Origin of the sequence: Nocardiopsis sediminis (genome assembly GCF_042650565.1) — a bacterium.
In the GTDB taxonomy this organism is placed as follows: domain Bacteria; phylum Actinomycetota; class Actinomycetes; order Streptosporangiales; family Streptosporangiaceae; genus Nocardiopsis_B; species Nocardiopsis_B sediminis.
Genome location: NZ_JBHSBH010000007.1, coordinates 27,652 through 142,353 on the forward strand (window position 1 = coordinate 27,652; position 114,702 = coordinate 142,353).

Here is a 114,702-nt window from a genome sequence, read left to right on the forward strand (position 1 = left end):
GCCCCCCACACCCACACGGGCAAACATGCCTCCAAGGTGGCGATAGAGCGTTCTCAGCTGTATTCCGGTTCGCGCGGCAATGCCGCCGACGGTCAGCCCTTCCCCGGCCAAGGCGGCAACCGTCCGGTCCACGCCCTCAAGGCCCGTGACAGAAATGGGGCGGGTGGGAACGGAGTCATCACCAGGGGCGTCAGGGAGAACGCCGACATCACCGGGGTCCTGGACCGGAAGAGGGTCGGCCACGCCGACCTGGACGTCACCGAAGGCATCGGAACCGCCGACGTCGTCGAAGCCACCGGGAATGAAGCCGGTATCCAGATCCTGAGCTGAGCCGAGATCGCCCCAATTGTCCCAGTCGAACTGGACGTCGTCGAGGCTCGGGAGGCCGAAGTCCAGATCGCCGAGATCCACGGAATCGAAACGGAAGTCGAACTCGTGGACATCGTAAGAGCCGTCCGGGAGGTCACCCAAGCCGAAGTCCTGGTCGGCATTGGGAAGCTGTTCGGGATCGTCGGTGCCTGCCATGAAGACCTGGGTCTCGGCGTCTTCAGCCGTGTGATTCCCGAAGTCGTCGAGCCGATACCGGTAGGTCAGGTCAGCGACGACCTCCTCGACCGTCCGTGGCCGCTCGCCGTTCTTCCCGGGATCGCCAGGCCTGGCCGGCCGCTTGCCGTCCAAGGAATCGGCGAGCCCCCCCGGAAGAACCGGAGACTCCCCCGATACCCTCGTGGGCCCGAAATCGTCGGCGGCACCGTCGGTATCGGCCCGCCCCCCGACATCGACCGCGGGGACCGAATCCCCGGCAAGGTCGGCGGCATGCCGCTCGGCGGCCCGCGCCGCCCGGCGGTCGTCCTCCACCCGCTCCCCGGCCCTGCTCACGTCCATCTCAGCGGAATCGGCGAAATACTCCGCGTCATCGGCCGCAACCCCAGCAGCATGCGCGGCCGCCCGCGCCTCCCGCACGACGGAGTCGGCCTCGCCCCTGGCAGCCACCTCCTCCGCACGCACCCGAGCGGCATGGGCAACCGCCCGCAACCGCTCCGCCTCCTCGCGGGCATCGGCAGCGTCATCACGGAGATCTGCTGCCATGGCGAGCGCAACGTCATCGCTGTCGAGGCCGTACGCGCCGTCCACGGCCCGATGACGAGTGCCGCCGCCGGCTCTCCGGCCGCCACCGGCTCCGGTGTCCTCCCGCCCGGTACCTCCCCCGGAACCCGACACGGGCGGCGCCGAAGAGGACCCACCCGTCCCACCACCCGCCGCGGGAGCCGGAGCATCGTCGTCATCGTCGGAGCCACGCCGCGGACCAGGCCCGCCCCCAGCATCAGAGTCGACGTCGGAGACGTCGTAGAGGTCCACATCTTCATCAGAGTCAGAGTCGGCGTCGTCGTCGGTGACCATCGGCTCAGGCTCGGCCGCTGAGGCCGTGGTGGGCTCCTGACCGATGACGGCGGCGCGGGACACGCCGGGGATGAATCCGGAGAAGTGGGCGCGGGCCACGGCGCCCGCCTCGGCCGGGCTGCTCACCTTCAGAGTGCGGACGACCTCGCGGACGTAATGGGCGGCCCATTTTTCCGTGATGGGCGCGCCGTTGCGCTGTTTGATGCGGTTGGCGATCTCGCGGATGTCCTGCGTATCCCCCAGATGGCGGAAGACCTCGTATATCCGGCCGTCGGCCAGGTCGTTAACGTGGCCCCACGCCTGGGTCAGCTGCTCGTCGGTGAGCTCTACAGCCGGGGCTGCCCGGTCAGGGGCGTCGTCACCCTCCATGGCAAGATCGGGGGTGAGCCCGCTCTCGTCACTGTCTTCATCGTCGGAGTCCGACGAGTCGTCGTGCTCTTCGCGGGGAGCGTCGGACAGCGTCTCGTCCTGGTCTGGCCCTCGGCCGGCTGTGCCGGCTCCAGGACTCTCGGCAGCTTCCAGAGACTGATGGATTTCGTCGACGAGGCGCGCGGTCGAGCCCGGATCGTCGCCATCGAGCCTGCCGACGATGCCGGGCTGGTTCAAGCCCCGCTCGACGACGTCAAGCACTCTGCGCTGGTCGGCCACCGGGTCGGTGGCCGGACCGCCCACGCGGGCGACGGCGGCCGCCACGCGATCGGCCTCTGTCAGAGCCCGACGGAAGATGGCGGTCGCATCCGTCCGAGTCCATACGCCCAGGAGCCCGTAGATCTCGGCGACCACGCCAAGGAACTCCTCCGGCGCCACACCGAGGGCACCGGCGATCTGCCACGGAGGTCGAGGATCCCCATCGAGAAGCTGGAGGATCCGGCGCTGGGAGGGTGCCAGTACCCCCAGACTTCCGTCGCCGACGCCGGGATCGGGGCCGAGAATGCCGCCCGGGTCGGGAACGCGCAGGGCTGTGGCATCGGTGTGGCTGCCGTGGAAGTCGGCCGCGCGGGCAATGGCGCTCACATCACCCTTGTCCGCGCCCAGCCCGCCCAGGTGGTTGCGGATGACGGCGATGTGATGGCTGGCCGTGGACAGCTTCAGCAGCTCGCGGATGTCACCAGACGCCAGCCCTTGCTTCATGAGGTTCAGGACCGTGCGCTGGAGGGGCGTGAGTCCCTTCAGGAATTCGAGGGCGAGTTCGCGAACGCGGTCCTCGACGGTCAGCGAAACACCCGGTTCGCCCTGACGGGGTGCATGGGGCGCAGGAAGCCCGATGGCCCCTTGGCCCTCGCCCTGGGCCGGGGCGGTGTCGGGATGAGGGGGCGGACCTTCGCTGTGGACCGGAAGGTGGCCGACGGCCTGCTCCTGGTCGGGGTGGTTGGTGGGGACGTCCCCGTCATCAATGTCGGAGTCGTCGATGTCCATGGCACCGGGGTCGGCTGCTGCGACCGCGGTGGGCTCCTGGCCACTTGCGGCGGCGCGGGAGACGAAGGGGATGGCCCCGGGGAATACGGCGCGGGCCACTTCGGCGGCCTCTTCGCGGTTCAGCACCCCCAGGCGGTGAATCAGATGACCGATGTCCCGTTTAGTCGTTGCGGGCGATGCGCCGCGTTCATCGCCGATGACCTTGTTGGGCTTATGCACAATGCTGAGGAGCTGGAGCTGGCGCCGCTTCTCGTTGAGGAACCGGGCCCGGACGAGACCCCGTCGCAATCGAGCATCGGGGTCCGGCATCTCGGAGGCGAGGCGATCGTCGGTGAGCCCGGCGGCCTGGGCGACCGCGGCCGCTTCCTCCGGGCTGTTCACGCCGAGGGAGCGGACGATAATCGTCCTGGCGCGGGCGAATGTCATACCCGTTAGTTTCAGGCGCGTACGGATCTCGTCTTCGGGGCGCCCGCGCCCCAAGGCCACGAAGAAGTCGAACTCGCCGTCGGTCAGCTTGCCGATAGCCCGATGTTGCTCGTCGGTGAGTTCGCCGGTGGGGTGGTCGGCGCGTGTGGCCGCGACCCCCTCACGGCGGCCGAGGGCGGGAGCCGGTCCGGTGTCGTCGACCGGAAGGGGGCGGACGACCTGCCGAGAGTCGGTGGCGGGGGCCTCGGGGAGGAAGCCGGCATCACCGGGGTCCCCGGGGTCCAAGCCGTCGGAGGGGTCCTCCACGCCCTCGGACATCCTGTCGGTAGCAGGGCTGGGAGCCTCAGGGAGCCCTTCAGCACCAGCGTCATCGGGGTTCGGGGCCGGGCTGGGCTCTGGAGTGGGGGACGGGCTGCCCGGAATGAGCCCCTCGCGCCTGAAGTACGCCATGAGGGCGGGGTCCCCGGTGTGCTCCCCGCCGGCGCCTGTCTCCCCGAAGGGGAGCATCGCAGGGTCAGTGAAGTCGGCCGGGCCGAAGACCTGGCCGGCGTCGGGGAGCTGGTCGGAGGCCTCGTTGTAGAAGACCTCGATCCGCGCGTCTTCGGCCGTGTGATTCCCGAAGTCGTCGAGCCGGTACCGGTAGGTCAGGTCAGCGGCGACCTCCTCGACCGTCCGGGGCCGCTCGTCGCTCTTCCCGGGATCGCCAAGGGAGCCGAAGCCGGGCCTGGCCGGCCGCTTGCCGTCCAACGAATCGGCGAGCCCTCCCGGGAGAACCGGAGAGTCCCCCGATGACTTCCTGGGACCGATATCGTCGGCGGCACTGTCGGTATCGGCCCGCCCCCCGACCTCGGTGTCGGGGAGAGAGTCCCGGGAGAGATCGGCGGCGTTCCGCTCGGCGGTCTGCGCAGCCCGGCGCTCGTCCTCGGCACGCTCTGCGGCCCTGCTCACGATCATCGCAGCGGAATCGGCGAAGTACTCCGCATCATCGGCCGCGACATCAGCGGCATGCGCGGCGGCCTGCGCCTCCCGCTGGACGGCTTCGGACTCGCCCCTTTCAGCCACCTCTCGCACACGCGCCTCAGCGGCATCGGCAACCGCCCGCAACCGCGCCGCCTCCTCGCGGGCATCGGCGGCGTCCTTGTGCAACACCAGGTCCGGGACCTGTTGATCCGCGGTACCGGACTCCTGAAGGGGCGCCTCGCTCACATCGCGCCTGCGGTGCCTTTCTCTTTCCCGGCCAGAGTGCCCGCCGTGCCGGGAGCGGCGCCCATGGCCCGACTCGTGGTGCCGCCGCCGGTTACCTTCCCCGGAACCCGACGCGGGCCGGGCCGAGGAGGAGCCGCCCCCGGCCGCGGGAGGATCGTCATCATCCGGGCCACGCCGGGGACCGGGCCCACCCCCACCGCCGGAGTAGTCGTAGTCGCCGTCATCAAAGTCGGCATCGGAGTCGGAGTCATCGTCGATGACGATGGGGCCGGCGTCGTCGCCTTCCCTGTCGGAGACGCCGTAGAGGTCAACGTTATCGTCGATGACCATGGGGTCGGGATTGGCTGTTGCGTCCGCGGTGGGCGCCTGGCCCCTTTCGGCGGGGCTGGACCTGCCGGGGACCCATCCGGACGATATGGCGCGGGCCACGGCGCCCGCCGCGGCAGGATCACCCACCCTCAGGGTGCGGACAACCCTGCTGACGTGATCGGCGGCCGTCGTTTTCGAGATGGGCTCGCCGTTGCGCTTTTTGACCCGCTTGGCGATCTCCCCGATGTCCTGCGTGTCCCCCAGATGGCGGAAGACCTCATATCTCTTCCCGTCGCCCAGATCGTCGATTCTGGGCCATACCCGGGTGAGCTGCTCATCGGTGAGTTCCCCATCGGGCGCCACCCGAGCGGGGACCTCTTGGGCGGCGGGAACCAGCCCAGCAGCGACGGCGACGTCGATCGCCTCCTCACGATTCCGCACCCCCAGGCGGCGCACAAGACCGGAGACGCGCTTCTTAACCACGTCGCGAGTCGTGCGGCCCCTGGCAATGGTCTTGTCCTGCTCACGAAGGCGGCCGAGAAGCTTGCGCCCCTCCTCGCCCAGGAACCGGACCCGGATCAGGGCCCGATCCATTCGCGCCTCGGGCGTCAGCTCGGTGGCGGCCCTGTCGTCGGTGAGCCCGGCGGCACGGGCGACGGCGGCCGCCTCCTCGCTGCCGTCCACACCCAGGGAACCGGTGACACGCCCCATGAGAAGGGCGAATCCACGTTGATTCGTCTTGAGCCGGGTGATGATCTGACCGTCGCTGCGCCCGGCCCCCAAGGCCACAAGGCCATCGAACTCGCCGTCGGTCAGCCTGTAGATGTTGCCGACAGCCCGGGCCAGTTGGTCAGCGGTGAGATCTGCAATAAGAACCGCCCGGGCCGGAACCAGCCCAGCAGCGACGGCGGCATCGGCGACGTCGGCCGCCTCGTCGCGGCCCTGCACCCCCAGGCGGCGAACCAGAGCGCGGACGCGCATTCTAACCATGTCGGCATTCATGTTGCCGCCGATTTCTCTGGCGACGATCTCGTTTCGCTCACGAAGGAGGACGAGGAGGTTGCGCTGGTCCTCGTCCAGGAACCGGACCCGGATCAGGGCCCGATCCATTCGCTCCCCGGGCGTCAGCTCGGTGGCGGCCCTGTCGTCGGTGAGCCCGGCGGCACGGGCGACGGCGGCCGCCTCCTCGCTGCCGTCCACACCCAGGGAACCGGTGACACCCCCCATGAGAAGGGCGAATGCGTGGTCCTCCACATCGAGCAGGTTTTTGATGTCATCGTCGCCGCGCCCGGCTCCCAAGGCCACAAGGACATCGAACTCGCGGTCGCTCAGCCTGTAGATGTTGCCGACAGCCCGGGTCATCTGCTCGGCGGTGAGTTCCCCGCCGGGAGCCACCCGGGCCGGAACATGCCCAGTGGCGATGGCGTCGGCGACGTCGGCCGCCTCACCGCGATCCTCCACCCCTAGGCGGTGAACGAGACCGGAGACGCCCTTTTCAACCGCGCTGCGAGTCGTGCGGAGTTCTTTGACGAGGGTCTGGTTTTGCTCACGCAAGAGGCCGAGGAGCTTGTGCGCGTCTTCGTCCAGGAACCGGGCCCGGATCAGGGCCCGATCCATTCGCGCCCCGGCCATCAGCTCGGTGGCGGCCCTGTCGTCGGTGAGCCCGGCGGCAACGGCGACGGCGGCCGCCTCGCCGGGGCCGTCCACACCCAAGGAATCGATGACACCCCCCATAAGGTGGGCGAATCCGCGGACTCTCAGTTTGAACCGGGTGGCGATGTCACCGTCGCTGCGCCCGGCCCCCAAGGCCACAAGGACATCGAACTCGCGGTCGCTCAGCCTGTAGATGTTGCCGACAGCCCGTGTCAGTTGCTCAGCGGTGAGATCTGCAACGGGAGCCACCCGGGCGGGAACCAGGCCAGCAGCGACGGCGGCATCGGCGACGTCGGCCGCCTCGTCGCGGCCCTGTACCCCCAGGCGGTGAACCAGAGCGCGGACGCGCATTCGGGCCCCGTCGAGAGTCGTGCGGAGTTCCCTGGCAATGGTCTTGTCCGGCTGACGAATGAGGCCGAGGAGCCCGGGCTGGTTCTCGTTCAGGAACCGGACCCGGACCAGGGCCCGATCCATTCGCGCCCCGGGCGTCAGCTCGGTGGCGGCCCTGTCGTCGGTAAGCCCGGCGGCAACGGCGACGGCAACCACCTGGTCACGGTCGTCCACACCCAGGGAACCGGTGACACCCCCCATGAGACGGGCGAATGCGTGGTCCTCCACACCGAGCAGGTCTTTGATCTCATCGTCGCCGCGCCCGGCCCCCAAAGCCACAAGGACATCGAACTCGCGGTCGCTCAGCCTGTAGATGTTGCCGACAGCCCGGGTCATCTGCTCGTCGGTCAGTTCGTGGCGGTCGGGGGCGTCGGGGAGTCCGCCGTCCTCGCGGAGGAAGTTGTTTAGGTCGAGGTCAAGCTCTCCCTCCTCGTCCATGCGGTCCACGACGTCCAAAAGGTTCGACGTGTCGTGTTCAGGGGCGTCGGGGAGGAAGCCGGGATCCGGATCCTGCCCTGAACCCGGAGCGGCCCAGTCGAACTGGGGATCGCCGACGTCGTAAGAGCCGTCAGGGAGATAGACCGAGCCGAAGGTCGGGTCGAAGGCGGCAGCCTCGGGGGCGCCGTACTCCGCAGAAGGCGGCGCTGAGGGGAGGAACGTGTCACCGGTGGCGGTCGGATCCTGGCCGTACTGCGCCCCCAACGCATACGGGTCCTCACCATAGGGGTCGGCGACCCAGCCGTCCCCCGGCGCCTGATACCCCCAGGGGTAGCCGCCTTGACCGTCCTCCTCCTGAGAAGCCGACGTCTGATACTGGGTGAACTGCACCTCGGTCGGATACTGGGAGAGCTGCGTCCCCTCCGGGAACTGGCTGGTAGAGCCCTCGGCGAAGTCGTCATAGCCGTCCCGGCCCTCGTACTGGCCGGAGAGGCCGGGCTCCGCGCTGTGGCCGCCGGTGTCGCGGCCGTGGCGGCGCCGGCGCTCGCGCACCATGAAGACCTGCTCTTCGACGGGGCGGTTCCCGATGTCGTCGAGCTGGTGGCGGAAGTTGAGGTCGGCGACGACGTCCTCGACCGTCCGGGGCCGCTCGTCGTTCGTCTTGGAATCGGCCAGGGCGCTGAAGTCGGGCCCGGTCCGGCCATCGCCGTCCACGGGAGCCTTGGGGTCGGCGAGCCCGCCCGGAAGAACCGGCGAATCCCCCAGAGCATCCTCGGGAAGAAGGGCCGAAAGCTCCGGCGGCCCCGACGGCTTCCCCTGTCGCAGGTCACCGGGATCGGCAGACAGGGGCGGAACGCTCTGCGGGAGCCCCGGCACCGGCCCGGTGGAGTCGATAGGCCGCGTGGCAGGCCCATCGGACGCCTGCACAGGACTCGCATGCTCTGTCTCGAGGGAAACGCCCCGGGCGGGGTCGTCGAAGTGCCGTTCGACAGCCTCCTCCGCCCGCCGGACGTCTTCGGCGCGCTGCCCGGCCCTGCTCACGTTCGTCTCAGCGGAATCGGCGAAATACTCCGCATCATCGGCCGCGACCTCAGCGGCATACGCGGCCGCCAGCGCCTCCCGCTGGACGGTTTCGGACTCGCCCCTGGCAGCCGCATCCCGCGCACGCTCCTGAGCGGCATCGGCAACCGCCCGCAGCTCCGCCGCCTCCCGACGGGCATCGGCCACGGCATCGTGCCCAACCAGGTCCGGAACCTGCGAGTCTGCGGCACCGGAATCCTGAAGGGGCACATCGCTGACATCGTGCCTGCGAGGCCCGCTCGAACCCGAGTGCCCACCATGCCGGGGCCGGGAGACGCCCCCATAGCCCGAACCGCGGTCCCGCCGCCGAGTACCTCCCCCGGGACCCGACGCGCGCCGGCCCGAAGAGGACCCGCCCTGCCCGCCCCCGGGCGCGGGCGGGTCGTCATCACGGCGAGAACGGGGAGGACCGCTGTCCGCCACCAGCAGGCCCGCGGTCCCCCGCGCGTTGCGGGCCAGCATGCCCAAGCGCGCCCGCATGCCCTCATACCAGCCCTCCCGGCCGAGCCGGAGGAACTCGGGGCGCAACGCGGTGATCGCGCCTTCCAGCCATTGCACGTCGCGCACCGTCAGCGGGTTGGCGATCCACCGGTTGTTCGCGAAGTCGTAGTAGGTCTCCATCGTCGCCGGGTTCGCGAATCCGCCCAGGTTCGTGGGGTCATAGGGCTCGTTCTCCTCGATCGCCCAGCCGCCGCCGTGGTCGATGCCGATGACCGTTCCGTGTCCGGTGTACAGCAGGTTCTCGGGCCCGCGGTCGGTGTTGGCGATGAGAACGTCCAGCAGCCCCAGCCTGAGTCCGGACGCTCCGGTGAGTTCGGGGAAGTCCCCGCCGAGGCGATCGGTCGCCGACCTGCCGTGCATGTAGTGCATGTACAACTCGTTGTAGCCGACCCGGTAGACGCCGGGGACATCGGCGCCGATGGCGCGACCGACCAGTGAGGCGAGTTGTTCGGCGTCGGCGCGCTGGCGGGCCGACTCGCGTTCATTGGCGACGAACTCGGGGTTCGATTCGGGATCCGAGGTGAATTCGGTGTCCTCAGTGACCTTGTGGACCGCCAGCGTGCCATCACCGAACCGCACGAGTTCGGTGAGTTCATCCTGGCCGCCTCCCTCATGGAAGTCCCATTGTTCGGCGATGCCGGTTTGCGCGGAGTCGACCAGGTCGCCGATTCCGTCGTGGGACCCGTGCCATCCGGCGGGTGCCGCCTGGGTGTGGCTCCCCGCGGACTGCTGGGACTGCGCGGGCGCCGTGGGCGCGTTGCCTTGGTCTGTGTCGCCGGGGTACGCGGAGTAGGGGGCCTGCGCGGTTTCCGTGGTCGAAGCCGCGGGCTGCTGATAGTACGTCGCCGCGGAGGCGTCGTAGGTCGCGTTCGGCCACTGGCTGTACAGGATCTGGTCCGGATCCCAGCTGATCTGCACCTCCGGTGGGTGCTGCTGGCCACCGGACTCCTGGCCGCCGTCCCCGTAAACGTCGTCATCGGCGTAGGGGTAGTGGTCGAACCGGTCGGCGAGGTTGACCCACTGGTCGTTCTCGAAAGCAGCACCCACGTCCTTGAGCGCATCCCGGAAGTCGACCAGGCCCGCCTCCTCGATCGAACGCGGCCGGTCCTTACCCCCCTTGGGATCGATGAGAGGCGAAAGGTCCGGCAGCCTGGGCGGCTTGCCCTGCCACGGATCGTCGCGGACGGCCGGCTCGGAGACGGTCGGCGACTTCGCCGGCGGGTCGTCGTCGTACAGCTCCCGGAGATCCTCGGGAAGACCCTCCTTGTCGATGGTCCCGGTGTCCTTCCGGGGCAGGTCGGCGCTCTCCGTGACCGGAGGCGCCAGAGCATCGGCGAACTCCTTCGCCAACGGTTCCGGGGCCGTCTCCGGGACAGACGTCCCGTCCTGCTCCTTCTGCGTGGCCGGGGCGACGGCATCGTCCGGCCTGCCGGGCACACCGTCCTCGTGGAGGCTGTCCACGTCATTGTCGAAGTCGTACGCGCCATCCACGGCCCGATGACGAGTCCCATGCCCACCGGAACGTCGGCCGCCCCCGCCTCCAGCGTCGTCCCGTCGGGCTTTGCCTCCCGAGTGCGACGGACGCGAACCCGAAGAGCGCCCGCTCCGCCCGCTCCCTGACGCGGGGGCGGGCGGGTCGTCATCGCGGCGAGAACGGGGACGACCGCTGTCCTCCACGAGCAGGCCGGTGGTCCCCCGCGCATTGCGGGCCAGCATGTCGAAGCGCGCCATCATCTCGTCGAACCATTCGGTCCGGCCCAGGCGCTCGAAATCATCGAACAGCCGGGCCAGCCGGGGCCGCATCCAGCGAATATCCGCCCGTGTCAGCGGATTGCGGATCCACGTGTTCCTGTCGAAGTCGTAGAAGGGCCGCATGCCGTCGGTGTAGGCCAGCCCCTCCAAGTCAGTGGGGTCCTCCGGCGTGTCCTCGTACTTGAACCAGCCCTTGCCGTGGTCGATACCCGCAACACGTCCATCGCCCTGATCCAGCCAGTTTCCGGGGTTGCGGTCGCCGTTGGCGATCAGCAGGTCGAGCAGGCCCAGAACATGCCCGTCCCACGTGGTGGTGAGGGGCGACTGCGGGTTGTCGAGGTGGGTGAACCCAGATGCGCCGTGCATGAAGTGCATGAACAGCTCGTACTCGCCGATGCGCAGGACACCGGGGACATTGGCGCCGATGGCGCGGCCGACCAGTGAGGCGAGTTGTTCGGCGTCAGCGCGATCACGGGCACGAATGGTCTCCTCCGTGTCCTTGTAGACCGCCTGCATACCGTTCTCGAAGCGCATGAGTTCGGTTCTGCCGTCGTTACCCTCTGCGTTGAGCGTCTCCTGGCCCACGACGTCGGATGCGGTGGCATCGACGAGGTCCTCAACACCGGCAAAGGACCTGTTCCACTCCCTGAGCAGTGCGACGCGATCGTCCTGGGCCTGCGTGGATTCCTCGGCCGCGGCCGCCGGCTGCGGGTAGTACGTCGCCGCCGAATCGTCGTAGGTCGCGACGGCGTCGTACGTCGCCGCGGTGTCGTCGTAGGTCTCGGTGCGGTACTGGGAGTACTGCACTGTCGTCGGGTACTGGGAAACCTGCGTCCCGGCCGGGTACTGCTGGTCCGAGGTTTCGGCGGGGTCGTCGTAGTCGTCCGTACCTTGGTATTGGCCGGAGCGGCCGGGGTCCGCGGCGTAGCCGTCGGTGTCGTAGCCGTAGCGGTGACGGTCCGCCAGGAAGACCTCGGTCTGTCCGTCTTCGGCCGTGTGGTTTCCGATGTTGTCGAGCTGGTACCGGTAGGTCAGATCGGCGACGAACTTCTCGGCCGTCCGGGGCTGCTCGTCGTTCTTCCCGGGATCACGAAGGGCGCCGAAGCCGGGCCTGGCCGACCGCTTGCCGTCCAAGGAATCGGCGAGCCCGCCCGGAAGAACCGGAGACTCCCCCGATGCCTTCTTGGGCCCGATGTCGTCGGCGGCACTGTCGGTATCGGCACGCCCCTCGACCTCGGTGTCGGAGAGCGAGTCCCGGGAGAGATCGGCGGCGTGCCGCTCGGCGGCCCGCTCCGCCCGGCGGGCGTCCTCGGCACGCTCCTCGGCCCTGCCCACGGTCAGCTCAGCGGAATCGGCGAAGTACTCCGCATCATCGGCCGCGACATCAGCAGCATGCGCGGCCGCCCGCGCCTCCCGCACGACGGCTTCGGACTCGCCCCTGGCAGCCGCATCCCGCGCACGCGCCTGAGCGGCATCTGCAGCAACCCGCAACCGGGCCGCCTCTTCGCGGGCATCGGCCACGGCATCGTGCGCAGCCAGATCCGGGACCTGCTGATCCGCAGTAGTGGAGTCCTGAAGCGGTGCTTCACGGACATCGTGCCTGCGATGCCCGCCCGAGCCCGAATGCCCACCATGCCCGGAGCGGCCCCCATGACCCGACCCGTGATGCCGCCGCCCCGAGCCGTGACGGTCGCTGCGGTGATCACGATGCCGGTCGTCGCGGTGCCTGTCACGCCCGCCAGAACCACCACCGCTTGAACGATGCCCGGACGGGCCTCCCCCGCTGTTCTCCGCCAGAAGGCTGGTGGTCCCCCGCGCATTGCGGGCCAGCATGTCGAAGCGCTCCATCATCTCGCCGAACCAAGCGGTCCGGCCCAGGTGCTCGAAATCATCGAACAGCCGGGCCAGCCGGGGCCGCAACCACCGGATGTCGTCCCGGGTCAACGGATTGCGGATCCACCGGTTCGCGTCGAAGTCGTAGAAGGGCCGCATGCCGTCGGTGTAGGCCAGTTCCCCCAGGTCGGTGGGTTCCTCGGGCGGGTCCGAATACTTCTTCCAGGCCTGGGCGTGGTCGATACCCGCGACCCGGCCGTCGCCCTGGTCCAGCCAGTTTCCTGGGCTGCGGTCACCATTGGCGATCAGCAGGTCCAGCAGGCCCAGAACATGCCCGTCCCACGTGGTGTAAAGAGGGGACCGCGGGTTGTCGAGGTGGGTGAACCCAGATGCGCCGTCCATGAAGTGCATGAACAGCTCGAACTCTCCGACGCGCAGGACACCGGGCACGTTGGCGCCGATGGCGCCGCCGACCAGCGACGCGAGCTGTTCGGCGTCGGCACGCTCACGGGCACGCGTGGTCCCCTCGGTGTCCTTGTAGACCGCCCGCACGCCGTTCTCGAAGCGCATGAGTTCGGTGTTGCCGTCGTTACCGTCTTCGACGAGCATCCGCTGGTCCGCGACGTCCAACTGGACGGTGGCGACGAGGTCCTCAACACCGTCGAAGGACCGGTTCCACTCCCTGAGCAGCGCGGCGCGCTCATCATGAGCCTGCGCGGTCTCGCCGGTCGGAGTCGCCGACCGCTGGTACTGCGTCGCCGACGAGTCGTCATAGACCGCGGAGTCGTCGTACGCCACCCCGGAGTCGTCGTAGGTCGCGGTGGAGTACTGCGGCGTCGTCGGGTACTGGCTGACCCGCGTCCCCGGCGGGTACTGGCCACCGGAGCCGTCATCGTAGCCCCCGTAGCCGTCGTCACCGGCGTAGGAGTCGAACCGGTCGGCGAGGTTGACCCACTGGTCATTCTCGAAAGCAGCACCCACGTCCTTGAGCGCATCCCGGAAGTCGACCAGGCCCGCCTCCTCGATCGAACGCGGCCGGTCCTTACCCCCCTTGGGATCGATGAGAGGCGAGAGGTCCAACGGCCTGGGCGGCTTGCCCTGCCGAGGATCGCCGGGGCGGGCCGACTCCGAGACGGTCGGCGACTTCACCGGCGGGTCGTCGTACAGCTCCCGGAGATCCTCGGGAAGACCCTCGTCGTGGGTGTTCTCGGTGCCCGTCCGGGACGGGTCGGTGCTCTCCGTGACCGGAGGCGCCAGGGCCTCGGCGAACTCCTTTGCCAACGGGGTCGGGGCCGTCTCGGGGGTCGGCGATCCTTCCGGGAGGGGTGTCCCCTTCTGCTCGTTCTCCGTGGCCACGACCGTGGCATCGTCCGGCCTGCCGGCCGCACCGTCCCCGCGCGGTGCGGGCCGGGGCGATGCTTCGGGCGCGCCGTCGCCGCGCGGGGCGGCGGCGTTGGGCCGCGAGGCTCCCGCGCCGTCGCCGCCTTGGGCGGGCGGGGGTGCCATCGCCACAACAGGCGGGGCACCCGCGACACCCGGGGCGGCCCCGGGGGCGTCGGAAGCGGGCCCGTTCTCCCCGATGTCCTCGCCCTGCGGTGGCCCGGCGACCTCCTCGGGCCCCTCGACGGGTCCTCCGTCGAGGATCGGCACGTCCACTGCGTCGTCGTCCCCGGGCCGGGGCTGGGACGGGTCGTCGGCGTGCGGGGGCGGGGCGTGCTCGGGGCCGCTGTCCGCCGCGTCGGGGGTACGGTTCGGTCCCACGTCGGATGGGGTCTCGGCGGGCGGGGGAGCGGGGGCGTCCACGGACGTGCGCGGCGGGGTGGCGGGGTTGTCCGCGTCCTGCGGACCACCCTCTCCGGACCGTTCGGCGTGCGGGGTGTCGATCGGCGAGCTGCCGTGCTCGCCGGCGCCGGGCGGCGGCGCCGGGTGCCCGGGGGTCTCCGGTGGCGGGGTGGGGCGTGCGTTGTCGCCGGTCTCCGGCGGGGTCCTGTGTTCGGAGGGCGTATCGGGGGCGTCGTCGGCGAGGTCGTCGGAGTCGGGGCGGTCGACGCGCTCCGGGGCTCCGTCGGTGCCGGCGTTGTCGGCCGGGCCACCACGGCCGTCCGGTTGACCGGGACGGCCTTCGCCTGCGGCCCCGCCCTGGCCGCCTGAGCCGCCGCGGTCGGCCGGGGAGTCGTTGCCGGGGGAACCCGAGTCGCCCTTGACCGGCTCGGGATCGGATTCCATGGCCGGCGGCGGTGTGGGGGAACCGAGCGCGTCCGGTCTGGACGAGAACAGGCCCTCCAGTGCCTCCAGCCCTTTGAGCCCGCCGATCGTGCCGCCCATGGCGATCAGCGAGTTGGTGACCCCGGCGACGGCCGTCATGCCGGTCACCTTGAACTCGTGCTCGGGGGTGAGGATCATGTTGCTCAAGCCCTCGCCCAGGACGTTGGACGCCGCCCCCTCTGCGGGGTTGGTGAGCCACTGCGCGGCCATGCGCCGCCAGTCCTCGCCGAACTGCGACAGGCTACGGCCGACTCCGTCAGGCAGGTCACGGGAGAGGAACGTGTTCACCTCCGGCGTCAGCCGGCCCCCGGGGCCGCCGGGGGCATTGTCGAGCACCTTGGCCAGGGAGTCGCCGATCTCGTGGCGGCCCCAGTTGGCGGTGAACGCGTCGGCGTAGTCGCGCCCCAGGTTGCGGGCGGCGTCGCGGCCGATCTGGTCGCCGAAGTTCTTCGCGAACACGTTGCCCATGTCGTCGCGGAACCGGTTCACGGTGGCGATGTTGTCCCATGGGCGCGGGTGGCGCCCGAACGGCTGCATCAGGTCGTGGACGTTGCGGCCGAAGACATGGGAGAGCTCGTCGATGAGTTTGGGCGGGAGGTTGCGCCCGCCCCCGGGGGGCGGCGTTTCGGGGAGGTCGCGCGTCCCACCCCCGGCGGGCGGGGGCTGGGCATCGCGCGTCGGCGGTGGCGGGGTGTCGCCCACCGGAGGCGGCGGGCCCCCGTCGGCACCGCGGTCCGGCGGTGGAACGGGGATCGGCCCGTCCCCGGGGACGTCGTCGGGGTCGCCCTTCTGGCCGCCCGGCGGCCCGGCTTCGACGTCGCGGTCCCCCTTGGGCGAGGGAGCGCCGTCCGGCGTCGGGCTTCCGTCCGGCACGTCTTTACCGTTGCGCGGGGGTGGAAGGGGCGTATCCTCCCCGAGCCCTCTGCCGACGCCCGGGGGAGGTGCCGGGTCCGGCCCGCCTTTGTTCAGGTTGAGGTTGATGATGTCGCCGAAGTCGTTGCCGAAGACGTCGGCGACCTTGTCGCTGACCTTGTTGAGGAACCCTCCGGCAACGCCGTCGAGGGCGCCTCCGACGACGGCATCAAGTGTGAACTGGTCGTTGTTGCCGTCCGCGATGCCGAGGGCGACCAGGTTGCGCTGGATGAGCTGGTCGAGTGCCAGTGCGAGGGCGGTGTTATACGTCGTGTGCGCCAGCAGCTGGGTGATCAGGAAATTGATCAGACGCTGGATGGCGAGGCTGGTGATCCGTTTGAGGAGGGGGATCGTGGTCAGGCTGGCGCCGAAGGTGAACTTGGCCATGAGTATGGCCGTTTTGATCTCCACGAGGAGCTGGACGAGCTGCCCGATGATCATCCGCTTCGTGTACGCGACCTGTTCGCGCACTTCCCCGACGAATTCGGCGAGCTGGCGCAACCCGTCGGATGTGATCTTTACGTAGTTGGTCTCCCCTGTCGTGAACTTGTCGATCGATTCCTCGTAGAATTCGGCGGCCTGGCTGTCGAAAGAGGAGCGCACCCGGCGTTTGACGGAGGTGATGAGCGGCGGAACCTCGGTTTCGAGCCGCGTGGCCCCGCGTTTGAGGGCATACTCGAGCTCGGCCAGCAGTCTCTCGTCCGCGGTGAACCATTTCGAGCCCGTCAGTGCCTCTAAGAGGCCTGCCAGTGGTCCCGGAAGCTCCCCCTCCATGGCCGCTTACCCGCTACGTCCGGATCCGGCCGCCGCCGGGCATGTTGTTGGCCAAGTCGTTGCCCAGATCGAGGGATCGATCATCGGCGTCGCGGAGGTCTTCGGCGTTCTTGACGGTGTTCTCGCCCGCAATTTCAAGGGCATCGGCGAGCTCCTCGCCGGCGTCCCCGGTCTGTTCGAACGCCGGGCGGAACTTCTCATCGCCGATTTTGGCGATTTCATCGCCGTGGCCCCAGGCGAGGCGGTGGAGCCGCTCGACCTCGTCCCGGACCTCCTTCATGATGCTATTCCTGACGAGGTCGGCCGGCTCCTGCGTCAGCGCTCCGAACTCGCGCATGCGTTCGGGGTCGGCGAACATGCCATTACTGGACATGGCAACTCTCCTTTCAGCGTTTCGAGGGTCTGGGTCGTCGGTGCGGGCGGGCCGCAGCCTCAGTTGCCGGGGCGGCCCGGCCCGGGAAGGTCGAGGCGGTCCAAGCCGAGGTCGACCAGCATCTTCGCGGGGTCGAACCCGCCCTCCCGGGCGGCCTTCATATCGATCCCCTCGGGGGCGAAGGGGGCATAGGCCTCCAGCACCCGGTCCTGCATCGCGTCGCGGGCACGCTTGAAGACGTCCAGGACGGCCGCCGACAATTCGGCCGGCGGCATCGACTTGTAGGCGTTGGTGCGGAACTTCAACTCCACCAACTCACCCTCAGCGTTCACCTTCGCGCTGATCCCCCGATCCTTGGAGACGGCCTCTTCGGTTGCCGAGGCCAGGCTTGCGCTTGCCTTGATGAGCTTCTCCTGGTCCTCCCGTAGCCGTGCGAGTTCCTGTTCCATTTCCTGCGAGAACGTGCTCATCGGGGTCTCCCTTCGTGACATCGCCGGGGCCTGGGCGCCCCAGTACCGAGATCTTGTCGCCCGCGCTGGTGCCCCAGACGCGTTCGTCCTCCGACAGGTAGGAGGTACGGTTGCGCGACTGGTCGCCCTGGCCGGCGCCGCCGCCCATGCCCCCCATGCCGCCGCCCATGGGCGGCATCATCGGCGGCATCCCGCCGCCGCCCATGCCCCCGCCGTAGCCGCCCAGGCCGCCGAAGTTGCCGCCGCCCTGGCCGCTGCCGCTGCCGTTGACCGCGCCGGTGTACGCCTCGTTTTCCGAGGGGTCGCTGCGCAGGTCTCCGCCGCCGCCCGTGACGCCGTTGGCGTCGGGCTGGGGCTCGGGGGTCGGGTCGGTGGCGGGGTTCTCCCATCCGTTACCGATGGAGTACGAGGGGGGCGGCGTCCCCTCGCCCTCGCCGTTGCCGTTGTCACGGCCCAGGGAGTCGCCGAGGCCGCCCCCTCCGGCGTCGGGGCCGGAGTTCAGCTGCTCTTCGAGGTCGGCGGCCTGCTGGTCGTAGTACTCCTCCAGCTGACTCCGGTAGTTCTCCTCGGCCGACGAACCCTCACCGTCATCCCCCTGGCCACCGTCACCGCCCAGATCCCCGCTATCGGAGTCGGGGCCGGAGTTCAGCTGCTCTTCGAGGTCGGCGGCCTGCTGGTCGTAGTACTCCTCCAGCTGACTCCGGTAGTTCTCCTCGGCCGACGAACCCTCACCGTCATCCCCCTGGCCACCGTCACCGCCGAGGTCGCCGCTGTCGCCGTCCGGTCCGGAGGCGAGGTCCTCCAGCTCCTGGCTGCGCTGGTCGTAGTACTCCTGGAGCTGCTCCCGGTACTCCTCCAGCTCCGGCGAAGGGTTCCCGTTCTCGTCAGTGATGCCGTTGACGTTCTCCCGCAGGCGGTCGAGGTTGTCCTGCTCCTGGTCGGCGTACTCCTGGACGCGCCGCTCGTACTCGGCGGCGGCGTCGCCGTCATCGTCGCCGAGGTCGCCACCGCTGCCTTCCGGGCCCGACTTGAGGTGCTCGAGGTCCTCGCGCTGGTTCTCGTAATACTCGTCCAGCGCCTGCTGGTACTCCTGCTGCGCCGGGGTGAGCGCCTCGCCGTCGCCGGTGCGGCCGTCGCCGTCGGGGTCGGGCGAGTCGGCCATGAGCCGGTCGAGGTCGCCGGTCTGCTCGTTGTAGTACTCCTGAAGGCGCTGCTCGTACTCCTCGGCCGAGGGCTGGTCTCCGTTGCCGCCGTCACCGCCGAGGTCACCGCCGCTGCCGTCCGGGCCGCCGTTCATCTCCTGTTCGAGGTCGCGGGAGGCCTGGTCGTAGTAGTCGTCCAGCTGCTGGTTGTAGCGGTCCTCCGACGACCGGCGGTTATTGGAGTTGCTCCCGCCCCCGCCTCCACCTCCGCCGCCCAGGAACCCGCCACCGCCGTTGGGGCCGTTCATCTCCGATTCGAGGTTGTCGGCCTGGTCGTTGTAGTAGTCGTCCAGCGCCTGGTTGTACCGGTCTTCCGAGGGCGGGCCGTCGTTCTCCCCCGAATCGCCGCCGTCGTTTCCGCCATCGCCCCCGAGGTCGCCCCCACTGCCGTCAGGGCCGGACTTCAGGTCCTTGATCGCGTCGCCGTAGTAATCGTCAACGGCCTGGTTGTACTCGTCCTCCTTGCTGGGACCGTCGTTGCCCCCGCCGCCGTTGTCGCCGAGATCACCCTCACTGCTATCGGGCCCGTTATTCGCTTGATCCTCAAGGTCTTTGAGCGCGTCGTTATAGTAATCTTCGAGGGCTTGGTTGTATTTTTCCTCCGCACTGGAAGCGCCGTCGTCTTCGCCATTGTCACCTCCCCCATCATTGTCGCCATCTTTATTTTGGTTCATCAAATCCTTGAGATTTTTGATCTCCTCTTCGTAGTACTTTTTGAGGAGGTTCTCGTACTCGATCTGCTCCGGGGACTTCTTGCCGTCCCCGTTATCGTCGTCGCCCCCGAGCCCGCCGCCGCTGTCGGATCCGCCCGTCGAATCAATGTCGGAATCCTCGATCGGGTTGTGCTTGAAGATCGTGGCCTGTTTGGAGTAGGACTCCTGGATCGCCGCCAAGCGCTCGGAGGCGCCCTTCATGAATGGGCCGAGGGTGTCGATCCAGTTCTTCTTGATCTCCGACTGGATCTTGTCCCAGGTGTCGGCGGAGTTGGCCGGACCGTAGCCATCGATGTGAGTGGTCTTATCGCCCTTGCTCAGAGAGGCGATTCCGTAATTCTTACCGAACCAGTTTCTGATCGCCTCGCGGGGATGCGAGCCCTCGTCGTCCACCCACTCGTTGTACAGCCGGCGAAAGTCGTCCGCCGCCCACGGCTGGACCGCCGCCCGCGTGTCCCGCAGCGCCTCGGGGTAGGGGGACATCTGTTCCCCCAGCAGGTCCAAGCGCAGCCGCAGGCTGATCAGGCCCCCGACGAACGCTTCCGCGGCCTTACCTTGGAACGCCTCGCCGACATTGTCTTCCCATGTCTTCACATCGCTGACGATGCCTTGCAGCGTCTCCTTCAGGTACGAGAGATCGTCGGCGAGTTCGATGAACTTCTTCTCGTCATACGAGGAGCTCTTGACGGAGGGGACCCCCAGCGGACCGTTGAGGATGCCCTTCATGTTGTCAACGAAGTTCTGCCATGCGGGTTGCCCGAGGAATGCCCAGTTGAAAGTGATGCCGGAATAATAGGTGTGCGAAGTGGTGGTGTCTTCGGTGTTGCTACCACCGCCTCTCGCGTCCTGAATAGCGCTTGAAGATTCGCCTTTTTCTGTCGTGACAAATCCCGACTCCAGGTACCAGTCGAGGCCGTCGGGTGACTTCTGGTCGGATTTGTAGTGGGAGAACCAGTCGGCTTCGATGACCGCCTCGGGCGTGATCATCGGCGGGACCGCCGAACCCAGTGACTTGTCGGCGAAGACGTTCAGTACGAGGTGGAGTTCGGGTGAGATCGCGACATGCTCAGGCGCACCTACACCCGGTGCAGACGGATCCTCAGTGCCCGCATCTTCGTTGCCCTCCTCCCAAAGTTGTTCTTCCTTCGCTTCGGGATCCTTCGGCATTTCCCCTCCTCACACTTCCCCACACCCGATACATCCGCACTGCCGCACGGCACTGCGGGGTTCCCCGACTTCCTACGACGATCTCCGCCGAGGCAGGAGCGCCGAACTTCCTCTCGTCTCCGCACTAAATGAAGGACTCGCAGCCAGCGACTTCACGTATCGTCCTCATCACTCGTGGAGTCAGACGTGGAGTCAGAAGAACCGAGGGAGTCAGACGACGACCCGGAGGAACCGGAAGAGGACATTACCCAGTTCAACTGCTCTGCGGTCAGAACGGAATCCTCCTCGGTCTTTCCGAATTCGACCTCGAAACGCTGCAGCCGGGATTTGATGCCGTCGAGTTCATCAATGAACTCCTGAAGCTTCTCATATATGGCATTCACATTCGAGTTAACGAGATAGGATATGTCGCCGGCAACGGGAAGGAGCTCGGGGTTTCCAGCGCGGATACCCTTAAGAGAAATCGAACCGTTTTTCACTTCGGATTCATCGACGTACTTCTCGTAAAATACGTTCCTCTTCTTTTCGAGTTCATCCTGCAGCCCTTGCAGATTTCCTTCGCGGAATTTGCGCAGGTAGCCGAGGGTGATCTTGGTCTGCTCCGCCATGCTCGCTCTCCTCGCTCTTCTTCCGCGTCGGCCGGGCGCACCGGTCGCCGGCGGGGGGATAGTCGGATATTTCTCTCGGCGGCGGAGCAGCGCTGAGCCCCGCATTGATAGGGGCGTCAGGATTGGGTGTAGTGGAAGATGGTGACGGGTTTTGCCTGGTGGAAGATCGTGGGGTTGAGCTGGTTCATCCACTCGCTGGAGTTGACCAGGTTCTCGTCCTCCACGTTCAACATGCCGGTCCTCGTGCCGCCGAAGACGCCGATCATGTTGTTCATCCCGTTGACGATGAGCCGCAGCTCCTCCAGCCACTTGGCCAGCGCGGTCTCGAAGCTCTGCTCGGCGCCGCCGCCCCACGTGCCTCGCAGGCGGTCGCGCAGGGAGTCCACCTGGGTGTAGACCGCGTGGCACTCCTCATAGGCCGCCTCCATCGCCTCACGGCCCGTGCTCATCCCGAGTTCGGTACTGGTGGTCAGACTCATGTCCACCGCTCCTTCCGGCTTATGGGACGCAAACCCCCGTGCCGCGGTGATGGCGCGGCCACTCACTCTCCCCCTGCTCACAACGCCCACCCGCGGCATGCACATAGGTGAACGGCAGATGTTCAGATCAATGGTTTCGGCGAATTGCACGTCTGATGCGGGGATCCGACGGTATTCAGCCCGACGGCTCCGTTCCCCCGCGCCTGCGGGTGCGTCCGATATGGAACACCATGCCGTCGCGGCATAGTCAACTTCAGGCACAGGAGACCTCAATGCCGCTGGCCGCCAACAATGCCGTTACGGCACGGATTCCATCGGTTCCGAGCACATGGGCTCACTTAGCGGTAACGCTCGCCGACTTTTCCGGCATGCCGTTGCGGCACGGTCAGGATGTTTCGCGTGACATACGACACTTTCTCTCCCGGCGACAATTCCGGGGCCCGACGCACACCGCGCCGACCGGACGACGCGCGCCCGGACGGTGATCGGTAGGGGCGGTGGCCCCCACTCACGTCACCCCGTCGGCAGTGGGGATCGGGAGGGACGGGGGCGAGCAGAGGGAGAGATGCTGAACCGGCTCTCGGTGATGTCCTGACCGCTCACGGGTGCGCTGCTTCCGCCGGTGGAAACGCAGCCGGGAAGTCGGTCAGCGACCGGTCAGCGGACGTCGCAACGCAGCGTCCAGTCTTCGCAGGAGCTCGCCTGCCCGGCCGCGTCCACCCGGTGCCTCGGGGTAGCGAGCCAGCACGCTTACCACGACCGGGGTGGCCAGGGCCCGTGCCCTCTCGATGTGGCCGGTGCCGATCTCGGGGGAGTCGCCGGCGTCGAGCTCGAATGCGCAGGCCGCATGCGCGGCCGATCCGAGGATGTGCAGGACCTGGGTCGCCTTCGCCAGGGGGTGGAGGAACGCCGCACCGGCCGCGGCGACGGCCGCGCGGGCGGCCTCGCTCGCCGCGGCCTGCCCGGCATCGCGCGCCTCTTGATAGGCCCGGTGTGCCGGCCTCTCGAGCCACGGCCGCCCCCGTGTGGGCCCGCCCCCACGGGGGCGGGCCCGGATCGACGGATGCGGGGGAGGCGTGTCAGCCGGCCTTTTCGCGGAGTGATCGCTGTTCGCGCGCCAGTGTCCGCTCGATGCGCCGCAGGACGTCGAGCTGGGCGGGGTTGAACAGGTCGCCCAAGGCCGACCGGATCGTCTCGGTGGTGAACTTCGGGTTCCTCGACACCATGTTCGCGGGGTCGTGCAGCTCCGGGTGGGCGGTGAGGACGTCGCGGCTGATCGGGAGCAGGCGTTCGGCGAGTTCGCTGCGGGTGGCCTCGTCGGCGTCGGCGGGCAGGTCCGTGAACTCGGCGTCGGCGGGCTCGGCCTTGTAGTGGCGCAGCAGCTCGATGTAGGACTCCAGCGCCCGCGGCCCGAGCAGGCGGGTCCAGACCGCGGCCAGCGAGCGGGCGGCTCCGCTGAGGCCGACCTCCGTGGCGGCCATGGCCACCTCGGGCGGCAGTTCGGTGAAGCCGGATCTGCGCGCCACCAGCGCCAGCTCGGTGCGCACCCGCTGAAGGCGCCGGACCGTTTCCGCCAGCTCGGCGTCCAGGGTGCGCAGCGCCTGGTCGGGGCGGGCGCCGGTGTCGTCCATCTCGGCGATCTGGGCCAGGGAGAACCCCAGTTCGGACAGCCTCTTGATGCGCATCAGGCGCACCAGGTGCGTCACTCCGTAGCACTTGTAGCCGTTGGCACGCCGCTCCGGCTCCTCCAGCAACCCCACCTCGTGGTAGTGCCGCACCGCTCGCAGGCTGGTGCCTGCCAACTCGGCCAGCTCGCGGGTACTCCAGGCCATGACCGCCCCTCCTCGGAGAACAAACGGCCGGCACGTGCGTGCCGCCGGTACCGTCATTCCAGACCATGACGCAACGGCAAAGTCAAGCGCGGCGATGGTCGAAGGTAGGCCGGCTCCCCCTCTGCCTGTCCCGGAAACAACGAAGGCCCCCACCTCACGAAGACGGAGGAGGAGGCCGGAGAGGGGACGTGGCTCATGGCCGTGCTCCCGCCCCGCGGGAAGCGGTGCCCCGCTGCCGCCTCCACCACCGCCGCGCTCTGCCTTGCCGAGTCGCCCTGCCCGACGAGACCCGCGTGACAGGGGGATGTCCCCGCGACCGACGTTTCGCCGTCTGCGGTGACGCGTCCCATCCCATCCGGTGCCCGGTGGACGGGGCGCTTCTCCTTCTCGTCCGTGTTCGTGGGGCCGCGGTGCCAATTGCGAAGAGAGCCGGACTCCATGTGGATCTCGGGTCGATTCAGGGGTCCGTTCCGACGTGGGGGTGGGGTGCCACGTCATCGCACGGAGCGGGCCGATGGGGGATCCGTGTCGCGGGCGGTCGAGGCGCTGCGGGCGTCGGAGGGCGCAATTCCGTGAAAGTCGCGGAATGCGCGGGTGAAGACCGCGTGGTGGGAGAAGCCCCAGCGCGTGGCGATGTGGCGCACGGGGGTCCCGCTCTGGCGGGGATCGGCGAGATCTCGACGTGCCCCCTCCAGCCGCTGGGAGCGGATCGACGCCATGACCGTGGATTTCCCCTCCTCCCGGAAGAGCTGGTGCAGGTGGCGGGTGGAGATGTGGTGGGCCGCGGCGATCATGGCCGGGTCCAGGCCGGGGTCGTGCAGGTTCTGGCGGATGAAGGCCTGGATGCGCAGGACCAGGCTGCGCCGGCTGGGCTCGGGGGCCAGGGCTTCATCCGCCTCCAGGGTGTGTGCGAACAGGGCCGAGACCAGATCTCCCAGCACGGTGGCCAGGTTCCGCCCGTCCCCGGGGGTGAGGCCGTGGGCGGTGGAGGTGAGACGGCTGATGAACCCGGCCAGCGCAGAGCCCATCCCCTCGCGGTAGGACATCGGCCGGTCGATGACCTTGGCCACGAGCCGGTCGGGCAGCCCGACCGATTCCCTGGGGAGCTTTATCCCGATGGCCGAGAAAAGACTTTCGGCGTTGGTGGCCGCAAGGCCGAACGGTCGTGACAAGTCAAGGGCGAAAATCTGGCCGGGAACGTAGGACGTCTGATGGCGCCCCCAATCCGTGGTGACCGTGCCGTCCACGATGAGCCCGAGGTGGTAGTCGCCCGGGTCCCCGGCCCGGATCAGCCGCGGTGTCCTGCTGAAGGCAGTGGCGTGGAGGGCCGTCGGCCAGACCAGTGCCCGGCCGAGCGTCAGGTTGCGCTGGCGGAACCTGAAGTCGTCGGTGTGGTCGGTTGTGACCCTCATCGGCGAGTAGCTTCCGCCCATCCAGTCGTGGAACCGGGCGAAGCGTTCAGCGCGGGGGAATTCCTCGCTGGTGAAGGTTTCCTCGATCACCGCGGCTCTCCTCGGGGTCGTGTTTCTCCGTCCGATACCGGGCCGAGCGGCGTGATCGCCGCGCGCCCCGGGGCCCATCCGTAGGTGTGCCCGCCGCTGGGTCGCGGGTTCCTTCACGCGTTGTAGCGCGTGCGGTCCTCGACGGAGAGGGCGCCCCATTGTCCGGGCGTCTCCAAGCCGCGGCCAGTGGTCCCAAGGGATATTCGGCCACAGCCGAAACCGTCCCGCGCGACCGGGCCCGTTCCTTCCCCCCTACACCGGCCCCGCCACGCGGGACGCCGGCCGGGCCTGTGCGGCCGAGCGCGCCCGCGGTCGCCGGGGCGATGCCACTGCGGTGGGCGGTCCGCCCCGGCTCACCGGAAGTCGGCGGCGTGGTCGCGGGCCCACTGGGCGAAGGTGCGGGCCGGGCGTCCGGTGACCTGCTCCGCGGTCGGCTGCGGGCCCAGCGCCGCCGGGTCGGACGCCGCGACCTCCTCGGGGGTGGTCTCGGCGCCTCCATAGTCCTCGAACCCGAGGAGGAAATCGGCCGCCTCCCCGGCGAAACCGCCCATCGCGCGGTAGATCTCGCGCGCCTGCTCCGGGGTGACCTGCTCGTGGGCGATCTCTCTGCCGATGGCGGCACCGATGGCCGCGACCTGCTCCCGGTGGCTGAGCAGCTCCGGGCCGTTGAGGGTGTAGGCGGCGCCGGCGTGGCCGCCCTCCAGCAGCGCCGCGCAGGCCACGTCGGCGATATCGGCCTCGTGGACGGGGAACCACGCGGCGTCGGGAAAGGGGTCGCGCACCACGTTCTCCGCGCGGATGGACGGCCCCCAGAGGGCGACCTTGTTCAGCGCGAACTCCCCGGGGCGGACATGGGTCCACTCCGGCACGGCCGCCTCCACCGCCTGCTCCACCGGGAGGTGGAAGTCGGTGTCCAGGCCGCCGGTGACCGCGCCGGAGGACAGCACCACGACCCGTCGCACCCCGGCTGCCGCGGCCAGACCGGCGACCTCGGCCGCGGTCGCCGCCACGGGGAAGAGGAACATCCGGTCCACCCCTGCGAGGGCGGGCCCCAGCGTCGCGGGGGCGGCCAGGTCGCCCGCGACGACCCGGACGCCCGCTGAGAACGCGGCATTCACGGGCGCGCGCGTGAGTGCACGGACTTCCTCGCCGGCGGCGGTGAGCCGCTCGACGACCAGTCGGCCGATGTTTCCCGTCGCCCCGGTGACCAGGGTCGTCATGTTCGCTCCTTGATGTCGTGTCCGCGGCGGCGGGTTCCGGCGGCCTCGGGCGGGCCCGGGACTCCGGCACACCGAAGGGTCGCCCCAGGCCGGGGCGCGCGCAGAGGCGGGGGTGCGGTGGAGGGCCTCCGCGGGCCGGGGCCCGCGGACGGCCCATCCTCACGCACTCGCCGATGGGAAAGCAAACGCGAACATGCTGTTCACATTCACTCTGACCTGCGGAAACACCCGGCCGGCCCGCGTATTCCGCGCGTGTCCGGTACCGTTTTCGCACCGTGGCGACGCGAGGTGACGTGCGGCTTCGCAGGTCCGGAGCCGGCGCACGGAAGGTCTGTTCTCGCGTGGCCGGTGTCCGCGCCCGCGGCAGGCGCGCGGGGGCGGCGCCGGCGTCGGCCGCCGTCCCTTGTGAGGACGTCCAGGACCCAGCCGCGCGATATCGGCGGGGCGCTCGGCGAACACCGTGTGGCCCGCGGACAGGTGGGCGGCGAGCAGGCGGGGCCGTTCCCGGGCCCGGTCCGTCAGGGCATCGCGGACCCCGCGCCGGTGCGCGGCGATGAGCTCGGCGAGCTCCTCCCGGCCCGGGGCCCTCCCCGCCGACGTCGTGGGCCGCGCCGCATGCCGGTTGGCCACGCCGGCCCGCCGCACTCACCGTCGCTCCGCGCTCGTCCGTACGCGGCCCGGTACATCTCAGCAACGACGCCGTCCGTTCGACCCCGGCGCCTGCACAGATCAGACCGCCCTCGGAGATGGCGGCGCAGTGGCCGAGGTGTCGGTGCGCCGCCCCTGCCAAGCCCGACGCGCATCCCGCGCCGCGAGGGGTCGGGCTTCTACCCCCCACAAAGGCGACCTGCCACGCCCCGCGCAGAAGCGGTTGCCTGGAAGTGCGCCCCGGTCACGACACCAGCGACCGCCGCGCCCTTCCTCCACCGACCGAGTAAGAGGTCCACTCCATGCAACGCCGCACAGCGCTCGGACTGATCGCCGCCACCGGCGCCGCCGCCTCCCTCGCGGCCGTGCCCGCCTTCGGTGCGCAGACGAGCCGCGCAGACGCCACAGGCCCGGCCACGGCCGCAGGCGGCTACACCTTCCCGCTGAACCGCAACGTCGATCGAACCCCGGTGCGGTTCACGAACCGCTACGGCATCGAACTCGCCGCCGACCTCTATGTGCCCAAGAACGCCCGGGGCAAGCTGCGCGCCCTGGCGCTCAGCGGCCCCTTCGGCGCGGTCAAGGAACAGGCCTCGGGCCTCTACGCCAACGAGTTCGCCCGCCGCGGCTACGCCGCCCTCGCCTTCGACCCCTCCTTCACCGGACAAAGCGGCGGCACGGTGCGCGACGTCGGCTCGCCCGACATCAACACCGAGGACTGGAGCGCCGCCGTCGACTTCCTCGGACTACAGGACATCGTCGACCGCGAGCGGATCGGCGCGCAGGCCATCTGCGGCCTGAGCGGCATGGCCCTCACCGCGGCGGCGGCCGACAGCCGCATCAAGGCGGTCGCCACGGCCGCGATGTACGACATGTCGCGCGCCATGTCGCGCGGCCACGAGGACTACTACACGCCCGAGCAGCGCCACAAGGTCGTGGACCACCTCAGCCGGCAGCGCTGGATCGACGCCGAGAACGGCACCTACGCGCGGCTCTCCGCAGAGGTCCCCTTCGACGAGAACGGCGACGTGGCCCCCACCGACCGCGTCCTGCCCGAGAGGCTCCCGGAGGACGCCGACCCGATCACGGCGATGTTCTTCGACTACTACCGCACCGAGCGCGGCTACCACCCGCGCTCCATCAACTCCACCACCGCGTGGACCGGGACCACGCCGATGTCGTTCTTCGCCTTCGGGCAGGTGACGAACATCGGCATGCTCGCGCCTCGCAAGGCCCTCCTGGTGACCGGATCGGAGGCGCACTCCCGCTACTACTCCCAGGACGTCCAGGCGATGGCCCCCGACACCATCGACCTGCTGACCGTGCCCGGCGCCGACCACGTCGACCTGTACGACCGCACCGACATCATCCCCTTCGACGAACTCGACGCGTTCTTCACCCACAACCTCGCCTGACCGTGACAGCAGGGCGGCTGTCCGCGGATCCCCCCGTCCGCGAGATCGCAGGGCTACTCGCCGGGGGCGGCGAGCGCGTCGATCTCGACCAGCATCTCCTCGTGGGGCAGCCCGACGAACACGGTGGTGCGGGCGGGCAGGTTCCCGTCCGGCACGAACCGGGAGACGAACTCGCCGTATGCCTCGTTCATCGCGGTGAAGTGCGCGCGGTCGGTGAGGTAGACGCGGAACATCAGGACGTCGGCGACCGATGCCCCGCCGGCCTCCAGGATCGCCCGCACGTTCTCCAGCGTCCGCAGCGTCTGGGCGTGCACGTCGCCCGGCGCGATGTAGGTCTTCGTCGCCGGGTCCATCGGGCCCTGCCCGGAGACCTGGAGCAGGCCGCCCTTGCGGACCGCCTGGCTGAAGGTGTGGGCCGGGGCGGGCGCGTCGGGGGTGGAGACGACGGTCGTGCTCATGCGGTGGGATCCTCTCGGGTCGGTCGCCAGCCGTTGTCCCGGGAGATCGCCCCGGTGACGGCCAGCAGTGACGGGACCAGCTCGATCAGCTGGTCGTAGCCGGCGACGATGGTCGGCACCGAGACCGACACCGCCGCCACCACGGTTGCGGCCGGTCCGCGGACCGGCGCCCCGATGCAGTTGATCGAGGGTTCGTTCTCCTCGCGGTCCTGCGCCCAGCCCTGCTCGCGCACCCGGTCGAGCTCGGCGAGGTAGGTGCCGCGGTCGGTGATGGTGTGCGGGGTGCGCGCGTTGAACGCGACGGCGTCGAGGACCCGGTCCCGCTCAGCGTCGGGCAGGTCGGCCAGCAGGACCTTTCCGGCGGCCGTCGAGTGCACCGGGCCGCGCAGCCCGACCCGCGACGCCATCCGCACGTGGTCGTGCGACTCCAGCTTGTCGATGTAGACGATCTCGCTGCCGTCGCGTTCGGACAGGTGCACGGTGCGGCCGTGGGCGCGGTTGAACGCGTGCAGGTGCGGCGCCGCGACGCCCCGGACCTCCCGCTGATCCAGTCCGCGCGAGGACAGCTCGAACAGCCGTGAGCCGAGCCGGTAGCGGTGCTGGGCGTCGCGGTGGACGAAGTGCTCGTCGGCGAGAGTGCGCAGCAACCGCAGGACGGTCGTCTTGTGCACGTCGAGCCGGCCGGCCAGTTCGTCGAGGGACGCCGGTCCCTCTCCGAGGACGGTCAGGATCCGCAGTCCCTTGCCGAGGCTCCCGCTCACGCCGGTGCCACCGGGCCGTGGTCCGTGGTGCCCACCTGCGACAACTCCTTCTCGCGCCGTTGACCTCTCGCGGAAGTGAATGCTACAAACGAGAATTAAAAAATGCAACAAATGGTGCAAAATACGCAACGTTGCAGTTCAGCGGCGCACTGCGGGAAAAGGCTGGTGAGACTGGTGGTCGATGTCGTCGACCTGGTAAGCGACATGGTGCGGATCCCCAGCATCAACCCACGTGGGCGACCCGAGCCGGCGGAAACCCCCCTTGCCGAGTTCGTCGCCGGCTGGGCACGTGCGCACGGCATGCACGCCGAGCTGCGGGAGGTGCAGGACGGACGGTGCAACGTCGTCGTCACCCTCCCTGGCGACGGGCCGGAGACGCTGCTGCTCGAAACCCACCTCGACACCGTCGAGGTCGAGGGCATGTCGGTGCCGGCTCACGAACCCGGCGTGCGTGCCGGACTGCTCTACGGGCGCGGGGCGTGTGATGCCAAGGGCCCACTCGCCGTGTTCCTGGCGGCGATGGCGGACCTCGCCGCCGCCGGACCGCGCCCCTACACGGTCGTGCTGGCCGGAGTGGTCGACGAAGAACACCTCTACCGGGGGGTGGTCGCGCTGCGCGACTACGGGCTCGACCCCGTCGGGGCCATCGTCGGGGAACCCACATCATTGCGCCTGGTCACCGCGCACAAGGGATGCATGCGGTGCCGCATCACGACCCGCGGACCCGGGGGGCACAGCTCCGAACCGTGGGGGAAGACGAACGCGATCGCCTTCGCGGCCGAGGTGGTCGACCATCTCGCCGGTGAGCACGCGGCGAGGCTGGATGCCGACGTGCGCCCGCTCGTCGGGCCGCCCTCCCTCGCGGTCACGATGATCGAGGGAGGGTCGGGGCCCAACGTGCTGCCCGATCGCGCCGTCATCACGATCGACCGGCGCACCGTCGCAGGTGAGGACCCGCACGAGGTCTGGGCGGCGCTGCGCGCCGAGCTGGTGCAGCGCTGGCCGGAAGGGCTGGAGGTCGCCGAGCCGCACGTCGTGGATTACGCGTTGCAGACCGACCCCGATCTGCCCCTGGTCCGGGAATTCGCGGGGGCGCTCGCCGCGGCGGAACTGAACCCTTCGGCGCGCGGCGTCGGACACGGCACCGACGCATCCAAGATCGCTCTCGACGGGGTCCCCTGCGTGGTGTTCGGGCCGGGCTCGATCGCGCAGGCGCACATGCCCGACGAGTACGTCCCGGTAGCCGACCTGCACACCGCCCGATCCGTGCTCGTGGACGTGCTGCGGCGCCCGCTCTCCCGAGGAGGAAGCCGATGAGCATCGACGGCGACCGGGGACCGGCGTCCCTGCTGGACAACGGACCCATCGGCCTGCGGTTCCCCGGCCTTCCACTGGACGCCTCCGCGCTGACGCTGGCCGAGCTCGGCGCCCAGCGCCGGCCGCTGTTCGGCGGCGGGTTCGATTTTCCGCTGATGGTGCTCCGCGAGTCGGCCGTGCGGCACAACGCCGAATTGATGGCCGCGTTCGCGGCGCGCGGCGGCGTGTCGCTGGCCCCCCATCTGAAGACGACCTGCGCGCCCGAACTCGCCGGATATGCCCTGCGGGCCGGGGCCTGGGGCGTATCGGTGGCGACCCCGTTCCAGGCGCGCGTCTTCATGGCGGCGGGGTACGAGCGGATCCTGCTCGCCAACCAGGTCGTGGACCCGGGGTTCGCCGTCGAGGCGGCCGACTGGGCCGACGCGGACCCGCGGCGCGACTTCCTCTGCCAGGTCGACTCGCCGGCGGGGGTGCGGGTGCTCGCCGACGCCCTCAGGGCGCGGTCCGGTGAGCACCCGTTGCCGGTGCTCGTCGAGATCGGCCACCCCGGTGGTCGCGCCGGCTGCCGTGACCGGGCCGCGCTGGACGCGGTGGTGCAGGCCGTCCGTGAGGAGCCCGCGCTGGTCCTCGCCGGTGTGAGCGGATACGAGGGGTCCGTCAGCCACTCCCGCGGTCACGACGGACTCGCCGCCGTCCGTGACTACCTGCGCTGGGTCAAGTCGGCCATGGACGAGGTCCTCGCCCGGCCCGATCCCCGCAGGCACGAGTACGTCCTCAGCGCCGGAGGCAGCCTCTACTTCGACCTCGTCGCCGAAGAGCTGGCCGCCGACCTGCCCGCCGGGCCCGATACGCCACCCGTGCGGGTGATCACACGCCCCGGGGCCTACCTGACCCACGACCAGGGGTTGTACGCCGAGCTCTCACCTTTGGACGGCGGCGGCAGCCCGCCCGAACCCCTCCGGTCGGCGATCGAGGTCTGGGCGCCGGTGCTGTCGCGGCCGGCACCGGACCTGGCGATCCTCGGGGCCGGCCGCCGGGAGCTGAACTTCGATCAAGGACTCCCGACGCCGTTCGAAGCGCGGGACAGGTCCGGCCGCTCGGCCCGGCACGGGGGCCCGGAGTGGAAGGTCGTGGATCTCAACGACCACCACGCGTTCCTCCGGCTGCCGGCGGATGCCGAGCTGGCCCCGTCGGACCTCGTCCGGCTCGGGATCTCGCACCCGTGCACAGCGCACGACCGATGGCGTGCCGTCCTGCTCGTGGACGACGACGACACCGTCGTCTCGGTCGTCCGTTGCTACTTCTGACCTTCAGCGGCCCCGCCGCCCCAGTACCGGGAGTCCAGCCATGACACCTCCGTCCACGCAAGAGCGAACCGGCGCGAGGACCCGCGTGCGCTACGCGGTCCTCGCATCGGACGCCGTGATCCTCATGCTCAACTACGCCGACCGTGCGGTCATCGGCGTCGCGGCACCCCTGATCATCTCCGAGTTCGGGTTCTCGAACGCCACGTTCGGCTGGATCCTCGCGGCCTTCGCCTTCACCTATTCCCCGTTCGGCTTCATCGGCGGCTGGCTCGCGGACCGCTACGGTCCGGCCAAGGTCATGGGCTGGGCGGCGATCGCCTGGTCGGTGTTCACCGCGCTGACCGCGGCCGGTGTCGGGTTCGTCAGCCTGCTGCTCATCCGGTTGCTCTTCGGGGCGGGTGAAGGCCCGCAGGCCACCGTCACCGCCAAGATCATGCACAACTGGTTCCCCAAACGGGAACTCGGCACGGCGCTCGGCATCGCCAATGCCGCGACGCCACTGGGCGGTGCGGTGGGCACGCCTGTCGTCGTCGCGATCATGGAGGCGACCCAGGGCAACTGGCGGCTGCCGTTCATCATCTTCGGCGTCCTGGGCCTGCTGTGCGCCATCGGCTGGTTCATCGTGGTGCGCGATCGCCCCGAGGACCACGCCCGGGTCTCCGCCGCAGAACTGGCGCACATCCGGCAGGACGAAACCGTCCGGGCCGATGAGGCCGAGGACGGATCGGCCCCGAGCGGCCCATGGCTGCACCTGCTGCGGCGGCCCGCTGTCTGGTCGACGGCGATCGCCTACTTCGGCTACGCGTGGATCCTCTGGACCTTCCTGAACTGGTTCCCGACGTATCTGGTCAACGAACGCGGGATCGACATCGCCGAACTGTCGGTCACCGGTGCGGTCCCGTGGGTGGGCGGCTGCATCGGCCTGGCCGTGGGAGGCATCTTCACCGACTGGCTCGTCCGCCGGACCGGCCGCACGCTCGCTCCCCGGCGATGGACCGTGGTGGTGTGCCTGGCGGCGACCGGCCTGCTGTTCGGACTGATCGGGCTGGTGGCGAGCACGACGGGCGCGGTCGTGCTCATGACCGTCGTCGTCTTCCTCCTCTACTTCACCGGCGCCCAGTACTGGATCATCGTGGGCACGGCCGTACCGGCGGAGCGGTACGGATCGGTCTCCGGCGCGGTGCAGATGTTCGCGACCTCGGCGTCGATCATCGCCCCCACCGCGACCGGGTACCTCGTCGACTCGTCGGTCGGGTGGACCGGTACGTTCGCGGTGGCCAGTGCCGTGGCGGTGCTGGGCGCGCTGCTGCTGGCCGTCGTCGGAGGCGCCACTGGCCGCCGCGAGGCAGCCGGCTGAGGGCGACTCAGGCACCCAGGGGTCCTGCGTCGGCGTCCACGGCGCGGAGGAACGGCCACCAGGCCCCTTGGCCAACGACGCGCCGATCCACGGCGGCCCGCTATGGGAGATCACCCGGTGCCTCGCGCTTTGACGACCAGGCACCAGTGGGCGCCCGGCTGAAGCTCGCGCGATAGGCCGTGGGGGTGAGTCCAACCCTGCCGACCATGTGCTTGCGGAGGGAGTCCGCGCTGCCCAGGCCGCTCTTCCTTGCTACCTGATCCATGGGCAGCCCGGTGATCTCCAGGAGCTCTCTGGCCCGGTCGATGCGCCGGTGCAGCAGCCATTGGAGCGGGCTCAGTCCGGTCTCTGCGTGGAAGCGCCGGGTGAGGGTGCGCACGCTCGTCTTGGCGTGATCGGCCAAGTCGGTCAGGGTGAGCGGGCGATCAAGGTGTTCGAGCGCCCAGACGCGAGTGGGGGCGAGTGACGTGCCGCGCTCCGACGGCAGCGGGGTCTCGATGAACTGGGACTGGCCGCCCGGCCGTACGGGAGGGACGACCGCGAGCCGCGCGGCCGCGTTGGCGGCCGACGCTCCGTAGTCGACCCTGACCAGATGCAGGCACAGGTCGATGGCGGCTGCGGCGCCCGCCGAGGTGAAGATGCCACCGTCCTCGACGAAGAGGAGGGCGGGCTGCACATCGATGGATGGAAATCGGGTGGCGAGGTCGTCGGCCAGTCCCCAGTGGGTGGTGGCGCGGAGCCCGTCGAGCAGGCCGGCCTGGGCCAACACGAACGCACCCGTACACAGGGAGGCGATTCGCGCGCCGGTGGCTGCGGCTTTCCGTAAAGCGTCGAGGACCTCCGTGGGAGCCTGCTCGCCGCCGCTGCCGACGGCGATCACCGTGTCGGCGCCCTCCATCGCGTCCAGCCCGTCCGGCACTACGATGTCGGGCCCGCCGACCGTCGGCGTCGGGCCGGGCCGCGCCGTACAGACACGCACGTCGTAGTGCTCGACGCTGTTGAACACCATGAGCGGGATCGAGACGTCGAAGCCCAGCACGGGCGGCACGATGACCGCGACGACGCGATGCATGGCCGGATCCTCCGGATGGTCGGCATTGTGGCCACTATTCTACGAAGCCGTGGAGCGGCACCGTTGTCGGCATGAAATCTCATGTGATCGTGGGCCGTGGGGCCGCTGCGTCAAGGACCGCTCTTCTTCTCGCCGAAGACGGCGAGCGGGTGCGAATGGTCAGCCGGACGGGCGGCGGGCCCGACCACCCGCTCATCGACAAGGTCACCGCGGACGCGACCGACACCGATCGGCTCACCGAGCTGACAGAGGGGGTGGACACGCTGTTCACCACCGCCGCGCCGCCGTACCACCTCTGGCCCGAGCAGTTCCCGGTCTTGTCGGCGTCGCTCCTCACCGCGGCGAGGCGGACCGGGGTCGCGTACGTGATGCTCGGCAACCCTTACGCCTATGGGCCGGTGAGCGGGCCGATCACGCCGGACCTCCCCCTGACGGCGACCGGTCCCAAGGGGCGGACCAGAGCGCGGGTTTGGGAGGAGGCCGCCGCCTCCGGGGTGAACGTCACCGAGGTGCGGGCCGCCCAGTTCTACGGCGCCGGCGCCGTCTCGGTGTTCAGCCTCATGGTGCAGCGGCAGGCCATGGCAGGCAGGCTGGTCCTGGTGCCGCAGGAACTCGACGTGCCGCACAGTTATTCGGCGATCGGCGACACCGCACGCACGCTGGTCGCCGCGAGCCGCAACGAGCAGGCGTACGGCCGTGCCTGGCACGTACCCGCCTCGACCCTGTCGGTGCGGGAACTGGCCGAGCGACTCGCCGACCTCGCGGGGGCACCGAAACCGCGGATGGAAGAGATGACCGAACGCGACCTGGCCCTACTGGCGTTCACCGAGCCGTTCTGGGCGGAAATGCACGAAGTACTCACCAAGCGCGGCCATCCGTTCGTCATCGACTACTCCGAGACCGAGAAGGTCCTCGGCGTGAGCGTCACCCCGGTCGACGACGTGCTCGGAGAAGTGATCTAGCGGGTTGGCGAGCGCCATCGGCGCCCCGCCGTCCGCCCGCTCGCGTGCAGCCAATCCCCCGTTGACCCGGCGAGCCCAGGAGCATTCCGAGCGGCCCCGCCCTGTCGTCGAACGATCTTCGGCGACAGGGCGGCCCGCTCGACGCTGAGGCGTCAGAGCCCGCGCCGCCCGGCCACCCGGGCGTCGCCGAAGATCAAGCCCTGGGCCATCGGCCGGTCCATGAAGGCCCGGGGGAAGGTGCGGCCGGGATCACTGACCGCGTCGAGCCGCTCGACGTGCTCCCTGTCGAGCACGACATCGAGCGCGCCCAGGTTGTCCTCGAGCTGGCGGGCCGTGCGCGCTCCCAGCACCGGCGAGACCACCGCAGGGTTCAGCAGTGTCCAGGCGATCGCGACCTGGGCCGCGCTGGCCCCCACCTGCGCGGCGACCTCCTGGACGGCGTCGGCGATGCCGACGTTGCGGTCGGTGAGGTTGCCGGAGCTCTGGATCACGCCCCTGCGGGTGCCGACCGCGGCGTCCTGACCCGCCTGCTCGGCGACGTCGGCGCGGCCGTACTTCCCGGTGAGCAGCCCGCCTCCGAGCGCGGACCACGGAAGCACCCCCAGCCCCAGGTCGAACGCCATCGGCAGGAGCTCGTGCTCGACGGTGCGCTGCACCAGGCTGTACTCGCTCTGCAACGCGACCAGCGGCGTCCACCCGCGCAGGTCCGCCAGCGTCTGCATGGCCGAGATGCGCCAGGCCGGGGTGTTGGCGATGCCCACATAGGTGATCTTCCCACTGCGCACCAGGTCGTCGAGCCCGCGCATGACCTCCTCGTGCGCGGTCGTGTAATCCCAGCCGTGAAGGTAGAAGAGATCGATGTGGTCGGTGTCGAGCCGGCGCAGGCTCGCCTCCAGGGACCGGACCATGTTCAGCCGGTGGTTTCCGCCCGCGTTCGGGTTCCGCCGGTCGCGGGTCATCGTGTACTTGGTCGAAAGGACGACCTGGTCCCGCCTGTCCTTCACGAACCGGCCGAGCAGGCGCTCGGCGGAACCATCGGTGTAGTTGACCGAGGTGTCGACGAAGTTGCCGCCGCGGTCGAGGTAGGTGTCGAGGATGCGCCGCGCCTCCTCCGGTCCTGCTCCCCACCCCCAGTCCTCACCGAACGTCATCGTCCCCAGCGACAGCGGGGACACCCGCAGTCCGGAACGTCCCAGCAGCCGGTAGTCGGCCAGTGAGCGGCTCATCTCGATCCTCGCTTCTCGGTGTCGCCTCGATGGATGCGGCGCGGTTCCCGACGGGCGCCGGGACCGCGCTCGGCCCATGCTGCGTCCCGGCCGCCGGGGCGGCCAGGACGCGGTCAGCCTGGCTGTGGCACGCCCAGGCTGACCGCGACAGGGGTGGATAAGGTGGGCTCCATGCCCGACAACGACCTGGGAGACTTCCTCCGGAGCCGCCGGGCGCGGCTGCGGCCCGAGGACGTCGACATGCTCAGCTCCGGCACCCGGCGGGTCGCGGGCCTGCGCCGCGAGGAGATCGCCGTCCTGGCCGACGTCAACGTCGACTACTACACCCGTCTCGAACAGGGGCGGGAGCGCCGACCCTCGGCCCAGATGGTCGACGCCCTGCGCCGGGCCCTGCGCCTCGACGAGGACGAGGCCGCGCACCTGCACCGCCTCGCCGGCACGGTGCCCCTCCCGTCCGGCTCCCGGCCGCCGCACCACGTCAGTGCCGGGCTGCGGCAGCTGCTGGACGGCTACTCCCACACCCCCGCACTGGTCCTCAACCGGGGACTGGACGTACTCGCGACCAACCCGCTGGCCGACGCGCTCTTCAGCGCGTTCGCACCGGTGGACAACCTGGCGCGGATGGCGTTCGTGCACCCGGCGGGCCGCGGCTTCTACCGGGACTGGAACCGCGTGGCGCGATCGACGGTGGCCAACCTGCGGCACGCCACCGGCCACGAGCCGGGCGACCCGCACCTGGCCGCACTCGTCGCCGAACTCGCACAGCACAGCCCCCGCTTCGCCGAGCTGTGGGCCGAGCACGACGTACGCGGCAAGTCCCACGAGGCCAAACGGCTCCTGCACCCCGACGTCGGACCGCTCACACTCGACTTCCGGACCTTCGACGTCCGGGAGGCACCCGGGCAGCAACTGGTCATCTACCACGCGGAGCCCGGGAGCGAGAGCCACCAGGCCCTGAACCTGCTGGAGACCTTGCACGCCACCCGCGCCGCCGAACACGGCCCCGCGCACCTCACCGGGTCACGACGCGCGTGACCGAGGACCGCTGACCACGGCGTCGGTCTGGTCGCGGACGATCAGCCACCGGCCACGTGCGTCCCTGCGCCGCACCTGCGAGTTGACGGCGCGGACTTCGGTCATCACCCCGTCCGCGGCGGTCAGCCACGCGAGGAAGACCATGCGCGTCGCGGCGAGCCCGCCCGACACGATGACCTCGGGCTGCTCCTCGATCACGTGCTCGGCCCGCCGCAGCGCGGTGAACGCCGGGCCGAACACCCTCCCGAACTCCCGGGCGTCGCGCAGGACGCGGCGCTCGGGATCGGCGTTGTCGAAAAGGATGACGTCGTCGCCGGCGAAGTCGTACTGGTCGGCGAAGCGGGTGTCGAAGTCGAAGTCCCCGTCGTTCTCGTCACGGTCCCAGAGGAAGATCCACTCGCGGTGCTGCGCGGCGACCGCCTCGACGTCGTCGCGCTCTGTGGTGGTCGCCGTCGGGAGTCCCTCGGTCATCTCGGTGCCTTTCGGTCGGTGCCCGGTCGCATTCGAGTGTGGGCGCGCGGACGGACGCGCGACAGGGCGGCCTGTGCCCGGACGCCGCACACCCAGGCACTGTCCTTTTCCGGATCGACGCCCTGGCACCGGGATCCTGCACGACGGCGGACTGCGGTCATTGCTCAGGCGGGTACCGCGGCGCCAGAGGGTACGGGTGTTGAGGGTGTCGCTGATGGTGCCGGTCGGGTCGCCGTCGACCAGCAGAAGGTGGGTGCGGGGTGCTATCCGGGCGGCGCGGTGGAGGCGCGCGGGATGAGGGTCGGGGGGCGGACCACGGTGGCGTCGGGGGCCGCGGGGTCCAGGACGAGGCCGACGGCGGCGGTGGCGATGTCGCGGAAGGGCACCCGCATGGTCGTGAGCGGGAGCGGCAGGCGCCCGGCCAGGGGGATGTCGTTGTAGCCGACGATCGACAGCTCGCGCGGCACGTCCAGGCCGGCGCGCATCGCGGTGGACAGCACGCCGACGGCGGTGTTGTCGTTGATCGCGAAGATCGCGGTGGGCCGCTCGGCGCCGGAGAGCAGGGCGCGGGCGGCCTCTTCGCCGGCCTCCATGCTGAACGCCGATTCGCGGACCCACGCCGGGCGCGGGGTGATGCCCGCTTCGGCGAGGGCGCGCAGGAACCCGTCGCGGCGCCGGGTGGAGCTGGAGGTGTAGGCCGGGCCGGCCACGCACGCGATATCGCGGTGGCCCAGGTCGATGAGGTGCCGGGTGGCGAGGTAGCCGCCGAGCTCGTCGTCGCCGACGGAGGCGGGGCTGTGGCCGTCGGTGCGCAGGGCGAGTGCGTGGGGGGTGTTGGTGCGGCGCAGCTCGGCGAGGTAGGGGTCGTCGAGGCGGGCGGTGGAGAGCACGAGGCCGTCGACCCGGCGTTGCAGGAGCGATCGGGCGGCGCTGCGCTGGGTGTCGGGATGGTCGTCGGTGGTGGCGACGACCGCGAAGTAGCCGCGGGCCTGGCAGGCGCGGGCCAGCTCCTCGTACAGGATCGCCATGACGGTGTCGGTCAGCCGGGGGACGAGGACGCCGATGGTGCTGGTGCCGCGGCGGCGCAGGCTGGAGGCGACGGAGTGGGGGGTGTAGCCGAGTTCGTCGGCGGCCCGGCGCACCCGTTCGGCGGCCGCGCTGCGCGACGGCGGGACCCGGGGGTCCAGGACGCGCGAGACGGTCGAGGTGCTCACCCCGGCCAGCCGCGCCACGTCGTGGATCGTGGGCGGCTTGGCGGGGCCGGGGGCCGTGGTCGCCTCCTCGGGTGGCATGGCTGGCTCGGCCCTCCTCCTGGGTTCGCGGCGACCAGTCTAGTCGGGGCGCGCGCCCTCGCCCGTCGCGGTGCGCCGCAGGTCACCTCTTGACGTGTCCTGCACCACACCACATAATGCAAACGTTCCCGCAAACGTTCCCGGAAGGATAGGCACATGTCGCTCGACCTGCGCGGACTCACCCCGGCACCCGTCACCCCGTTCACCCCCGAGGGCGAGGTCGACCACGACGCCCTGGCATCCATGGGCCGCTGGCTCGCCGGCTTCGACGGCGTCAAAGGGCTCGTCTGCCTCGGCCACGCCGGAGAAGGCACCTTCCTCACCCAGGACGAGCAGACCGCGGTGATCCGCACCCTGGTGGAGGCGGTCGACGGCCGCGTGCCGATCATCGCCGGGATCACCGGCGAGGGCACCCGGGTCGCCGCCCACGAGGCCGCCCGCGCCGCCCGGGCCGGCGCCGCGGCCGGGCTGCTCTACCCCTCACACGGCTGGCTCAGGTTCGGCTTCCAGCCCGGCGCCCCCCAGGACCGCTACCGCAACGTCCACGAGGAGTCCGGGCTCCCCCTGATCCTCTTCCAGTACCCCGACGCCACCAAGGCCACCTACGACCTCGACACCCAGCTGGAGATCGCCGCCCAGCCCGGCGTGTTCGCCACCAAGAACGGCGTGCGCAACATGCGCCGCTGGGACACCGAGATCCCGGTCCTGCGCGCCGAGCTCCCCGACCTCCAGATCCTCACCTGCCACGACGAATACCTCCTGCCCACCATGTTCGACGTGGACGGCGCACTGGTCGGCTACGGCACCATCGCCCCCGAGCCCCTCGTCGAGCTCATCGCCGCCGGCCGGGACCGCGACTACGCCCGGGCACGGAGGATCCACGACACCCTGCTCCCGCTGACCAAGGCGGTGTACCACCGCAACTCGCACATGGAGGGGACGGTCGCGCTGAAGATCGCCCTCGAACTGCGGGGGGTGCTGCCCGGCGCCACCGTGCGCTCGCCCCTGCTCCCGCTGGCCGACTCCGCCCGCCCGGAGATCGAGGCGGGCCTCAAGCACGCCGGCCTGCTCTGACACCGGCCGCCGGGGCGCCGTCACACCGCGCCCCGCCCACCGCTCCCCCGCCGGCGACCACCTGGCCTCCCGCGACGGACGCCGCTCCCACGTCCCGCGCCCGCCGGCGCCCGTGCCCGGCCGGCCTCCGCGACCCCGACCGCGCCGGAGGGCGTCCACCCCCTGCGATCCCACCCCACCCCACCCCGCCCTGCGGCCCGGGAACGGCCCGGCCGCAGACTGGAGGCGACACCATGACCGCGAACCCCCGCCCCTCCCCAGCAGCGGCGCCGCCGGATGCGACGCGGCGCTCGCGCCTGCTGCGCGCCCTGGCCCTCATGGGCCCCGCCTTCGTGGTCGGCGCCTGGCAGTTCGGCCCCGGCAACCTCACCTCCGCCATCGAGGCCGGCGGCCGGTTCGGCTACGCGCTGATCTGGGTCATCGTCGTGTCCACCCTGCTCATGACGGTGTTCACCGACATGTCGGTCCGCATCGGGCTGGCCTCGCCCGGCTCGGTCGTCGACAGCATCAAGCAGCGCCTCGGCCACGCGTGGGGCGTGCTCGCGGGATGCGGGGTCTTCCTCATCACCCTGATGTTCTCCGTGGGCAACGCGGTGGGCTCCGGCCTGGGGCTGTCCATGCTGTTCGGCGGGCCGCCGGTGGCGTGGACGCTGGCCTGCACCGTCCTGGTCGCCGTCCTGCTGCTCACCCGCGACTACTACCGCCGCTTCGAGAAGGTCCTGCTGCTCACCGTGGTGGTCATGGGCATCGGGTTCCTGCTCGCCGCGATCCTGTCGGGACCCTCCTGGCCGGAGGTGGGCCGCGGCGTCGTCCCGACGGTCCCCGACGGTGTCGGCCTGCTGCTCGTGGCCATGGTGGGCACCAACTTCTCCGTCAACGCCGCCTTCTACGCCGGCTACACCATCCGCGAGCGCGGGATCGACCGTTCGCGTTACCGGGAGACCACGCTGTCGGACACCATCCCCGGCATCGCCGCCCCGGGCCTCATGACGATCATGGTGATCGTGGCCAGCGCCGCCGTCGCCCAGCGCACGGGCACGGCGGCGGGCAGCGCCGGTGAGCTCAGCGGCGTCCTGGAGTCGGTCGCCGGGCCGGCGGGCGGCTACGTCTTCGCCGCGGGGTTCACCGCCGCCGCCTTCTCCTCGATGCTGGCCAACGCCACGGCCGGCGGAACCCTGCTCGCCGACGGCCTGGGGTGGGGCTCCGGCCTCGGCGGCCGCAGGGTCAGGGGGCTCATCCTGGTGATCCTCGGCTTCGGCCTGGCCGTCGCGGCACTGGCGAGCGGCTCCCCCGTGCAGCTCATCATCACCGCCCAGGCCCTGACCGTCGTGGTCGCCCCGTTCCTGGGCCTGGTGATCCTGCTGCTGGCCAACCACCGGGGGCTCATGGGCGACCTGCGCAACCGGTGGTGGCACAACCTCCTCGGCGCCGCCGGGTGGCTGGGCATCCTGGCCGTCTGCGCCAGCCTCGCCGTCGAGGTCCTCTGACCCCGCGGGCGGGCCCTGCCCGGTCACGCCAGTGGCACGCCCGTGTGGCGCTCCAGGGCGTCGATGAGCCGGGCCTGGAACGCTTCGTCGGCCGCCGCGGGGTGCGGTGACTGCGTCCGCCCGTGGTACCAGTAGCCACCGGTGGCCGGGGCCACGCCGGGGTGGGTGGCCAGCCAGGCCTGCGTCTGGTGCCCGGCGGCAAGGTCGTCCGATGCGCTGCGCCCGCCCATGCGGGTGGGGACCCACCCGGGGTCGACCGCGTGGCTGACGGTTCCCTCCCAGCGCGACGCGCACGCGAGCGCGAGCGCGGTGACCCATAGCTTGGTGTCGCTGTAGGAGGCGTCGCCTGTGGCCAGCCGCTCCAGGTCGGTGGAGCCGGTGCGGTGCATGGAGCTGCTCAGGTAGATGAGCCGGGCCGGCTTGTCCATCAGGGCCGTCAGCACGTAGGGGGCGATGGTGTTGACGGTGATCAGCTCCGGGGCGTGCATGGTCCCGGCGTTGTGGATGACCGCGTCGAAGCGGCCGAACGCCGACGCCTGCCGGGCCGCGTCGTGGATGCCGTCGAGGCGGGAAAGGTCGCCGGTGACGGTGCCGGCCCACCGGCCGGCTCCCTGGGAACCGGCGCCCTCTGCGTCGGTGAGCCGGTCGGAGTTGCGGGCGTGGACGACGACGTCGTGCCCCTCGCCAGCGAGGTGCGCCGCCGCGTTGTGCCCGAGCCCGCCGGATGCTCCGGTCACCAGGACCAGGGCCATCGCCGGTCTCCTTTCGTCGTGGTGGGGGTGCGGCGCCGTGCCGGCGGTATCCGCACCCCCCCTATGCCCGTTCCGCGCCGGGACCGGCACCCCCATCGTCGGCCGGATCAGAGGGTGAGGAGCACCTTGGTGGCGCGCCGTTCGTCCATAGCCTTGTAGCCCTCAGCGGCCTGGTCCAGCGGCAGGGTCAGGTCGAAGACCTTGCCCGGGTCGATCTTGCGGTCCCAGATGAGGCGGATCAGGTCGGGGAGGAAGCGGCGCACCGGGGCGGGGCCGCCCTCGGTGTGGATGCCGGCGAAGAACAGCTCGATGCCGGGGACCTTGACGTCGTGGCTGACGCCGACGAAGCCCATGTGCCCGCCGGGGCGGGTGGCGCCGATCGCCTGCATGACCGCCTCCTGCGTGCCGACGGCCTCGACCACCGAGTGCGCCCCAAGGCCGCCGGTGAGTTCCTTGATCTTCTCCACGCCCGCGTCGCCGCGCTCTTCGATGATGTCGGTGGCGCCGTAGAAGCGGGCCAGCTCTTGGCGCTCGGGGTGGCGCGACATCGCGATGATCCGCTCGGCGCCCAGCTGCTTGGCGGCCAGGACCGCCATCAGCCCGACCGCGCCGTCGCCGACGACCGCGACGGTCTTGCCGGGTCCGGCCTCGGCGGCGACGGCCCCGTACCAGCCGGTGCCGAGCACGTCGGAGGCGGCCAGCAGCGACGGGATCAGCTCCGGATCGGGCTGCCCCGGGGTGGCGACGAGGGTGCCGTCGGCGTAGGGGATGCGGGCCTTGTCGGCCTGGGTGCCGATACCGGCGTGCACGAACTCCCGGTGCACGCAGCCGGACTGGTAGCCCGATCGGCAAATCTCGCAGGTGTTGTCGGAGATGACGAAGGAGCCGACGACGAAGTCGCCGACCTTGACGTTCGTCACCTGGGAGCCGACCTCTTCGACGACGCCGACGTACTCGTGGCCCATCAGCACGTGGTCGGCGGGCTCGACCCCGCGGTAGGGCCACAGGTCCGACCCGCAGATGCAGGTCGCGGTCAGCTTCACGATGGCGTCGGTGGGCTCGACGATCTCGGGGTCGTCGCGCTCCTCCACCCGGACGTCACCGGGCTCGTGCATCACCACTCCACGCATGGGTGGCCCTCCTCCTATGGTGTGCCGGCGCCGGCCGGTATCCGCCGTGTCCTGGGCGGGGCACCGAGCGCCGTCGGCTTCCGTTGTTCGCGGCCTTGCGTCGCCGCGCCCATGGGGCGGGCGGGGCGGAAGTCGCGGCCGCCGTACGCAGTCCAGGTAACCGGATGGCGCGCTGACCAGGAAGGCCGCGGTTATCGGGGGTACAGGCTCAACCTCCCTTCCCGGCGATTCGTGCCTATGGTGGATGGCATGGACCCGCTACCCGACAACCGCTCCGAGATTCGGGACTTCCTCGCCACCCGGCGCGCCCGGATCTCCCCGGAGCAGGCCGGGCTGCCCACCGGCGGCCGGCGCCGGGTGCCCGGTCTGCGCCGTGAGGAGGTCGCGCTCCTGGCGGGGGTGAGCCCCGAGTGGTACACGCGCCTGGAGAAAGGCCACGTCAGCGGGGTGTCCGACGACGTCCTGGACGCGGTCGCCCGCGCGCTGCGCCTGGACGAGGACGAGCGCACCTACCTGTTCGACCTGGCCCGGGCCGCGCAGCCGCCCGGGCGCTCGCCGCGCCGCCGCAAGGCCGTCGACGTCCCGCCCCGCGTGCAGTGGCTGCTGGACTCCATGACGCTGTCCGCGGCGTTCGTCACCAACGGCCGCCTGGACATCGTGGCCACCAACGCCCTGGCCCGCGCCCTGTTCGCGCCCGTGATCGACAGCCCGACCGCCGAGGGGCACGATCGTCCCAACTTCGCCCGGTACTACTTCCTCGACCCCGGCGCGCGCCGCTTCGTCGAGGACTGGGAGGCTGCCGCGGACATCACCGCGGCCCTGCTGCGCGCCGAGGCGGGCCGCTGCCCCAGCGACAAGGCGCTGCGCGAGCTCATCGGCGAGCTGTCCACCGTGAGCACCGAGTTCCGCACCCGGTGGGCCGTCCACGACGTGCGCATCCATCACGCCGGTGTCAAGCTCTTCCACCATCCCGACGCCGGGCGCCTGGAGCTGATCTACCAGCCGCTGGACCTGCCGATCGCCACCAACGAGGCGCACTCCCTGACGATCTACACCGCCGAGCCGGGCACCCCCGACGAGGACCGCCTCAAGCTCCTGGCCAGCTGGGCGGCGCCCCCTGCTGGGCAGGAGGACCCGCCCGCTGTCCGCGGGGAGCGCCGGGACGGCGACGCCGAGGTGGGCGACCCGTCCCAGTAGGCGCGCCCGGCCGGGCTCCGGGCCCGGGGCGCGGCGGGCTGGAAGCGCCTCGTGCACACGCGCAGTGCCCCGGCCCGGCACCAATGTCCGCACGTGCCGTGAGGTGTTCCACGGGCTCGCGTCGCTTCCCGTTCTCGGAACGCAGAGGTGCGGCCGGGCCGGTCTGCGCCGCCAGGTGAGACGGTGCGGACCAGCGAGATGGTCACGGGACGAGCACGAGCTTCCCGCCGGGTCGGCGGGACTGACTGAGCTTGGCCGCCTCGTGGATCTGGCCGAGCGGGTAGGTGCGGCCGATCGACACGGCCAGTACGCCTTCGCCGGCCAGCCTGGCGAACTCGTCCAGCCGGTCGTAGCTCATCTCGATCCGGGTGATCCGCACGCCCAGTCCGGCCGCGGCGGCGAAGTCCGAGACGGTGACGACACGGTCGGGGTCCCCGCTCAGCTCGACGAGGGTCGGCAGCGAGCCTCCCGCCGGGCTGGCCCGGCCGGGGCGGTCGACCCGGCCGCCGCTCGGGGCGGCGTCCAGCACGCGGTCGACGCGACCACCGGCCAGCGCGGCGACGCGTTCGGCCATGCCGTCGCCGTAGGCGGTCACCTGGGCGCCGATCTCTTCCAGCGCGGCGGCCCGTGCGGGCCCGGCGGTGGCGATCACCCGGATACCCCGGTGCAGCGCCAAGCGCACCGCCGCCTCACCCACGGTGGAGCCTGCGCCGTGGACGAGCAGCAGCTCGCGCGGCTGGATGCCGAGGTCGTCGAGTGCGTGCCACGCCGTCTCGGCCGCCATCGGCAGCGCGGCGGCCTGCTCGGCGGTGACGCCCTCGGGGATGGGTGCCCAGGCCTGCATCAGCGCGTACTCGGCGGCACCGGCCGTGGGGCCGTCGAAGGTCGCCGGGCCGAATACGCGGTCGCCGGGGGCGACGCCGGTGACGCCCGCACCGAGCGCGTCGACCGTGCCCGCGACCTCGAGGCCGAGCCCGCGCGGCAGCGGTGGCAACCGGTCGGCGAGGAGGCCGTCGATCACCGACCAGTCGCCCGGGTTCAGGCCGCACGCCCGCACGGCGATCCGGATCTGGCCGGGTCTCGGCTCCGGTTTCGGGACCTCGCGGAGCACGACCACGTCCGGGGACCCGAATCGGTCGAACTGAAGAGCCTTCATGACGATCTCCTGTTGATGACAGCATCTGTTGTCATCGACCGTAGCACGGTGATGACAGCATCTGTTGTCGTATCGTGGTGGGCATGCCACGATGGGAATCCAACGCACAGGGCCGGCTCGAGCAGGCGGCACTCGAGCTGTTCGAGACGCAGGGGTTCGAGCGCACCACGGTCGCGCAGATCGCGCGTGCCGCCGGCCTGACCGAGCGCTCCTTCTACCGCTACTTCCCCGACAAGCGGGAAGTCCTCTTCGCCGGCAACGAGCTCGAGACCCACCTCGTCGCCCAGGTCGAGGCGGTCGACCCGGGCGTCACGCCCATCGAGGCGCTGCTCACCGCGCTGGGGACCGCCGATGAGATCTTCAGCTCACGCGAGTTCCTGCGGCGGCGCACCAGGGTGATCGCCGCCAGCCCGGCGCTGGCCGAGCGCGACCTGATCAAGCTCGCCGACATCGCCCGCGCGATGGGGCGAGCGCTCGAGCGGCGCGGTGTCGAGCGGGGCGAGGCGCGCCTCATCATCGACGTGGCGGTAGCGATCTCCCGGCGGGCCACGTCCCGCTGGCTGGCCGACCCGGACGCGACCCTCTCCGAACTCGTCGCCCAGGCCGCCGCCGAGCTGTGTGAGGTGGTCGCACCGTTGGCTCCCACGGTCCGCTGAGTCCGCGGGCTGAAACGGCCCGCCCGGGTGGTGGTGTGTTCGAGATCCGCGGTCGACCGCTGGGTCACGGTGGTTTACAACGCGTGACTTTCACCCTCGAATGCCGCCAACGAGGTGATGAAGCGCTCGGCCGCGGCGTCGACCTCGGCGGTCGGGGTCAGCAACCTTTGCAGTAAGAGTCCTCGCAGACTTGCGGTCGCGATGATGCTCTGCCGCCTGGCGTCGGTTGCCGTAGCGCCGTCGCGAAGAGCGGCCGCTTCGAGAAGGTGCGCCAGGCCATCGATGTCGACGACGAGCTCCTGGAATCCGTCGCGTTCATAGACCGCGAGCCCGACCAGGTGGAAGAAGGCACGGATGCGATCTTCGTGCGCAGGGTCCGAGTAAAAGTCCCAGATGGCTCTGCACAGGGCCACGAACCCGAGTTCGTTGCCGGTCGCGGCGATGACGAGGTTATCGCGGCGGCGCGCCTCTGACAGCACAGCACGCAGCAGACCCGGCCGCGACCCGAAGTGATAGGTCAGCAACGTGTGGTGCACACCGAGCCGCTCTGCTACTTGGCGCATCGACAGGTTCGGGCTGGGGCCGTTCTCGCCGAACTCATCGAACAGCGCCTCCAGGAGACGTTTCTTCCCTGCCCCCACCGGCGATCTCACGTTGCCTCCGTTTGACGGTTTCACCACTGTTGAGTACGTTACCGCACAGTCAATTCACCACTGTTGAGGACGGTGGGTCCGCAACGCGGGACCGCATCGCCGGAGTCCGTCAACGCATGGCGACAGCGCTGGACATCTCTCGCGCGGCGGACCTAGGGAGAAACTCGATGAGCGAGATATTGCACGGCTGCTTGCCGGACACGGAGTACCTGGAGGTGACCGCCCGGTCAGGGCACCGCTACGGCGTCTGGGTGACCACGCCCCCCGGTTATGCGGACTCCACGGATCCCCTACCGGTGATCTACGTGTTGGACGGCAACTGGACGGTCGGCCTCACCGCGCCCCTCATCGTCATCCAGGCGGACCCGTACCTGACGGTCGCCCCCTACATCCAGGTCAGCATCGGGTACACCGGTGAGGAGGCTGCGGCCTGGGCACAGATTCGCAACCGCGACCTCGTGCCGCCGGGGGAACCCATCGGTGACGACATGCGGGCCACCCTCGCAGCGGCTCGCGATGCGGGTTCGATGACCCAGGAGCAGGTCGACGCCTACCTCGCGGAGCTGGAGAAAAGCCACGCCGACGTCTTCCTCGACTTCATAACCGGCGAACTCCACCCTCACCTGCGGTCGAAGCTGCGTGTCAGCGGCTCCGGGCACGGCCTCTTCGGCTACTCCTATGGAGGTCTTTTCGCCCTCTACGCATGGCTGCGCGAGACGGGACTCTTCGCGAGCATCGGGGCGGGCAGCCCCGGTGTGGCCAGCACGGACAGCCAGATCTTCACCCTCGTCGAAGCCCTGCCGGAACCCGGCGAGGACGCAGCCGCTCCACGGCTGCACATCACGCTGAACGAAGCCGAACTCCTAGGAGACATTCCGTTCTATCGCGGAATGGCCCGTAACGTCCTTGCGACGGTGGAACAGCTGCGCACCCAGGGGCGGTCGGAGCAGGTTTCGCACGCGTTGTTGCAGGAGACGCACGTCTCCGGGCTGCAACCATCATTCCTCAGCTACTTGAAGACCTGCCACAGGCGCTAGCCGGCCGCGACCGTGACGTCGCCCGTGGCGGGGCCGGCCGTGTGCAGGGTGACGTAGGCCGCTCCGCAGATGGTCCCGGCCGACTCTCAGTCGCCCGGCGCTCCGCCGTCCGCGTCGGCGGCATCGGCGTCGGCGATGGGCTCGGGGTCCGTCGTCCCCGGGACCGCGCACAGCCCGGTCGCCGGGTCGCAGTAGCCGTCCGCCTCGCCGTGGACGAGCAGCAACGGCCGCGGGGGCTCGGGGACGGTCTCAGCCATGGACCTGCTCCCATGCCTGGTCGATGGCGTCGGCGTACTGGTCGGTGCTCACCGCGCCCGGGATGCCCAAGCGCTCGCCGAGAACGGTGAAGGGCACGCCCCGGGCCCCCAGCCGCAGGGCGTCGTCGTGGTCGGCCCGGACGGCGTCGGCGTAGCGGTCGGTGGCCAGGACATCGCGGATCTCGTCTCCGGGGATGCCGAGTTCCTCCCCGAGCCGGATCAGCGTGGCGTGCTCGAAGGCGTCGGCGTTGCCGCCGAACACTTCGGCCTGCATCGCGCGCAGGTACTGCCAGGCGACGCCGTGCTCGGCGCCGAGGTGGACCAGGCGCAGCATGTCCATGGTGTTGCTCGCGGGCCGGTCGGATGTGTAGGGCAGGCCTTCGGCGGCCGCCTTCGCGGCGACGCCCTCCTCCATCGCGCGCGCCTGGGCGGGCGACACCCCGAACTTGTTCGCGAGGTAGTCCAGGGTGGGGGCGGTGGTGGTGGGCGCGGTGGGGTCGAGCTGGAAGGTGTGGATCCGCAGCTCGATATCACCGGCGTGCGCGGACGCGGCGATCGCCTTGTCGAGGCGCTCCTCCCCGAGGTAGCACCAGGGGCAGACCACGTCCGCCCACACATCGATCCTCAGCCGGGCAGAGGTCGCAACCGCCGACGGTTCCATACCGGGCCGCCCTTCCCATAACTTGATCCGTCACTCAAGATGAGACTCTAGCACCGAACTTGAGTGTAGGGTCAACTTTCATCGCCCGGCATCGGTCACCGGCAGCGATTCAGCTCGTTGAGACCCCCGAATCCTCCTGCGCGGCGGCGCCGAACCACTTCTCCAGGCTGTCGAGCAGATCGCGCTGGTCCTCCCCGGCCCACGCCACATGGCCGTCCGGGCGCAGCAGCACGGCCGGCACGTCCAGCTCCTCGCTGGTGTCGACGACGTGGTCGACCCGGTCCGCCCAGCCCGCCGCCGAAAGGCGGCCGGTCTGGTCGAGGAGGAGTCCGCGGCCGCCGTGCAGCAGCGCGTAGAGGCGGCCCTGCTGCAAGCCGATGTCGCGCAGCCGCCTGCCGAGCAGGTCGTGGCCTTCGCCGAAGTCGTAGCGGACCGCGACCGCGGTGACGAGCCCGGTCACGTACCGGTTCACCTCCTCGAAGTCCATCAACTCCGCGAACAGCCCGCGCAGCGCGGTCGCGCCCGGACCGGTCCCCAGCAGCGTCATCTGCGCGCGGGTGTTGTCGAGTACGCGGGCGCCCACCGGGTGGCGTTCGGTGTGGTAGGTGTCCAGCAGCCCCTCCGGTGCCCAGCCGCCGACCGCGGCGGCCAGCTTCCAGCCGAGGTTGAACGCGTCCTGGACACCGAGGTTGAGCCCCTGCCCGCCGGTCGGCGGGTGGATGTGCGCCGCGTCGCCGGCCAGGAACACCCGGCCGGCGCGGTAGCGCTCGGCTTGGCGGGTGGCATCGCCGAAGCGGGAGAGCCAGCGCGGTGAGTGTGCGCCGAAGTCGGTGCCCGCGGTGGCCCGCAGCTGCTGCCGGAATTCCTCGATGGTCGGCGCGGCCGTCCGATCCTCGGCCACCCCCTCGGCGGGCACGCCGACGCGGTACACCCCCTCCCCCATCGGTACGGCGCCGAACCGCAGCTGGGTGCGGCGGACGTCGGCGACGACGGCGGCGACCTTGTCGGGGTCCTCGGTCAGCTCCATCTCCCCCAGCAGCGTCTCGACCGTGGAGGGCTCGCCGGGGAAGGCGATGCCGAGCCGGTTGCGCACGGTGCTGCGGCCGCCGTCGCAGCCGACGAGGTAGCGCGAGCGCAGGCGCGTGCCGTCCGCCAGCTCGACGCTCACCCCGTCCTCGTCCTGGCCCACCCCCACCACGTCGCCGCCGCGCCGGATCTCGGCGCCGAGTTCGAGGGCCCACTCGTTGAGCAGCCGCTCGGTGACCGGCTGCGCGACGGCGAGGCCGTAGGGGTGGGCCGTGTCCAACCGTTCCGGGAACGGCTTGCTGACGCCCGCGAAGGGGCCGCCGACCCGGAACTTGTCACTGACGGCGAGGAACCGGTCCAGCAGGCCGCGCTGGTCCATCAGCTCGACGCTGCGCACGTGCAGCCCTTGCCCGCGCGACTCCCCCGTCGGCGCGGTCAGCCTCTCCAGCACGACCACGTGCACGCCGTGCAGCCGCAGCTCGGCGGCCAGCATCAGGCCGGTCGGCCCGCCGCCCACCACAATGACATCGATCATGAAGCCCCCCGTTCAACTGAACCGCATTCCGGTCATCCGCACCGCGCGCAGCGCTTTTCGTGACGCGCGTGTCCTGCGGATTCCGACCGCGATCGACGATTCTGCGGCATGCCCCGGGTCTTGCCGCAAGCCCCCGGGTGCGCTATACGTTGAGAGTGGAGGGGAGTGTTTTTCCTTCCCTCGATCTGCGTCCCCCGGACGGACGACCTCCTCGCGCGGCCCCACAGCTTTTCGACCGGGCAAAGCAGCGTGTTGTCCGCTCACCGATGGCCCCGTCTCATGGCCGCCGGGGCGCAAGGTGGGTATCAGCCGGTCGTCCACCGCCGGAGCTTGTCGGGGTTGCGCACGGACCAGATGTGGGTGATCCGGTCGTCGGCGATCTCGAAGGCGATCACCGACACCGTGACGCCGTCCTGCTGGGCGACCAGGCCGGGCCGGCCGTTGACCGTGCGCTCCAGGAGCGTCTGCTGGCGCAGGACGGGCTGGATGCGCAGCAGGAAGCGCGCGATCTCGTCGGCGCCCTCGATCGGGTGGAGCACGGTGGTGGCCCGGCCGCCGCCGTCGCCGATCGCCGTGGCGCCGGGGTCGAGGAGGCCGATGAGGGCGTCGATGTCGCCGGCGTCCAGGGCCTGTTTGACGTTCCTGACAATGCGGGCCTGCCGGGCCGCCGGAACCGCCGTCGAAGCCTGCGCGGCGCGGATGCGGCCGCGGCCCGATGAGGCCAGCTGGCGGCAGGCCGCCGGGGTGCGGCCGACGATCCGGGCCACCTCGGCGAAGGGGTAGCCGAAGACGTCGTGCAGGACGAAGGAGACGCGCTCGGCCGGGGTCATGGCCTCGAGCACGACCAGGAAGGCCATGCTGACCGATTCGTCCAGGGTGACCCGGTCGGCCGGGTCGGATGTGGCCACGCCCGGCCGCCCGCTGATCCACTCGGTGCGGTCGGGCAGCGGCTCAGGGATCCACTCCCCCACGTAGCGCTCGCGCCGGGCCCGCGCCGAACCGAGCATGTCCAGGCAGATGCGGCCGGCGACCCGCGTCAGCCAGGCACCGGGGGACGCGATGGCCGCCTGCTGCTCGCGGGACATGGCGTACCAGCGGGCATAGGTCTCCTGGACGGCGTCCTCGGCCTCGGCCAGGGAGCCCAGCAGCCGGTAGGCGAGGTTGATCAGCTGCCGCCGTTCGCTGATGACCGCGCTCAGGCCTGCGTCGGTCCCCTCGTGTGCCGGCTCTGCGTGGTCGGTCATGGTTCCGGTCGCCCCCTGTGTCGGATCCGCCCCTCGTTCCTCCGACGAGACAGCCCCCGTGATTGTCAGGCCGGCGCGTCCCTGACGTTTCGGCGGGTGGTGTCGTCGTATAGGTGACCGGCCGGGATTCCACACCGAAGATAAGGGGGCGGGCAGCGATGCCGACACAGCACGAGGTGGACGAAGCCGCGATCCGGCGGCACATCGACGGGATCGTCGAGGGGATCCGCGCCAAGGACCTGGAGGGCCTGAAGCGCCTGTATGCAACGGACGTCGTGTCCTTCGACGTCGAACCGCCGCTCCAGCATGTCGGGGTGGAGGCGAAGCTGAAGAACTGGCGGAACGTGTTCACGTTCTTCGAGGACGTGGCCTACGAGGTGCGCGACCTGGCGCTCACGGTGGATGAGACCGTGGCGTTCGGGCACTGCTTCGGCCGGCTCAGCGGCACGCTGAAGAACGGGACGGCCACGAGCGGCATGTGGGTGCGGGCCACCTTCGGCTTCCGCAAGATCGACGGCGCCTGGTCGATCACCCACGACCAGGCGTCGGTGCCCTTCGACATCGCCACCGGCAGAGGGGTGACCGATCTGGAGCCGTGAGGGACGCCTCACGCAGATGGACACCGGCCGGGCCGGCCGGCGCCGGCCCGGGTCCGGCTTCGCGGCGCGTCCCGGGACGCGCCGTGAGGCGCTCCGGCCTCCGGCCGGGACGGTGCGCCGGTGAGATCGCTCAGGCGTGCGGGGCCGTGGCCCGGATGCCGGCGAGGACCACGGCGACGATGCGCTCGGCGTCGGTGCGGGTGAACGAGCGCATGCCGCGGTTGACGATGAGGTGGGCCGGGCCGGAGATCATCTCGCCCAGGAAGGAGCCGTCGACCGGCGGGAGTTCGCCCCGCTCGACGGCGGTGTCCACCCGCCGCCGCAGGGCGGCCACGCGCTGGTCGAGGATCCGGGTCACCGCCTGGACGGTGGAGCGCTGGCGGGCGGGCTGGACGGCCTGTTCGAGCGCCCGGCCGAACGGCGTCTCCAGGCCGCGGGCGAGGGCCAGCAGGAAGTCCACCAGGTCGCGGTGGATGTCGCCGGTGTCGGCGATCGAGGCGAGGTCCTCGGCGTAGCGCAGCAGGGCTTCGACCACCAGCTCCTCGCGGTCGGGCCAGTTGCGGTAGACGCTGGTCTTGTGCACGCCGGCGAACTCGGCGACCTCCTCGTAGCGGAAGCCCGCGATGCCGTCGCGCGCCACCAGCTCGGCGGTCGCGGCGAGGATCTGCTCGCGCACCCGCGCGCTGCGGCCGCCGGGGCGCCGTGCGGGCGGCCGGTCGGCGGTCTCGTCGGCCATCGCCGCGTTCACCCCCTGTTCTCTGCTCCGCTGCCGATTCTGGCCAGGTGCGGCGTTGCGGTGCAAGCCGACCGCAAGTAGCCTCCATTAAAGCAACATATTGTTGCTTTAGTATTCGGTGCCGCGGCTGCGGCCCATCCGCCGACCGCACTGCTCTGCACCTCCCCTCTCGCCCACCGGCGGGCCGCCACCGGCCCGACCGGTACATTCCGCCTGGCCACGCTTGGAGCACCACTGTGAACATCCTGATCTCCGGAGCCGGTATCGCCGGCCTCGCCGCCGCACACGAACTCGGCACCCGCGGACACGACGTCACCCTCGTCGAATACGCCCGCCACCTCAGGACCACCGGCACCCCCATCGACATCCGCGGCGACGCCATCGAGACCGCGGAGAAGATGGGACTCCTCACCAAGATCCACGAGCGACGACTCCGCATGACCGAATCCACCTGGTTCGTCGACAGCGCCGGGCAGCCGGTGGCCCGCATCCCCGTGGCCCAGATCAGCGACTCCGACGACGACATCGAGATCCTCCGCGAGGACCTCGTGCACATCCTCGCCGACGCGCTCCCCGGTACAGCGAAGATCCGCTTCGGCGACGCGATCGAGGCACTGACCGACGACGGTGACGGTGTCGACGTGCGCTTCGCCTCCGGCCGCACCGGGCGCTACGACCTCGTCCTCGGCGCCGACGGCCAGCACTCCGCGGTACGCCGCCTGGTGTTCGGGCCCGAGGAGGACCACCTCCGCCACCTCGGCGTCTACATCGGCCTCGCCGCCCTGCCCGCCGAGGCGCACCCCGGGGGCGCCAACGCGATCTACAACGTCCCCGGCCGGATGGCGGGCACCTTCCGCTACAAGGACGCGGCCGTCGCGGTCTTCCAGTTCCGCTCCGAACCCCTCGACTACGACCGCCACGACCTGGACGCCCAGAGGAAGATCCTCATCGACGCCTTCGCCGGTCACCGGTCGTGGCGCATCCCGGAACTGCTCGATGCGGCCTGCGACGACCCCGACTTCTTCTTCGACTCCGCGGGCCAGATCCACCTGCCCTCCTGGCACCGCGGCCGGGTCGCCCTCGTCGGCGACGCCGGGTACTGCGCGGCCTTCCTCTCGGGCCGGGGCACCTCACTCGCGCTCACCGGCGCCCGCATCCTCGCCGAAGAACTCGACCACTCCGGCGGCGACCACACCGCCGCGTTCGAACGCTACGAAGCCCGGCAGCGCCCCTACGTGGCCTTCGCCCAGAACAGCGTCGACGGCGGCCGCGACCGCATCCTGCCGACCAGCTGGGCCGCCATCGCCGCCCGCAACGAGGCCCTGCGAGCAGCGGGAACCGACGCGCTCTGAACCCGGCGCAACGAGACCCAAGGCAAGGCATCGTCCCCCGACGTGCTGGAGAGAAAACCTCGTGCAGAACACGCTGGAAGAGCCTGATCCCACCGCCCGGGAGCACCAGGAGCACCGCTGGAGCAAGCGGCTCATCCTCTGGGCGTCCGTGCTCATCCTCGCCAACGTCCTCGCCGACACGGCCATGGGCTCCCCCATGCTGGTCATCAACCAACTGCTCGCGCACTTCGACACCGACCAGATCGCCTGGCTGAGCCAGAGCGGGCTGCTGTTCGGGGCCATCTGGTCGCCGCTGCTCGCCAAGACCTCCGACCTCTTCGGTCAGCGCCGGGTCCTCGTCATCACGCTGCTGACCGCATGCGCAGGCGCGCTGGTCTGCTTCGCCGCACCCAGCCTCTGGATCTTCCTGATCGGGCGCTTCCTCCAGGGCACGGCCCTGGGCTCGATCTTCATCACGGTGGCCCTCGTCCGCCATCTCTGCGCCCCGCGGGTGGCCATGCCCGTGATCGGGCTCGTGACGGCGGGCGCGTCGATCGCCGGGATCATGGAGCCGCTGGTGATGCAGCCCATCGTCGACGCCTTCGGCTACCGGAGCGTGTTCGTCGCGGCGGGCCTGCTCGCCGTGGTGGCCGCGATCAGCGTGCGCGTCGCCATCCCCGAAACACCGGTCCGCAGCACCGGCCGGATCGACTGGGGCGGGGCTCTGCTGCTCGGCGGCGGGATGGGCGCCGTGCTCGCCTACATCAGCCTCGGAGCGGACTCCGGGTGGCTGTCCGGGGGCATGCTCGTGCTGCTGGTGGCCGGGGCGGCCTCGCTGGCCGGCTGGGCGGTCCTCGCTCTGCGGGTCGCCGACCCCATCGTGGACATCCGGGCACTCAGCCGGCCGATCCTGCTGACGCTGCTCGCCCTGGTGCTGGCTGCGGGCTCCTTCCGGGGCATGCTGCTGCTGACCTCGACCATCAGCGGGGTACCCGCCGACTGGGGACTCGGCTACGGGCTGGGCGACGGAGAAGGGACGGCGGTACTCCTGTCAATGGCCCAGCTGGGCATCTTCGTCGGCGGCACCGTCGCCGGATGGGCCGCGGGGCGGTTCGGGACCGTGAAGCCCTTCCTCGCCGCCATCGTCGTCGGGACGGCGGCGACCTTCCTGATGCTGGCGGGTGCGTCGATGTTCCCGCTGGCACTCGTCTGCGGGGCCACGGTCGGCATGGCCGCCGGCGCGATCTCGACATCCGGCTACAACCTGGCGACCGACCTGGCCCCGCCCGAGCGGCAGGGCACGGTCTCGGGGCTGGTGTCGGTCATGTTCGCCCTCGGGTCGGTCCTTTTCAGCTTCGCCGGAGGCGAGATCCTCAAGGCGACCCGAATCCCCGATGGGCCCGTGGTCGACGGCGCCCAGGTGAGCTCGGCGACCGGCGTGTACCTCTACATCCTGATGGCCGGGGTGGTCTTCGCACTCGCCATCGTGCCCGCGGTCAGGCTGATGCGCAGGCGGCCCGCCGCGCCGACGGCGCCCGAGGCGCCGGCCGTGCCCGGCGCACCGCAACGACCGGAGGCGCCGGCGGCCGACGGGTAGGCACGTCACCGGCGACCGCCGGGATCACCGATAGGGCCGGAGGCGATCACCGAATCCGCGCGATGGTGACCGGTGTCCAGTCGGTCCGCTCGTGCTCGGCGCCGTGGTGCTCGTTCCGTTCGATTCTCCGCGAACCCGTGCGGGACGGCCGTCCTCGCTCCCGGATCAGGCCGGGTCCGGATCACCGGCCGCGCCCGCCATGCGCGCGTACTCGGTGGGGGTGAGCCCGTACCGGTTCTTGAAGGCGCGGCTGAAGTGGCTGCTGTCGGCGAACTGCCAGTGGGCGGCCAGTTCCGCGATGCTCGGCCGGCCCGGTGCGGTGAGGAGTTCGAGCCGGGCCTGTTCGAGCCTGCGGCGGCGGATGTAGCCGGCGACGCTGTCGCCGACCGCCGCGAAGGCCCGGTGCAGTGTGCGCACGGAGACGTTGAGCTCGCGGGCCAGCATCGACGGGGAAAGGTCCGGATCGGCGAGCCGGCTGTCGGCGAGGTCCTTCGCCGCCTGGGCCAGCGCGGGGCCCAGGTCGGGCTCGGTGCCGTCCCCCTGCTGCCGCAGCACCCCCTTGACCAGCTCGAGAAGGGCGTTGCGGGCGGCCAGCGCACCGGCCGGGGCGAGTTCTCCGGCGGTCTGTGCGACCAGGTGCAGCTGGCCTACGAGCAGCCGCATCTCGGCCGAGGATGCCGGCCCGGCGATGAGCCGGTCCCCGATCAGGTGGGACAAAGGAGAGGCGGGCAGAATGAGCACGGTCGCCCTGGCATCGCGCGCGTCCTCGAACGTCGGCGGGCCGGTGAGTTGGAGCATGAAGTGGCCTGCGGGGACGGTGTGCTCTCCCTGGCGCGGTCGGGCGAATCGCCACGTGTTGCGCCGAACGACGCGCATCACCACGTGTTCGGTCTGCTTGTGCGGTTCGTCGGCGTGGGTGCCGATGAGCGAGGCGCTGTCGACGTCGGCGATCACCGCGTCATGCGCGGTCAGGGCGCGGGCGCTGATCCGGAAGTCGCCGGTACCGCCCGGTGTGAAGGCGGGCGCCGGAGTCGGTGTGCCGAGCTGCTCTGCCCAGTCGCGCCAGAGGGCGCCGAAGCGCTCCATCTCGGCCTGGAGGGACATGGCGACCGCGGCGGACGTGTCGCTACGTCCGGATCCGTCCGGCACTGTCATTCCTCGCCTTGCCCCTTCCGTGGCGTTGATGTCCTATTTGCGTGGCGCTGGTGTTCGAGCGTAGACGGTGTCGCGTTTCCTAGCGTGATCACAGCCGGCCGGGCGGCGCCTGCGATGACAGGGCGCGTGCCCCCGGTCGGGCGGCTGCATCTGTGCCGCGGCCTCGTGACGCCATTGACGGGTTCTGCTCCTGCCCCCACGGAGCCCGTGCGGATGGCGACCCGGCGCGGCAGGGCGGCCGTCGCTACGAACATCGGGAAGGACGATCATGTGTTCGGCGAATGCGGTCGGCGATCTGGACCGCCGCCTCGGGGAAAGGCTACGGGCTGACCGAGGGCACCGCCCGGGCGACCCGGCGTGTACGGCCGCCGTGACGCTCTGGAACGGTGCGGTGAGCAGCCGGCCCGCCCTGGTCGTGCGGCCGCGCACCGGGGCGGAGGTCGCCGTCGGCAGCGGGGTGCAGGCGGATGAGCACCATGCCGTCCGCGGGTCCGGGTTTGTCCCCCGTGCGAGCCACACACAGGTGTCCACTGTGCGGTGACGACCCCGGATCGCCGAATCCGTAGCGTCGTCCCCAGTCGCGGCGCCCCGCCCGCAGAGCACGGGCGACACCGTCCGGCGCCCGTCGCCAGCACCCCCCGATTCGCCTTCAGGAGGCCCTCATGCTCCCCACCGTCCGCCATGCCGCTGTCACGGCACTGTGCTGCTCCGTGGCCGGCACCGGGCTCGCCGGATGCTCGGTGGTATCCCAGGTGCAAGACGAGGTCCAGACCGACCTGGAATCGGCCGCCGAGGAGGTGGCGACCAATGGGGAGCTGTTCACCGGAACGAAGACGCTCGACGTCGACGGCGGTTCGCTCAACCTCTCCTGCTCCGGCACCCCGGCCGATGACCGGCCGGTCATCGTCCTGATGGCCGGGATGGGCGACGGGCTCGACACCATGGCCGACCTCCAGCGGACCCTGAGCGAAACGGACCGGGTCTGCTCCTACGACCGGTTCGGCGAAGGCGAGAGCGACGCGCCGCAGGGCCCCCAGAGCATCGCCGATGCAGGCGAGACCCTGACCGCCGTCCTCGACGACATCGCCCCCGACGGTCCGGTCGTCCTGGCCGGCCACTCGCTGGGCGGACTGATCGCCGCCCGCTACGCCCCCGACCACCAGGACCGCGTCGCCGGGCTGGTCCTGATGGACGCCACCTCCCCGACGATGCTGGACGACATCACCGGCGTCATCCCCGAGTCGGCCACCGGCGCCGGCGCCGAGGTGCGCGCGCAGAACCTCGCGCTGTTCCAGGGGGAGAACCCGGAGCAGATCACGATCGACAGCGACGCGGAGGTCCGCTCCGCCGGAGACATCCCGACCGAGGTCATCCAGCACGGCGTCCAGTACCTCGGCGAGATCCCCGAATACGGTGACGAGCTGGAACGCGTGTGGACCGAAGGCCAGGAGAAGTGGCTCGAGGTCTCCGGCGGCAGCCGGCTCAGCACCGCCGACGAGGCCGGCCACTACATCCACACCGACCAGCCCGAGGTCGCCGTCGAGGCCATCCAGCGCGTCACCGACCAGGCCGCCGGCTGAGAGACCCGGGCGTGGCCAGGGCACGGGGGGCACGTCGCATCGCCGCTCCGGGCCCGGCCACCGCGAACCGACCGGCCACAGCCGTCATCCCACCACCAGGGGATCGCCCCCGGTCGGCCGTCCGATGACGGCCGGTGACGGCCGGCCCGACTCAGGCTCGGGCGCCCCCATATATACGACTTCCGAAGGGAGGGAGCACCCGTGTCGTGGAGCACCCGTGAAATCGCCGATCTCGCCGGCATCAGCCTGCGGACGGTACGCCACTATCACGATGTCGGCCTGCTCGACGAACCCGAGAGGCGCGCGAACGGATACAAGAAGTACGGCGTCGTCCACCTCGTCAAGGTGCTGCGCATCAAGCGCCTGACCGACCTCGGGTTTTCTCTGTCCCGGATCGCCGATATGGAGGACACCGGCTACCCGACGGCGGAAGACCTGCGTACGCACGACACCGAACTCGCCGCCACCATCGAACGGCTCCAACGGGTCCGCCACGAAGTCGGCCTCCTCCTGACCGGGTCCGGGTCCGGGTCCGATCCGACCCAACCGCCCGCCGCACCACCCGCCGAAGCGCCCCCCGCCGGTTGCCAGTCCCGGACCGCGAAAGCCCGGCCGTTCGCCCACCGTCGCCCCCTCCCAGGACCCGGGCTCTCCAGGTCGGCGGGCCCGGGCCGACAAGCTGCGGGCGATCCGGCCTGACCTCGCGGCCGCCGTGCCCGATCGCATGCGGCCGCTCAACGGCGATCGACCGGCTCCGTCCACGACGGCATAAGGGTGGGTCCAACGAAGGATGTGACCTGGCTCATGGTTTCGTCGGCTTGAGTGTGCCGTAGCGGCATACCGTACTTCTGGTACTCGCCTCCCGCGCCACGGACACCGACCAGAGGAGCGAGACACCATGGGTGCGACGCCCCCGCGCTGCCACTTCCCGCCCGCTTTCGCCATGGGCGGGAACAGGCGCGCTCCCGGTGCCGCTCCGGCCCGCGCAAGCGATCGGCCCTCCCCCTCGTCCCCGGGCGCCACCAGTGACACCACGTCACTGCCTCACGGCGGAAAACGTCATAGCGGAGTGGTGACGCGGCTCCACTGCCGGATGCGCGCGCATACCGCTGGAATGAAGGACATGCCCCCGCACGATCCGCCGGCACGGAACGCCTGAAGGGCGATCACCGGCAGGGGCGGCACCGACCGCCCGCGTGCACGGCAGACCTGCGCCCCGGCCGCGCAGCACCGCCCGAGACCAGCAACAACACGGAGTCCCATCATGTCGACCGCTCACCCCCACCCGCCGGCCCCGACCGGCACCGGCTCCCCGGCACGGCCGGGCTTCATCGAGTGCCTTCTCGGCCTGATCGCCATGGTCGCCGCCACCGCCGTCCTGCCGTTCCTGGGGCCGTTCGGCCTGGGCCTGGACGAGGACCCGGTGGTCTACGGGCTGCTCGTGGCCGCCTGGTCGGGCGTCGTCGGCCTCATCGGCTTCGCCGCGGCCGCGCTCATCCGCATCCGCTCCTGGGGCGCGTTCAGCGTGCGCCGCACCACCTGGCGCTGGATGGCGCTGGGGGTCCTAGGCGGGCTGGTCGCCCTGGTGGCCAAGTACGTGCTGGTCTCGGCCGTCACGATGTTCACCGACTTCGGCGACACCGACCCTCAGGGCATGTACTACGACGCGGCGGGCGGCGGCGCGCTGGCCGGGGTCCTGACCCTGCTGTTCCTGGCCGTGCTCACCCCCATCGGCGAGGAGTTCCTCTTCCGCGGCGTGATCACCAACGCCCTGCTGCGCCACGGGCCCCTCATCGGCGTCCTCGGCGGCTCGGTGATCTTCGCCCTCGCCCACGGGATCAACATCATCCTGCCCGTGGCGATCCTGGTGGGCATCATCGCCGCCGAGCTGATGCGCCGCAGCGGATCGATCTGGCCCGCGGTCGCCGTGCACGCCGTCAACAACGCGGTGCTGCCGCTGCTGGTGATGGTCACCGGCTACTCCGGACCCAGCTGACCCGCCGCACGGGTCCGCCATTCAACGTTCATACGGCGCCGCGACCCCGCGCCGTATGAACCGCCTTTTTTTGTCAGAACACCGTCTCAATGGAGGAAGCCGTGACCCGCAACAGATTCGGAAGATCCGCCGCGATTGTGCTGTCCTGCGCCGTTGCCGGCGCGGGACTCGCCGGCTGTTCCGCGGAGGAATTCGGGGAGGCTGCGGGTCAGGCCGCGGAGGACATCGGGGAGTCCGCGGGCGAGGCCGCGGAGGGCGTGGGCGAAGCCGCCGGAGGCGCCGCGGAGGAACTGGTCACCGGCACCCGGACCGTCACCGCAGGAGACCACGAGGTGAACGTCTCCTGCTCCGGCGACCTGGCCGGCGACCGCCCGACCATCCTCCTGCTGCACGGCGGGGGCGACGACCTCACCACGATGGCCGACTTCCAGGAGGCGCTGAGCGCCGACGGCCGGGTCTGCTCCTACGACCGGCTCGGCGCGGGCGGCAGCGACCAGCCCGACGGCCCCCAGGACTACGGCGACATCGGGACCACGCTGACCGCCGTGCTCGACCACGTCGCCGGGGACGGCCCGGTCGTGCTGGCGGGGCATTCGATGGGCGGGCTGATCGCCGCCCGCTATGCCCCCGACCACCAGGACAGGGTCGCCGGCCTGGTCCTGCTGGACGCCACCTCGCCGACCGCCGTCGCCGACCTGGAGAGCCGGATCCCCGAGGACGCCACCGGCCCCGCGGGCGAGCTGCGCGCCCAGACGCTCGCGATCTACGGCGGGGAGAACCCCGAACAGCTCGTCTTCACCGACGGCGAGGTCCGCTCCGCCGGCGACATCCCCGTGCAGGTCATCCAGCACGGGCAGCAGTACCTCGCCGAGGTCCCCGAATACGGGCAGGGCCTGGAGGAGGACTGGACCAAGGGCCAGGAGGACTGGCTGAACGTGTCCGGCAACAGCGAGCTGAGCACCGCCGAGAACGCCGGGCACTACATCCACGTCGACCAGCCCGAGGCCGCCCTCGAGGCCGTCGAGCTCGTCGCCTCACAGGCCACCGGCTGAGGCGCCGGCACCCGGTAGCCCCTACCCCGTAGCCGGTAGCCGGTAGCCGGTAGCCGATACGGCAACGTGCGCCCCCGGCAGTCGCGACGACTGCCGGGGGCGCACCGTCTCACGGGTGCGGCATGCGACCCAGCGGCGCCCACCCGTGCCGCGCCGGGTCGCCGTCACCCCCTATCCCTGCGCCACCGAATCCAGCCGGCTGTGCCGCAGGCGCAGCGCGCGCTCCGCACTGGCCGCCGTGGCACCGAGCGCGAGCATGATGTTGAGCCATGCCGGCAGCCGGACGGGCGAGGTGAACGTCCCGAAGCGCTCGGCCACGGGGGGCGGCTCGAACGCCACTTCGGCCAGCTGCGGGATGAGGAGCAGAGCGGGCACGACGAGCAAGGCCAGCGACAGCAAGCCGATGCAGCGGCTCAGCACGGGGCGCTCGCGGTCCAGGCGTCGTCGTTCTCCAGCCGCAGATAGAACAGCGCCCGGGACGTGGGCTGCCACCAGCGGAAGGGCTTGAGCCGGCGCCCGTTCCCGGGCTTGACCCGCTGCGCGGCCAGGCGCCGTGACCATTCCTCGATCATCTCGGGTTCCTTACTCATCACGCGTACACGCCTCGGCGGCATCGGGGCCGGCCCGGACACCGTTACCGGGTCGCGGGCCGGCACTAGCTCAGGCCGGGCAGGACGTGTCCTGTGCCGGCAGGTCGCCCTCGACCAGGAAGGCCGTGGCCACCTCCTGCGCGCAGGGGTTGTCGCCGTAGACGTAGGCACCGTGGCCGCTGCCGTCGACGCTCACCAGCCGGGACCGCTGCCCGAACTTCTCGCGGAGCATCTGGCCGCCGAGGTGCGGTGTGACCGGGTCGCGCAGGTTCTGCATGATCAGGACGTTGCTCGGCCCGTCGTCGGTGATCTCCACCGGCGGCTCGGCCGGTCCCTGAGACCAGAAGGCGCAGGGCATGATGTTGGCGCCGGCGGGGCCGTACACCGGGTACCGCTCCCGGTCCTCGGCGACGCTGCGCCGGTAGGTGTCGACATCTTCAGGCCATTCGACGTCGTTGCAGGTCACGGCGAGGAACACCGACCAGGTGTTGTCGAACGGCGACGGCTCTGCCCGCGGCGCCGGCGCGGCACCGGCCGCGGCCGCGGGCGCGGGCACGCCGGCAGGCGGGGCCGCATCGAGCAGTTCCCCGACCGCCGCCCCGTCGGAGGCGAGTGCCAACTGCCAGATCTCCGCCGTCTGGGGGTAGGACAGCTCGCTGTAGAGTCCCACGAAGGTGGCCAGCCGGAAGAGGGCGCCATCGATGGGGCCGTCTCCCGTGTCCACCGGGTTCTCGTCGAGCCGCTCGGCGAGCTCGAAGTAGGTCGCGCGCACCTCCTGGGGCGAGGCGCCCAGGCCGTACTCGTCGTGGCGCTCGGCGGCCCAACGGGCGAAGTCGGGGAAGGTCTCCTCGGCGCCCAGACCGTACCTGCGCATCCCCTCGTGGTCGAGGTGGGTGTCGCCGATGTTGCTGTCCAGCACGATCCGGTCGGAGCGCTCGGGGAACATCGAGGCGTAGGCGGCCCCCAGCGCCGTCCCGTAGGACAGCCCGAAGTAGCTGATCTTCTCCTCGCCGAGCGCGGCGCGGATCCGGTCCAGATCGCGGGCCATGTTGGCCGTCGACACGTGGCGCAGCAGCCCGTCGTCGTCGTTGTCCGCACACTGGTCGGCGGCGGCCTCCGCCACCGCGGCGTGCTCGGCGACCGCCGCGTCGTCGACGGCGTAGGGCGGGATGTTGCCGCGGTAGTCGGTGGTGAACCCGCAGTTCACCGGGGATGAGTGCCCGACTCCGCGGGTGTCCATGCCGATCAGGTCGTAGCTGTTAACGGCGTCGGCGGGCATGCCCAGGGAGACCAGGTCGGCGGGCATCGACAGCCCGGACCCGCCCGGGCCGCCCGGGTTGAGCAGCAGCACGCCGCGCCTCTTGTCCGGGTCCGGGCTGGCCAGCCGCGACACCATGATCTCGATCTCGGTGCCCTCGGGATCGCTGTAGTCCACCGGCACCGGCACGGTGCCGCACTCCAGCTCGGGCGCCTCGGCCGCCACGTCCTCGGGGCAGGCGCCCCACTCCACCTGCCCCGCCGCCTCTCCGCCCCGGTCGCCGGCCGCCGGTTCTCCGCCCTGGTCGGCGGCCGCACTCGGCACCGCGACCAGCGGCCAGACGAGGACCATCGCCGCCAGCGCGGTCCGGGCTGTTCTACGCCTTCGTTCCATATCCATCCTCACGTGTATCGATCCCGGCGCCGCTGCTCGCCCACGGCCCCCGCCGAGCCGTTCGGGCGGGGACAAGGCCCACGACCGTCCCCGTGGGATCGGGGGACAGCGGATATCGAGCCGGGGATGAAGGGGGGCCGGTCGTCGTGGGGGGGCGGCACTCCGAACCTAATCCGCGGCGGATCCGTGACAGAGTGTCACGGGTCACGGGTTTTCTCCGCGCCTCGCACGGGTCGGGCATGACAGATGTCATTCATCGGTGCACCGGAAAATCCCTCGCCCTTACGCGCCTCGCCCGGTACGGTCGCCGAGGCGTTCCCACTGCGGTGGGCGTGAGATCCGCGCGGCCATCCAGGTCGTTCCCCGGCTGAGAGAAGGTGCCGTCGATGGCCTGCCGTATCAGTGAGCTGGTGCTCGGTTGCCGCGACCCTGAGGGGCTGGCGCGGTTCTGGTGCGAGGTCCTGGACTTCGTCGTGCTCGATCGCGAAGACGACGGCACCCTCGAGATCGGGCCGCGCGAAGGGTTCGGCGGGGCGCAGCCGACGATCATCCTCAGCCGCAGGGACGAGCCGGAGCCGGGCAAGCCCCGGCTGCACATCGACGTCAACGCCACCGACCGCGATCAGGGCGCCGAACTCGAACGCCTCCTGGAGCTCGGGGCGCGCCGGGCCGACATCGGCCAGACCGGCGAGGAGCCCTGGCACGTCCTCGCCGACCCCGAGGGCAACGAGTTCTGCCTGCTCAAGGCCCGCCTCAACCCGCTCTGACGGCTGCGCGGGCGCGGGGTTCCGGCCCCTAGACCTCGACCTTCATCGGGTCGCCGGTGGGTTCGGGCATGCCCGACTCCGGTTCCAGGGTGATGCCGATCTCGCGGGCCGAACCGAGGCCGTCGGCCATGCCCGCGAGCATGCCGTCGCCTGACTCCTGGAGCATCCCCGCCGAGCGCATGCCGTCGTCATCGACGTACCACATCTGGTACGCCCTCCCGCTGGGCGCCGGGGGCAGGCCCTCCACCACGATCATCACGGCGTCGTTGCGCTGGGAGGCCACCACGGTGGCGCGCGCGTCGCTCCGGCCGACCTGCGACGCGCGCATCTGGGCGTCGGAGGCCGCGAGCAGCGCCTCGACCTCGGCGCTGTGCGTCCGCATCTCCGACATGCGCATGCCCATGGACACGCTCGTGCCGCCCAAGGCGACGGCGATCAGCAGCGCCGCCGCGGCCAGGACCCACGGCAGGCGGGCCCGGGCCTGCGGTGACAGGGGGAACCTCCGTCGGCGCCGCGCGGCGTCGACGGCACCACCGGCGCGGGCACCGCCGGGGGCGCTTCCGTCGGGGGTGTTTCCGTCGGGGGCGCTTCTGTCGGGCTCCTCGGCCGCGGCCACCGGAGGAAGCTGGCGGATCTGCGGCACCGACGCGCGCAACCGCTGCCAGACGTGGTCCCCCGGCGCACGGGCGGCGCCGTAGGCGAGCCGGACCGTCGTCGCACGGAAGTCGTCCAGGTCGCGGCGGCAGTCGGCGCACTCCTCAAGGTGGCGTTGGGCGCGGCGGCGCTCGTCGTCGGCGAGCGCGTCCACGGCGTAGCCGGCCGTGAGCCCGTGGTCGTCGTGGTCCGGACGCGTCATGCGGTCACCCCCAGGCAGTCGCGGAGCCGGATGAGACCGTCGCGCAGCCGGCCCTTCACCGTGGTCAGCGGCACCCCCAGGACGTCGGCCGCCTCCCGCTGGGTGTAGCCGGTGTAGTAGGTGAGGCGCACCGTCTGCCGCTGGAGGTCGGTCAGGCGACGCAGGCAGCGCCGCACCTTCTCCCGTTCGAGCCGGTGCTCGACCTGGTCGGCGACGTCATCGGCCGCCGACGCCTCCGGGGCGAGCCGGCCCACCGCCGCCACGAGGGCGGCCGACGACTGCTCGGAGCGGACCCGGTCCACCGCGCGGCGGTGGGCGATGGTCAGCACCCACGCGCGCACACTGCCGCGCCGCCGGTCGAAGCGCGCCGCCATCCGCCAGACCTCGGTGAAGACCTCCTGCGTGACCTCCTCGGCCTGGGCGCGGTCGAGCAGGACCCGGGCGGCGAGCCCGAAAACGGGGCCCGACAGCTCGCGGTAGACCGCTTCGAATGCGTCGACGTCGCCGAGGGCGGTGCGGTGCAGGTGATCGGCGAGGTCGTCACCGTCGCCGGTACCGGGCCCGCTACCGGACCCGTCCTGGGGGTCGGCGGAATGCGCTTGCGTCGCGGGGCGGCCGCGCGCCGCGCCCAGCCCCGCCGGTATCGCCTGTTCCACCCGTGCCACCATCCTCATTCCCGCGCCCTGCCGCCGGCGCACGCCGGTCACCACTGTGGCATTCGGAGCCGTCCGGGATGAGGCGACCCCGCGCGGGAGAATTCTCCGGGCCGCCGCCGGACCGGAGCGGGTGGGGGCGGGCGCGGAGCGGACCGCCGAACGGGGCGTTGCCGTTTCGTGATGACGGAGCCGGTCGCCCTTCCTCACCGGGCTCCGAATCAGGGGCGTGTCCGATCTCAAGCTCGACCCTGCACGCCCTCCGGCGGGCGGCCCGCTCTCCCGTCGCTCCGTCGGTGCGCTGTCCGGTCTCGTCGCGGCGGGTGCCGGCCTGGCAGCGGCGGAGGTCGCGGGGGCCGTCACCCGGCCCGAGGCGACTCCCCTGCTCGTCGTCGGCGATGCGGTCGTCGACCTCACACCCCCGCCGCTGAAGGACCTCGCCGTCACACTGCTGGGCACGGCCGACAAGCCGGTCCTGCTCGCCGGCATCGCCGCCGTGCTGGCCGTGGTGGCCGCGCTCATCGGGATCGCCGCACGACGCCGGGACACCGTCGGCGCCTTCGGGGTCGCCGGGATCGCCCTCTTCACGTTGGCCGGGGCGGCCGCCGCGGTCACCCGCCCCGATGGCGGCACCTTCGACGCCCTGCCGAGCGTGCTGGGCGGCGCCGTCACCTACGTCGCACTGCGGCTCCTGCTCGCCTCGGCACCGCGGGCCCCCGAGGAACCCCCGTCCGGCTTCGACCGCCGCCGGTTCGTGCTGCTGGCCGGGGCCACCGCAGCGGCATCGGCCGCCGCAGGAGGCGGAGCCCGCTGGTATGCGTCGGCCCGGGCGGACGCGGCCGCCGCCGACCGCGCGATCCGGCTGCCGCGCCCGGCCTCGCCCGCCCCCGCGCTGCCCGACGGCGCCGAGCTCGACATCGACGGCCTGGCGTCCTTCTTCACCCCCAACGACTCCTTCTACCGGATCGACACCGCCCTGTCCGTCCCCCGCCTCGACGCCACCACGTGGTCGCTGCGCATCCACGGCCGCGGCGCGACCGAGCGCGAGTACTCCTTCGACGACCTGCTGGGCCGCCCGGACCTGATGGAACGCGACGTCACCCTGGCCTGCGTGTCCAACCCGGTCGGCGGTCCCTACGTGGGCAACGCGCGGTGGATCGGCGTGCCGCTGGCCGCTCTGCTGCGCGAGGCCGGGGTCCGTTCGCCAGCCGACGGCGGCCCCGCCGACCAGCTCGTGTCGCGCTCCTCCGACGGGATGACGATCGGCACCCCGGTCGCCGACGTGCTCGACGGCCGCGACGCGATGCTCGCGGTGGGCATGAACGGCCGCCCGCTACCGGTCGAACACGGCTTCCCCGTGCGGATGGTCGTGCCCGGGCTCTATGGCTACGTCTCGGCGTGCAAGTGGCTGGTCGAGCTCGAACTGACGTCGTTCGCCGACTTCGACGCCTACTGGGTGCCGCGCGGCTGGTCGGCCCGGGGACCGATCAAGACCCAGTCGCGCATCGACACCCCGCGCGACGGCGACCGGATCGCCCCCGGACGCGTCGCCGTGGCCGGGGTCGCATGGGCCCAACACGTCGGGGTCGATGCCGTGGAGGTGCGGATCGACGACGGCCCCTGGCAGCAGGCGCGCCTGGCCGAGGAGGACACCACCGATACGTGGCGCCAATGGGTCTTGGAGTGGGATGCCGAACCCGGCGACCACCGGATCAGCGTCCGCGCCACCGACCGCGATGGACGGACCCAGACCGGCGCCCAGGCACCTGTGGCCCCTGACGGGGCGACCGGACACCATGTTCTCGAAGTACGCGTGAACTGATCGAGGTGAGCGCGAACCGATCGCGGTGACCGTGGCCCGATCGGGGTCGCCGCCGCCCCCAAGACCCCGCGCCCGTCGTGGGCGCGGTGCGTGACGCGGTGCGCTCCGCACCCGGCACCCGACGAGATCACCCCCACCACGAAGAGGAGTCGAACATGTCCCTGTCCCACCCCACCCGAGACGAACTGCGCCGCCTGGCCGCGGCCGCCGGTCTCGCCCTGGCGGTCGTGCTGCCGCTGAGCGCATGCAACAACGGCGACGGCGACGCCGACGAGACCGTCTCCGAGTCCGGCGACTCCGGCGGCGGCGCGGAGACGAACGAGAGCATGGACGACGGAGAGGGAGAGCAGATGGAGGGCATGGAGGGCATGGACGACGGCGACGGTGAGCAGATGGACGACGAGAACGGGATGGGCGACGCCGACGACACGGACGGCGGGGAGCCCATGGACGACACGGACGAGATGGACGACATGGACGGCGACGGCAACTAGACCGTCCGGGTAACACCGTCCCGTGCGGGTGCGTCCGGCCGCGCCATGGGCGGCCGGGCCCGACAAGGCGCTACCCGCCTTCGCGGACCGGGACCCGTTGGACCGAGCCGAGGCGGGCGATCGGTCCGCCTTCATCGGCATGTTCGGCTGGGAGGCGTGGCCGACCGGGCTACAGGACGGTCGCGGACGAGAGCGTCTGTGTGACGTGACCGGCGACCATGACCGCCTCAAGGACCATCGCGAGGACGGACAGGATCGCGCCCGCCACGGCCAGCGGCTTGCCGCGGCGGTGGCCGATGCAGGCGACGATCGCGGTGGCGAGTCCGGCCGACCAGAATGGGAAGGCGATGTAGGGGCGCACGCCGGTCAGGTCGATCGGGAGGAACGGCAGCACGCATCCCAGAAGGCCGAGGACCACCGCGGCCACGGCCGGCCCGGGCCCCTTGGGCCGGATCGGAGGCGCTCCGCCCGGCCACCCGGTGGCATTGGGGCCGGTCCAGGGCTGTTGCGGATGAGGGTGCGGCGGCATCGGGCCCTGCGGCGGCATCGGAGCAGAGTACGCGGCGCCTTGGGCTCCCGCCTCCGGTTCAGGTGCCGGGCCGTCGGCCATGGGGGCTCTCCTCACGGGCAGGGCTGCTTCATTGCGCAGCTGCATACTAGCCGGGCGAACCTCGCCCGGACGGCGGCCCGACCGGCCGCCGTGCCCCCGCGACGGCGCGCACGGCGCACGAGGCGGCCGACGAGGGGGCACGGTGTGTGGCCGCCCGGAGTGGGCGGAGGCACCGCTGGGGCGGCTCCGGTGCGCCCGCTCCGGGCGGCCGGCGGCCTCACATCAGGTCAGATGCTCTTGTAGTGCCTGGCCTGCCGCCTCGCCTGCTCCATCCCTCCGCGGCCGCGGTAGGTGCCGGAGCTGAGGTTGCCTGAAGGGCCATCGCGCTTTTGCCGCTCGCGTTCGGCGGCCATGACCTGCTGGGGGGTCAGCCAGCCCTCCACATCGCGCCTATCCGCCTCCATCCGCTCCTGCTTGCGCTTGCCGAACAGGCCGCCCTTGCGCTTGACCGGCTTGAGGTTCTCCCGTTCCCTGAAGTTGTTGAGCTGGTCGGCGGAGAACCGCACCTTCTGCTCGACGACCAGGTGCCGTGGCGGCTTCCTGGGGTTCTCACCGATCGGGTGGAATTTCTCCCACTTTTTGGCGAACGCCTCGTCGAAGGCCTTCTCCACCCCCTTACGAAACTCCTTCAGGACGTCGTCGACGCTCTTGTACTTTCCTTTGACCTTTTTCCCGCTCACCGCATCTTTCTTGACCTTCTCGCCAAGCTTCTCGACACCCTTTTCGACTTCCTTCTTGGCCAGATCGACCACGTTCAGGATCGGCTGCGTGAGATGGATTTCGTTCATAATGCCCCCCTTCTCTATCGTGGATAAGCGGGTGCACTCCGCGCGGGGCGACGCGTGTTCCCCGCAGTCGGCCCGCGAACGGTCAGGGCGGGCGCGGGAACGGCCCCCTCGGCCGGTTCCCACCCCGATAGACGGGACGCCGCTCCTGCCGGTTTCATCTCCGCCCAACGATTTCCGGTCCCGACTTGCCATTTAACTGCAACCGTGGAAGTGTCAGTTTCCGCCGCGGTCCGACAACGTGCTCGGACCCCATCCGCATCAGACACGGCCCGACAGGAGTGAGCACCATGGCCCATGAACACGAGGTGAGCACGAGGGCCGAAGTCCGCGATCCCGCGACCTACGACCTCGTCATCCGCCGTGCACACCTCTTCGACGGCCACCGAGCACACGCCGGGCTCTACGACATCGCCGTCAGCGGCGCAGATATCGCCGCCGTCTCAGCGGAGCCGCTGAGGGGCCGGACGGAGGTGGACGCTGCCGAAGGATGGGTGATGCCGGGGCTGATCGACACGCACATCCACTTCTACGACGTCCACGGGGTGTCCGATCCGGAATCGATGCGGACGTTCGAGGAGGACGACCTTCCCGGCCGGCTCGGCCTGTTCCTCCGGCACGGGATCACCACCATCAAGTCGGTGGGCGATCCGACCGGGGGGATCCTGGAGACGCGCGCCAAGATCGCCGAGGGAACGCTACAAGGCCCGCGGCTCCTGGCGACCGGCTGCGGGATCACCGGGCGGGACGGGCATCCCGCGGCCACCGTCTTCGGCGGCAACCCTTGGGCGCGTGCACGGTTCACCGCCGAGATCGACAGTGCGCAGCAGATGCGCGACCTGGTGCACGATCTGGCCGACCGCAACGTGGACGCGATCAAACTCCTGTCGGAAGGTGCATGCGCGCACCCCGGATCACCGAAGTACGTCTGGCACAACGCCGCCTTCCCCGATGCCGTCGAGCTCGCCCGGCTCCCCCTCGATGTCCTTCGGGCGGGCATCGAAACCGGGCACGAGCGAGATCTCAGGGTGACCGTCCACACGACGCAGCAGGTCGCGGCGCGCGAAGCGATCGAGGCCGGCGCCGACGGCCTGGAGCACGGTGTCACGGTCGAACCCATCGCCGATGACGCGCTCGTCGAGCTGATGCGCGAGCACGACATCACCTACACGCCGACGCTCTGGGCCCACGACGCGACCCATCCGGACATCCGGGGCAACGTCAAGAAGGTCGCCGATGCCGGTGTGCGCATCGCCCTGGGCAGTGACACCTTCAGTGGCCGGGGCGTGTTCGGGGCGAACACGCTGGACGAGGCCGAGCTGATGGTCGCAGCGGGGATGACCCCCCTTCAGTCGCTGGTCGCAGGCACCAGTGGCGCTGCGCGGCAGTGCGCCCGCCCCGATCTCGGCACGGTGGCGCCCGGCAAGCGCGCCGACCTGATCGTACTGACCGCCGATCCCACCCAGGACATCGGCAACCTTCGCGAGCTCAGCGCCACGATCCTGAACGGCGAGGTCGTCGTCGACGAGCGCGGGCCGCGCCCACGGCGCACCTTCCCGTGACCCCGTACACCGGCCACGTCGGCATCGCCGGACGCGCCTGACCGAGGATCCGCCCTGGGCAGGGCAGCGGTGTCTGCCGGGAATGGGCACTGACCTCCATCGTCACCTCCCCATGCCGACCATGGCTGCGCTTTCGCGCCACAGCCGATCCCGGGCGCCGTGAGTGGTAACCCGGATCCAGCGGCCCGGCCACGCCGGAGATCCGGTGTCAGCGGGTAGGGATGGGAGCACTCCCGCCCCTTGGAGGTGGTCTCGTGGTCGTCCTGCTGGAGGTGGTCTTGGGGCTCGTCTTCCTGGCCGCCATCGTCCTCTTCGCCGTCACGGACGGCTTCGGGACGTGGTCCGGTTCGTCGGCGGACGGACGGGCCGGTGGAGACGGGCACGGCGGCCGGTCGTCCGACGACGGCGGAGGAAGCTGACCGCCGGCCGCGCGCGAAGGCGTGATCCCCGGCCGGCGTGCAGGGGACGGCACCCTCCCTGAAAGCCAGCACACATCCCCCTGTGACCCTTGACACTTTTCGATCGCCACGCGTACCCTCCCGTCTAGTTGTCTAGACAGATTTGCTTTGACTACGTCCTGACTTCAGCGACGGAGGACTACTGATGGCACCCCTCAAGGAAGCCCGCTACGAACTGGTCGAGATCCCCGAACACTTCGGCCCGGTCACTCTCGACGTCGATCCGCAAAAGGTTTTGGACTACGCCTACGCCCAGCACGACTTCGGCGACTGGTACTTCCGCGAGTCGCCGTTCGGCGGGCCGATCGGGCACCCCCTGGTGCTCGCCAACGATCTGCTGTTCCTCTTCTACCAGGGCTACGACGGCAACACCGCCCAGGGCCTGCACACCCACGAGACGCTGCGCTTCCGCTCGCCGGCCGCGGTCGGCGAGACGGTCACCGTCGAGGGCGCCTACACCGGCAAGTACGAAGCGCGGGGCCAGGGCTACGTCACCCTCGAGGCCACGGCGCGCGGCGCCGACGGCCGCGTGCTCGTCGAGCACGTGGGCAAGGAGATCATGCGCACCGTCGCCGGCGACATCGTCGGCAAGGGCCGCTCGGCCCAGGCCGGCCGCAAGCGCTCGGTGCTGGCGACCGTCGACGCGAGCGTCCCCGCGATCACCGCCGCCGCCCACGGCCTCCCCGAACGCGCCGGGATCCCCGCGCGCACCGTCGCCTTCACCCAGGACCAGATGTCGGTGTTCTCCTGGGCCGGCAAGGGCTTCGCCAACGTGCACACCAGCCGGGACAAGGCCGCCGAGACCGGCCTGGACCGCACCATCGTGCAGGCCCAGCAGCAGACCGGGCACATCATCGCCAACCTCGTCGACGTCTTCGGGGCGAGCTGGTTCACCAGCGGGGAGCTGGACCTGCGCTTCGTCTCGCCCGCCTACGTCGGCGACGCGCTCACCACCACCGGCGCCGTCCTCGGGGAAGCCGAGGGCCGCCTCGAACTCGAGGTGTGGGTCGAGAACGGCCATGGCACCAAGACCGCCGTCGGCTGGGCTTCCGCCCGGATCGACGATGACCCGGCTCGCCCCGTGCAGCTGATCTGACCGGCGTGTTCCGGATACCCCCGGACGTTCAGAGGAATCGACCATGCCCAACACCGACGCACCAGCCCCGCACACACCCGCCGAACGCGCCAAGCTCGCCAGGCGGGCGGCGATCGCCAGCCTCGTCGGCACCGCCGTCGAGTGGTACGACTACTTCATCTTCGGCACGGCCTCGGCCCTGGTCTTCGGACCCCTGTTCTTCCCCAACCCCGACGACCCCATCATCGGCACCCTCTCGGCGTTCGCCGTGTTCGGTGTCGGGTTCGTCGCCCGCCCGCTCGGCGCCGTCGTCTTCGGGCACTTCGGCGACAAGTTCGGCCGCAAGGTCGCGCTCATCACCACCCTGATGATGATGGGCGCCTCCACCTTCCTCATCGGCCTGCTGCCGACGGCCGAGCAGATCGGCCTGTGGGCGGCGGCGCTGCTGGTGCTGATGCGGCTCGCCCAGGGCTTCGCGGTCGGCGGCGAGTGGGGCGGGGCCTCGCTGGTGGCCGTCGAATACGCCCCGGACGACAAGCGCGGCGCCTACGGCAGCTTCCCGCAGATCGGCAACGCCGTGGGGCTCGTGTTCTCCACCGGCATCTTCGCCCTCGTCTCCCTGCTCCCCGACGACCAGCTCTTCTCCTGGGGCTGGCGGATCCCCTTCCTGCTCAGCGCCGTGCTGATCGCCGTGGGCCTGTTCATCCGCTTCAAGCTCACCGAGACCCCCAGCTTCCAGGCCGCGCAGGCACAGCTGGAGGCCGACCGGGAATCGGCGCAGGCCAAGGAGAAGATGCCGCTGGCCGAGCTCTTCCGGAGCTTCAAGAAGCCGCTGCTGCTCGCGATGGGCATGCGCCTGGGTGAGGCGGTCTTCGGCTACATCGTGCTGACGATCGGCCTGACCTTCGTCGAGAACTACACCGACATCGGCCGCACGCAGGTGCTGATCGCCTCGTCGATCGCCGCCGGCTTCGCCATCTACACCTATTACTTCTTCGGCACCTACAGCGACCGGATCGGCCGGCGCACGGTGTTCATCTTCGGTTCGGTGTTCGGCGCCGCCGTCGTCTTCCCGTTCTTCTGGATCCTGGCCGCCGAGAACATCCTGCTCATGTACGTGATCTACACGCTCGCCTACGCCATCGGCGTCGGCGCGGTCTACGGGGTGGAACCCGCGTTCTTCTCCGAGCTGTTCGGCACCAAGGTCCGCTACACGGGGGTCTCGCTGGCCGCGCAGGTGCCCTCGATCCTCGTCGGTTTCTGGCCCTTCCTGGCCACCGCGCTGCTCGCGGCCACCGACGGCGACCCCTGGCCCATCGCTGCGCTGACCGCGGCCTGCCTGGGCATCGGCCTGGTCTGCGCCTACCTCGCGCCCGAGACCAACCGGGCCGACATCGACGACATTGGCGAGGACGCCCGATGAGCCCCGCCGAAGCCGGCCGCGATCTCACCGACCCCCGCGCGGTGGCGTCCGGTGCCGACCCCGAAGCGGGCCTGAAGGAGCCGCTCTTCGAGAACCTGGAGATCCCCGAGCGGCTGGGCCCGGTCACCGTGCGGGTCGACGATCACAAGATCAAGCGGTTCGCCTTCACCCAGGACGACCACCACCCGTGGCACCTGCACTCCAGCCCTTTCGAGGGCCGGCGCATCGGCCATGCCGCGCTGCTGGGCAACGACCTCGTCCAGCTGTTCACCACGGTGTACGCGGCCAGCAGGGTGGTCGGCCTGCACACCGAAGAACAGGTGTGGTTCGACTCCCCCGCCTTCCTCGACGAGGCCGTCACCCTGGACGGGACCTACACGCAGGCCTACGAGCGGCGCGGCCAGGGCTACGTCGTCATGGAGGCCACCGCCACGGGTCACGACGGGCGCAGCGTCCTGCGCCATCGCGGGGTGGAGATCCTCCGCACCCGGCCGGGTGACGTCGCGGGCCGCGGCTCCTCGGCACCTGCACCCGGCGCGCGCCGGGTCACGGGCGAGGTCCCCGCCGGCGCGCCGGCGTTCGACCCGGCGGCTCCGCGGCCGGGCCAGGTCCTGGCCCCGCTGGCCAAGACCATCACCACCGAGCAGGCCGCGGTGTTCTCCCGCGCCGGCGAGTACGTGCGCAACATCCACAACGACCTCGGACTCGCCCGTGCGGCGGGGCTGCGCGTGCCGATCGTGCAGGGACAGCAGCAGTTCGGCGTGCTCGCCGAACTGCTGACCCGAGCCGCCGGCGCCCCGTTCTTCACCGGCGGATGGATGCGGGTCAAGTTCCTCACCACCGTGGACGTGCACGAGCCGATCGAGGCGGGCGGCGTCGTCACCGCGGTCGGCGACGGCAAGGCCGAATTCGAGATCTGGGTGCGGCGGGCCGACGGACGGCTCAGCGCCGCGGGGTGGGCGAGCGCCCCCCTCACGACCACCGACGAATGACAACGAAAGTGACGGTAATGACGGAGATGACCGGCGGCGAACTCGTCGTCAAGATGCTGGAATCGCTCGGAGTCACCCACGTCTTCGGCGTGGTCGGCGGGCAGACGCTCGCCATCAGCGACGCGATCATCGACACCGACGCCATCGAGTTCGTCCACACGCGCCACGAGAACGCTGCGGCGGTCATGGCGGACGCCTACGGCAGGCTCACCGGGCGCCCCGCCGTGGCGATCTCCACCACGGGGCCCGGTGCCACGAACCTGCTCACCGGCGTCGGCGGGGCGTTCCGCGACTCCAGCCCCGCGATCATCATCACCTGCAACAACAACGGCGAGAACATCCACAAGGACGACGCGCAGAACGCCGACCACGTCGACATCTTCCGCAACTACGTCAAGTACGGGCGGCTGGTGGCCCACCCCACCTCGATCAAGCAGGCCATGGAAGAGGCCTACATCAACGCCATGACCGGCAACCCGGGCCCGGTGCACCTGGACTTCGCCCGCGACACCATCGAGCAGCCGGTGGCGGACCCGCCGGCGGTGCCCGCCGTTCACCCGGCCCACTCGTGGGTGGGGGCCCGCCCGGTTGCGGCGAGCCCTCAGGTCGAGGCGGTCGCCGCCCGCGTGCTGGCGGCCGAGCGGCCGGTCATCTGGCTCGGCAACGGCGGCAACCGGGGGCAGGCGTCCGACGACGTCCTGGCGCTGGCCGAGGCGCTGAACATCCCGGTCATCACCACGTTCAACGGCATGGGCGCGGTCCCGACCACCCACCCGCTCGTCTTCGGTGCGCTGAGCCGCATGGGGACCAAGCTGACCACCCGGGTGATCGGCGAGGCCGACCTCGTGCTGGCGCTGGGCAACAGCCTCAACGCGGTCTCCACCACGCGCTGGCGCCGCCGGCTGCCCGAGGTCGTGCAGGTCGACATCGACCCCGCCATGATCGGCCGCTACTACGCGGACGTGACCACCGGTGTCGTCGGCGACGTCGCCTCCTTCGCCCGCGACCTCACCGCGGCCACCGCGGCGCAGGCCGAGCGGGCGCGCGGCCCCCGCGCCGGCTGGATCGCCGAGCTACAGAAGGCCGAGAGCGAGTGGTGGGAGCTCAGCTCCTCCGTCGAGCCCGAGAACCCGGGCACCGTCTCGCCGGCCGTCGTCGTGCGCGCGCTCAGAGACGTCACGCCCGAGGACGCCGTGCTGATCCCCGACGCCGGCAACCCCGGGGTGTGGTCGTTCCTGTGGGAGATGCCGGTCCCCTACCGCTACATCAAGCCGGTCGGATTCGGGAACATGGGCTTCGCCCTGCCCGCCGCGATCGCCTCGGTCTGCGCCGCCCCGGAGCGGCCCGTGCTGGCCCTGATCGGCGACGGCTCCCTCGGGATGAGCCTCGGGGAGCTGGAGACCCTGGCCCGCGTCGGCGGCCCCGTGGTCGTCGTGGTGCTCAACGACTCCAGCTACGGCAACATCCGCCAGGAGCAGGTCCTGCACTTCAACGGGCGCACCGTCGGCGTGGACTTCGCCGACGTGGACTTCGCCCAGGTGGCCCGCGGCATGGGGCTGGAGGCGGTCCGGGTGGGCGACCGGGAGACGATGGTGCGCGCCGTGCGCGAGGGGTTCTCCTCCGCGAGGCCCCTGGTCGTCGACGTCGTGCTGGACCGCGCGGCGAACGCCTGGACCTACGACGCGTTCACCCCCTACGAGGGCTGAAGGGAGGAGGCCGACATGGAGCACGAGGAGAGCAGTGCGAGTGCGACCCCAGGGCCGCTCGAGGGCGTGAAGGTCCTCGACCTCTCGCGCTTCATCGCGGGCCCGCTGTGCGCGCAGATCCTCGGGGATTTCGGCGCCGAGGTGGTGAAGGTCGAGCGGCCCCGAGGCGAGGACTCCCGCCACCACGGGCCCTACTGGCAGGGCGAGAGCATCTACATGTTCCTCTACCACCGCAACAAGCAGGCCGCGACCCTGGACACCCGCCACCCTGAGGCCAAGGCGATCCTGGAGGACCTGGTGCGCTGGGCCGACATCGTCGTCGAGAACTTCCGGCCCGGCACCCTGGAGAAGATGGGGCTGGGGTATGAGCGGATGAAGGAGCTCAACGAGTCCGTCATCCTCGTCTCGGTCTCCGGCTTCGGGCAGACCGGGCCGGACTCGCGCCGGGCCCTGTTCGACGCGATCTCCCAGGCCTCGTCCGGCCTGATGAGCATGACGGGCGAAGCCGGCGGCAAGCCCACCCTGAGCGGGACCTACATCGCCGACTACACCACCGGCTACCAGGGGGCGATCGGGGCCATGGCCGCGCTGGCCCACCGGGAACGCACCGGCGAGGGCCAGCTGGTCGACATCGCCAGCTACGACACCATGTTCTCCGCACTGGGCACCCGCCTGATCGCCGAACTCATGCTCGGCCTGGACATGCCCCGGTCGGGCTCGCGCGACCTGCTCACCGCCCCGGTCAACGTCTACGAGGCGGCCGACGGCCCCATCTACATCCAGGCGGGGACCGCCTCGCTGTTCCCCAAGCTCTGCTCGGTGATGGGCCGCGAGGACCTCTCCACCGACCCGCGCTACGCCACCGTGGAAGGCCGGATGGCCGACCAGGCCACCCTGGAGGCCGCCATCCAGGAATGGGCCGGCCCCCTCTCCCGCGAGGAGATCGCCCGCCTGCTCGACGAGGCCGGGGTGCCCTACGCCAACGTCGCCAGCGTGCGTGAAGCCGCGGCCTCACCGCAACTGGCGGCGCGTGGCATGATTGCCGAGGTGGAACATCCATCCCTGGGAACGATCCGCATGCCCAACAACCCCATCCACATGGAGAAGTCACCGCCCACGGTGCGCAAGGCACCACCCCGGGTGGGCGAGGACAACGACCACGTGTACGGGACCATTCTGGGGCGCAGCGCCGACGACATCCGGCGACTCCGCGCGCAGGGCGTCATCTGATGGCGCGCAGTCTCTACCGGGTGATCTATGACGACATCTCCGCCCAGATCGCCTCGGGGGCGCTGAAGGCCGGCGCGAAACTGGAGAGCGAGACCGAGCTCGCCCGCCGCTACCAGGTGAGCCGGATGACCGTGCGGCAGGCCCTCGATCTGCTCATCGCCGACGAGCTGGTCACCCGCAAACGCGGAAGCGGCAGCTATGTGCGCGAGCACCCGCGCCGCGGACGGCGGCTCAACCGGCTGCGCTCGTTCGCCCAGGAGCTCGCCAGCCCGGAGGAGGCCGTCACCAGCCAGGTCCTCTCGGCCACGGAGGAGGAGGCTCCGGCAGGGGTCGCCGACCGGCTGGGCCTGGAGGTCCACGACGCGGTCAACCGGATCAGGCGCCTGCGCCTGGTCGGCGGGGTGCCGGCGGCGGTGCAGGACGCGTGGGTCCCCTACGCCGTCGCCCCCGGCCTGGTGCGGGATCCGCTGGTGGAGGGCTCCCTCTACCGGACCCTGACGGAGAAGCACGGCCTCAAGCTCCGCTGGGCCGACCAGACCATGACGGCGGCCCTGCTGGAGCCCGCGGAGGCCGAGCTGCTCGGGGCCGCGGTCGGCGGGGCGGTGCTGCACTCCCTGCGCATCACCTACTCCGACACCGAGCGCGCCGTGGAGTACACCAACAGCTGGACCCTTCCCGAGTTCCCGCTCCTGCTGCGGATCGACGCCGAATGAGCGCCGCCGAACCCGCCGTCGTCGCCGTCGACGCCGGTACCTCCGCCGTGCGCTCAGGGCTGTTCAGCCTCTCCGGACGGCTGCTGCGCTCCGCACGGGTCGCGCGCAGGGCCGGTGCCGGGGACCTCTTCGACGCCGCCGAACTCTTCGCCGAGGTCGGCGCATCACTGCGCGAGCTCGACGTGGATTCCCGCCCTCGCGCGCTGTGCGTTTCGGCGCACATCGGCGCCGTCGCCGTCGACGCCCACCTGGATCCGGTGCTGCCGGGGGGCGGATGGTCCGACACCCGCGGCCTCGACCTGCTCCGCCGGATGCCCGACGCGCAGCGGGCGGCGCTGCTCGCCAGAGGCGGGCGTCCCGCGCTCTCGGGCGGGGCCCTCGCCCTCGCCCTGGAGCTGGCGGGGTCCGGTCTCGGGGGGCGTGTCCGCGCGCTGCTGAGCCCCAAGGACCTCATCGTGGCGCGGCTGACCGGTCGCGTGGCGTCGGACACCGTGGACGCCGCCTACACCCTGGTCTCCGATGTGCACGCCCGCTCCTGGCAGTCCGGCGCCCTCCGGGGCCTCGGACTCCCCGAGGACTGGTTCCCCCCGCAGGTGGAACCGGCCGCGCCGGTCGGGCGGGTCCACGACGCCGGGGCGCGGGCCACCGGCCTGCCGGAGGGGACCCCGGTGATCGCGGGTGGCCCCGACGGTTCGGTCGGCATCGGTCTGCTGCTCGGCACCGCGTCCGCAGGGATCGCCGACGTGGCGGGCACGACCGATGTGCTCGCCCGCCTGATCGACGACCCCGCCCGCGCCGGGTGCGGCGCCGTGGTGAATCCGGCCATGGTCCCCGGGCGGTGGACCGCGGGCGGTGCGACCGGGATGACCGGCGGCGCGGTCGCGCGGTGGCGGTCGCTGGTCGGTGCCGTCGACGACGAGCGGCTCGGCGCCGTGCCGGCGGGCAGCCGCGGACTGCTCGCCTTCCCGGGTCTCTCCGGTGAGCGGTTTCCCCGCTGGCGGCCCGGTACGCGCGGCGCGCTCCTGGGGCAGACCTCGGAGCACGGGCCGGCGGAGATCCTGCGTGCCGCCCAGGAGGGTGGCGGCTTCACGGTGCGGGAGGGCGCGGACCTGCTGGACCCTGATCGTGACCTGCCCCTGCTGCTGGCGGGCGGGTCGGCGCGTTCGGCGCACGTGGCGCGGCTGCGCGCGGACATCCTCGGGCGGCCCGTGCACGTCGCCGACAGCCCCGATGTGACCCTGCTCGGCGCCGCCGCCCTCGCACTGGTGGGGATCGGCGAGGTGCGCGATCTCGACGAGGCCCGTGACCGGCTCGGCCTCACCTTCAGCGTGGTGGCGCCGGACGAGCGGCGCAGTTCCCGCTATGACGAGGTGTTCGCACGTTGGATCGCCGCGCGGGAGTCGGGTACGTGACCGGGCCGGTGACGCACCGGACTTCCGGCGCACACGCCGCACCCGGCGGCCCGCACGCGGCCGTCATCGGCGCATACGCGGCGGGCCGGCCGCGCTGCCCGCCGCCAAGCTAGTCGTCGTTGTCGGCGTCCCCCGTCTGTGCCGCGAACGAGGCACTGTAGGTGGCGGCCCCGGCTATGGCGTCGGCCGAGAAGGTGACGTGCCCGACGGGGGCACGGCCGCCGACCGCCTCGGCGACGCGGGCGGCGTCGGGCAGGGTGAAGCCCCCGCACAGCTCGATCAGCGCCGCGCCCTCCTCGACCAGCGCCCGGGCGACCCGCGGGGCGTCGGCCGAGCTGGGGACGGGGACCAGCAGCGTCCGCTGCCCGCCCCGGTCGACGACGACCCGGTCGGCGTCGGGGTCGGTGGAGGGGTGTTCGTAGATGTAGGCCCAGGTCGGCATGGTGGCCTCGTTTCGTCGTGGGGAACCGCCGGCGTCGTACGCGGCCAGCGTAGAACCTCCAGTTAGGTCTAAGTAAAGCCCGTGGCGCACGCCCCGTGGGAACGATGGGAGCGAGACGGGCGGGCGAGGGTCCGGGGCCGCGCCGTCCGTTCGACGGCCGGACCATACCCTGGATGACGTGGTCATACGAGGCATGCGGCCGGACTTCGGCGCCGGGTCGCGCGCGGCGGGGCCGGGGCGGCGCGGTGCGGCCGTCCGTCGCCGGCTGCCCCTCTACGCGGCGGGCGAGATCGACGTGGCCTACGTCGTCCGGGGCACGGACGAGGCCGTCGACCGGGACACCTGGTGGGAGGAGCATTCGCACCCGACCCACGAACTGCTGTGGAACCGGCGGGGCGCGTCCTCGGCGACGGTGGGCGCGCGCGTGTGGACGATCACCCCGCTGGTGGGCCTGTGGGTCCCCGCCGGGACGCCGCACGCCGGCTGGGCGCCGGCGGGGACCGTGCATCACGCGGTGCAGTTCCGTGCCCGCTCGGTGCCCTCGATCTCCGGTGCGCCCGTCGCGGTGGACGTCACACCGCTCCTGCGGCTCCTGCTCGACCGGCTCACCGCCGAGGACCTCGACCCGGGCGCCCGCGCGCGGACGGAGGCGGTGGTGCTCGACCTGCTGGCCCCCTCCCGCAACGAGCTGCTGCTGCGTGTCCCGCGATCGCCGCTGCTGGCGCCCATCGTCGCGGCCGTGGGCGCGGACCCGGCGGAAGCGACGACCCTGGCGGGGTGGGCGGCGCGCCTGGGCGTGAGCACCCGCACCATCACCCGGGCATTCCAGGCGGAGACGGGGCTCGGCTTCAGCCGGTGGCTTGCCACGGCGCGGGCCCAGCGGGCCGTCGAGCTGCTCGCGCAGGGAGGGCAGATCGCCGATGTCGCCGAGCTGGTCGGCTACCACTCGGCGAGCGCGTTCGGCACGGCGTTCCGGCGCGTCACGGGGGTGAACCCGGCGGCGTTCCGGTCGCGGTGACGGCGTCCGCGCTCCCCTCACGGTGCTGTCCGATTCGCGAATGGTGGTGTCGCATTCGCGTGGTTGCGAACCCCGTGCGCATGGCTCTAACTTTGGTGAGGCAAACCTTACTGATCTCTGCATTCAGCGTGGTCACGGCCGCCCCTCCGGACGTCCGCCGCGCCGGTGAGCCCTGCCCGCATGCCCTCGCGGCGGCACGGCGGCGCCTCCGCGCGTGCGCGCACCCGGCGCCCGGGCCTTCACCGGCCGGAGCGAGAACCCCCGCCACGGCATCGCCGTGGCCGGCCACCCGGCCACCCGGCCACCACCGAAAGGACACCATGCCTCGCGCATCACGGCGGGCCGCCCTCCCCGCGGCCGCGCTGCTCACCCTCGCGCTCGCGGCCTGCTCGGCACCCGCTCCCGGTGACGGGGCCGGCGGCTCCGCGGACTGGACCCCCGTGACCATCGAGCACGCGCTCGGCACCACCACCGTCGAGTCCCGGCCCGAACGGGTCGCCACCGTGAACTGGGCCAACCACGAAGTCCCCCTCGCCCTCGGGGTCGTCCCGGTCGGCATGGCCGCCGCCGACTTCGGCGACGACAACGGCGACGGCGTACTCCCGTGGGTCGAGGAGAAGATCACCGAACTCGGCGCGCAGACGCCGGTGCTCTTCGACGAGACCGACGGCATCGACTTCGAGGCGGTCGCCGATACCCGCCCCGACGTGATCCTCGCCGCCTACTCCGGGCTGACCCAGGAGGACTACGACACCCTGAGCGAGATCGCCCCGGTCGTCGCCTACCCCGAGACCCCATGGGGCACGCCGTGGCGGGAGATGATCGAGCTCAACAGCCGGGCCCTCGGCCTGGCCGACGAAGGCGAGGAGCTGATCGCCGGCCTCGAAGAGCAGATCACCGCCTCCGTCGCCGAGCACCCGCAGCTGGAGGGCCGCTCGGCGATGTTCCTGACCCACGTGGACACCAGCGACCTCAGCCAGGTCAGCTTCTACACCGCCCACGACACGCGCGCCATGTTCTTCGAGGACCTCGGGCTGCAAACCCCCGGCAGCATCGCGGCGGCCTCCGAGGAGACCGACCGGTTCTCCCTGACCCGCAGCGCCGAGCAGGCCGACGCCTTCGACGACGTCGACATCGTCGTCACCTACGGCGGCGACGCACTCCTGAGCACCCTGCAAGGCGACCCGCTGCTGGCGCAGATGCCCGCGGTGGAGCGCGGCGCGATCGTCGCCCTGCCCGGCGACAGCCCCCTCGGCACCGCCGCCAACCCGACCCCCCTGGCGATCGAATGGGTCCTCGACGACTACCTCGACCACCTCGCCGCAGCCGCCGACGAGGCCCGGTGACGGCACGGTCCACACCCGCCGTTGCGGGCGCCCGGCCGCTGCGGCGTCCCGACCGGGGACGGGCCCTGTGGCTGCTCGCCGTGCTCGGCGTGCTGCTCGCGCTCGTGTTCGCCTCCATCACCGTCGGCTCGCGCGAGGTGCCCTGGTCCGACATCGCGGCGGCACTGGGCGGCGGGACCGACGGATTCGGCCAGGCCGCGGTCGCCACGCGGATCCCCCGCACCCTGCTCGCCGTCGTCGCCGGCGCCGCGCTGGGCGTATCGGGAGCGGTCATGCAGGGGGTCACCCGCAACCCCCTGGCCGACCCCGGCATCCTCGGCGTCAACATGGGGGCCTCGCTGGGGGTGGTCACCGCGATCGCCTTCTTCGGCCTGGCGACGGCGACCGGCTTCATCTGGGCGGCGATCGCCGGCGCCGCCCTCAGCGCCGCGTTCGTCTACGCGGTGGGCTCCCTCGGGCACAACGGCGCGACCCCGCTCAAACTGGCCCTCGCCGGCGCGGCCACATCGGCCGCCCTTGCGTCGTTCATCCGCGCCATCGTGCTCGGGCGCAACGACATCGCCGGCGGGGTCAGGTCCTGGCAGATCGGCGGCGTCGGCGGCGCGACGTTCGACGGCCTCGCCACCGTGCTGCCGTTCCTGGCGGCCGGGTTCGCCGCCTGCCTGCTCGCGGCGCGCGGGCTCAACCTCCTCGCCCTCGGCGACGACCTCGCCGCCGGCCTGGGGCAGCGCGTCGCCGCCGCGCGCGCCGCGGCGGCCGTCGGCCCCGTGGTGCTGTGCGGCGCCGCCACCGCCGTCACCGGCCCGATCGGCTTCGTCGGGCTGGTCGTACCGCACGTGTGCCGGCTGCTCGTCGGCGTCGACCACCGGTGGCTGCTGCCGTTCTCGGCCCTGGGCGGCGCCGCCCTGCTGACGGCGTCCGACGTCGTCGGGCGCATCGTGGCCCGCCCCGAACAGATCGACGTGGGCATCGTGACCGCGCTGATCGGCGCCCCGTTCTTCATCCACATCATCCGCCGCCAGAAGGTCCGTGCGCTGTGAGCATCTCCACCGTCGAAGCCGTCGCCCGCGGCCGGGTGCGGCGTGCGCGCCGGCGGCGCGCCGTGGTCGCCGTCCTCGCCGGCCTGACCGTGCTGGTGTTCGCCGCGAGCCTGATGGTGGGGCGGACGTTCTACCCGCCGGGCGACGTCGTGGGGGTGGTCCTAGGGCAGGACGTCCCGGGCGCCTCCTTCACCGTGGGCCGGCTGCGGCTTCCGCGGGCCGCGCTCGCGGTCGTGGCCGGGCTGTCCTTCGGGCTCGCCGGCATCACCTTCCAGACCATGCTGCGCAACCCCCTCGCCAGCCCGGACATCATCGGGATCAGCGCCGGGGCCAGCGCGGCGGCGACCTTCGCCATCGTCGTGCTCTCGCTGGGACCGGCCGCGGTGTCCGCGGTCGCGATCGCCGCGGGGCTGGCGGTGGCCGTGGTCGTCTACGCGCTGTCGTTCAAGAACGGTAGCGCCGGGAGCCGGCTCATCCTGATCGGCATCGCCATCGCGGCGATGCTGGAGAGCTTCACCAACCACATCCTCGACCGGGCGGCCGAGTGGGACCTCCAGGAGGCCATGCGGTGGCTGACCGGCAGCCTCAACGGCGCGACCTGGAACGACGTCCTCCCGGTCACCGTCGCGCTGCTGGTGCTGGCGCCCGTCCTCCTGCACCGGTCCGGCGAGCTGGCGCTGTTCCCGCTCGGCGACGACACCGCCTCGGCGCTGGGGGCCCGCGTCGAGCGGACGCGCCTGGTCGCGGTCGTCGGCGCGGTGGGGCTCGTCTCCTTCGCGACCGCCGCCGCGGGGCCCATCGCGTTCGTCGCGTTCCTGTCGGGGCCCATCGCCGCGGGGCTCACGGGGCGCAACGGCTCCCTCCTCATCCCCGCCGCGCTGGTCGGTGCGCTCCTCGTCCTGGTGGCCGACCTCGTCGGGCAGTTCGCCCTGGGCTCGCGCTACCCGGTGGGGGTCGTCACCGGAGTCCTCGGCGCGCCCTACCTCGTGTACCTGATCATCCGGACCAACCGCGTGGGGACTTCCCTGTGACCACGGACCATTCCCTCCTCGCCGAAGAGCTGACGCTCGGCTACGGGGACCGCGACGTCATCCACTCCCTCGACCTCGCCGTCCCCCCGGGACGCATCACCGCGATCGTGGGCGCCAACGCGTGCGGCAAGTCCACCCTGCTGCGCGCGATGTCCCGGCTGCTGGCGCCGCGCGGCGGGCGCGTGCTCCTGGACGGCCGGGAGGTCCACCGCCTTCCGCCGAAGAAGGTCGCCCGGACGCTGGGCCTGCTGCCGCAGGCGCCGATCGCGCCGGAAGGCATCACGGTGAGCGATCTCGTCGGCCGCGGACGCCACCCCCACCAGCGGATGCTCACCCGCTGGAGCGCCGGCGACGACCAGGCCGTCGCCGACGCCCTAGAGGCGACGGGGACGGCCGAGCTGGCGGACCGGCCCGTCGACGAGCTCTCCGGCGGCCAGCGCCAGCGCGTCTGGATCGCCATGGCGCTGGCCCAGCAGACCGACCTGCTCCTGCTGGACGAGCCGACCACGTTCCTCGACGTCAGCCACCAGGTCGAGGTCCTCGACCTCCTCACCGACCTCAACGGCTCGCGCGGGACGACGATCGTGCTGGTCCTGCACGACCTCAACCTCGCGGCGCGCTACGCCGACCACCTCATCGCGCTCGCGTCGGGCCGCCTCCACGCGGCCGGCCCGCCCGAGCAGGTGATCACCGCCGAGACGGTGCGGGCCGTGTTCGGGATCCGCAGCCGCGTCATCACCGACCCCGTCTCGGGCACCCCGCTGATGCTCCCGATCGGCCGCCACCACGACGCGGCACGTGCCGTCTGACGACGAGCCGCCGGGGCGGCCCGCCTGGCTTGCCCCTGACACCGGTGTGAGCTCTTAGCGTGGAGCGCGCCGGCGCTCGCCGGCTCTTCACCCTGATCTCACGAATGGCCGGTTCAGGCCGCGTGGAAAGGCAGAACGTCATGCGCGCAGTCCGCTATCACGAGTACGGCGGTGTGGAGACCCTCGTGGTCGAACAGGTGCCGGCCCCCCATCCCGGGCCCGACGAGATCCGCATCCGCGTGGCGGCGGCCAGTGTCAACCCCGTCGACTGGAAGGTGCGTTCCGGTGCAGCGCGCGAGATACTCCCCTTGGACCTGCCCGCGATCCCCGGGCGAGATGCCGTCGGCGTGGTCGACCAGATCGGTGCGGGCGTGCAGGGGGTGGGCATCGGCGACCGCGTCTTCGGTCTGGGCGGCGTCACCGGCGCGACAGCGGAGCTGGCCGTGCTCTCGGCCTGGGCCTACACGCCCAAAACGTGGACCGACGAGCAGGCCGCCGGCGCCGGCCTGGCGTCCGTGACCGCGATGGGCGGGCTGAAGGCGCTCGGTCCCCTGCGGGGGCGCACCCTGCTCATCGAGGGCGCCGCCGGAGGCGTGGGCAGTGCCGCGGTCGAGATCGCGGTGGCCCAGGGCGCCGCCGTGATCGGGACGGCGAGCGAGCGCAACCACGAGTTCCTCACCTCCCTCGGAGCCGTCCCCACCACCTACGGCACCGGCCTCGCAGAACGCCTCGCCACCCTCGCCCCGGACGGTGTCGACGTCGCGCTCGACACCGCGGCCTCGGGGTCCCTGGCCGATCTCATCGCGATCGTGGGCGACCCCACCCGTGTGTCGACGGTCGCCGACTACACCAACGCGCACCGCCTGGGTGTGCACCTGGCCAACGCCGAGAACGACTCCACGCTCCTCGCCGAAGCGGCCGAACTCGGCCGGCAGGGCCGCTACACACCGCGCATCGAGCGGACCTATCCCATCGAACGCATCGCGGAAGCGCACGCATACGCCGCGCGCGGACGCACACGGGGCAAGATCGTGGTCCGCATCTGAGCCCCTCCCACCGTGCGGGCTTCCCGCGGCTCCGTCCACGGGAAGCCCGCGCCCCCGGATCATCCGTCCTGGAGCGACCCGGCCGCCTCGGCGATCATCCCGTCGGGTTCCCCGACAGGCCGGGCCCTCGATCCGCCTCGCGCGCAGCGATCGCCGACCAGGGCCGGGAGCTGCTGTGGGCCGACCTCGGCTGCGACCCCGACGACCCCGCCACCCGCATCCGGGGCGGGCCTCCCACCGTGACGTCCCGCCGCTGCTGGCCGTGGGGGAACCCGACCTCGGCGCGAAGGAGCCCACGCCGGTGGAGCGGCCGGTCATCGAGGCACTGCGCGCCGGCTGACCCGCGCTGCCACTCCCTACAGCGGGCGGCCGGGTCGGCGGGTGTCAGCGGAGCCAGGTCCGGTCGGTGGCGAACAGGTAGTTGCGGCCCGCCGTGGTGACCTCGGCGACGCGTGTCCAGCGGCGGCGGCGCCACGCGTACATGGTGTAGCCGCGGTGCAGCAGCGATTGGGCCACCATGCCCGAGGTGATGCCGTACTTGGCGAGGTGCCGGTCCTCGATCTCCAGCAGTAGCGCGGGGTGGTGTTGCTCCAGCGTGCGCGCCGCCCCTGACAGCACTGCCGACTCGAACCCTTCGACGTCGATCTTCATGAAGTCCACGCGCTCCAGCCCTCGTCGGGCGCAGATCTCGTCGACGGTGTGCACCTGCGTGCTCAGCGTCCGTTCGGCGGAGAAGGAGCGCCGGCGCCCAGGGCTGAGCTTTCCGGTTTGCAGGTGGGCCCAGCCATGGATCGGCAGGCCGAACCGGTAGGGCAGCGTCATCCGTTGCGACCCGCTGTCGTTTCCGAGCGCGGCGTTGCAGATGCGGATGTGCCGTGCGCCCGACGCCCGGTGCCCCGCGGCCAGGATCCGGTACGGGTTGGGGAGCGGCTCGAAGCTGTGCACCTGCCCACGCGCGCCGACGAGAGCGGCCAGCGGGTAGGTGTACATGCCGTACGCGGCGCCGATGTCGAAGCACACATCTCCGGGCCTGACGATCTGCGCCAGCCCCCGGATCTCGGGTTCGGAGAGGGATACCGAAGCGCAGCCGCGCAGCGTCCCGGCGATCGCCCCCAGTCGGAGCGTGTGCCGCTCAGCGGGCGTTGGGGATGGGCAGGCCGCGGCTCGGCTCGTTGCACGGTTGTTGGGCATCGTTCCCCGTTCCAGGTTCCAGGTGCGCCGATCGAGGTGTCGGTCGGCCACGCTAGAAAGGGAAAGCCGGCGGGGACATCCCCCGGCAGAGCGCAGTCGGCGCCCCGGCGGTTGGCACTGGGGAGCCAGTGCCCGGAGCCGTGCGGGCCAAGGCCCCACCGGCCGATCGCGGCGGCGCGGTTCAGGAGCCGCGGCGGCCCGGGAGGACCAGCCCGCTCTCGTAGGCGAAGACGACCGCCTGGGCCCGGTCACGCAGGCCGAGTTTGCCGAACAGGCGTCCGATGTGGGACTTGACGGTCTCTTCGGCGATGCCGAGGTCGCCGGCGATCTCGGCGTTGGCGCGTCCGCCGGCGATGAGCCGGAGCACGTCGGTCTCGCGGGCGGTCAGCTCGTTGAGGCGGAGCGATTCGGGTGTGGCGGCCGGCCGCCGGGCGGAGAACTCCTCGATGAGCCGTCGTGTCACGGAAGGGGCGAGCAGGGCCTCGCCGCCGGCGATCACCCGGACGGCGGTGATGAGGTCGTCCGGCGGCGCGTCCTTCAACAGGAACCCGCTCGCCCCGCCGCGCAGGGCGGCGTAGACGTAGTCGTCGAGGTCGAAGGTCGTGAGGACGAGTACCTTGGGGCGGTGGGCCTGGTGGGGGCCGGGGCGGAGGATCTCGCGGGTGGCCTGGAGACCGTCGAGCTCGGGCATGCGGATGTCCATGAGGACGACGTCGGGGCGCAGCTCCCGGGCCGCGGCCACCGCCCGCCGGCCGTCGGGGACGTCTCCCGCCACGCGGATGTCCGGCTGCGCGGCGAGCAGCGCCGCGAACCCGGCACGCACCATGGCCTGATCATCGGCGATCAATACGCTGATCATCGCTCGTGTCCCTCCCGTCGCCTCCGTCCATCACGTCGGGAGACGGTTCTCCGGCGCCCGTGGAGGAGGCCAGCGGCAGTGTAGCCCGCACGATGAACCCGCCTTCGGGGGTCGGCGCCGCGGTCATGTCACCCCCGTGCACGGCCACGCGCTCGCGCATCCCCACCAGCCCGTGTCCGGGGTGCGGACGCTCCACCGCGGGTGGCGGCGCGTCGGGTGGTGCGTTGTGCACCTCGACGATCAGCGCGCTGCACGTCTCATCGGGAGCGACCTCGACCCGGGTCGCCGCGCCGGTCGCGTGGCGGACGACGTTGCTGAGGGCCTCCTGCACGATTCGGTAGGCCGTCAGTGCGGCGGCCGGGGACAGAGGGTCCGGCGTATCCACGACCGCCAGCCGTACCGGGGTGCCGGCCCGGCGGGCGGATTCCATGAGCCGGGGAAGATCGGCCAGGCCCTGCGGCGGCGGCTCGGTCTCCGCGGGGTCTGCGGGGTCGCGCAGCACGCCGAGCAGGTGCCGCATCTCGCGCAGGGACTCCCGGGCGGTGGCATTGATGGCCTGGAACTCCCGCGACGCTTCCTCGGAGACGCCGCCGGGCAGCCGGTAGCGGGCGGTCGCCGTCTGCACCGCGATGACGGACATGTGGTGGGCGACCATGTCGTGCAGCTCCCGGGCGATGCGGTTGCGCTCCTCCAGCACCAGCCTCCGTCCCCGCTCCTCGGCGATGCGCAGCGTGCTGGTGAGCCGCACCCGCTTGTTGTGTCCGAGGACCATCGCCACCAGCACCGCCATCGCCCACACGATGGCGCCCGCGATCGCGTTGGGGAGGTCGTCGAGAAGGTGTATGGGGGTCAACGCGCCTGCCGCCAGGTAGATCACGAACGCCGGGATCGCGATCCTGAGGCGGACGGACAAGGCCAGGACGTAGACGACCGCCAGGTGTGCCGGGATCGCGTTCAGCAGCCACGGCCGGTACTGGAGCGCTTCATCGTCCGACAGCACCGGCCCCAGCAGTGTGAGCAGGAGCAGGCCGGCGAGGGCCAGCCACCATGCCGCCATGGGCCGGTACCAGCACAGCACCACGGGCGCTGCGATCAACAGCGCCGCCGGGACGCCGGAGAGGCCGAAGCCGAAACCGATCGACAGCGTCAGCGCGTTGACCAGGAACAGTGCGATACCGCCGAGGAGAAAAGGGAGTCGTCGCACCACCGGCCGAGGCCCGGAGCCGTCGTCCGGTGTCAGAGCGTCCGGAACCCGCGCGTCATGCGCCTCCCGAAGAACGCGACGGATCGCCTGCACTCCCACCCCCCGATCACACCGCCCGGGCACCGTGCGCCGCGGCCGTATCGCCCCACGATGCCATCCGGGCGAAGCGTCGTCTCCCGCCCGGCCCCGGCTTTCACCGGCTGCTCGACCTGCTGATGGACGCGATCACCCGCGCGGGCGCAGGGCGCGGGACGCGTAGCGGCGCGCTCCACGACCGGGGCGGACACGGCTGACGGTCACCGGGCTCGACGACGGGGGCGTGGCCTATCCCGTGCGCACGGGTGTCCTTGTGATGCTGCGGAGCGTGTCGGCGAGGTGTTCGCGGTGTTGGCGCAGGAGTTCGACGGAGATGTCCTGCGGGCCGACGGAGACGAGGTGGTCGGTCGCGGCGCGCAGGGCCGCGCTCGTGGCGGCGGCGAGCATGCGGACCTCGAGCGCGCCGGCCGGCATGCGCATGCGCTCGGCGAGCACCTCGGCGAAGGCACGCTCGCCGCGTTCCCGCAGCACGAGGTAGACCGCGCGCAGCACGGGCTCGTCGTGGGTCATGCGGATGACGGCGAGGACCGCCTCGAGGTCGGATCCCGACGTGTCGAGCACGGGCGTGTAGGCCGCGCGGAGGTGGTCGGGCAGCTCCATGTCGGGCGGCCAGGTGCGCAGGACCGCTTCGAACGCGTCGATCGTCTTGGTCAGCAGGGGTTCGACGCAGCTCTCCTTGCTGCGGAAGTAGCGCCACAGCGTGCGCTCGGACACCCCGGCCGCCCGCGCGATCTGCTCCCCGGAGGTCGCGCCCACGCCCTGTTCCCGGAAGAGCCGCACCGCGTGGCGGGAGATGTCGAGCCGCTGCCGCTCGCGCTGCTGGTCGCTCACCGGAGGACGCCCGCGTCGGGGCCGGACATCACCTCGCTCCGCCACGTCCACCTCCACCGGCATTTAGGGACAGGCGCTGACCCACCCTAACCGACGCAACATTTATGGCAGGAGCTGACATAAAAGGGTAGAGTCCGGCACAGTGCCGCCGGACCCACCGGGAGGAAAGCGATGAGCGTCACCGACGAACGCCTCCAATTGCCCTTCGAACGACCCAACATCCTCGAGCTCGCACCGCTGTACGAGGTGCTGCGCCGCCAGGCACCGGTCACCCCGGTCACGACGCCGGCGGGCGACCCCGCCTGGCTGGTCACGCGCTTCGACGACGTCCGCGCGCTGCTCGGCGACAAGCGGCTCGGGCGCTCCCACCCCGAGCCCGAACGGGCCTCACGCATCACGACCGCGGCGGTCCAGGACGGCCCCACGGGCAGCTACGCGACCGAAGCGGCCGACCACGCGCGGATGCGCAGGCTGCTGACCCCGGCGTTCTCGGCCAAGCGGATGCGGCTGCTCACCGACCACGTCCAGGACCTGGTCGACGGCTACCTCGACCGGCTCGTCGCCGAGCGCGCCGCCGCACCCGGCGGCGTCGTCGACCTGCACGCCGGGCTGGCCTTCCCCCTGCCGGTCGCCGTCATCTGCCGGCTGCTGGGGGTGCCCGAGGACGACCGCGAGCACTTCCGCGCCCTGTCCGAACGCATGGCCAGCTACACCAGCGGAGACGACGCCCACCGGGCGCGGGCCGAATTCAGCGGCTACATGACGGGGCTGGCCGAGGGCAAACGCGCCGAGCCGGGCGAGGACGTCATCTCCGACCTCGTGCGCGCCCAGAGCGACGACGAGGGCTTCGACTACAACGAGATGGTCCGCCTGTGCGTCGGGCTGCTCTTCGCCGGGCACGAGACCACCGTCAACCGCATCGGGCTGGGCACCCTGTTCCTGCTCACCCGGCCCGACCAGTGGCAGGGGCTCACCGCCGACCCCGCCGGCCGGGTCAACGCCACTGTCGAGGAGATCATGCGCCTGGGAGCCCCCGGCGACCTGGGCCTGCTGCGCTACGCCCACACCGACCTCGATGTCGACGGCGTCACCGTCCACCGCGGCGACGCCCTCATCCTGTCCATCAACGCCGCCAACCGGGACCGGTCGGCCTACGCCGACGCCGAGACCTTCGACCCCGACCGCGCCGAACGCGCCCACCTCGGGTTCGGGCACGGCGCGCACTTCTGCATCGGCGCCAGCCTCGCCCGCACCGAACTGCGGATCGTCTTCGCCACCCTCGCCCGGCGCCTGCCCGGGCTGCGCCTGGCCAAGGACATCGACGACCTGGAGGTGCGCACCACCATCACCGGCGGCGTCACCGAACTGCCCGTGACCTGGTGAGATCACCCGGCCGCCGCAGACGGTGACGGCCCATGGAGGTGACGCGGACAGCGGCGGCGGCGCCGGCCGTCGCGTGGAGCGCCGCCGCGACGCGACCCCCGGTCGTCGGCCCTCTCCCCCGGCCGCTCGCGCGCACCCGTCAGGACGCCGGATCCCGGCGGGTGCGCTGCTGGTGGCGGCGGGCCTTCAGGCGGTTGCCGCAGGTTTTCATCGAGCACCAGCGGGCGGTGCCGGCCCGGCTGCGGTCGAGGAGGAAGAGGCGGCACTCGTCGTTGCCGCAGGGGCGCAGCCGGCCGGGCCTGCGTTCGAGGACGTCGTACCAGGCGAGCACCAGCTCCACCGCGAGCGTGCGCTCGGGTGGCACGTGGAGGCGCCACCGCAGGCCCGACGCGTCGGCCTCCGGCAGCCGGCGGGCGCCGGCGAGTATCCGCTGTAGCTCCGCCTCGGGCACGGGGCCGCGCGTGGCGGCCTGGAGGACGTCCCTCGCCGTGCGCAGCCACTCGATCGCCGGCGCGTCCCCCGGGCCGCCGTGCTCCTGCGCCCACCGCCGCGGCTCGGCGTCGCCGGCCCACAGGTCCTGTGGCCGGCCGTCCACCACCGGGGTGCTGTTCAGCGCCTCGAGCAGCGCCCGCTCGTCGATCACGATCCGGCCTCCCCTTCCAACCCTTCTAACCCCATGAACCGACTTGACAGGTTACCCGGATTCGGGTCCACTATGGGCGCACATAACCACCACAGCGGACTTGGAGGGTTAGTCATGGTGGACATCCGCCATCAGTACGCCACGGTGCACGGGCACCGCGTCTTCTACCGGGAGGCCGGGCCCCGCGACGCGCCGGCCCTCGTGCTCCTGCACGGATTCCCCACCGGCTCGCGCATGTTCCGCCGGCTGATCCCCGAGCTCGCCGACCGCTTCCGCGTCATCGCCCCCGACCACCTCGGCTTCGGCCACTCCGACGCCCCGCCCGCCGGCACGTTCCCCTACACCTTCGACGCGCTCACCGACATCACCGAGGCGCTCCTGGCCGACCTCGGTGTCACGAGCTACGCCATCTACGTCCAGGACTACGGCGCGCCCATCGGGTGGCGGCTCGCGCTGCGCGACCCCACGGCGCTCACCGCGGTGATCACCCAGAACGGCAACGCCTACGAGGAGGGCTTCGTCCCTGAGTTCTGGGCGCCCGTGTGGGCCTACGCCCAGGACCCGGGGCCCAAGACGGAGCCGGCGGTCCGCACCGCCCTCGGCCTCGACGCGATCCGCTGGCAGTACCTCCACGGGGTGGACCGCCCCGAACTGGTCGACCCCGACACCTGGACGGCCGACCACCGCGACATCAGCCGACCCGGCAACGACCTCGTGCAGCTCGCCCTCTTCCGCGACTACGCCACCAACCCGCCCCTCTACCCGCGGGTGCACGCCTACTTCCGGCAGAGCCGCGTCCCGCTTTTGGCCGTCTGGGGAGCCGAGGACCGCATCTTCGGCCCCGACGGCGCACGCGCCTTCGCACGGGACCTTCCCGACGCCGAGATCCACCTGGTGCCCGGGGGCGGCCACTTCCTGCTCGAAAGCCACCTGGAGCGCACGGCCGGCCACATCCGGGACTTCCTGGCCCGCACCTTCCCGTCGGCCTGAGGCCGAGGTCGCGCAGCGCAGGCCGAGCCGGCGGCCGGACGGCCGGTCGCCGGACGCGCACCACCGCGCCCCGACGTCTCCCCTGTACGGTGCCGCTTGCGTGCGGCCCGGGTCACCGTGCCCTGGCCCCACCGCATCGCACGGCTCAACGAAAAGGGCCACCACCGCGGTGGCCGGAAAGGTCGAGACGTTGGTCAAAATCGCGCTGGTCTGCGGCGACGGACTCCCCGTCAGCGGTCTCCTCACCGTCTTCCGCAACGTCGTGACGCGCTTTCACGGCGAGCCGTCCCCGGACGACCCCATCCCGGCCGACCTCGGCTACTCCTGGCGTCCCGACAAGCCGGCCTTCTTCCCCGACGGCACCGAACCCGACCGCTACCCCTCGTGGCTCGACGTGAGCCGGGCCCTTCCCTGCACGGGACCGGACGTGGCCGATGACCTCCTCGACATCCGCCGCCTGGTGGCCCGGGCCGACGAACTCGGCCCCGGCGACAAGGCCCGCCTCCACCGGCGCATCGAGACCCTGGCCGCCCCCTACGAGACGTACTTCTCCGAATGGCTCGACGAGCACGGCGCGGACTGGGTGGTGGCCGTCAACATGACCCTCTCCGACGCCGTTCCGGTGACCCTCGCCCTGCACCGGGCAGCGGCGCGGCGCTGGGACGGCGGACGGCCCGGCGGCGTCCTGTTCTGGGACCACGACCTGTTCGGCAGCTGCGCCGTGCACGAGGACGGCGAACGGCTCTACCCCCCGGCCCCCAACGAGTTCACCCCGCTGCCGGGCGGCCACCGTGCCCACCGCTGGGCGGTGGTGTCGGAGGCGCTCCACGCCGAGGCGTGCGGCTACCCCACCCCTCTGGAACCCGTCACGGTCCCCAACGTGCTGCCCGAAACTCCCCCGGAGGGCATGGAGGACCGGCACGAGGAGTTCCTCCACCAGATCGGCGCCGCGCCAGGGCAGCCCCTGCTGCTGGTCCCCGTCCGCGTCTTCCGGGTCAAGGGGGTGGAGATCTCGGTGCGGCTCTTCTCCCGCATGCGGGAGGTCAGCAGGGAACGGGGACTGCCGGAGCCACTCCTGCTGGTCTTCGGCGACCTCGGCGAGGACCCCGACTACACCAAGGAGGTCCTGGACGCGGCCCTGGACGAAGGGGTGCTGGACCAGGTGCGGTTCCTGAACGGGGTACCGCTCCAGAGCCACCGGGGGGCGGACGGCCTCTGGCACCTCGACGAGATCGACCTCCTGCGCGTGGGCGCCGCCACCGGCGGAGGGGTGCTCTTCGCCCCCAACCGCCCCGATGTGGAGACCGTGGGCCTGGGCCCCGCACTCGCCACCGTCGCCGGCATCCCCAGCGCGGTCGGCGACTTCAACGCCTTCGGCGACATCTACGGCGACACGTTCCTGTGCGCCCGCCTGCCCGAGAACGGCGACCTGCGGGCCACGGCCACGGAAATGCTCGACCTCATGCGCGCGCGGGCCGACGGCGACCCATGGTTCACCGAGGGCATGCGGCGCAACCGGCGCAGGATCGACTCCCACTTCCCCGCTGAACCGTGGCGAAGCCTCTGGGCCGAGCTGGCCGGCGGGTGATCGCTGTTCACCTATACCGCTCCGCGGTCCGCCCGCCTACCATCGAGGTGCCGGTGATCCCGTGAAGCCCGTGAGGCCCTACGCAAAGGGCCCCGCTGCTCCGCATACGAGGAGGGCCCGTGATCGTCCCCTTCAGCGTCTCCGACTTCATCGACCGGGCCGTTCAGGTCTACGGCGACCGCACAGGCGTCATCGACGAGCCCGGCCAGCCGGCGCCCTCACTCGGGGAGCCGACCTACCGGGAGCTCGGCGCGCTGGCCCGCAGGCAGGCGGCCTTCCTCGACGGGATGGGGGTGGGGTTCGGCGACCGGGTCGCGATCGTCAGCCACAACAGCGCGCGCCTGCTGACATCGTTCTTCGGGGTGTCGGGGTTCGGGCGCGTGCTGGTGCCGGTGAACTTCCGACTGCGGGCCGAGGAGGTCCGCTACATCGTGGAGCACTCCGGCGCCCGGGTGCTCTACGTCGACCCCGAGCTCGACGACGCGCTGCGCGACGTGACCGCCGAGCACCGGTTCGTGCTGGGCGACGACGCCGACCTCTTCGCACCCGAGGGCACCGAGCCGCGGCCCTGGCGGCACGACGAGAACGCCACCGCGACCATCAACTACACGTCGGGGACCACCGCACGCCCCAAAGGGGTCCAGATCACCCACCGCAACATCTGGACCAACGCGGTGACCTTCGCCCTGCACGTCGGCGTCACCGACCGCGACGTCTACCTGCACACCCTCCCCCAGTTCCACGCCAACGGCTGGGGCATGCCCTTCGCCATGACCGGCCTGGGCGTGCCGCACGTGATGCTGCGCAAGGTCGACGGCGCGGAGATCCTGCGACGCGTGCAGGCCCACGGCGTCACGGTGATGTGCGCGGCGCCGGCCGTGGTGGCCGCCGTTCTGGAGGCCGCGCGGACGTGGGAAGGCGAGATCCCCGGCCGCGACCGGGTGCGGATCATCGTCGCCGGCGCGCCGCCGCCCACCCGGACCGTCCTGCGGGTGCAGGAGGAGCTGGGCTGGGAGTTCATCCAGATCTACGGGCTCACCGAGACCTCGCCGCTGCTGACCGTCAACCGCGCCCGCGCCGAATGGGACGCGCTGGCGCCCGAGGACCGCGCCGCCAAGCTGGTGCGCGCCGGCGCCCCCGCGATCGGCGTGACGCTGAAGACCGAGGCAGCGACGGAGGATGGGCACCACGGGACGGGGGAAGTGCTGGCGCGCTCCAACGTGGTCCTGGAGGGCTACTGGGACCGGCCCGACGAGAGCGCCGCGGCGCTGCGGGACGGGTGGTTCCACACCGGCGACGGCGGCGAGATCGGCGACGACGGCTACCTCACGATCAGCGACCGCAAGAAGGACGTGATCATCACCGGAGGGGAGAACGTCTCCTCGATCGAGGTCGAGGACGTGCTCTTCTCCCACCCCGCCGTCGCCGAGGTCGCCGTCATCGGCGTCCCCGACGACAAGTGGGGCGAGACCATCAAGGCCCTCGTCGTCCTCGCGCCCGGCCAGGAGGCCACCGAGGCGGGCCTCATCCGGTGGTGCAAGGACAGAGCCGCCGGATACAAGGCGCCGACGTCGGTGGAGTTCCGCGACGAGCTGGCCCGGACCGCGACCGGCAAGTTGCAGAAGTTCAAGCTGCGCGCGCCCTACTGGGAGGGGCGCGAACGCCAGGTCAACTGATCCGCGCCCCCACAACGGGCCGGTCAGGCCGGAGCGGGCGACCATCGCCCCCGGAGGACAACGGACCCGGCGGACGGCCCCTCATCGAGCGGCGCAGGGGTCACGCGCAGCCGTCGTCGAGCTCGCAGATGTCCGCCGGGTCGGTGGAGACCTTGATGTCGTCGTACCAGATGTAGCTGTCGTTGCGGGGGGCGAACTCCGTGGTGGCGCCGCCGGCGAAGCTGTCGAAGTAGGCCGTGTCCACCTGGTCGTCGTTGGTGACGAAGCGCAGGCCGGTCACCTCGGCGGCGGACCGACCGTTGTAGAACACCTCGATCTCGCCGTCGTGGTTCGCCTGCCCGCCGGTGACGGTGTTGACCTTGACCCGCTGCACGACGTTCACCCATTCGCCCTTGGGCCAGTGGATGACGGAGCCGTTCTCCTCCAGCGACACGTGGTCGCCGTAGGTGTCCTGCTTGTCCATGTGGTAGTAGTACAGCGCCGCCTCGCCGTCGGCGCGCCGCCAGATGAAGCGGGAGCTGAAGCCGTTGGTGCCGTCGCAGGTCTGACCGCCGGAACACCAGTCGCCGCCTGCCAGGCCGATGCCGACCTTGCCGGCGTACTCGCTGGTCCCCCAGCTGAAGTCCTCGTCGAACCTGATCCACATGGACACGTAGTACTCCGGCGCCGCCTCCAGCGCGAAAGGCGCCTGCGCCCCCGATTCCTCGGGCCCGACCTTGCCCTCCGGGTAGAGCACCCGCAGGGACTGGTCGCCGCTGTGCGCCGGGGTGGAGGCGTCGACCTGGGTCCGCTCGTCCATGCCGACGGACCAGGGCGCGGTCCAGCCGTCCTCGTCCCACTCGGTGAGCGGGTACGGGCCGCCGGCGGCGGGTCTCTCGAACGCGTTCTCCTTGTACCCCGCTGCCTCGGCCTGCGCCGCATCCGCCACGGTGTGCGCCGCCTGACCGGCGGGCTCTGCGGCGAACTGCGGGTACAGCGCGACGGGTGTGAGCAGCGTGGCGACGCCCGCGGCGCCGAGGAGCAGGGTCGTGGCCTTCATGGTCGGTTCCTCGCTTCACGATCGGGGGGCTCGGGGGGTCAGGCCGGCCGGCGCGACAGGGCACCGGCGAAGCCGCCGCCGACATGGTAGAAGGAGAAGCCGGCGTCGTCGTATCCGTCCAGGCCCGGAGCGCGCGAGATGCCTGCGCGAGCCCGGAAGCGCCCCCGTCCGTGGGGTCCGCGGGCCGCCTACCGGCGGGGCTTGGCCTTGTGTGCGTGGCGGGCGGCCTTGACCGTCTCGGCGAGGAAGCGGTTCTTGAGACAGGCCAGCCGGGTGGCGAGGTCCCCGCCGACCACCTGGGCCCGCCCGGCCTGCATCGCGTCGAAGCCTTGCCGGGCGACCCGGACGCGGCTGTTCTTCTTCATGCCGGGGCCGAAGGCGGTGTCGTCCATGCCGGCCCGGGAGTGGAAGGCGCTGTCGGTGGCGCCGGGCATCAGGGCGGTGACGCTGACGCCGTGCTCCTTGAGTTCCTCGCGCAGCCCGACGGCGAACATCCGGGTCAGCTTCTCGGCCTTGAAGGACCGAGCTTGTCACCCGATCATCTAAGGCGTTGATTGCAAGTGGAGCGCGACCGGCTGCCGCGTGATCCCCTGCGTCCGGTAGGGCTAAACCGTACTGGGGCGGCTGACCGCGCCCCGCTGCCACACAGCACCGCCCCGGTGGGCGATGTTGCAGGAGCCGTTGATGTCCGCATGCAGCACCACCCCGCAGGAGCGGCATGCGAACCGTGCTTGCGACACGCGATTGGCCCGGTGGGTGTGCCGACACTCGCAGCACCGGCGGGAGGTATTGCGCGGGTCCACGAACACCACGGGCACGCCCGCCCGCCGCGCCTTGTACTCGACAAAAGCGCCGAGCTGGGCGAAACCCCACGAGTGCAGCCGGGACCGCTGGTCTTTCCTGGCCGTGACCCTCTGCCGGATACCGCCCAGGTCTTCCAGGGCGATGCCACGGGAGGTGCGTTCAGCGGTGCCGACGATGTTCTTGGCGATGATGTGGTTGCGCTGGGCCGCGTACCAGGACTCCCGGCGGCGGATGCGCTTGAGGGCGCGCTTGGCGCTCTTGGTGCGCTTATTCTGAAGCTTCTTCCGCAGGGTGAGCATGCGCCGCCGGTAGCGGTTGACCCGCCGCCCGGACATGATCCGCCCGTCGGAGGTGGTCGCGATGTTGACGATGCCCAGGTCCACACCGAGGAACCCGTCCGGTTCATAGGGCTCGGGTTCGGGCAGGTCGACGGTGGCGGCCAGGAAGAACATCCCGTCGCGCATCATCAGGTCCGACTCGCCCTTGCGAGAGGCCAGCAGCTTCAACGCCTCGGGCGAGCCCACGAACGGAATGCCCTTGATACGCCCGGCCACGGTCCAGATGGACACCGTCCGGACGTCGAGATTCCAGGTGAGAATCCGGTCGTCGTAGGGCTGGGCCGCATCCTCACGGAACACGACCGGTGTGGCTTGCGCCTTCGTGCGGCGCTTCGAGCCCTCGGGGCCGAGGTTGCCCGCCTTGATGTTCGCTTTCAGCGTCGTGTAGGCGTCGACCACCTTCTTGATGGTGCGCACCGCCGGTTGCGCGGCGAGAGCGAAGGCGGACTTGGTGTCGTGGTACACGGCCTGCTGCAACTCGTTGCGCCGGAACAGGCCCCGGGCGTGCGCGGTCGCAGATACCCACGTCGCGGCCCGGTTGCAGGCACGCAGGGTCGCCGCCAGCGCGTCCGCGTCATGGCCGGACGCAGGCATCAGCTTCACCTGCGCAACAAGCTTCACGCAGAGCACTCTAGTACGGTCGATCACCAGAAGTGACCTTGTCTTCACAATACGACGAAGCGGACTCCGCCGCTGCGCGGCCCCGCTCCGGGAAAGCCATTCTTCCCAGGGCTGAAGCCCCGGGCTTCCTGGCTAGAAAGAGGTGAAGACCTGGTCCATCACCGGCTGCTCGACCGGGTTCGGCCGCCATCTCGCCGCCGCCGTGCTCGCCCGGGGCGACCGGGCCGTGATCACCGCCCGCGACACCGGCCAGGTCCGCGACCTGGCCGCCGGGGCCGGCGAGCGCGCCCTGGCCCTGGAGCTGGACGTGACCCGCCCCGAGCAGGTCCGCGCCGCCGTCACCGAGGCCTCCGACTGCTTCGGCGGCATCGACGTGCTCGTCAACAACGCCGGGATCGGCTACTTCGCCGCGGTGGAGGAGAGCACCGACGACGAGATCCGCCGCATGTTCGAGATCAACGTCTTCGGCCTGTCCGACCTGACCCGGGCGGTGCTGCCCGGCATGCGCCGGCGCCGTAGCGGCACGATCGTCAACTTCTCCTCCATCGGCGGGCTGCGCTCCTTCCCCGCCGTGGGCTACTACAACGCCACCAAGTTCGCCGTCGAGGGCCTGTCGGAGGCGCTGTGGTACGAGGTGGAGCCGCTGGGCATCAAGGTGGTGCTCGTCGAGCCGGGCCCCTTCCGCACCGACTGGGCGGGACGCTCGGCCGGCGAGACCCTGCCCGGGAATGAGATCGCCGACTACGCCGCCACCGCCGGCGCCGCCTGCGCGGACTTCCGGGCCAACACCGGCCGCGAGCCCGGCGATCCGGCCCGCGCGGCCCAGGCCATCATCACCGCGGTCGGGGCGCAGCAGCCCCCGCACCGGTTGCTGCTGGGCGGCCCCGCCTACGACATGGCCATCGACAAGCTGGACCGGCTCCGCGCCGAGTTCACGGCGTGGGAGGAACTGTCCCGCAGCGCCGACTTCCCCGAGGTCGGCTGAGAGATCACCACCGGCCCTGAGCGTCATCCGGCCACGGCAGAGGGCCGCCACCCGTCCGGGTGGCGGCCCTGTGCGGAGCCCGCTGTGCGGACGGCTCTTTACCGCTGTTCGACGACCTCGAACTCGAGGGTGTCGGTGAACTCGCGGCCGTAGGGGTCGGTCGCGGTGACCTCGGCGGTGTGGGTGCCGGTGTCGAGGTCACCGGGCAGGTCGAACCGCCACAGGTGCATCGTCCGGTCGGCGAGGCTGCCGCCGTGGACCAGCTGCTGGGAGACCGCGTAGGGGTCGGAGTACTCGGCGCCGACGTTGGGCGCCTCGCCCGTCATCTGCTGGGTGCGCTCGGCTTCCTCGGCCGGCGCGCCGTCGATGCCGACCTCGACCGTCGAGCCCGTGGAGCCGAAGAAGAAGTTGGTCGTCAGCCAGCTCCCACCCGACAGGTCCTCCTGGTCGACCACCAGGGGGTCCTCCAGCTCGGGCGCATCAGCGCTGGGAGCGTCGCTCCATTCCGCGAACCACTCGCGGTAGGTCGGGCTGTTGATGCCCAGCTGCGTCTGCACCTCGTCGGCCTCGCCGGTGACGGTGTAGCGCTCCTGGAACTCGCTGCCCTCGATGTCCAGCGTGACCACGCCGGGGCGTCCGCCGTCGCGGCCGATCGCCGTCGGGTAGCCGTCCTCGCCGACCTCGCCGGAGTACCAGTCGCCCGAGATCGCGCCCGCGGTGATGTGCGGGAACGGCAGGCCCTCGACCCCGAAGAGGTCGCGCCAGCCCTCGACGTCGTCGCCGGCCTTGAGGTTCTCGATGCTGTGGCTGTGGCCGGAGACCGCCACGGCCTCGCGGCCCTCCAGCAGCTCGTGGATGCGCGCGACCTGGTCGACCTGGTGCACCGGGGAGCCCTGGTCGGCGTAGTTGAGCAGGCTGATGTGGCTGGCCACCACGACGAGCTTGTCCTCGTCGACGTTGTCGAGGTCGCGTTCGAGCCACGTGAGCTGGTCGTCGTCCATGCGCCCGTTGTAGGAGGGGTCGCCCTCGGGGTCGGCGCAGTGCTCGTCGATGCCGTCGGGGCTGTCCTCGGCCGCGGTGCACGGGTAGTCGACGGTGTTCAGCGCCACGACGTGCACGTTGCCGACGTCGTAGGAGTAGTACTCCGGTGCCAGCTGCGCGCGGAAGGTGTCGAAGGAGTGCTCGGCGCTGGGGGCGTCGTAGTCGAGGTCGTGGTTGCCCGGCAGGAGGCGGACGGGGCCGTTGACTTCGCTGAGCAGGTCCTTGATGTCGGGGTAGAGCGACAGGTCGTCGTTGGCGACGTCGCCGACGAACAGTGCGCCGCAGCTGCCGTAGTCGTCGCGCTCGGAGAGGTCGTTGATGGCCCCGGCGCGCGCGTACTCGATCTCCTGGAGGTCGGTGGTCTGGAGGTCGCCGGCGATGACGCAGTTCTGCGCGTCGGCGGCGGTCTCCTCGCTCTCGACGACCGGGAAGTTGACCGCGGAGGGCAGCGGGCCGGTCGGCTCGATGCCCCCGTAGCGCAGTTCGGGGGAGCCCTCGGGCAGGTGGTTGTAGTGGAACTGCGGGATGTTGTACTCGTCCAGCGGCACCTGGTACCCGGACGGCTGGGTGATCGAGACCGTCATGTTGTCGAAGGCGGGCAGCCGGTAGCGGCCCGAGCCGTTGGTCTGCACGACGTCGCGGCCGTTGGTGACCGTGACGCCGGCCAGTCCGCGCTCGCCGCGGCCGCTGGAGCTGTCGCGGTCGTCGTCGACGAACACCCGGCCGGTGATCACCGAGTCGTTCTCGGAGCCCTCGGCGTTCTGGACCACCTCCACCGCGCCGCGGTAGGCGTCGTCGTCACCGCTGTCGTCGGCCTGCTGCGCAGCGGCCGGGGTGGCCGCCAGGGTGAGGGAAGCGGTGACGGCGACGGCGATCGAGGCCGTCAGCGCGGTACGGAAGGGGCGGCGCGTCGGCGGGGTGTCCTCCGTCTGCGCATCTCGTCTGTACATCGTTGACATGCAACGCTCTCCGATAGGTCGGGGGACGAAACCGGCCCGGGGGAGACCGGCGGAGAGCAACGTTTCTTGAGGCGACTGAACAGCGGCCCAGCCGACGGCCAACTGTCGACCATCGCGCGATGACGAATGGCGAACGGAACGGTTCCCGCCGCAGGCAGCCGTGCTAGCGGCCCGCCGGCGGGAACGGGTGCCGACAGCGGAGCGAGGCGCGGCGCGCCGGTGCCCCGCGGCACAGAGTGTCCGCGGGGCACACGACCCTGGCCGGCGGGTCAGGCCGCCGGGTCGCGGTTGTAGAGCCTCCTGGCCCAGAGGTAGGAGACCAGGGCGATGCCGGCGCACCAGGCGACCGCGGCGGTCGCGCTGTCGCCGATCTCGGTGCCCATCAGCAGCCCGCGCAGGGTCTCGGTGATGGGGGTGAAGGGCTGGTACTCGGCGAACCAGCGCAGCCCGGCCGGCAGGGTCTCGGTGGGGACGAACCCGCTGCCCAGGAAGGGCAGGAAGACCAGCGGCATGGGCAGGTTGCTCGCTGTTTCCACGGTGGTGGAGACCAGGCCCAGCGCCACCGACAGCCATGTCAGGGCGAAGGAGACCAGCGCCATCAGGCCCACGATCGCCGGCCACTCGGCCGGGCCCGCGCCGGGCCGGAACCCGATCAGCAGCGCCACCGCGGTGACCAGGGCGACGCTCACCATCGCCTGGACCAGGCTGCCCACGACGTGGCCGGTCAGGACCGACACCCGGGCGATGTCCATGGTGCGGAACCGGGCGACGATGCCCTCGGTCATGTCCATGGCCACCGAGATGGCCGTCCCCTGGGCCGCGCTGGCCACCGCGATCAGCATGATCCCGGGGGCGACGTAGTCGAGGTAGGCGGCGCGGCCGGCTGCGGCGCCGTTCGCCCCGAAGTCCATGGCGCCGCCGAAGACGTAGACGAACAGCAGCAGGAAGAAGATCGGCATCCCGGCCAGGAGCAGGGTCATGGACGGGTAGCGCACCATGTGCCGCAGCTGGCGGGCCACCATCGTGGCCGAGTCGCCGACGGCGTGGGTGAGGGTGGTCATCGGGTCGCCTTCCGTGCGTGGTCGTCCGCGCCGGCCTGGCCGGTGAGCGCGAGAAAGACGTCGTCGAGGGCCGGGGTGTGCACCGACAGCTCCTCGGGGGTGATCGACGCGGTGTCGAGGCGGTCCAGGAGGTCGCGCAGTGAGGCGACCCCTCCCCCGCCGGGCACCTTGAGCGCGAGCGTGTCGGGGTCGGCCTCGCCGCCCAGCGCCCGGGCCGCCGTGGACAGCGCATCGGCCTCGGTGAAGCGCAGCAGGACGTGGCCGCCGGGGATGCGGCGCTTGAGCTCGGCGGCGGTGCCCTCGGCCACGATCGCGCCGTGGTCCAGGACCGCGATCCGGTCGGCGAGCCGGTCGGCCTCCTCCAGGTACTGCGTGGTGAGGAAGACGGTGACGCCGTCGGCCACGAGGTCGCGGATGATCTGCCACATGTCCCGGCGGCTGCGCGGGTCCAGGCCGGTGGTGGGTTCGTCCAGGAAGATCAGCCGCGGCTCGCCCACCAAGGTCATCGCCAGGTCGAGGCGGCGGCGCATGCCCCCGGAGTAGGTGGCGGCGGGCTTGCCCGCCGCGTCGGCCAGGTCGAAGCGCTCCAGCAGATCGGTGGCGCGGCGGCGGGCGGCGGCACCGCCGAGGCGGTGCAGCTTCGCCATGAGCATCAGGTTCTCGCGCCCGGTGAGCAGGCCGTCGACCGCGGAGTACTGGCCGGTGACGCCGATCGCGGCGCGCACCGCGTCGGGCTCGGCGGCCAGGTCGTGGCCGAGGACCCGCGCCCGGCCGGCGTCGGCGCGGATCAGGGTGGAGAGGATCTTGACGATGGTGGTCTTGCCGGCGCCGTTGGGGCCCAGCAGCGAGAAGATCGTTCCCGCGGTGATGTCCAGGTCGACGCCGTCCAGCACGACGTGGTCCCCGTAGGACTTGCGCAGCCCCGTGACCGTGACGGCCGTGCGGGGGGTGTTCCGGGTCATGTCCGTATCTCTTCTCTGGCCGGGGGCCGTGGCTAGGACCGGTGGACGGTGATGTCGCCGTGGACGGTGCGGGCGCGGACCCGCACGGTCTCCTCGGCGGGGCCGGGGTCGTCGGCGGCCTCCAGGGAGCTGCGCACGACGCCCTTCGTGGAGACCGCGTCCAGCCAGGCGGCGGTGCCCGCGCGGACGCCGATCTCCAGTTCGCCGTAGGAGGTCTCCACGTCGATGCCGCCGGTGACCACCTGGCCGAGCCGGATGGCGCCGTAGCTGTTGCGGGCGGTGACGGAGGCCGGGGTGCGGTCGACGGAGATGTCGCCGTGCGCGGAGTTGGCCTGGAGCTCGCCGGTCACCGTGCCGAGGGTGATGGCGCCGGTGGTGGACTTGACCACGGCGGAGCCGTCGATCTCCCCCGCCCGGATCCAGCCGTGCGCCGTGGTGAGCTCGGCGTTTCCGGCGATGCGGTCGACGGCGATGTGGCCGCTGGAGCAGGCGATCTCCGAGGCTCCCAGGGGCCCCTCGCAGCGGAAGCCGCCGTGGTCGCCCTTGGCGTGGACGCGTGATCCCGCGGGCAGCTCGACGGTGATGTCGACCATGCCCTTGCGGAGCATGCGGCTCAGGACCGAGGACTGGGCGTCGCTGACCTGGAGACGGCCGCCGGCGAAGTCGACCTCGATCTGCTCGGCGGCGCGCACGTCGCTGTCCTTGGCGGCGTCGCGGGGGCGGACCTCGACGGTGGTCTCGGTGTGATCGCCCGCGTTGATCTGGACGGTGCCGGCGATCAGGGTGATGTCGGCGGTGATGGGCTCGGGGGTGGCGAAAGTTGGCATGGCTGTCTCCCTGACATGGCGCTGGTGGTCGTCTCCGCTGGTGGGAGACGTGGTGATGGTGGTGGAGGTAGAGGTGGGGCGGTGGTGGAGGCGGGACGGCGGGGCCGGGTCAGCGCACCCAGCCGGTGTAGCCGCGGTCGACCTGGCGCGGCCTGGTGTCGGGGCGGCGCCTGCCGCTGTCGAGCGACGCGGCGACGGCGCGCACGAGCCAGGCGTTGACCGACAGCCCCTCGTTGCGGGCGGCCTCCTCGACGCGCGGCTTGAGGCGGTCGGGCATGCGCAGGGTGATCCGCGATGTGCCGCCGTCGTCGGCCTCGGGCCGGAGGTCGGCGTCGCCCGGGTGGGGCTGTGACGTCGCGATGCCGTCGTCGTCGACGTCACCGAAGGACGGTGACGTCACGATGAAGTCGGTCTGGCGTCCGCGCAGCCGCACCTCGACCGATCCGGGGGCGAGGTCCCTGGTGATCTCGTCCGCGGCATCGGAGAGGGCGTCCAGCAGGGTCAGCCGGGCGGCGGGTTCGAGAGCGGCACTGAGGCGCTCGGCGATGGCCCGCGCTTCCTCGTTCCCGGCTTCGGCGGCCACCAGGAGCTGGCGGCGGAGTTCGTCGACGTACGGCATCAAATCCATGACGTCATCATGGCGTCATAGGTGATGTCATGTCAAGTCCCCGGTTACGGCAGCGCCGGGTGCACAGCCCCCTTGCCGGGTAGAACCCCCTCGCAGCGCCGACACTCCCCCGCACACAGGAGCCCCCAATGGTGGAACCCGTCGTCCTCCCCCACACGCTCCACGGCACCGGCCCGCACGGTGTCCTCGCCCTGCACGGCTGGTTCGGCGACCGCACGAGCTACGCCCCGCTGCTGGCCCACGCCGACGGCGGGCGCTTCACCTTCGCCGCCCAGGACCAGCGCGGCTACGGCGACGCGCAAGGGGTCGAGGGCGAATACACGACCGCCGAGGTCGCGGCCGACGCCCTGGCCCTGGCCGACCACCTGGGCTGGGAGACCTTCTCCGTCGTCGGCCACTCCATGGGCGGCAAGGCCGCCCAGAACCTCCTCGCCCTCGCGCCCGAACGGGTCCGCGCCATGGTCGGGATCTCCCCCGTGCCCGCCTCCGGAGCGGGCTTCGACCCCGACGCCTGGGACCTCTTCCGCGCAGCGGTGCACGACCCGGCCGCGCGGCGCGCCATCATCAACCTCACCACCGGCGACCGGCTCTCCGCGGTCTGGCTGGAATCCATGGTCGCCAAATCGCTGGCCTGCTCGACCGCGCCCGCGTTCGCCGCCTACCTCGAAGACTGGGCGGGCCTGGACTTCCACCGGACCGTCACGGGCAGCCCGGTACCCGCACTCGCCGTCGCCGGCGCGCACGACCCCGCACTGTCGGCCGATGTCATGCGCGCCACCTGGCTGGAGTGGTTCCCCAACGCCCGGCTGCACGTCATCCAGGACGCCGGGCACTACGCCATGGACGAGACGCCACTGCCGCTGCTGGCCGTCGTGGAGGACTTCCTGGCCTCGACCGGCACCGCCGCCTGACGGGATCCACCGCGCCGGCACGAGGGCTGTGCACGGCGGCGCCGTACGGAGGCCAAGGAAGTCCGGACGCGCGCCGATGGCGGCCCCCGGCGGGCGACACCACACTTGGGCCATGACCCATCACCAGCGTGCCGCGTCGCCGGCCGCCGACCCCGCCCCCGGTGACGTGCCCGTCGCCCTGGTCACCGGCGCCGCGCACGGGCTCGGGCTCGAAGTCGCCGGGCAACTCGCCCGGCACGGGATCGACGTCCTCCTCGGGGCGCGTGACCCCGGCAAGGCCGAGGCCGCCGTGCGGGGCGTCGACGGAGTCGGCGCGCTGCCCGTGCCGCTCGACATCACCGACCAGGACTCGGTGGACCTCGCCGTGCGGACCATCGAGGCCACGAAGGGCCGGCTCGACATCCTCGTCAACAACGCCGCCGCCCGCCCGAACTTCGACGAAACGGCGACCGGCGCCGACCTGCGATCGGCCGCGCACGTGATCGAGGTGGACCTCTTCGGCACCTGGCGCATGACGATCGGCGCCCTCCCGCTGCTGCGACGCTCGCCCCGGCCGCGCGTGGTCAACGTCGGCTCAGGAGCGGGCTCCCACTCCGACGACCGCTACGGGATGGCCGCCGCCAACGGGCGCTACGCGAGCCACGCCATCGCAAAGGCGGCCGTCAACGCGCTGACCGCCACCCTCGCGGCCGAACTCGCCGGCACGGCGATCCTGGTCAACGCGGTGTGCCCCGATGTCACGGCCACCGTGCCCGGCGCGGCGGCGCTGGGAGCCCGGCCGGTCCAGGAGAGCGCGCCGGGGGTGGTGTGGGCGGCGACGCTCCCCGACGACGGCCCGCGCGGCGGCTTCCACCGGGACGGTGAGCCGCTGGGATGGTGACGACGCTGCCCGGCGACCACCTCGCCGAGGTCTTGCGCCACGTCGAGATCCACGGCGTGATCTCCGGCGGGTTCACCGCGACCGCACCATGGGTGTCCCGCGGTGACGTCACCGACGACGTCAAGATCGTCGCGGTGCTGCGCGGGCACGCTCACCTGCACACCGACGGCGGGGCCTCGGCCCACCTGGTGGCGGGCGACGTCGCCGTCCTCAGCCGCCGCTCCCGGCTCGCGCTGCACGGCGGTTCACGCCACGCGACCGCACGGGACATCCCCCCGCCGGTGGGGTGGGCGTCGGGGCCCCTGCCCGATACGGCCGGGCCGGCGGACACGGTCGTCGGCGGGCACATCCGGCTCGGCCCCACGGGGCGCGAGCTGCTGTACCCGGGGCTGCCCGCCGTCAGCCACATCCACGGCACCGACCCTGCGGCGCACCGGCTGCGCGCGGTCCTGGGCCTGCTCCTGGAGGAGTGCTCGGGCCGCGAGGCCGGCTCCGGGTTCGCCGTCGCGCAGTACGCGCAGCTCCTCGTGCTCGAATCCCTGCGCGCGTCGGCCGGCCGGACCGATCTTCCGCCGGGGTGGCTCCGGCTGCTCGCCGATGAGCGGTTGCGCCCCGCTGTACGGCTCATGCATGACGACCCGGGCCGCCCCTGGAGGCTGGAGCAATTGGCGCGCGCGGCGGCGATGTCGCGGACCGGGTTCGCAGAGAGCTTCCGGCGGACGAGCGGGTCCACCCCCTTCGCCTACCTCCGCCGGTGGCGCATCATCCTGGCCGAGCACGCCCTCCGGCACAGCGACACCAGCGTCGACGCGCTCGCGGCGCGGCTCGGCTTCGCTTCGCCGGGCTCGTTCAGCACCGCCTTCCGGCGGACCACGGGCGTCACCCCATCGGCCTACCGGCGCGCGGCCGCGGTCAGCCCGGGATCATCCAGGTGAACAGGTGCGCCTGGGCCAGCGTGGTCAGGCCGACGACCGCGGTCAGCGCCACCGACCACCAGAACGTCTGGCGCAGCAGCGCCGATTCGCGGCCGGTCTGGCCGATGGCGGTCGCGCCGACCGAGAGGTTCTGCGGCGAGATCATCTTGCCCATCACCCCGCCCGAGGTGTTGGCGGCGCCGGCCAGCACCGGGTCCACGCCCAGCTGCTGGGCGGAGACCACCTGCATGGGGCCGAACAGGCTGTTGGAGGAGGCGTCCGAGCCGGTGAGGAAGACGCCCAGCCAGCCGACGAACGCCGCGAAGAAGGGGAACAGGAACCCCGTCTGCGCCAGCGCCAGGCCGAGGGTCGAGGTGGCGCCGGAGTAGTTCATCACGTGCGCGATGGCCAGGATCATCATGATGGTGGCCAGGGCCCAGCGCATCTGGACGAAGGTCTGCCAGTAGACCCGCACGAGCACGGCCGGGGTCGCCCGCATCACCAGGCCGGCGATGACGGCGGCGACGAGCGCCACCGAGCCCGCGGAGTACAGCAGGTCCAGGGTGAGCACGGCCGGGTAGGGCGCGTCCGGCGAGGTGATCGGCGCGACCCGGACAATGCGTTCGTGCAGACCGGGCCATGGGATCTCCAGGGTGGCGCTTTGCAGCCAGGCGGTCACGTTCGCCCACGCCGGCAGGGCGGGGAACAGGCTGCCGATCCGCGACACGAGGATGACGGCGACCAGGATCAGGTAGGGGGTCCAGGCGCGGATGCCGGTGTGCTCGGGGGCCGTCGTGGGGGCGGCTGGGCCGGCGTCGGGGGTCGCGCCGCTGTGCGCACTCCCCTCCTTCTCCTCGCCTTCGAACCGCCACACCGACGGCGGCCGCCATACCCGCGTCAGCAGCCAGAGCGCGCCCATCGCGGTGAGCGCGGCCATCACGTCCACCAGGCTGGGGCTGATGAAGTTCGCGACCACGAACTGCATGGCCGCGAAGCTCCCCCCGGTGACCAGCACCGCCGGCCACACCTCCCATGCCCGCCGCCACCCGGCCAGGACCACCACCATGAACGCGGGGATGATGAGCGACAGCAGCGGCACCTGGCGCCCCGTCATCGCGGAGAACAGCTCGGTGGCGGTCGCCGGCTCCATGTCCATGAGCGGCCCGGCCACGGTGCCCAGCACGATGAGCGGGTTGCCGAGGCCGCCGAAGGCCACCGGCGCGGTGTTGGCCAGCAGCGCCAGGACGACCGCCTTGACCGGCTGGAAGCCGAGCGCCGCCATCATCGCGGCCGTGATGGCGATGGGGGAACCACCGCCGGCCACCCCCTCCAGGAGCGCCCCGAAGCCGAACGCGATCAGCAGCGCCTGGATCCGGCGGTCGGGGCAGAAGCCGGCCAGCGCCGCGCGGATGCTCTCGAAGCGGCCGGTGGCCACCGTGACGTTGTGGAAGTACACGGCGTTGAACGCGATCCACGCGATCGGCCACAGGCCGAAGACCAGGCCGAGCACGGTCGAGGACGCCATCAGGTCCACCGGCATCCGGTAGACCCCGAGCGCCACCACCAGCGCGGCGCCCAGCCCGAGCCCGGCCGACAGGTGCGCGGAACGGCGGGCGACCCCGAGCGCAAGGAGCAGCACGGCAATGGGCACCGCCGCGAGCAGCGCGGATCCCCACAGTCCGCCGATCGGTTCGTAGTTCTGCACCCAGCCCATGGGGCTCTCTCCACTCTGTGCGTGGTCGGCGTGGGGAGTCGGTTGGCGGAGACGACGACGGGCCGCGCCCATGACAGCAGGAAAGCGCTTACAGTCCGCGGTCGACTGTAAGCGCGGTCACAGCATCACGCAAGGGGGGGTGGCGTGCCCCGTCCGGCACCCGATCCGGCCGGCAACCGGGCTCCGCCTTGACGGCCACGCCGGGCGACGGCTCCTCGAACGAGGAGCGCGCGGGTCAGTGGCTTTCCGGCCCGAACAAATTCCGGCTCCAGGATCGTGACCTGTCGGACGATGACTGGTGCTGCATCGACTATCGGCTTGAGGGGCTTCGGGCTTCTCGCGAACTCAGGCGCGGCGTAGCCCGTCGACCATGAGTTGAACAACGCCATCGGCCTCGACACGGCGTTCGGAAGAAACGGATGCGATGCCGATTCCGTGAAGAGCGAGCATCAGCGCTCCCGCGGGGATGTCATCACGGAGCACGGCTTGTTCGACGCCGCGGCCGAGAATCGCGGTGACCGCCTCTTCGAGCACCCGCCCCTTGTCGGAGAGACCGCCTCCCGCGGTCTCGGAAGCAGCGAAGAAGGTTCGCGCAAGACCTCGCTGACGGTACATGTGGTCGACCATCTCGCGAAGGAAGCTCTCCAGCGCTTTGTCGGGCGGGCCGGTCTCCAGGAGGTGGTACGCACGATCGCGGAGCACGGCGACTTCCTCCTCGAACACGGCGGCGATCAGCGCGTCGCGATTGGGGAAGTGGCGGTAGAGGGTTCCCGCCCCGACGCCGGCCCGGCGGGCGACGTCCTCGAACGGGACATCGGTCTGCTCTTCGGCGAAGATCTCGCGCGCGGCACGCACGAGCGCATCCCGGTTGCGCTGTGCGTCGGCACGGAGCGGCTTGGAAGACTTCATCGGGAATCCTCTGGCTTGACAACCGGAGATCGTCTCCGTATTTTCCAAGCGGAGGAGATCTCCGCTTAGTCCTATCCTACGGGGGCAGCATGAGGATCCTTATGTTCGGCCGAGGCGTCGTTGCCGCCGTCTATGGGTGGGCACTCGCAGGCGCAGGCCACGACGTCGAGTTCTATGTGCGGCCGGGGCGCGCGAACGCCTACGGGGAATCGATGGATGTCGACATCCTGGATTCCCGCCGGAAGGGACGCGATCGGCACGTCCGCGAGGCATGGTCTCCGCGGTACTGCGAAGAGCTCGCGCCAGAACACGACTTCGACCTCATCGTCCTCAGCGTTCCCCACGATCGCCTTCCCGGGGCGATCGAGTTCCTCTCGACCCGTATCGGTAACGCGACCGTCCTGATGTTCAGCAACATGTGGGAGGAGCCGCTCGACGTTGTCGCCCCTTTGCCGCTCGGACAGGTGGCGTGGGGCTTCCCGCAGGGCGGCGGTGGGTATGACGACACAGGCCGCCTTCGCGCAGCGCTCATCCCCGGCGTCTTGTTCGGCAGCTTCAACGAGGCACTGACGGAACGCGAGCTCGCGGCGCGCGGCGCGTTTCGCCAGGCGGGATTCCGGGTCCGTGAACAGGCCGACATCCGCGGCTGGCTCCTTCTGCACACAGCCGCCGGCGCGAGTCTCTATTCGCAGGCGCTCCGACATGGAACCATGGCCGACCTCATCGGCAACATGGCCGCCTTGCGCGAGGCGATGCTGGTCGGACGCGAATTGCTCCCCGTGGTCGAGGCCCGCGGAGTCGATCTCCGCAGGCACTGGCCCGCGACACTGCCATACCGGCTGCCGTCCTGGCTTCCCGCAGCCGCCCTCTCACTCGCGAACAGGACCGTTCCCATCGTGCACCGGACATTCGAAGCGCACGCCGACCCCGACGCGGAAGAACCTCGCGTCGTCTGCCGTGATGTGCTCGCAGAAGCGCGACGTCTAGGGGTGCCGACCCCGGGGCTCTCCGCCGCAGCACCCGCTTTCATGCCCGACCAGAGCTGCTGACGCGGATCATCCCGTTCCATCGACCTGGCCGATGAGGTCGCGCATCGTGGCGCCGGCCCGCGCGGAGCGTGCGGGGCCGGGTCTCAGCGCGCGTCTGTTCCTTCCCGGCCGCCCGCGGTGCCACCGTGAGCCGCTCGGGCCCGGTCGGCGAGCAGGGCGGCGAAGCCGTCGAGATGGCGCGCGAGGCCGTACTCGAACAGTCCGTCCAGGTCGGCCGCGGTGAATTCGGGGATGGCCGCCAGGTGCGGAAACCGGCCGCTGTTGAGGAGTTCGCCCGTTCGCGGGCGCGCCTTCGACCTCCACCCGTCCAGCGTCACTCCGCTGTCCTGCTCCGCTTCGGCCTCGTCGGCCATGGGCAGGGCGACGTTGAGGACCAGTGCGTGAAGCGTGAGTGCTTCACGGAAACGCGTCGTCATGGGCAGACCGAGCCCGTCGAGTGCCCGCAGGGTCCATTCAGTGTGGGCCATCATGTTGGGAGCGAGCAATGGGCGGGTGAACGAGACCGCCCGGGGCAGCCAGAGGTGCCGGCGGCACAGCCGCCATTGCAGGCGGGCGATCAGTTCGAGCTTGGCGCGCCACCCCTCCGGCCCCGGGTCGGGGAGGTCCGCCTCACCGAAGGCCTGGTCGGCCATCTCCATCAGGAGCTCGTCCTTGTTCGCCACGTGCCGGTACAGCGACATCGGCCCGACGCGGAGGCCGGCCGCGAGCCGCCGCATCGAGATCGCGTCGAGGCCCTCGACGTCGGCGATCGCGACGGCGGCCTGAACCACATCGTCCCGGTTCAGTGCCTGGTCCCGCCGCGACACCGATGGCCGGGCCGGGCCGGACACCGCCGCCGCCGGGCCGGCCTCCTGCTCCCGGCTCACGCGCGCGCTGACCACCGTCCCGGAACCGACCTTCGCTTCGACCAGCCC

The 114,702-nt window shown here is 71.3% G+C and carries 94 protein-coding genes (1 of these 94 only partly in view); 45 read left to right on the top strand and 49 right to left on the bottom strand.

What is annotated here, in order from left to right; genetic code table 11:
• The 9 genes from ACFOVU_RS09170 to ACFOVU_RS09210 all read right to left on the bottom strand — a co-directional run.
• On the bottom strand, positions 1 to 16,356 hold a 16,356-nt coding region (locus ACFOVU_RS09170), incomplete at its 3' end, for a WXG100-like domain-containing protein (RefSeq protein ID WP_449289733.1).
• 13 nt (positions 16,357 to 16,369) lie between these two features.
• Entirely contained in the window at positions 16,370 to 16,714 is a 345-nt protein-coding gene (locus ACFOVU_RS09175) for a hypothetical protein (protein WP_378531828.1), read from the bottom strand.
• Positions 16,715 to 16,788: 74 nt separating this feature from the next.
• Positions 16,789 to 17,133: a YbaB/EbfC family nucleoid-associated protein gene (locus ACFOVU_RS09180; RefSeq protein WP_378532809.1), complete on the bottom strand. Its 345-nt coding sequence runs from the start codon at positions 17,131 to 17,133 to the stop codon at positions 16,789 to 16,791.
• A complete protein-coding gene (locus tag ACFOVU_RS09185) occupies positions 17,051 to 19,840 on the bottom strand; it encodes a hypothetical protein (protein ID WP_378531830.1) in 2,790 nt (929 codons plus the stop codon). The genes ACFOVU_RS09180 and ACFOVU_RS09185 overlap by 83 nt, the downstream gene beginning before the upstream one ends.
• 593 nt (positions 19,841 to 20,433) lie before the next feature.
• Positions 20,434 to 20,889, bottom strand: coding sequence for a hypothetical protein (locus ACFOVU_RS09190; protein ID WP_378531832.1), 456 nt, complete (start codon positions 20,887 to 20,889; stop codon positions 20,434 to 20,436).
• Positions 20,890 to 21,005: 116 nt separating this feature from the next.
• Positions 21,006 to 21,368, bottom strand: a complete 363-nt coding sequence (locus ACFOVU_RS09195; RefSeq protein WP_378531834.1) for a WXG100 family type VII secretion target — start codon at positions 21,366 to 21,368, stop codon at positions 21,006 to 21,008.
• A 1,079-nt stretch (positions 21,369 to 22,447) separates the two neighbouring features.
• Positions 22,448 to 23,200: a MerR family transcriptional regulator gene (locus ACFOVU_RS09200; protein ID WP_378531836.1), complete on the bottom strand. Its 753-nt coding sequence runs from the start codon at positions 23,198 to 23,200 to the stop codon at positions 22,448 to 22,450.
• Positions 23,201 to 23,694: 494 nt separating this feature from the next.
• The gene (locus ACFOVU_RS09205; RefSeq protein WP_378531838.1) at positions 23,695 to 24,702 is read right to left on the bottom strand and encodes an AraC family transcriptional regulator; all 1,008 of its coding nucleotides are present in this window, start codon (positions 24,700 to 24,702) and stop codon (positions 23,695 to 23,697) included.
• A gap of 353 nt (positions 24,703 to 25,055) precedes the next feature.
• Entirely contained in the window at positions 25,056 to 25,922 is an 867-nt protein-coding gene (locus ACFOVU_RS09210) for an NmrA family NAD(P)-binding protein (protein WP_378531840.1), read from the bottom strand.
• A gap of 950 nt (positions 25,923 to 26,872) precedes the next feature.
• Here ACFOVU_RS09210 and ACFOVU_RS09215 point away from each other — a divergent pair.
• Positions 26,873 to 27,985, top strand: coding sequence for an alpha/beta hydrolase (locus ACFOVU_RS09215; protein WP_378531842.1), 1,113 nt, complete (start codon positions 26,873 to 26,875; stop codon positions 27,983 to 27,985).
• 53 nt (positions 27,986 to 28,038) lie between these two features.
• Here ACFOVU_RS09215 and ACFOVU_RS09220 read toward each other — a convergent pair whose 3' ends face one another.
• The gene (locus ACFOVU_RS09220) at positions 28,039 to 28,443 is read right to left on the bottom strand and encodes a RidA family protein (RefSeq protein WP_378531844.1); all 405 of its coding nucleotides are present in this window, start codon (positions 28,441 to 28,443) and stop codon (positions 28,039 to 28,041) included.
• Entirely contained in the window at positions 28,440 to 29,204 is a 765-nt protein-coding gene (locus ACFOVU_RS09225; protein ID WP_378531845.1) for an IclR family transcriptional regulator, read from the bottom strand. The genes ACFOVU_RS09220 and ACFOVU_RS09225 overlap by 4 nt, the downstream gene beginning before the upstream one ends.
• A 165-nt stretch (positions 29,205 to 29,369) precedes the next feature.
• Here ACFOVU_RS09225 and ACFOVU_RS09230 point away from each other — a divergent pair, with 165 nt between their 5' ends.
• The 3 genes from ACFOVU_RS09230 to ACFOVU_RS09240 all read left to right on the top strand — a co-directional run bounded on the left by ACFOVU_RS09230 (position 29,370) and on the right by ACFOVU_RS09240 (position 33,185).
• Positions 29,370 to 30,521, top strand: a complete 1,152-nt coding sequence (locus ACFOVU_RS09230; RefSeq protein WP_378531847.1) for a M20/M25/M40 family metallo-hydrolase — start codon at positions 29,370 to 29,372, stop codon at positions 30,519 to 30,521.
• Entirely contained in the window at positions 30,518 to 31,828 is a 1,311-nt protein-coding gene (locus ACFOVU_RS09235) for an alanine racemase (RefSeq protein WP_378531849.1), read from the top strand. Before ACFOVU_RS09230 ends, ACFOVU_RS09235 begins: the two co-directional genes overlap by 4 nt.
• Before the next feature lie 85 nt (positions 31,829 to 31,913).
• Complete coding sequence (locus ACFOVU_RS09240; RefSeq protein WP_378531851.1) at positions 31,914 to 33,185, top strand: MFS transporter; 1,272 nt, start codon at positions 31,914 to 31,916, stop codon at positions 33,183 to 33,185.
• Positions 33,186 to 33,285: 100 nt separating this feature from the next.
• Here the strand turns inward: ACFOVU_RS09240 and ACFOVU_RS09245 are convergent, their stop codons facing one another.
• Complete coding sequence (locus ACFOVU_RS09245; protein ID WP_378531853.1) at positions 33,286 to 34,257, bottom strand: GlxA family transcriptional regulator; 972 nt, start codon at positions 34,255 to 34,257, stop codon at positions 33,286 to 33,288.
• 71 nt (positions 34,258 to 34,328) lie between these two features.
• Between ACFOVU_RS09245 and ACFOVU_RS09250 the strand changes: the two genes are divergently transcribed.
• Complete coding sequence (locus ACFOVU_RS09250) at positions 34,329 to 35,219, top strand: NAD-dependent epimerase/dehydratase family protein (RefSeq protein ID WP_378531855.1); 891 nt, start codon at positions 34,329 to 34,331, stop codon at positions 35,217 to 35,219.
• Between the two features lie 152 nt (positions 35,220 to 35,371).
• Here the strand turns inward: ACFOVU_RS09250 and ACFOVU_RS09255 are convergent, their stop codons facing one another.
• A complete protein-coding gene (locus ACFOVU_RS09255) occupies positions 35,372 to 36,445 on the bottom strand; it encodes an aldo/keto reductase (RefSeq protein WP_378531857.1) in 1,074 nt (357 codons plus the stop codon).
• A 171-nt stretch (positions 36,446 to 36,616) separates the two neighbouring features.
• Between ACFOVU_RS09255 and ACFOVU_RS09260 the strand changes: the two genes are divergently transcribed.
• Positions 36,617 to 37,480, top strand: a complete 864-nt coding sequence (locus ACFOVU_RS09260) for a helix-turn-helix transcriptional regulator (protein ID WP_378531859.1) — start codon at positions 36,617 to 36,619, stop codon at positions 37,478 to 37,480.
• Here the strand turns inward: ACFOVU_RS09260 and ACFOVU_RS09265 are convergent.
• Both ACFOVU_RS09265 and ACFOVU_RS09270 read right to left on the bottom strand, forming a co-directional pair.
• Positions 37,466 to 37,951 carry a hypothetical protein gene (locus tag ACFOVU_RS09265; RefSeq protein WP_378531860.1) on the bottom strand — a complete coding sequence of 162 codons (486 nt, stop codon included), beginning with the start codon at positions 37,949 to 37,951 and terminating at the stop codon, positions 37,466 to 37,468. The genes ACFOVU_RS09260 and ACFOVU_RS09265 overlap by 15 nt on opposite strands.
• 263 nt (positions 37,952 to 38,214) lie before the next feature.
• Positions 38,215 to 39,243, bottom strand: a complete 1,029-nt coding sequence (locus tag ACFOVU_RS09270) for a LacI family DNA-binding transcriptional regulator (RefSeq protein WP_378531862.1) — start codon at positions 39,241 to 39,243, stop codon at positions 38,215 to 38,217.
• Between the two features lie 156 nt (positions 39,244 to 39,399).
• Between ACFOVU_RS09270 and ACFOVU_RS09275 the strand changes: the two genes are divergently transcribed.
• Complete coding sequence (locus ACFOVU_RS09275; RefSeq protein ID WP_378531864.1) at positions 39,400 to 40,317, top strand: dihydrodipicolinate synthase family protein; 918 nt, start codon at positions 39,400 to 39,402, stop codon at positions 40,315 to 40,317.
• 233 nt (positions 40,318 to 40,550) lie between these two features.
• Complete coding sequence (locus tag ACFOVU_RS09280) at positions 40,551 to 41,804, top strand: Nramp family divalent metal transporter (protein ID WP_378531866.1); 1,254 nt, start codon at positions 40,551 to 40,553, stop codon at positions 41,802 to 41,804.
• Between the two features lie 23 nt (positions 41,805 to 41,827).
• Here ACFOVU_RS09280 and ACFOVU_RS09285 read toward each other — a convergent pair whose 3' ends face one another.
• A complete protein-coding gene (locus ACFOVU_RS09285; RefSeq protein WP_378531868.1) occupies positions 41,828 to 42,556 on the bottom strand; it encodes an SDR family NAD(P)-dependent oxidoreductase in 729 nt (242 codons plus the stop codon).
• Positions 42,557 to 42,663: 107 nt separating this feature from the next.
• Positions 42,664 to 43,686: a zinc-dependent alcohol dehydrogenase family protein gene (locus ACFOVU_RS09290; RefSeq protein WP_378531870.1), complete on the bottom strand. Its 1,023-nt coding sequence runs from the start codon at positions 43,684 to 43,686 to the stop codon at positions 42,664 to 42,666.
• 249 nt (positions 43,687 to 43,935) lie between these two features.
• Here ACFOVU_RS09290 and ACFOVU_RS09295 point away from each other — a divergent pair, with 249 nt between their 5' ends.
• On the top strand, positions 43,936 to 44,883 hold the full coding sequence (locus ACFOVU_RS09295) for a helix-turn-helix domain-containing protein (protein ID WP_378531871.1): 948 nt from the start codon (positions 43,936 to 43,938) through the stop codon (positions 44,881 to 44,883).
• Between the two features lie 202 nt (positions 44,884 to 45,085).
• Here the strand turns inward: ACFOVU_RS09295 and ACFOVU_RS09300 are convergent, their stop codons facing one another.
• Positions 45,086 to 46,039 carry an NADP-dependent oxidoreductase gene (locus ACFOVU_RS09300; RefSeq protein WP_378531873.1) on the bottom strand — a complete coding sequence of 318 codons (954 nt, stop codon included), beginning with the start codon at positions 46,037 to 46,039 and terminating at the stop codon, positions 45,086 to 45,088.
• An 83-nt stretch (positions 46,040 to 46,122) separates the two neighbouring features.
• Between ACFOVU_RS09300 and ACFOVU_RS09305 the strand changes: the two genes are divergently transcribed.
• Positions 46,123 to 46,695, top strand: coding sequence for a TetR/AcrR family transcriptional regulator (locus ACFOVU_RS09305; RefSeq protein ID WP_378531875.1), 573 nt, complete (start codon positions 46,123 to 46,125; stop codon positions 46,693 to 46,695).
• Between the two features lie 74 nt (positions 46,696 to 46,769).
• Here the strand turns inward: ACFOVU_RS09305 and ACFOVU_RS09310 are convergent, their stop codons facing one another.
• Complete coding sequence (locus tag ACFOVU_RS09310) at positions 46,770 to 47,348, bottom strand: TetR/AcrR family transcriptional regulator (RefSeq protein WP_378531877.1); 579 nt, start codon at positions 47,346 to 47,348, stop codon at positions 46,770 to 46,772.
• A 167-nt stretch (positions 47,349 to 47,515) separates the two neighbouring features.
• Here ACFOVU_RS09310 and ACFOVU_RS09315 point away from each other — a divergent pair, with 167 nt between their 5' ends.
• Positions 47,516 to 48,385: an alpha/beta hydrolase gene (locus ACFOVU_RS09315; protein ID WP_378531879.1), complete on the top strand. Its 870-nt coding sequence runs from the start codon at positions 47,516 to 47,518 to the stop codon at positions 48,383 to 48,385.
• An 86-nt stretch (positions 48,386 to 48,471) separates the two neighbouring features.
• Here ACFOVU_RS09315 and ACFOVU_RS09320 read toward each other — a convergent pair whose 3' ends face one another.
• From ACFOVU_RS09320 to sigJ, 4 genes are all read right to left on the bottom strand, one after another.
• Positions 48,472 to 48,642, bottom strand: coding sequence for a hypothetical protein (locus ACFOVU_RS09320; RefSeq protein WP_378531881.1), 171 nt, complete (start codon positions 48,640 to 48,642; stop codon positions 48,472 to 48,474).
• Positions 48,635 to 49,258 (bottom strand): DsbA family oxidoreductase, encoded by a 624-nt coding sequence (locus ACFOVU_RS09325; protein ID WP_378531882.1) that lies wholly within the window; start codon positions 49,256 to 49,258, stop codon positions 48,635 to 48,637. Before ACFOVU_RS09325 ends, ACFOVU_RS09320 begins: the two co-directional genes overlap by 8 nt.
• A 154-nt stretch (positions 49,259 to 49,412) precedes the next feature.
• Complete coding sequence (gene rox / locus ACFOVU_RS09330) at positions 49,413 to 50,864, bottom strand: rifampin monooxygenase (protein WP_378531884.1); 1,452 nt, start codon at positions 50,862 to 50,864, stop codon at positions 49,413 to 49,415.
• Positions 50,865 to 51,169: 305 nt separating this feature from the next.
• Positions 51,170 to 52,108: an RNA polymerase sigma factor SigJ gene (gene sigJ / locus ACFOVU_RS09335; RefSeq protein WP_378531886.1), complete on the bottom strand. Its 939-nt coding sequence runs from the start codon at positions 52,106 to 52,108 to the stop codon at positions 51,170 to 51,172.
• Positions 52,109 to 52,266: 158 nt separating this feature from the next.
• Between sigJ and ACFOVU_RS09340 the strand changes: the two genes are divergently transcribed.
• The gene (locus ACFOVU_RS09340) at positions 52,267 to 52,707 is read left to right on the top strand and encodes a YybH family protein (RefSeq protein ID WP_378531888.1); all 441 of its coding nucleotides are present in this window, start codon (positions 52,267 to 52,269) and stop codon (positions 52,705 to 52,707) included.
• Positions 52,708 to 52,837: 130 nt separating this feature from the next.
• Here the strand turns inward: ACFOVU_RS09340 and ACFOVU_RS09345 are convergent, their stop codons facing one another.
• On the bottom strand, positions 52,838 to 53,443 hold the full coding sequence (locus ACFOVU_RS09345; protein WP_378531890.1) for a TetR/AcrR family transcriptional regulator: 606 nt from the start codon (positions 53,441 to 53,443) through the stop codon (positions 52,838 to 52,840).
• Positions 53,444 to 53,679: 236 nt separating this feature from the next.
• Here ACFOVU_RS09345 and ACFOVU_RS09350 point away from each other — a divergent pair, with 236 nt between their 5' ends.
• Positions 53,680 to 54,795, top strand: coding sequence for an FAD-dependent monooxygenase (locus tag ACFOVU_RS09350; RefSeq protein WP_378531892.1), 1,116 nt, complete (start codon positions 53,680 to 53,682; stop codon positions 54,793 to 54,795).
• Between the two features lie 61 nt (positions 54,796 to 54,856).
• Positions 54,857 to 56,371, top strand: a complete 1,515-nt coding sequence (locus ACFOVU_RS09355) for an MFS transporter (RefSeq protein ID WP_378531894.1) — start codon at positions 54,857 to 54,859, stop codon at positions 56,369 to 56,371.
• A 165-nt stretch (positions 56,372 to 56,536) separates the two neighbouring features.
• On the opposite strand, the gene ACFOVU_RS09360 is transcribed toward ACFOVU_RS09355, so the two are convergent.
• On the bottom strand, positions 56,537 to 57,520 hold the full coding sequence (locus tag ACFOVU_RS09360; RefSeq protein WP_378531896.1) for a helix-turn-helix domain-containing protein: 984 nt from the start codon (positions 57,518 to 57,520) through the stop codon (positions 56,537 to 56,539).
• Between the two features lie 668 nt (positions 57,521 to 58,188).
• Between ACFOVU_RS09360 and ACFOVU_RS09365 the strand changes: the two genes are divergently transcribed.
• From ACFOVU_RS09365 to ACFOVU_RS09380, 4 genes are all read left to right on the top strand, one after another.
• On the top strand, positions 58,189 to 59,106 hold the full coding sequence (locus tag ACFOVU_RS09365) for an alpha/beta fold hydrolase (RefSeq protein ID WP_378531898.1): 918 nt from the start codon (positions 58,189 to 58,191) through the stop codon (positions 59,104 to 59,106).
• A 201-nt stretch (positions 59,107 to 59,307) separates the two neighbouring features.
• Positions 59,308 to 59,805 carry a MerR family transcriptional regulator gene (locus ACFOVU_RS09370; protein ID WP_378531900.1) on the top strand — a complete coding sequence of 166 codons (498 nt, stop codon included), beginning with the start codon at positions 59,308 to 59,310 and terminating at the stop codon, positions 59,803 to 59,805.
• A 565-nt stretch (positions 59,806 to 60,370) separates the two neighbouring features.
• Positions 60,371 to 61,102, top strand: a complete 732-nt coding sequence (locus tag ACFOVU_RS09375) for a CPBP family glutamic-type intramembrane protease (RefSeq protein WP_378531902.1) — start codon at positions 60,371 to 60,373, stop codon at positions 61,100 to 61,102.
• Between the two features lie 101 nt (positions 61,103 to 61,203).
• Positions 61,204 to 62,154, top strand: a complete 951-nt coding sequence (locus ACFOVU_RS09380) for an alpha/beta fold hydrolase (protein ID WP_378531904.1) — start codon at positions 61,204 to 61,206, stop codon at positions 62,152 to 62,154.
• Between the two features lie 171 nt (positions 62,155 to 62,325).
• Here the strand turns inward: ACFOVU_RS09380 and ACFOVU_RS09385 are convergent, their stop codons facing one another.
• The 3 genes from ACFOVU_RS09385 to ACFOVU_RS09395 form a co-directional block, all read right to left on the bottom strand.
• Positions 62,326 to 62,529 (bottom strand): hypothetical protein, encoded by a 204-nt coding sequence (locus tag ACFOVU_RS09385; protein ID WP_378531906.1) that lies wholly within the window; start codon positions 62,527 to 62,529, stop codon positions 62,326 to 62,328.
• Positions 62,530 to 62,567: 38 nt separating this feature from the next.
• Positions 62,568 to 62,744 (bottom strand): hypothetical protein, encoded by a 177-nt coding sequence (locus ACFOVU_RS09390; RefSeq protein WP_378531908.1) that lies wholly within the window; start codon positions 62,742 to 62,744, stop codon positions 62,568 to 62,570.
• A gap of 70 nt (positions 62,745 to 62,814) precedes the next feature.
• Positions 62,815 to 64,401 (bottom strand): alpha/beta hydrolase, encoded by a 1,587-nt coding sequence (locus ACFOVU_RS09395; protein WP_378531910.1) that lies wholly within the window; start codon positions 64,399 to 64,401, stop codon positions 62,815 to 62,817.
• Positions 64,402 to 64,781: 380 nt separating this feature from the next.
• Here ACFOVU_RS09395 and ACFOVU_RS09400 point away from each other — a divergent pair, with 380 nt between their 5' ends.
• Positions 64,782 to 65,162: a VOC family protein gene (locus tag ACFOVU_RS09400; RefSeq protein ID WP_378531912.1), complete on the top strand. Its 381-nt coding sequence runs from the start codon at positions 64,782 to 64,784 to the stop codon at positions 65,160 to 65,162.
• 28 nt (positions 65,163 to 65,190) lie between these two features.
• On the opposite strand, the gene ACFOVU_RS09405 is transcribed toward ACFOVU_RS09400, so the two are convergent.
• The gene (locus ACFOVU_RS09405) at positions 65,191 to 66,018 is read right to left on the bottom strand and encodes an anti-sigma factor (protein WP_378531914.1); all 828 of its coding nucleotides are present in this window, start codon (positions 66,016 to 66,018) and stop codon (positions 65,191 to 65,193) included.
• Positions 66,015 to 66,683 carry an ECF RNA polymerase sigma factor SigK gene (gene sigK / locus ACFOVU_RS09410; RefSeq protein WP_378532810.1) on the bottom strand — a complete coding sequence of 223 codons (669 nt, stop codon included), beginning with the start codon at positions 66,681 to 66,683 and terminating at the stop codon, positions 66,015 to 66,017. Before sigK ends, ACFOVU_RS09405 begins: the two co-directional genes overlap by 4 nt.
• Positions 66,684 to 66,900: 217 nt before the next feature.
• Here sigK and ACFOVU_RS09415 point away from each other — a divergent pair, with 217 nt between their 5' ends.
• Together ACFOVU_RS09415 and ACFOVU_RS09420 are read left to right on the top strand one after the other, a co-directional pair.
• Positions 66,901 to 68,493: a molybdopterin-dependent oxidoreductase gene (locus ACFOVU_RS09415; RefSeq protein ID WP_378531916.1), complete on the top strand. Its 1,593-nt coding sequence runs from the start codon at positions 66,901 to 66,903 to the stop codon at positions 68,491 to 68,493.
• 155 nt (positions 68,494 to 68,648) lie between these two features.
• Positions 68,649 to 68,987 (top strand): hypothetical protein, encoded by a 339-nt coding sequence (locus ACFOVU_RS09420; RefSeq protein WP_378531918.1) that lies wholly within the window; start codon positions 68,649 to 68,651, stop codon positions 68,985 to 68,987.
• A gap of 169 nt (positions 68,988 to 69,156) precedes the next feature.
• On the opposite strand, the gene ACFOVU_RS09425 is transcribed toward ACFOVU_RS09420, so the two are convergent.
• Both ACFOVU_RS09425 and ACFOVU_RS09430 read right to left on the bottom strand, forming a co-directional pair.
• Positions 69,157 to 69,414 carry a hypothetical protein gene (locus tag ACFOVU_RS09425; RefSeq protein WP_378531920.1) on the bottom strand — a complete coding sequence of 86 codons (258 nt, stop codon included), beginning with the start codon at positions 69,412 to 69,414 and terminating at the stop codon, positions 69,157 to 69,159.
• Positions 69,415 to 69,824: 410 nt separating this feature from the next.
• Positions 69,825 to 70,385, bottom strand: a complete 561-nt coding sequence (locus tag ACFOVU_RS09430; protein WP_378531922.1) for a hypothetical protein — start codon at positions 70,383 to 70,385, stop codon at positions 69,825 to 69,827.
• 287 nt (positions 70,386 to 70,672) lie between these two features.
• On the opposite strand from ACFOVU_RS09430, the gene ACFOVU_RS09435 reads away from it, so the two are divergent.
• The 9 genes from ACFOVU_RS09435 to ACFOVU_RS09475 all read left to right on the top strand — a co-directional run bounded on the left by ACFOVU_RS09435 (position 70,673) and on the right by ACFOVU_RS09475 (position 80,953).
• Positions 70,673 to 71,944, top strand: a complete 1,272-nt coding sequence (locus tag ACFOVU_RS09435; RefSeq protein WP_378531924.1) for an amidohydrolase family protein — start codon at positions 70,673 to 70,675, stop codon at positions 71,942 to 71,944.
• A gap of 254 nt (positions 71,945 to 72,198) precedes the next feature.
• Complete coding sequence (locus tag ACFOVU_RS09440) at positions 72,199 to 72,363, top strand: hypothetical protein (RefSeq protein WP_378531926.1); 165 nt, start codon at positions 72,199 to 72,201, stop codon at positions 72,361 to 72,363.
• Between the two features lie 184 nt (positions 72,364 to 72,547).
• Positions 72,548 to 73,498 (top strand): MaoC family dehydratase, encoded by a 951-nt coding sequence (locus tag ACFOVU_RS09445; protein WP_378531928.1) that lies wholly within the window; start codon positions 72,548 to 72,550, stop codon positions 73,496 to 73,498.
• A gap of 43 nt (positions 73,499 to 73,541) precedes the next feature.
• The gene (locus ACFOVU_RS09450) at positions 73,542 to 74,900 is read left to right on the top strand and encodes an MFS transporter (protein WP_378531929.1); all 1,359 of its coding nucleotides are present in this window, start codon (positions 73,542 to 73,544) and stop codon (positions 74,898 to 74,900) included.
• A complete protein-coding gene (locus ACFOVU_RS09455) occupies positions 74,897 to 75,892 on the top strand; it encodes a hypothetical protein (protein WP_378531930.1) in 996 nt (331 codons plus the stop codon). The genes ACFOVU_RS09450 and ACFOVU_RS09455 overlap by 4 nt, the downstream gene beginning before the upstream one ends.
• A gap of 17 nt (positions 75,893 to 75,909) precedes the next feature.
• Complete coding sequence (locus ACFOVU_RS09460) at positions 75,910 to 77,598, top strand: thiamine pyrophosphate-binding protein (RefSeq protein WP_378531932.1); 1,689 nt, start codon at positions 75,910 to 75,912, stop codon at positions 77,596 to 77,598.
• A 15-nt stretch (positions 77,599 to 77,613) separates the two neighbouring features.
• Positions 77,614 to 78,828 carry a CaiB/BaiF CoA transferase family protein gene (locus tag ACFOVU_RS09465; protein WP_378531934.1) on the top strand — a complete coding sequence of 405 codons (1,215 nt, stop codon included), beginning with the start codon at positions 77,614 to 77,616 and terminating at the stop codon, positions 78,826 to 78,828.
• Positions 78,828 to 79,541 carry a GntR family transcriptional regulator gene (locus ACFOVU_RS09470; RefSeq protein ID WP_378531936.1) on the top strand — a complete coding sequence of 238 codons (714 nt, stop codon included), beginning with the start codon at positions 78,828 to 78,830 and terminating at the stop codon, positions 79,539 to 79,541. The genes ACFOVU_RS09465 and ACFOVU_RS09470 overlap by 1 nt, the downstream gene beginning before the upstream one ends.
• Positions 79,538 to 80,953, top strand: coding sequence for a xylulokinase (locus tag ACFOVU_RS09475; protein WP_378531938.1), 1,416 nt, complete (start codon positions 79,538 to 79,540; stop codon positions 80,951 to 80,953). Before ACFOVU_RS09470 ends, ACFOVU_RS09475 begins: the two co-directional genes overlap by 4 nt.
• Before the next feature lie 109 nt (positions 80,954 to 81,062).
• On the opposite strand, the gene ACFOVU_RS09480 is transcribed toward ACFOVU_RS09475, so the two are convergent.
• Positions 81,063 to 81,395, bottom strand: a complete 333-nt coding sequence (locus ACFOVU_RS09480) for a DUF6506 family protein (RefSeq protein WP_378531940.1) — start codon at positions 81,393 to 81,395, stop codon at positions 81,063 to 81,065.
• Between the two features lie 193 nt (positions 81,396 to 81,588).
• On the opposite strand from ACFOVU_RS09480, the gene ACFOVU_RS09485 reads away from it, so the two are divergent.
• From ACFOVU_RS09485 to ACFOVU_RS09510, 6 genes are all read left to right on the top strand, one after another.
• Positions 81,589 to 82,413, top strand: a complete 825-nt coding sequence (locus ACFOVU_RS09485; protein ID WP_378532811.1) for a helix-turn-helix domain-containing protein — start codon at positions 81,589 to 81,591, stop codon at positions 82,411 to 82,413.
• A gap of 320 nt (positions 82,414 to 82,733) precedes the next feature.
• Positions 82,734 to 83,759 (top strand): iron-siderophore ABC transporter substrate-binding protein, encoded by a 1,026-nt coding sequence (locus ACFOVU_RS09490; protein WP_378531942.1) that lies wholly within the window; start codon positions 82,734 to 82,736, stop codon positions 83,757 to 83,759.
• On the top strand, positions 83,756 to 84,799 hold the full coding sequence (locus ACFOVU_RS09495; RefSeq protein ID WP_378531944.1) for a FecCD family ABC transporter permease: 1,044 nt from the start codon (positions 83,756 to 83,758) through the stop codon (positions 84,797 to 84,799). The genes ACFOVU_RS09490 and ACFOVU_RS09495 overlap by 4 nt, the downstream gene beginning before the upstream one ends.
• Entirely contained in the window at positions 84,796 to 85,830 is a 1,035-nt protein-coding gene (locus tag ACFOVU_RS09500; protein ID WP_378531946.1) for a FecCD family ABC transporter permease, read from the top strand. The genes ACFOVU_RS09495 and ACFOVU_RS09500 overlap by 4 nt, the downstream gene beginning before the upstream one ends.
• Positions 85,827 to 86,639 carry an ABC transporter ATP-binding protein gene (locus tag ACFOVU_RS09505; RefSeq protein WP_378531948.1) on the top strand — a complete coding sequence of 271 codons (813 nt, stop codon included), beginning with the start codon at positions 85,827 to 85,829 and terminating at the stop codon, positions 86,637 to 86,639. Before ACFOVU_RS09500 ends, ACFOVU_RS09505 begins: the two co-directional genes overlap by 4 nt.
• 140 nt (positions 86,640 to 86,779) lie before the next feature.
• A complete protein-coding gene (locus ACFOVU_RS09510) occupies positions 86,780 to 87,685 on the top strand; it encodes an NADP-dependent oxidoreductase (RefSeq protein ID WP_378531949.1) in 906 nt (301 codons plus the stop codon).
• Positions 87,686 to 88,069: 384 nt separating this feature from the next.
• Here the strand turns inward: ACFOVU_RS09510 and ACFOVU_RS09515 are convergent, their stop codons facing one another.
• The 4 genes from ACFOVU_RS09515 to ACFOVU_RS09530 form a co-directional block, all read right to left on the bottom strand.
• Complete coding sequence (locus ACFOVU_RS09515; RefSeq protein WP_378531951.1) at positions 88,070 to 88,927, bottom strand: FkbM family methyltransferase; 858 nt, start codon at positions 88,925 to 88,927, stop codon at positions 88,070 to 88,072.
• A 130-nt stretch (positions 88,928 to 89,057) separates the two neighbouring features.
• Entirely contained in the window at positions 89,058 to 89,735 is a 678-nt protein-coding gene (locus ACFOVU_RS09520; RefSeq protein ID WP_378531953.1) for a response regulator, read from the bottom strand.
• Complete coding sequence (locus ACFOVU_RS09525; RefSeq protein ID WP_378531955.1) at positions 89,710 to 90,942, bottom strand: sensor histidine kinase; 1,233 nt, start codon at positions 90,940 to 90,942, stop codon at positions 89,710 to 89,712. The genes ACFOVU_RS09520 and ACFOVU_RS09525 overlap by 26 nt, the downstream gene beginning before the upstream one ends.
• A 321-nt stretch (positions 90,943 to 91,263) precedes the next feature.
• Positions 91,264 to 91,866: a TetR/AcrR family transcriptional regulator gene (locus tag ACFOVU_RS09530; RefSeq protein ID WP_378531957.1), complete on the bottom strand. Its 603-nt coding sequence runs from the start codon at positions 91,864 to 91,866 to the stop codon at positions 91,264 to 91,266.
• A 171-nt stretch (positions 91,867 to 92,037) separates the two neighbouring features.
• On the opposite strand from ACFOVU_RS09530, the gene ACFOVU_RS09535 reads away from it, so the two are divergent.
• The gene (locus ACFOVU_RS09535) at positions 92,038 to 93,249 is read left to right on the top strand and encodes a cytochrome P450 (protein ID WP_378531958.1); all 1,212 of its coding nucleotides are present in this window, start codon (positions 92,038 to 92,040) and stop codon (positions 93,247 to 93,249) included.
• A gap of 139 nt (positions 93,250 to 93,388) precedes the next feature.
• Here ACFOVU_RS09535 and ACFOVU_RS09540 read toward each other — a convergent pair whose 3' ends face one another.
• Positions 93,389 to 93,892 (bottom strand): CGNR zinc finger domain-containing protein, encoded by a 504-nt coding sequence (locus tag ACFOVU_RS09540; protein WP_378531960.1) that lies wholly within the window; start codon positions 93,890 to 93,892, stop codon positions 93,389 to 93,391.
• 114 nt (positions 93,893 to 94,006) lie between these two features.
• On the opposite strand from ACFOVU_RS09540, the gene ACFOVU_RS09545 reads away from it, so the two are divergent.
• From ACFOVU_RS09545 to ACFOVU_RS09555, 3 genes are all read left to right on the top strand, one after another.
• A complete protein-coding gene (locus ACFOVU_RS09545) occupies positions 94,007 to 94,882 on the top strand; it encodes an alpha/beta fold hydrolase (protein WP_378531962.1) in 876 nt (291 codons plus the stop codon).
• A 190-nt stretch (positions 94,883 to 95,072) separates the two neighbouring features.
• Positions 95,073 to 96,470: a hypothetical protein gene (locus tag ACFOVU_RS09550; protein WP_378531963.1), complete on the top strand. Its 1,398-nt coding sequence runs from the start codon at positions 95,073 to 95,075 to the stop codon at positions 96,468 to 96,470.
• Between the two features lie 119 nt (positions 96,471 to 96,589).
• Positions 96,590 to 98,146: an AMP-binding protein gene (locus ACFOVU_RS09555; RefSeq protein WP_378531964.1), complete on the top strand. Its 1,557-nt coding sequence runs from the start codon at positions 96,590 to 96,592 to the stop codon at positions 98,144 to 98,146.
• 100 nt (positions 98,147 to 98,246) lie between these two features.
• Here the strand turns inward: ACFOVU_RS09555 and ACFOVU_RS09560 are convergent, their stop codons facing one another.
• The 3 genes from ACFOVU_RS09560 to ACFOVU_RS09570 form a co-directional block, all read right to left on the bottom strand.
• The gene (locus tag ACFOVU_RS09560) at positions 98,247 to 99,185 is read right to left on the bottom strand and encodes a polysaccharide lyase (protein WP_378531965.1); all 939 of its coding nucleotides are present in this window, start codon (positions 99,183 to 99,185) and stop codon (positions 98,247 to 98,249) included.
• 188 nt (positions 99,186 to 99,373) lie between these two features.
• A complete protein-coding gene (locus tag ACFOVU_RS09565; protein ID WP_378531966.1) occupies positions 99,374 to 99,679 on the bottom strand; it encodes a hypothetical protein in 306 nt (101 codons plus the stop codon).
• 111 nt (positions 99,680 to 99,790) lie between these two features.
• Complete coding sequence (locus ACFOVU_RS09570) at positions 99,791 to 100,948, bottom strand: RNA-guided endonuclease InsQ/TnpB family protein (protein ID WP_378531967.1); 1,158 nt, start codon at positions 100,946 to 100,948, stop codon at positions 99,791 to 99,793.
• 142 nt (positions 100,949 to 101,090) lie between these two features.
• On the opposite strand from ACFOVU_RS09570, the gene ACFOVU_RS09575 reads away from it, so the two are divergent.
• Positions 101,091 to 101,933: an oxidoreductase gene (locus ACFOVU_RS09575; protein ID WP_378531968.1), complete on the top strand. Its 843-nt coding sequence runs from the start codon at positions 101,091 to 101,093 to the stop codon at positions 101,931 to 101,933.
• Positions 101,934 to 102,031: 98 nt separating this feature from the next.
• Here ACFOVU_RS09575 and ACFOVU_RS09580 read toward each other — a convergent pair whose 3' ends face one another.
• The 5 genes from ACFOVU_RS09580 to ACFOVU_RS09600 form a co-directional block, all read right to left on the bottom strand.
• Positions 102,032 to 103,924 carry a calcineurin-like phosphoesterase C-terminal domain-containing protein gene (locus ACFOVU_RS09580; RefSeq protein WP_378531970.1) on the bottom strand — a complete coding sequence of 631 codons (1,893 nt, stop codon included), beginning with the start codon at positions 103,922 to 103,924 and terminating at the stop codon, positions 102,032 to 102,034.
• A 278-nt stretch (positions 103,925 to 104,202) separates the two neighbouring features.
• Entirely contained in the window at positions 104,203 to 104,994 is a 792-nt protein-coding gene (locus ACFOVU_RS09585; RefSeq protein WP_378531972.1) for an ABC transporter permease, read from the bottom strand.
• Positions 104,991 to 105,956 (bottom strand): ATP-binding cassette domain-containing protein, encoded by a 966-nt coding sequence (locus ACFOVU_RS09590; protein ID WP_378531974.1) that lies wholly within the window; start codon positions 105,954 to 105,956, stop codon positions 104,991 to 104,993. The genes ACFOVU_RS09585 and ACFOVU_RS09590 overlap by 4 nt, the downstream gene beginning before the upstream one ends.
• A gap of 32 nt (positions 105,957 to 105,988) precedes the next feature.
• A complete protein-coding gene (locus ACFOVU_RS09595; protein ID WP_378531976.1) occupies positions 105,989 to 106,783 on the bottom strand; it encodes a DUF4097 family beta strand repeat-containing protein in 795 nt (264 codons plus the stop codon).
• Positions 106,784 to 106,892: 109 nt separating this feature from the next.
• Positions 106,893 to 107,411, bottom strand: a complete 519-nt coding sequence (locus ACFOVU_RS09600; RefSeq protein ID WP_378531978.1) for a histidine kinase — start codon at positions 107,409 to 107,411, stop codon at positions 106,893 to 106,895.
• Between the two features lie 128 nt (positions 107,412 to 107,539).
• On the opposite strand from ACFOVU_RS09600, the gene ACFOVU_RS09605 reads away from it, so the two are divergent.
• The 3 genes from ACFOVU_RS09605 (at position 107,540) to ACFOVU_RS09615 (ending at position 110,137) form a co-directional block, all read left to right on the top strand.
• The gene (locus ACFOVU_RS09605) at positions 107,540 to 108,322 is read left to right on the top strand and encodes an alpha/beta fold hydrolase (RefSeq protein WP_378531979.1); all 783 of its coding nucleotides are present in this window, start codon (positions 107,540 to 107,542) and stop codon (positions 108,320 to 108,322) included.
• A 112-nt stretch (positions 108,323 to 108,434) separates the two neighbouring features.
• The gene (locus ACFOVU_RS09610) at positions 108,435 to 109,202 is read left to right on the top strand and encodes an SDR family NAD(P)-dependent oxidoreductase (protein WP_378531981.1); all 768 of its coding nucleotides are present in this window, start codon (positions 108,435 to 108,437) and stop codon (positions 109,200 to 109,202) included.
• Positions 109,196 to 110,137: an AraC family transcriptional regulator gene (locus ACFOVU_RS09615; RefSeq protein ID WP_378531983.1), complete on the top strand. Its 942-nt coding sequence runs from the start codon at positions 109,196 to 109,198 to the stop codon at positions 110,135 to 110,137. The genes ACFOVU_RS09610 and ACFOVU_RS09615 overlap by 7 nt, the downstream gene beginning before the upstream one ends.
• Here the strand turns inward: ACFOVU_RS09615 and ACFOVU_RS09620 are convergent.
• The gene (locus ACFOVU_RS09620) at positions 110,115 to 111,830 is read right to left on the bottom strand and encodes an L-lactate permease (protein WP_378531984.1); all 1,716 of its coding nucleotides are present in this window, start codon (positions 111,828 to 111,830) and stop codon (positions 110,115 to 110,117) included. The two genes, ACFOVU_RS09615 and ACFOVU_RS09620, sit on opposite strands and share 23 nt — an antisense overlap.
• A 345-nt stretch (positions 111,831 to 112,175) precedes the next feature.
• Positions 112,176 to 112,739, bottom strand: coding sequence for a TetR/AcrR family transcriptional regulator (locus ACFOVU_RS09625; RefSeq protein ID WP_378531986.1), 564 nt, complete (start codon positions 112,737 to 112,739; stop codon positions 112,176 to 112,178).
• Positions 112,740 to 112,828: 89 nt separating this feature from the next.
• Here ACFOVU_RS09625 and ACFOVU_RS09630 point away from each other — a divergent pair, with 89 nt between their 5' ends.
• Positions 112,829 to 113,788, top strand: coding sequence for a ketopantoate reductase family protein (locus ACFOVU_RS09630; RefSeq protein ID WP_378531988.1), 960 nt, complete (start codon positions 112,829 to 112,831; stop codon positions 113,786 to 113,788).
• Positions 113,789 to 113,871: 83 nt separating this feature from the next.
• On the opposite strand, the gene ACFOVU_RS09635 is transcribed toward ACFOVU_RS09630, so the two are convergent.
• Positions 113,872 to 114,702 carry the 3' portion of a TetR/AcrR family transcriptional regulator C-terminal domain-containing protein gene (locus ACFOVU_RS09635; protein ID WP_378531990.1) on the bottom strand. The gene runs 183 nt beyond the window's last position, so 831 of the gene's 1,014 nt are visible here — the last part of the coding sequence; the start codon falls outside the window, past its right edge — the gene reads right to left on this strand; the stop codon is at positions 113,872 to 113,874.

Excerpts from the sequence above, each read along its gene's own strand:
- ACFOVU_RS09610 (WP_378531981.1), top strand. The coding sequence starts at position 108,435 with ATGACCCATCACCAGCGTGCCGCGTCGCCGGCCGCCGACCCCGCCCCC.
- ACFOVU_RS09290 (WP_378531870.1), bottom strand. The coding sequence starts at position 43,686 with ATGCGTGGAGTGGTGATGCACGAGCCCGGTGACGTCCGGGTGGAGGAG.
- ACFOVU_RS09195 (WP_378531834.1), bottom strand. The coding sequence starts at position 21,368 with ATGAGTCTGACCACCAGTACCGAACTCGGGATGAGCACGGGCCGTGAG.
- ACFOVU_RS09405 (WP_378531914.1), bottom strand. The coding sequence starts at position 66,018 with ATGACGCGTCCGGACCACGACGACCACGGGCTCACGGCCGGCTACGCC.
- ACFOVU_RS09630 (WP_378531988.1), top strand. The coding sequence starts at position 112,829 with ATGAGGATCCTTATGTTCGGCCGAGGCGTCGTTGCCGCCGTCTATGGG.
- ACFOVU_RS09395 (WP_378531910.1), bottom strand. The coding sequence starts at position 64,401 with ATGGATATGGAACGAAGGCGTAGAACAGCCCGGACCGCGCTGGCGGCG.
- ACFOVU_RS09455 (WP_378531930.1), top strand. The coding sequence starts at position 74,897 with ATGAGCCCCGCCGAAGCCGGCCGCGATCTCACCGACCCCCGCGCGGTG.
- ACFOVU_RS09445 (WP_378531928.1), top strand. The coding sequence starts at position 72,548 with ATGGCACCCCTCAAGGAAGCCCGCTACGAACTGGTCGAGATCCCCGAA.
- ACFOVU_RS09185 (WP_378531830.1), bottom strand. The coding sequence starts at position 19,840 with ATGAAGGGCATCCTCAACGGTCCGCTGGGGGTCCCCTCCGTCAAGAGC.
- ACFOVU_RS09400 (WP_378531912.1), top strand. The coding sequence starts at position 64,782 with ATGGCCTGCCGTATCAGTGAGCTGGTGCTCGGTTGCCGCGACCCTGAG.
- ACFOVU_RS09470 (WP_378531936.1), top strand. The coding sequence starts at position 78,828 with ATGGCGCGCAGTCTCTACCGGGTGATCTATGACGACATCTCCGCCCAG.
- ACFOVU_RS09315 (WP_378531879.1), top strand. The coding sequence starts at position 47,516 with ATGAGCGAGATATTGCACGGCTGCTTGCCGGACACGGAGTACCTGGAG.
- ACFOVU_RS09375 (WP_378531902.1), top strand. The coding sequence starts at position 60,371 with ATGTCGACCGCTCACCCCCACCCGCCGGCCCCGACCGGCACCGGCTCC.
- sigJ (WP_378531886.1), bottom strand. The coding sequence starts at position 52,108 with ATGACCGACCACGCAGAGCCGGCACACGAGGGGACCGACGCAGGCCTG.
- ACFOVU_RS09600 (WP_378531978.1), bottom strand. The coding sequence starts at position 107,411 with ATGGATTTGATGCCGTACGTCGACGAACTCCGCCGCCAGCTCCTGGTG.
- ACFOVU_RS09265 (WP_378531860.1), bottom strand. The coding sequence starts at position 37,951 with ATGACCGAGGGACTCCCGACGGCGACCACCACAGAGCGCGACGACGTC.
- ACFOVU_RS09200 (WP_378531836.1), bottom strand. The coding sequence starts at position 23,200 with ATGGCCTGGAGTACCCGCGAGCTGGCCGAGTTGGCAGGCACCAGCCTG.
- ACFOVU_RS09260 (WP_378531859.1), top strand. The coding sequence starts at position 36,617 with ATGCCCGACAACGACCTGGGAGACTTCCTCCGGAGCCGCCGGGCGCGG.
- ACFOVU_RS09545 (WP_378531962.1), top strand. The coding sequence starts at position 94,007 with ATGGTGGACATCCGCCATCAGTACGCCACGGTGCACGGGCACCGCGTC.
- ACFOVU_RS09305 (WP_378531875.1), top strand. The coding sequence starts at position 46,123 with ATGCCACGATGGGAATCCAACGCACAGGGCCGGCTCGAGCAGGCGGCA.
- ACFOVU_RS09615 (WP_378531983.1), top strand. The coding sequence starts at position 109,196 with ATGGTGACGACGCTGCCCGGCGACCACCTCGCCGAGGTCTTGCGCCAC.
- ACFOVU_RS09300 (WP_378531873.1), bottom strand. The coding sequence starts at position 46,039 with ATGAAGGCTCTTCAGTTCGACCGATTCGGGTCCCCGGACGTGGTCGTG.
- ACFOVU_RS09620 (WP_378531984.1), bottom strand. The coding sequence starts at position 111,830 with ATGGGCTGGGTGCAGAACTACGAACCGATCGGCGGACTGTGGGGATCC.
- ACFOVU_RS09295 (WP_378531871.1), top strand. The coding sequence starts at position 43,936 with ATGGACCCGCTACCCGACAACCGCTCCGAGATTCGGGACTTCCTCGCC.
- ACFOVU_RS09390 (WP_378531908.1), bottom strand. The coding sequence starts at position 62,744 with ATGAGTAAGGAACCCGAGATGATCGAGGAATGGTCACGGCGCCTGGCC.
- ACFOVU_RS09450 (WP_378531929.1), top strand. The coding sequence starts at position 73,542 with ATGCCCAACACCGACGCACCAGCCCCGCACACACCCGCCGAACGCGCC.
- ACFOVU_RS09605 (WP_378531979.1), top strand. The coding sequence starts at position 107,540 with ATGGTGGAACCCGTCGTCCTCCCCCACACGCTCCACGGCACCGGCCCG.
- ACFOVU_RS09560 (WP_378531965.1), bottom strand. The coding sequence starts at position 99,185 with ATGAAGGCCACGACCCTGCTCCTCGGCGCCGCGGGCGTCGCCACGCTG.
- ACFOVU_RS09215 (WP_378531842.1), top strand. The coding sequence starts at position 26,873 with ATGCAACGCCGCACAGCGCTCGGACTGATCGCCGCCACCGGCGCCGCC.
- ACFOVU_RS09210 (WP_378531840.1), bottom strand. The coding sequence starts at position 25,922 with ATGACGACCCTGGTCACCGGGGCGACGGGAAACATCGGCCGACTGGTC.
- ACFOVU_RS09585 (WP_378531972.1), bottom strand. The coding sequence starts at position 104,994 with ATGACCACCCTCACCCACGCCGTCGGCGACTCGGCCACGATGGTGGCC.
- ACFOVU_RS09465 (WP_378531934.1), top strand. The coding sequence starts at position 77,614 with ATGGAGCACGAGGAGAGCAGTGCGAGTGCGACCCCAGGGCCGCTCGAG.
- ACFOVU_RS09235 (WP_378531849.1), top strand. The coding sequence starts at position 30,518 with ATGAGCATCGACGGCGACCGGGGACCGGCGTCCCTGCTGGACAACGGA.
- ACFOVU_RS09250 (WP_378531855.1), top strand. The coding sequence starts at position 34,329 with ATGAAATCTCATGTGATCGTGGGCCGTGGGGCCGCTGCGTCAAGGACC.
- ACFOVU_RS09475 (WP_378531938.1), top strand. The coding sequence starts at position 79,538 with ATGAGCGCCGCCGAACCCGCCGTCGTCGCCGTCGACGCCGGTACCTCC.
- ACFOVU_RS09435 (WP_378531924.1), top strand. The coding sequence starts at position 70,673 with ATGGCCCATGAACACGAGGTGAGCACGAGGGCCGAAGTCCGCGATCCC.
- ACFOVU_RS09365 (WP_378531898.1), top strand. The coding sequence starts at position 58,189 with ATGCTCCCCACCGTCCGCCATGCCGCTGTCACGGCACTGTGCTGCTCC.
- ACFOVU_RS09430 (WP_378531922.1), bottom strand. The coding sequence starts at position 70,385 with ATGAACGAAATCCATCTCACGCAGCCGATCCTGAACGTGGTCGATCTG.
- ACFOVU_RS09220 (WP_378531844.1), bottom strand. The coding sequence starts at position 28,443 with ATGAGCACGACCGTCGTCTCCACCCCCGACGCGCCCGCCCCGGCCCAC.
- ACFOVU_RS09485 (WP_378532811.1), top strand. The coding sequence starts at position 81,589 with ATGCGGCCGGACTTCGGCGCCGGGTCGCGCGCGGCGGGGCCGGGGCGG.
- ACFOVU_RS09420 (WP_378531918.1), top strand. The coding sequence starts at position 68,649 with ATGTCCCTGTCCCACCCCACCCGAGACGAACTGCGCCGCCTGGCCGCG.
- ACFOVU_RS09490 (WP_378531942.1), top strand. The coding sequence starts at position 82,734 with ATGCCTCGCGCATCACGGCGGGCCGCCCTCCCCGCGGCCGCGCTGCTC.
- ACFOVU_RS09535 (WP_378531958.1), top strand. The coding sequence starts at position 92,038 with ATGAGCGTCACCGACGAACGCCTCCAATTGCCCTTCGAACGACCCAAC.
- ACFOVU_RS09460 (WP_378531932.1), top strand. The coding sequence starts at position 75,910 with ATGACGGAGATGACCGGCGGCGAACTCGTCGTCAAGATGCTGGAATCG.
- ACFOVU_RS09275 (WP_378531864.1), top strand. The coding sequence starts at position 39,400 with ATGTCGCTCGACCTGCGCGGACTCACCCCGGCACCCGTCACCCCGTTC.
- ACFOVU_RS09255 (WP_378531857.1), bottom strand. The coding sequence starts at position 36,445 with ATGAGCCGCTCACTGGCCGACTACCGGCTGCTGGGACGTTCCGGACTG.
- ACFOVU_RS09190 (WP_378531832.1), bottom strand. The coding sequence starts at position 20,889 with ATGGCGGAGCAGACCAAGATCACCCTCGGCTACCTGCGCAAATTCCGC.
- ACFOVU_RS09280 (WP_378531866.1), top strand. The coding sequence starts at position 40,551 with ATGACCGCGAACCCCCGCCCCTCCCCAGCAGCGGCGCCGCCGGATGCG.
- ACFOVU_RS09320 (WP_378531881.1), bottom strand. The coding sequence starts at position 48,642 with ATGGCTGAGACCGTCCCCGAGCCCCCGCGGCCGTTGCTGCTCGTCCAC.
- ACFOVU_RS09580 (WP_378531970.1), bottom strand. The coding sequence starts at position 103,924 with ATGTACAGACGAGATGCGCAGACGGAGGACACCCCGCCGACGCGCCGC.
- ACFOVU_RS09245 (WP_378531853.1), bottom strand. The coding sequence starts at position 34,257 with ATGCATCGCGTCGTCGCGGTCATCGTGCCGCCCGTGCTGGGCTTCGAC.
- ACFOVU_RS09510 (WP_378531949.1), top strand. The coding sequence starts at position 86,780 with ATGCGCGCAGTCCGCTATCACGAGTACGGCGGTGTGGAGACCCTCGTG.
- rox (WP_378531884.1), bottom strand. The coding sequence starts at position 50,864 with ATGATCGATGTCATTGTGGTGGGCGGCGGGCCGACCGGCCTGATGCTG.
- ACFOVU_RS09590 (WP_378531974.1), bottom strand. The coding sequence starts at position 105,956 with ATGACCCGGAACACCCCCCGCACGGCCGTCACGGTCACGGGGCTGCGC.
- ACFOVU_RS09625 (WP_378531986.1), bottom strand. The coding sequence starts at position 112,739 with ATGAAGTCTTCCAAGCCGCTCCGTGCCGACGCACAGCGCAACCGGGAT.
- ACFOVU_RS09345 (WP_378531890.1), bottom strand. The coding sequence starts at position 53,443 with ATGGCCGACGAGACCGCCGACCGGCCGCCCGCACGGCGCCCCGGCGGC.
- ACFOVU_RS09270 (WP_378531862.1), bottom strand. The coding sequence starts at position 39,243 with ATGCCACCCGAGGAGGCGACCACGGCCCCCGGCCCCGCCAAGCCGCCC.
- ACFOVU_RS09520 (WP_378531953.1), bottom strand. The coding sequence starts at position 89,735 with ATGATCAGCGTATTGATCGCCGATGATCAGGCCATGGTGCGTGCCGGG.
- ACFOVU_RS09285 (WP_378531868.1), bottom strand. The coding sequence starts at position 42,556 with ATGGCCCTGGTCCTGGTGACCGGAGCATCCGGCGGGCTCGGGCACAAC.
- ACFOVU_RS09595 (WP_378531976.1), bottom strand. The coding sequence starts at position 106,783 with ATGCCAACTTTCGCCACCCCCGAGCCCATCACCGCCGACATCACCCTG.
- ACFOVU_RS09480 (WP_378531940.1), bottom strand. The coding sequence starts at position 81,395 with ATGCCGACCTGGGCCTACATCTACGAACACCCCTCCACCGACCCCGAC.
- ACFOVU_RS09340 (WP_378531888.1), top strand. The coding sequence starts at position 52,267 with ATGCCGACACAGCACGAGGTGGACGAAGCCGCGATCCGGCGGCACATC.
- ACFOVU_RS09175 (WP_378531828.1), bottom strand. The coding sequence starts at position 16,714 with ATGTTCGCCGACCCCGAACGCATGCGCGAGTTCGGAGCGCTGACGCAG.
- ACFOVU_RS09565 (WP_378531966.1), bottom strand. The coding sequence starts at position 99,679 with ATGTTCGCCGTCGGGCTGCGCGAGGAACTCAAGGAGCACGGCGTCAGC.